Here is a 115,343-nt window from a genome sequence, read left to right on the forward strand (position 1 = left end):
CTCATTAGCCAAAACCAAGATGGCGAAGTCTGTGCTGGATGCAGGTTGGGCCATGCTGAAAACGATGCTGGATTATAAATGCGCTCACGCAGGTATTGTTTTCAAAGAAGTTGATGAGTCGTACACCACCCAAACCTGTTCGAGTTGTGGCAGTTTGCCCGATTCGAGGCCGAAAGGTATCGCAGGGCTTGGAATAAGAGAGTGGATCTGCAGTGCGTGTGGTGTCACGCACGACCGCGATGTGAATGCGGCCAGGAACATTCTTGCGGTCGGACATGGCCGTCTAGCTGTAGGAATCCCCCGCTATAATCAGCTTGCCTGATTTAGCGGAGGGAGGATGTCAAAACAAGCCAAAGACGCTGAACTCTCAGCGGGAGGCTGATAGAGTCGACCCGTAACACTTTCTTATCCGTTAAAACCAGATAAGAGAATCGATAAAAACTGTTTTTTCGAATATCAATTTCAGCCATCCTGTACTCGAACTCAGACGATGAGGTACAGGTTATGAAAACAATTCTGAAATACAAAGCCAGCCCCGATCAGTCTCAACTAACCCTGTCACTGCGTCCCGGCTTTAAGGTAGTACGCTTTGACTATGTTCTGACAGAGCAGTCTATCTATCTGTGGATTGAGCAGACATTACGTCCAGATGTATTGGAAGAAAGCGTAACCTTTAAGATCGCCCGCACAGCGGAACCTGTTGTGGATGAGATGCAATATCTGAGTACGGCCCTGGACCCTGTGGGAGGTGGTGAATGGCACCTGTATTACCAGCCAGAACCACAGCCAGACAGCCCTAAAGTTTCTCCTATTGCTGTAGCGGCTTAAATCACAAAAATATCTTCCGGCTGATGCCGGAAGATATCTCCTAACACCCTTCATCATTCGCTATCTTCTCCCTCTTTATCTGCCATTCCCGCTCTTCATCTTCCACTCTTTATCTTCTATTCTTCATCCGCCATCCCCCTGGATGACTAATAAAAGCCAACATACCAGCGTTATTTTGATCATCCTGACAATCATTGTCTCTATTGCGCTGAGTCTGCTTTGAAACTACAGCCTTGGGGCAACACTATGGTATTGTTATAACTGGTATAGATGATTGCCATAATCAATGTTCTGAGCTTTGGTATCCAGAATAATACTTTGTCCATTTAACGCCTGAATCTCACAGGATATTGCTGTGCGCCAGGGCTACCCCGGAGGAAACGGATGTTTTTTTCTCCTGTTGAGATGATTCCCCATAGCCAGCCAATCACCTTGGCGGATCATCATACAGTGCAAGAAGCCGCTCTATTGATGCACAGCCATAACCGGCATGCCATTCTGGTTACGGGGAAGCAGACTCTGTGTGTGTTGACCACCCGTAATCTGATCACTTTGCGCTTATCCCAGGTTGATTTCTCCTGTCCATTATCAGAGCTTTCCCTGCCTGCGGCTAACCGGGTTAACACTCAAAAGGCGGTGGCAGAAGCGGTTTCTTTGTTACAGAAAACCTCCGCTGAGCTGGTTTGCCTGCAGGATGAAGAGAACCAGCTTATTGGCACCACGGATTATTCTGACTTAGTCAGCTTTGTATTGAACACGCCACAGCTGGATGAACTGAGGCTGGAGCAGATCCACTCAACCAGTCACTACATAGAAATCCACCCGGAAGATAAGTTAAAAGATGCGGTCGTTAAAATGCAGGTGGCCGGGCATACTGCTTGCTTGGTAAGTGCGTCAGAGCAGCCCTCTGGCATTATTACACTGAGTGACTGTTTTGAGCCTTTTATTCTGCAGGCCTCACCAGAGGTTTGGGATCACCCTGTCAGAAGGTATATGACTGCGCCGGTTGTCAGTCTGCCATGTAGCACCAATCTTTATCAGGTGTTGAAAACACTGCAGGAGAACAAGCGTCAGAGACTCGCGATACAAGGTCCCCAGGGTAATATTGTGGGCCTGCTGCATCAAAAAGAAGTGGTCGCCCTGTTATTTGAGCACCAGCTGGAACAGCAGTATGAAAAAAGACTGGCTCAAACGGCTGAACGCCAGACCCGAGAGAATGAACAACGCTGGCGGGCTGTATTAGAAGGAACAGGACAAGGTGTCTGGGATTGGAGCGCCAAAACCAATGAGGTGTACTACTCCCCGTTGTGGAAATCGATGCTCGGCTTTGAAGAGGATGAGATCGGTAACTCACTGGAAGAGTGGAAGTCCCGCCTGCACCCGGACGATGCAGAAAAAACCTATCAGGATCTTCAACGCCATTTCAGTGGTGAAACACCGGTTTATGCCAATATTCATCGGGTACGCTGTAAAGACGGTCATTATAAGTGGATACGGGATATCGGTAAGATTTTCAGTACCGATGCACAGGGGAATCCGCTGCGGGTGATCGGCAGCCATACGGATATCACAGCGGAATACGAACAGAAGGAAACCCTGAGTCTGTTAGCAGAAAATACTCCGGGTATGATGTACCAGTATCGCCTGTATCCTGATGGGCGTGCCTGTATTACCTTCACTACTCAGGGTATAGAAGAGATCTATGGCGTAAGCGCCGACCAGGCCTGTGCTGATGCCTCTGTGATCTTCGAGCATCTGCACCCGGATGACCTGACCCAGGTGCAGCAAAGCATCCAGCAATCTGCCGAACAGCTGAGTGTCTGGGAGCAGGAATACCGCTATCTGCATCCGCAAAAAGGTGAGTGCTGGCTGGAAGGACGCGCTACACCCAGTCGCATGAGTGATGATTCCATCATTTGGAATGGCTATGTTTACGATATCAGTGAACGTAAACAGCAACAGCTTGCGCTGGAACAAGCTACCGCGGCAGCGGACGAGGCAAACCGGGCCAAATCGGACTTCCTGGCCAATATGAGCCATGAGATTCGCACCCCCATGAGCGGCATTATCGGTTTAAGTCAGATCAGTGAGAAAGAAAATGATGTTACGGTGCTCCATGAACGCCTGCAGAAAATTCACCGCTCCGGCAAGCTGCTGCTGGGTATCCTGAATGATGTGCTTGACCTGTCCAAGATCGAATCCGGCAAACTGGAGATCGATCCGCATCCGTTCTTTCTGGAAACCCTGCTGGATAATCTGAACAGTTTATTTGCTCTGCAAGCGGAGCAAAAGCAGCTGCAACTCACCTTTAACGTCGACAGCAAAGTGGCTGCCGCTTATATCGGTGATGAATTGCGTTTGCGCCAGGTATTGACCAACTTATTAGGCAATGCTCTGAAGTTTACCGAACAGGGCAGCGTCGAGCTTAGCGTACAATGCCTGCAACACAATACAGGTCAGCAACACAATACAGGTCAGCAATGTCTTCGCTTTGCTATCTCAGACACCGGGATTGGACTGAGTCAGGAACAGCAAGAGAAACTGTTTAAAGCCTTTAGTCAGGCGGAACGCTCCACCGAACGAAAACACGGTGGCTCCGGTCTGGGACTGGCCATTAGTCAACGTCTGGTTGATGCACTGCAAGGCGAGGGAATTCATGTGGTCAGTGAACCCGATAAAGGCTCCTGTTTTAGCTTTGAACTGCCACTGGAAACCTGTTCAGACCAACAGATTGCAGAATTAACGGAGGCACAACGCAGTGATAGCGCTCTGCGCGACCACCTGCGGGGAGCAGTTCTGCTGGTTGAGGATAATCCGATTAATCAGGAAGTTGCCAAAACTCAACTGGAAGAGTTGGGGTTGAGTGTGACCGTAGCGGATCATGGTCAACAGGCGCTTGATCTGATGGAGCAAAGCCCCTTTGATCTGGTGCTGATGGATATTCAGATGCCTGTTATGGACGGTTACACCGCCACTCAGGAGCTGAGAGCCCGAGGCAACGACCTTCCCATTATCGCCTTGACCGCTGCAGCTATGATCGAAGATCAGCAGCAAGCTCTGGCCGCCGGTATGAATGGTCATCTGGCGAAACCGATTGAACCGGAAGCCCTGTTCCAGACCCTGGCTCAGTGGCTGACAGCACCAGATGAAGACTCAGGGACAACAGATGTCACGAAGGCGAATACATCTGAGACAAATACATCTGAGGCCAATACAAAGGCCCCGGTTGCACCAGCAAGCAGCACACTAAAGAGTCCAACGCTAGCCAACGAAGCATCTGAGCCACCATGTATGTTTGATCCTGCCGAAGGTATTACCATGCTGGGTGGGCAAGAGCCTCTCTATCGTAAAGTACTGACTGAGTTTATCCGGCAGTTAAGTGAGGACTATGCTGACCTGCCGACACAAATCGAAGCCCTGAGTAGCGATAGCCCGCAAGAGGCCTTTGAAACTGCGCATCGTCAGACCCACAGTCTGAAAGGTGTGGCGGGTAATTTATGCCTGAAAGCCCTGACAACTCAGGCTGCGGCGCTGGACAAATCCCTTAAGCAACACCAACGGCCCGATAACCTGGTGCAGCAGGAGTTTAATTCGGTCCTGCTGCAAACCCGCCAGGAGATTGAGCGTTGGCTGGATCTCAAGGTAGATCAAGCGCCATCCAGCATCAATGTTCATGTAATGACTCCAGGTACAGGTCACTCTCAATTGATCGCCTCATTGCAACGGCTGCTGACTGATATTGAAAATAATCAGTTTATCGATGATCTGTATCTGGAAGAGCTGGGCACACAGTTGCAGCCATACTCAGAGCTCTGGCAAAGCGTGGTTGACGCGTTGGATCAGTTTGATTTTGATCAAGCCGCTCAAAATCTGTCACTGCTGCTAAAACAGCTGTTATAACCACCACTGGCGTTCTGGTGACGGGACAAGCAAACACCAAAAACGCCAAAAACGCCAACACCAGAATGATCACAACCAGGTCTTGCTAGGGATAAAACACGCATATGACCCCACAACACTTAGCCAAGCACGCCAAAAAAAAACGGTTAAAGCACCTTATGACGATATTCGGTCATCGAGCAAAACGATTGACCTGTCAAGCAAAACAGAAGGGTAAAAAAATTAAACCATTGGGCAATACGGTGCTTACCCTGCTATGCCTGAGCTTTACTACACCTCATATTGCACAAGCAGTTGAATTTGAAGAGGTATTCAATAACCAGGACGTACCTCTATTGTGGATAAACCCCAGAAATGGTCGTATTACCGAGGCTAACCAGGCTGCTGCTGATTTCTACGGCTATGATCTGGACACTCTGCAAAGCATGGGAATCCAACAGATCAATACCTTTGATGCCAAGCAAGTGAAAGAGGAGATGCAACGTGCCAGGGAAGCTGGTCGTAACTACTTTATTTTCCGCCATAAACTGGCCAACGATGAGATCCGTACCGTAGAGGTCTACTCCCACCCCTACGATAAAGGTGGGGAAAGACTACTATTGTCAATCATTCATGATATTACTCCTGGACGTAATCTGGATGAAAGTATGTGGCACTATCAGGAGCGTCTGGAAGAGCTGGTGGCGATTAAAACTAAAGAGGCTCAGGTTCAGAACAGAATGATCATCAATATGCTGGTCATCGGACTTATGCTCTCCTTTGGTGCTGCGGCTGCACTGGCTACCGTGATGCGTAAGCGTCGCAAGGCTGAACTGGAAAGTCAGCGCTTCAAGGCGATTGCCGAAAATGCGCTGTATGGCAATGCCATTTCAGATCTGGAGGGCAACGTTGTCTACGTGAACCCCTTCTTTGCAGAAGTCCACGGCTATAGCCCGGAAGAGCTGGTACAGCAAAACTTTATGCGGTTTCATAATGAAACCCAGCAGGACAGCATTATTGCGCTTTATCGCGCCGCGTTGGAAAAAGGTCATGTGTCACCGACTGAGATCTGGCACAGCCATAAGGATGGCCGGGAATTCCCAATGCTGATGAGCATCAGTGTTATGAAAGACGACAATGGAAAGCCCGCCTATTTTGCCACTGCCGCTCTGGATCTGACCAGGCAATACAACGAGCGTAAACAAACCGAGCAGGTACTGATCGAAGCGAAGCATAAGGCAGAAGCGGCCAGCCAGGCTAAATCCGACTTCCTGGCCAATATGAGCCATGAGATCCGTACACCTCTGAATGCAGTTATCGGTTTAAGCGAGTTCCAGCTCACCTCTTCGAAACTGCCTGCTGAGGTGTATGGCCACCTGCAGCAGATCCACCATTCCGGTCAGCTGCTATTGGGTATCGTCAATGACCTGCTCGATTTCTCTAAAATTGAAGCAGGTAAGATGGATGTTATCAGCGAACCCTTCAATCTGGATGATGTGATCAAACAACTGTCGACGTTATTCTCTTTAGCCAGTAGTGAAAAAGGCCTTGAGCTGATCCTGCATCTGCCCAGCTCAATGCCTCACTGGTATCAAGGAGATTTCCTGCGTTTGACTCAGGTGCTGACCAATCTGATGGCCAATGCCATTAAGTTTACCGAGCGCGGCCTGGTAGAACTGCAGATTGAAGCCAAAGAGGTGACAGAGCAATCGGCTAAGCTGCGTTTTAGCCTGAAAGATTCCGGTATCGGCATGACACCGGAACAACAGCAAAACCTGTTTAAAGCATTCACTCAGGCGGATAACTCCATTACCCGTCGTCATGGCGGTACTGGCCTGGGGCTCACTATCAGCCAGCAGTTGGTAGTGTTGATGGGTGGTGAGGGTATTCATCTGAACAGCCAACCGGGCCTGGGCAGTTGCTTTTACTTTGATCTGGAGCTACCCCGCGCAGTGCCAAAGGTGAATGAGCACCATCGTTCACCTTGTCTACAGACGCCCTGTCGCGCTCTGGTGGTGGATGATCAACCCATCGCCCGTGAAATTCTGCGTGAAATTCTGGAATCCTGGAAGTTTGAGGTTGAAGAAGCCGCTGATGGTGTTGAAGCTTTGGAGCAGGTTAAAAATGCCATCAATCAGGGGCAGTTCTACGATGTTATTCTGATGGATTGGGAGATGCCTCAGTTGGATGGCTTAAGCGCCATTCAGCTTATTCAGGCCTTTATTCGCGAGAAGGATATGGCGCATCAGTTACCAATGATGCTGATGGTATCGGCTCACGAGCGCTCGGAAATAGACCTCGATGAGATAGACGATGTGCAGTATCTGCCTAAACCGATTCACCGCTCTAATCTGTATGACGCGTTAAGCGAGTTGCATCAGAAATATGCTTCACCCAGCTCCGACGGCTCTGAACGCTTCTGCCAACAAAAGGTGCTGGTGGTCGAAGATAACCCAATCAATCAGCAGGTGGTTAAGGCTCAGCTGGAACAGATGAACCTGCAGATCTCACTGGCTGATAATGGTCGCCTGGGCGTAGAAGCCGTACAGGCAGGAGACTTTGATCTGGTTCTGATGGATATTCAGATGCCCGAGATGGATGGTTATCAGGCCACGCAGGAGATTCGCCACTTTAACCAAAACCTGCCTATTATCGCTTTGACTGCGGCGGCTCTGTTTGAAGACAGAACCAAAGCATTGGAAGCGGGTATGAATGACCATCTGGGTAAACCCTTTACCGCGAAGCAGCTGTTTGATCATCTGCGTCCGTGGCTGAAAACGGAATGCGGCCACTGGAACGCCAGTCCAATGAGGGATAAGCCGGGCTTCTCTGGCAGCAACACAGAGATATCTGCCACTCAAAAAGAGAACTCGCGCGCGTTGCTGAAAAACCAACCTCACGGTAATAGCGTACCTCGCTTGACACCAAAGCAATCAGGCGGTGCGGCTCTGGGTCAACAGGCGATGCCAGCACTGGAGAAAAAGCGTACCCTACTGATCGTGGACGATATGATCGCCAATGTGAAGGTGCTGGCTAATCTCTTGAAAGATGAGTACGTCATTCAGGTTGCCAGTAAGGGGCAAAAAGCCCTGGAAATTGCACAAAGTGATAATCCACCGGATCTGATTCTGCTGGATATTATGATGCCGGATATCGACGGCTATGAGGTGTGTCGCCAACTGAAAGAAAACCCGAAAACCAGTCGTATTCCGCTGATTTTTGTCAGCGCACTGGATGAGGTTAGCGACGAGGCCCGGGGCCTGAAACTTGGTGCGGTAGACTATATTACCAAACCCTACCACCCGGATATCGTCAAAGCCCGTGTGCGAAGCCATATGAGTCTGAAGATCAAAACAGACTTGCTGGAAGAGATGTCTCATATCGATGGCCTGACCAAGGTTGCCAACCGTCGTTACTTTGATACTGTGCTGGAGAGCGAGCTATGCGAGCTTAAAGGCAGTCAAAAGCCGCTGGGTCTGATCATGCTGGATATCGACCATTTCAAAGCATTTAACGACAATTATGGTCACGGTAAAGGGGATGAGTGCCTGGCCCGGGTTGCCAGCGTATTGAAACTACAGGTCAATCGCCCCGGGGATCTGTTTGCCCGTTATGGTGGTGAGGAGTTTATCGCCGTACTGCCGGAGACCGATGCCAGAGGTGTGCAAAAGGTGGCCGAAGAGATGCGTCAGGCGGTGGAGAAGCTACAGATCGGCCACGAATACTCTAAGGTCGCAGAGGTCGTGACTATCAGCCTGGGTTGCATCTCGCAGCCTGTTGCAGATATGTCTGTCAAAGAGCTGCTGTGCAAGGTCGATGATGCCCTCTATCAGGCTAAAGACCAGGGACGTAATCAGGTCGTCTTTCTGGGCGAATGACCATATGTGCGCCGTATGATAAACACCGCTCAAGCCTGGCTTGAGCGGTTAAGCTCATGAATTAAGCTATCCTTGCCGGTAGCGGCTATATAATCCAGAAAGGTGCGTGCGATTACCGACAAAGGTTTGGCGGATAAGTTAGCCAGATACCAGTGGGTCATAATCGGCAGTTCCTGTACATCCAACTTAGCTAACCCTGAGCTGCCACCAAAGGTCAGGGTATGTTCCGATAACACGGATACCCCAAGACCCGACATCACCGAGTGCTTAATGGCCTCATTGCTTTCAATAATCATCCGGGTATTGGGTTTAACCCCCTGCTGCTCAAAGTGCTTTTCAATAGCATGACGAGTGCCTGAGCCGCTTTCCCTCATTAAAAAAGGCTGATTTAAAAAGGTTTGTAACGGAATCTTCTTTTTACCGGCCAGGGGGTGCTCCGGCTGTACTATCGCTACCAGTGGGTTAGGGAGAAACTCATACAATTCAAGAGCCTGATCTTTAGGCGGATGGCTAAAGACATAGAAATCATCTTCACCTGAGGCCATACGGTCAATAATCTGCTGACGGTTACCCACCTTAAAATCGATATCAATATCCGGATAAAGTTTAAGAAATTCACCTAACAGATGGGGGATAAAATACTTCGCCGTGGTCACTACAGCAAGCTTCAAGGTGCCCGTCTTAAGTCCTTGTAAATCATAGAGCTTCATCTCCAGACGTTCGATTGTATCTATCGTATCCCGGGCACTTTTCACCACTTCAAGACCGGCTTCGGTAAACACCAGTTTTCGCCCTAACTGATGATAGAGCGGAGTACCGACGGCCTCGGCCAGCTTTTTTAGCTGCATGGATACCGTCGGCTGAGTGAGAAATAAACGGTTTGCGGCTTCCGTAATCGAGCCTGCACTGTGTACTGCCAGTAAGATCTCTAATTGACGAAAGGTGCCAATACGGGCATGGAGTCTGGCCATGGGATTTTTACCTGTTTTGTATTCTTTTTCTCTGGTTTCTACCTGACTTCTATCGGTCTCTATTTGACCGCTTTCTAATTTTTCTTTTCAGACTGCTCTGATTAGGCGTGTCCAAAAGTATAGATAAAAGTCTATATAAAACATAATTAATCTCGATTTCAATCTATATCACTTAATGTGGATAATCCTTCCCCAACAACGATGGTTGCAGCCTGGTATTCCGATTCATCTCTCAGCCATCAATCTTTATAACCGGTAAGCTATCTGGAGACCTATCATGGGTAATAAATCCTTGTACTTTGAACTCTTTGCCATCGCCTTTCTGTTGATAGCAGGCAGTGTGTTGTTAATGTCAGGTTTACCGGGGTGGGGCTTAATTACTATTGCCGGTATTCTGTCGGCACTGTCCTTTGGCTTAAGAAAAACCGCTGCACATACCTCAACCAATACCTCGGCAAACGAGCAGGCTGCTAGCGCTATGTCTTCCAACACCCAGGTTTCTCATTCTTTAACTTCAGAAGCGGCCTAAGGGGAGTCATACGATGCAATTAGATGTCGTTGCCGCCTTTTTTATTATGGGGGCCTGTGCACAACTGCTCAAAGCACCGATCAAGATGCCAAAAGGGCTTTACCAGAGTCTGACCTTGTTCTTGCTGATCGCTATTGGCTTAAAGGGCGGTATCGCACTGGGTCAGTATGGCAATATCGAACTGCTGTGGCAGTCACTGATGATTATCGGTTTTGGTGCTTTACTGCCCTTGTTTGCCTTCCCGGTGCTATGGAAAATCGGCGGTTTAAACCGCACTGATTCCGCTTCTATCGCGGCCCATTACGGCTCGGTCAGTATCGCTACGTTTGCTGTTGCTCTGGCAGTACTGGAAGCAAAAGAGATCAGCTATGAGCCCTACTTCCCGTTGTTTGTAGCGCTGCTGGAGATTCCAGCGATTGCTGTGGGTATCTGGCTGGCTCGAAGTAAGGGTGAAGCACTGGATGTAAAAAAGGTGTTGCACGAGATCTTTTTGAATCAGGGGGTGTTGCTACTGACCGGTGCTTTATTGGTCGGCTGGTGGGCCGGTGACCAGACCCAGAAACTGATGCCTTTCTTTGGTAATCTGTTCTACGGAGTACTGGCACTGTTCCTACTGGAGATGGGGCGCGTCGCGATGTCCCGTATCAATCTGTTGAAAGAGTACGGTTCCTTTATCGCCAGCTTTGGTGTTGTGATGCCATTGTTTGGTGCGGCAATGGGCGCACTGTTTGCGCAGCTCCTTGGCCTATCCGCAGGTGGCACCATATTGCTGGCAACACTGGGTGGTAGTGCCTCTTATATCGCTGTACCTGCAGCCATGGCTGTCGCTTTGCCAAGTGCCAATCATAGTTTATCGATCACATCATCACTCACAGTTACGTTCCCATTTAATGTTCTGGTGGGTATTCCGCTGTACAGCACCCTGATTGTTGAGCTGATGGCCTAAACCGCTTCTTATCTCTGTTTTGCTTCAGGGCTTATTGCTCTGAAGCAAAACCGTGTCAGCTCACCCCGTTTTATGACGTTGTGTATTGTTTGATAAGTTTGAGAAAAAGAGGAGTAATAAAGTGCACGGAGCTAAACCTCTTCATAAATGGCATAAAACTTCTGTGCTTCACCAATGGTTTCCCAGGTGCCCTGATAACCCGCGGGTATGACAAAAGCATCACCGGCATTGATCTCTTCAGAGACACCCTCTGCATCGGTCAGAATTGCTTTGCCCTTGATTAGGTAGCAAAACTCATCTTCGGTGTAGTTCAGCGCCCATTTACCTTCGGTGGAAGACCAGACTCCGCAGAAGAAGTTTTCTTTTTCATTGGTAAAAAGATTCTCCAACACCTCTTTGGGTGCCCCCGCCAATACACGCTCGGGGTTAATCGGTGTGGGTTCGCCTGCATCGGCTGCAGGAGTAATACGTTTCAGTTTTGTCATTGTAAACCTCCGTTCAGAAATCAAATTCCCATAGGGATGTGGTAGATAACAGAGGCAGTTTTTCAGACAGGCTGACAGGCTATTTCTGCTTAGCATTAATAATAGGGCTTAGCATTAATGATAGGGCTTAGCATTAATAATAGGGCTTAGCATTAATAATAAGGCTTCGCTACTCTAATAAAACTAAGCGTGCTCCATCGAGCTTAGCGTTATTCGAGGCGCTTAACGGTCTACTTCAGGTTGTTGTTGATGGCGTTCCAGTAAGCTGTACAACATAAACTTTAGATCTGCTAGGGTACGACGTGCCCGTTCGCCTTTTTGGTTAACCACAACCAGGAAAGTACTGTGACTGACTTCCAGGTAAACCCGCCCCAGCCGTTCCCGTTCTTTCAGGTGGCGTTTGATTCCCATACGCTTAAAGAGGCTGGCCATATGTGAGATCACCATCTCATCGTGGCGAATATCCAGCTCTTTGAGTTCAGGCACAGAAAACATTGCCTGCACTAATGTCAGTACGGCTTTTTGGCGCTTATAGACCTTAAGGTTCAGCTTCAGCATCTCATCCAGCAGGGCGTCAAGCTCCATCTCCTCAACAGGCAAGGCGGTCATTTGCCCCATCACCTGTTCCACGTCGTTCAGCCAATTTTGAGCCATGGCATACAAAATCGCATGCTTGTTGGGAAAATAGTGATACAGAGAACCGACTGAAATCCCCACTTCCTTGGCGATTAGAATGGTACTCAAATCATCTAAACCGACTTTTTCAAGCAGTTCGCCAGTCACGTCAAGAATCTCTTTGGAGCGTTTTCTTGAACGCCCCTGTACTGGCGCTGTTCTGGGGCTTAAGTCCTGCTTAGTCCGTTTTTCCAACACATCTGATGACGCGTTTTTTTTCTGCTCTTTACCCTGCATTGACGTCCAATCCGAAAGCCTGAAAAACTGCCATTATAATGTAAAAGTATTTTCAGGCTTAGAAAAAACGATCCCGCATTGAGTAATACAGCATGCCGGTAACCAGACCTGGCCAACGTAGCAGAGTACCGCCAGGGAAGGTCGGTGTGGGCATCCTGGCAAAAGTATCAAATCTCTCAGCGCTACCGCTTAGCGCCTCCGCCATCAGTTTGCCGCCGAGGGTCGCTAAAGCGACACCATGGCCAGAGTACCCCTGGGCAACAAACAGGTTGTCCTCAATGCGGTCAAAGAATGGCATACGATTCATGGTAATCGCCAGCGTACCGCCCCAGCCGTAATCAATGCGCAGGTCTTTTAGCTCTGGATAGAACTCCAGCATATACTTGCGCACAAAATTAGGAATATCTTTGGGGAAGCTGGAGGTGTAGTTTTCACCACCGCCCCATAGCAAGCGATTATCCCCTGACAGCTTGAAGTAGTTGATCACAAAGCGAGAGTCGGCTACTGCTACGTCGTCTCGGTTGATCCGGCGACACATCTCTTCACTTAAGGGTTCAGTCGCTAGGATAAAGTTATTAATGGGCATAATCTTACCCGCGACCCGGGGCTCCAGTTTCCCCAGATAACCGTTACAGGCGAGCAAGATGTATTTTGTATTAACCCGACCGCTCTCGGTAATCACATGAGCGTTTTGTCCTGTTTGATAGCTCTGAACGCGGGTGTCTTCATAAATTGCTACACCGGCCTTTTCGGCCGCAGCGGCCAGACCCAAGGCATAATTGAGAGGGTGTAAGTGTGCCCCCCGTGTCCAATATTCACCCGCAGAGTAACGATCTGTACCCAGCATGTCGGCGACCTCAGACGGTTCAACATATTGGATATCCTGATAGTCCAGTACCTTGTGTTTGTACTCAACAGATTCTTTAAACTCATCATTGTGTTTGGTTTTGGCAGCAACATGCAGTACACCCTGTTTCAAATCGCATTGGATCTGGTGTTTCGCAATCAGGTCTTTAACCAAATCAACCGACTCAAGAGACATCTGCCACAATGCATCCGCATTTTGTTTACCCACCTTACGGACCATATCGGCATGATCCATATTGTGCCCCTGGCAGACCTGACCACCGTTACGACCAGACGCTCCCCAGCCCACCTTCTCAGCTTCCAATAAGCTAACACTGTAACCTTTTTCAGCCAGATGGAGAGCTGCGGAGAGACCGGTATAGCCGGCACCGATCACACAAATATCGGTGCTGATCTCTCCCTGTAGCTCCGGGTAGTCCTGTTTTGCATTCGCGGAAGCCGCGTAATAGGACGCTTCATACCCTTTTAAACTCATTTGCCCTCCAAAAGATCCAAGGTGCTGTTCTTGTTAAAATGCTTAAAGCTTCATTTATGAGGAGAAAAGCACTCATTGATTGATGTTTAAACCGAATGATAATTCTGGTTGGTGTGCTTTTCAAGTCAGTATTTATCGTTGTTGATATAACTTTTTGTTGATTTGGTTTTTGTCATGGCATAATCTTTAAAACCGAATTATGATTCAGTTTGAAGGGTTATTGTATCCAGGTGAATCGAACCATCATTCGACTTAATGGTTCCTGGTCGAGCCGATTTCTGGAACCGCATCTAAAACCGTCTTTCCTGGTAAAAAGCCTATCAGCAGGCTAAAGCTTAAATACGTCATGCAACATCAGACGTGTGATATTGACTGAGCAACAGCTCAGCAAAGGTGAGACGAAACGCAAAAATCAAATAGGTGATTTATGGAAGCCGTGGCAAGCTTTCTCAAAGAGAACGCCATTACAGAGGTAGAGTCCACCTTAGCGGACATGACAGGTAATGCCCGAGGAAAATTCTACCCAACTAAAAAGTTTCTGGCCGAAAAAGGGGGCAAAATTCCAGAGAGCCTGTTGGTACAAACCGTCAACGGTGAGTGGGCCGATAACCACTATGACATCGTTGATCCAACAGATAAAGATATGGTGCTTGAGCCTGACCCAGAAACTCTTCGCCTAGTCCCCTGGGCTGAGGAGCCCACGGCTCTTGTGATCAATGACTGCTATACCAGTGACGGTGAGTTACATCCGTTATCCAGCCGTTCTGTATTGCGTCGTGTGCTGGAGTTATATGAGAAAGAGGGGTTAAAGCCCGTTATTGCACCAGAAGTTGAGTTCTATCTGGTCCAAAAAAATATCGACCCGGACTACGAGTTAAAACCAGCCACTGGTCGCTCTGGGCGAAGGGAAACGGCACGCCAATCTTACAGTATTGATGCTGTGAATGAGTTCAACCCGGTTATTGATACCCTCTATAGTTACTGTGATGAGCTAAAGCTGGATGTTGATACCCTGATTCATGAATCCGGTGCCGCTCAGATGGAGATTAATTTCCTGCACGGGGACGCCCTAAGCCTGGCTGATCAGGTGTTTGTGTTTAAGCGCGCACTGCGTGAAACGGCATTGAAGCACGGTATGTACGCCACCTTTATGGCAAAACCAATGCAGAATGAGCCGGGCAGTTCTATGCATATCCATCAGAGCCTGATCGATATCAATACCGGCAAAAATATCTTTGCAGGTGAGAAAGAAGGTGAGTTTACAGAGGCCTTCTACCACTATATTGGTGGCCTGCAAAAGTATACGCCCAACGCAATCTCCTTCTATGCGCCTAATGTAAACTCCTATCGCCGCTTTGCGCCTGAAATAGCAGCCCCCATTAACTTTGACTGGGGTATTGATAATCGCACAGCAGGTCTACGTGTGCCGGAAGCCCCTTTGGCAGCCACTCGTTTGGAAAACCGCTTCCCAGGTGCCGATTGCAACCCCTATCTGGCGATTGCTGCAAGCCTGGCCTGTGGTTACCTCGGTATGAAAGCCGGTATTAAACCTTCTGAGCCTTCGGCCGGTATTACCGCTGAAGAAGGTGACCCTGTTGAAGTTGCACGCTCGCTGGAAGAAGCCCTGAGGCTACTGGAAGACTGCCCAGAGCTGCAAGATATTCTGGGCAAGCGCTTTATCGAAGCTTATGTCGGAGTAAAGCGTGCCGAGTTTGAGACCTTTAATCGGGTGATCAGCTCCTGGGAACGTGAATTCCTGTTGCTGACTGTCTGATATTTTTCCACAACCCGCATCCAATGAGATTGTCGCTACCACGACCGCTTTTGTGGTAGCGATGCATTTTTATATCCGCGATAAACATAGATGAGAGACCACAACAATGAGAAAAGCTATGTCATCCCGTTTAAAAACGTTGGCAGCCGCAACGGCTTTAAGCGTCGCCTCCTGGGCACCCAGTATTTATGCACAGGAAGTACTGAACTTTTATAACTGGTCGGATTATATCGGTGAAGAAACCATCGCCCGTTTTGAGAAAGAGACGGGGATTAAGGTGAACTACGATGTTTACGACAGTAATGAAACTCTGGAAGCGAAACTGCTCGCGGGGAACTCCGGCTATGACTTAGTCGTACCCAGCTCTCATTTTATGTCATTGCAGATTAAAGCCGGTATTTTCCAGCAACTGGATAAGTCCTTACTGCCGAATATAAGCAATATGGACCCTAAACTGATGACCATGTTAGAAAGTAAAGACCCCGGTAATCAGTACGGCATTCCTTATCTTTGGGGCACAACGGGTATTGGTTATAACCCTAAGCAGGTCGCTGAAGTACTGGGCGAGGATGCACCTGTCGATAGCTGGGAGCTTATTTTTAATCCTAAATATATGGAAAAACTGGCGAAGTGCGGCGTGACCTTCCTGGATTCGCCGGATGAGATGTATCCATTTGCCCTTATGTATAACGGCGAAGATCCTAAGGCAAATAAGCGTAAATACTTCAAATCCAATAGTCCGGCAACCAAAACCTTAAAAGAGGTTCGCCCCTATGTGAAACAGTTTACCTCATCTCAATACACCAATGACCTGGCTAACGGCGATACTTGTGTTGCGGTCGGTTTTTCTGGTGATGTCTTCCAGGCTGCGGCCCGTGCAGAAGAGGCCGGTAATGGAATTGAAGTGGTTTACAGCATTCCGAAGGAAGGCAGCGAGATGTGGTTTGATATGTTGCTGATTCCAGCAGATGCCAAGAATGCCACCAATGCCCACAAACTGATCAACTTTCTAATGCGCCCCGAAATTATTGCGGAAATTACCGACTACGTTTGGTACGCCAATCCAAACCCGGCTGCGAACGCGTTGATTGACCCTGAAATTGCGAATGATCCCGCAATTTACCCAACAGCAGCGGTACGCAATAATTTATTTATCAACACGCAAGTCCCTCCTAAGGTTGCGAAAGTACGTAATCGTACCTGGACAGAGATCAAATCAGGCCGCTAAAAGCAGCAATAGCAGATGGCTTAGTCTGCTATCAATACAGACGATGCTCAGCCAGATCAACGAGGCGCTTTCAGTTTGAGGGAAGTGCCTCGTTGCGGCTCTGGCCATCATCAAAATAACCATTCAATTTTCTGAACCTATCATGAGCACACAAGAAACGATTAACTGGGCGGCGAAAGCGGTTGAGATCACTTTTCCAACCCAGGCCATTATTAATGGTAAAAGCGTAGATTCTGTTTCAGGCAAGACGGCCACGGTTTTTAATCCAGCGACAGGAAAAGCGTTAGCTCAGGTTGCTGATTGCACTCCCGATGATGCCGATATCGCTGTGGGATATGCCCGTGCAAGCTATGAGTCTGGTGTTTGGTCTCAGCAATCCCCTCAGGCGCGTAAAAAAGTCCTGTTGCGTTGGGTTGAACTGATTGAAGAGCACGCCGATGAGTTAGCTCTGTTGGAATCCCTTAATGCAGGTAAACCGATCAGCGACACCTGTAATGTGGATATTCCAGGGGCTATCACTACTCTACGCTGGACCGCTGAAGCGATTGATAAGGTTTACGATGAGATCGCACCAACTGCCCCTAATACCCTGGCGCTGATCAACCGTATGCCATTGGGTATCGTTCTGGCCATCGTGCCGTGGAACTTCCCGCTATCGACAACCGCCTGGAAGCTAGCCCCCTCTTTGGCGACTGGTAACTCCGTTATCCTGAAACCAGACCCTAAAACGCCGTTTACTGCACTGCGGATTGCTCAGTTGGCGATTGAAGCGGGTTTGCCGGACGGTGTACTCCAGGTACTACCCGGTGATGGTGCCAACCTGGGAAAACACTTGTCCCTGCACCCGGATATTGATGGCCAGACCTTTACCGGCTCTACCGCTGTGGGTAAGTTGCTCACCGAATACTCTGCCAAATCCAACCTTAAGCGCACCTTCCTGGAACTGGGCGGTAAGAGTGCCAATATTGTTTTTGCTGATGCGGATCTGGATAAAGCGGCTGAGATGGCTGCTGTAGCGGGTTTCTATAACTCCGGGCAGACCTGTACCGCAGGCACCCGCTTGCTGATTGAAGAATCCATCTACGATGAGTTCCTGGAAAAAGTGGCACACTATACCCGTCAATGGGTGCCTGCCGATCCTTTGGACCCCGGCAGTAATATGGGGCCAGTGATCGATCAACGTCAGCTGGATACTATTCAGAGCTATATCAAAATTGGCCTGGAAGAGGGAGCTAGATTGCTGTGTGGGGGTAACGTGGTGGCCTCAGAGCAGGGGGGCTTCTTCCATGAGCCGACGGTTTTCGCTGATGTAAATAACGATATGCGTATTGCCAGGGAAGAGATTTTCGGCCCTGTTGTTTCAGCCATTCCTTTTAAGGATGTGGACGATGCCATCCGTATTGCCAATGACTCCCCTTATGGCCTGGCCGGTGCCGTATGGAGTCGCAATATTAATACCGCGCACAAGGTGGCAGCGGCGGTACGTACGGGCACCATGGGTGTGAATAACTATTTTGGTGGTGATATTACGGTGCCCTTTGGCGGCTTTAAAGAGTCTGGCAATGGGCGGGATAAATCCCTGCATGCGATGCATGATTATACCGAGCTTAAAACGATCTGGATTGAGCTGGATTGAGCTGGATTGAGCTGGATTGAGCTGGATTGAGCCGGATAAAACCGTTTAAGCTGATACACTACTGCTCTAAGTCCCTACAGGGTTAAAAGGGCCAAGAGTTACCATAACAATGACATTGATACATTGAAAAACTGTGCCCTCGCGATCGGGTAAAGAAGCCCAATGACAAAGGCCAGCACATGCTATGAGCGGAGCTGGCCTTTTTGTTCTCAAAAATTGTGTACAGTTCAGGTTACTTTAGTCAAAACTAGAGCCTTGACGGATCAACTTGTCTATTACTGAACGTATTATCGTTCCCCCATCGTTCAATCACTTCTACAAAATGACTGAGGAAAAGATTGGTCTGATAGGCATCCAGTGCTCTGTGGTCGATACTTAGCGAGACATAACATTTAGGCCGTACCTCAATTACATCCTCACCATCAATCTCTTCCACCACCGCACGTTTCTCCAGCTTGCCGATACCTAAAATCGCCACTTGAGGTTGATTGATAATGATAGGTGCTGCAAACAGGCTACCGCTGACACCGTGATTCGAGATGGTAAAGGTGCCACCTTTCAGGTCGGTGGGTGTCAACTTACCCGCACGGGCCTTATCGGTTTGTTGCTGCAAGGCCGAGGCGACCTGAAACAAATTCTTTTGCTGCACCTGCCTGATCACTGGCACGACTAACCCCTCATCCCCCAAAGCGGTGCCAATACCGATATTGATATCCTCGAAAATCTCCAAAGCATCGTCATGGAAGCAGGCATTTACCTGAGGCACCTTAGTGATAGCCTTAGCTGCTGCAATCAGGAAATAAGCGGTAAAGGTCAGTTTAATCCCCGCTTCCATAAAGCCCAGCTTGCATTGGTTACGATGTTTAATCACCTGTGTCATATCCATCTCAAACACACTGGTAACATGGGGGGATATATTCAACAGGCTATCGACCATATGATGGGCAATGGCTTTACGCATAGTGCTATGAGGCACCAGTCGGCTTGCCCCTATGCTTGCAACCTTGCTCATATCGTCACCTGGCTCTATCACCTTCACCTGAGTTGGGGTACTGGCAACCGGTACTGCCACTGCGTCCAAATCATCGTTTTGATGAGCCCCGCCTTCCGCAATAAAGGCCAGCACATCATCCCGTGTCACACGACCACCACGGCCACTGCCTTCAATCAGATTGATATCCAGTTGATGCTCTTTTAATAAGCGCCTGACCGCAGGCCCTACCAAATGCCGGGCATTGCCCTGAAAATGACCTGAAGGGTGTGGGTTATGGTCTGCACCCTGGCCTGGATAAGCGACAGCCTGAGCATGCAGGCTATGGTATTCAGAGCCGGGTAAAGCACTGGCCTGCCGTGAGCTGGGCTCAACGTTTTGCACCAGCTGATGCACCTCGGCGATTCTATCTTCAGCCAGATCCATTGCGAGTGTTCCCAACACATCCCCTTCAGCAACGTCAGCTCCGGGCTGCGCCGTAATGGTTTCAACGATACCGCTTTCCTCTGCGCAGATCTCCATGGTGACCTTATCGGTCTCCAGCTCCAGCAGTGGCATCCCCTTGCTGACTTCTTCACCTTCCGAGACCAGCCAGTGCAGCACTTTCGCTGTCGTCCCCTCCAAGGTATCCACCGGGAGGGTAATATTAATTGCTTCACTCATGATTCAGCCCTCCTCTATATCTCAATCAGGTTTTGCATCGCCTGTGCGATACTCGCCTCGCTGGGCACCGCTTTTTCCATGAGATGGATATTATGAGGATTAGGTACATCCGGCATGGTCAGGCGTTGAATGGGCGCATCCAGACTAAAGAACACCTCATCGGAGAGGGTCGCTACAATCTCGGCACCAAAACCTGCGGTGCGGTTATCCTCATGTACGACCAGGCAACGCCCTGTCTTTTCTACCGAACGGCAGACCGCCTCCTTATCCCAGGGTTGCAGGGTTCTCAGGTCGATCACCTCAATATCCAGGCCCAATTGCTGCGCAGCATTGTCGCAGCGTTCCACCATAGCACCCCAGCACACCACGGTGAGTTTATGGCCTTCCCGCAGGATCTTGGCCTGACCAAAAGGAATAACATAATCATCACCGGGGTAAGGTCGTCGTGCCCAGCTGTTATCCAGTAGTGATCTATGTTCAAAGAATACCGTTGGGTTATTGTCCCTTAGGGCATAACGCAGCAGGCCCACCGCATCTTCCGCATTGGATGGCATCGCCAGCTGCCAGCCTACCTTGTGAGTCCACTCCACCTCATCACACATGGAGTGCCAGGGATCACCGCGTTTTGCAAAACCACCGGGAATACGTACCACCATAGGTGCTGCAAACTGATTGTAGGTACGCCAGCGCATAATGCCGGTATCGGTCAATTGTTCGGCGGCAGGCTCAGCGTATTTACGGAACTGGATTTCGGGTACCGGCATCAAGCCGCTCAGGGCCATACCAACTGAGCGACCGATAATGCCCTCTTCCGATAGACTGGTATCAAATACCCGATGCTCACCAAATTTCTCATACAGCCCCAAAGTAGCCCCATGAACACCGCCCTTAGGACCGACATCTTCGCCAAATACCACCACCTTGGGATTGGTTGCCAGCTCATGCTCCAGGGTTTTACGAATCGCTGTCAGCATATTCAGGCGTGAGCCTTCGGGCTTGGCTTCTGGATTGCTATCAGGGAATTTATGCCCATCGGCAGCAAGACCGCCTCTTAACTGCACATTGCCTTTTTCTGCATAGACAAAGCGGGTCAGTTGTTCCGGGTCGGGTTCCGGGCGCAACTTGGCTCGTTCAACGGCTGCTTTTATCTCCTGATAACAATCCGCCTGTAACGACTGCCACTGCTCCTCCGTTATCACTCCTGTACTGATCAGATGTGCTTTTAGTTTGGGCAACGGGTCGCGTGCTTGCTCCTCTGCAATCAACTCAGGGGGTTTATAGGTTTGAGTATCCTGGAAGGTGTGGCCGCACAGACGCGGCACTTTCAGGCGCAATAAACAGGTGCCTTGACCGGAACGTACATAGTCTACTGCTTTCTGAATCAACGCTGGGGTTTGTACCGGATCGGTGCCATCACCATCGATAATTTTCAGATGATGATAGGCCTGCAGATTCGCCACCTGATCGCCATCAGGGGTTTGTACCTCCTGAGGTACCGAGATGCCGTAACCGTTATCTTCGATATAAAATAGATGGGGCAGATCACTGGTGGTCGAGATATTCAGCGCTGCCCAGAAACCACTGGTGGACATGGAGGAATCTCCACCCATGGAGACACCAATCGCCCCCTGATAACTGGCGTCCTGCAGTTCATCTCTATGATAAACAATGGATTGTGCCCAACCCGACACGGGCGAATATTGCGAGCCGACACCGCCGCACATAGGAAATAACATCGCCCCTTCGCGTTGGGTATTGGGGTAGTTACACACCACTCCGATATCCCGGCCGTCGCTATAGCCACCGGCCTTAGCCATAGGTGAGGCTGCCACATCGTCCAGATTAATCCCCAGACTCATGACAAAGGGTCGGGAGCGGTAGTAACCTGCGGCACCATCGTGAGGATGGTTTAACAGACAGCCCAGAATAATCTGGGCAAAATCATGGCCCCGTGCTGAAAACTGATTAAATACCAGCTTAGCGGGAACCAGCTCCTGCTCTTCAATCTCATCCAACGCCCGGGACTGCAACATCAGGCGACTGACTCTGATCCAATCGATGGCTTGATTGGGCTGATCAGAGGTGGCTTGTAGCGTTTGCTTATTAGCTGCCAGATTCATAATCGTCACCACTCTTTCTAAGCTTCTTCTGATCAGTCTAGTTAATACGAGTACCTTTTTTCCTGTTGGATCGCTTCTTCGAAGATAAGATCACTTGTCTGATGTGATCTTCTACCGCCATAATCGACGTCATCCAATGTCTGCTTTCTATCGAATATGTCTCCACAATATCAAGATCATCAACCTGTTATGCGCTTTGAAGGTAGCGTGGAGCGGGTCACCTTCCATTCGCCGGAGTCTGGTTTTTTTGTTATTCGGGTAAAGGTGCCGGGCTATCAGGATCTGATCACCATGACCGGGAATACGCCTTCCATTACTGGTGGCGAATACGTAGAGGCAGAAGGGATCTGGCTGAATGATCCCAGACATGGCCTGCAGCTGAAGTGTCAAACCATTAAAACGGTGACGCCCACCTCATTAGAAGGAATGGAGAAATACCTGGGTTCCGGCATGGTAAAAGGTATCGGCCCCCACTTTGCCAAAAAGCTGGTGGATGCCTTTAAAGAATCGGTATTTGAGGTGATCGAAAGTGAGCCGGAAAAGATCTTAGCGCTGGAGGGCATCGGCAAAAAACGCCTGGATAAGATCACTTCAGCCTGGGCAGAACAAAAGATCGTGCGCGAGATTATGGTGTTTCTGCAGTCGCATGGTGTCGGTACGGCCCGGGCAGTACGTATCTATAAAACCTACGGTGATAAAGCCATTGAAATCGTCAGCCAGAACCCTTACCAGCTGGCGCTGGATATTCACGGTATCGGGTTTAAAACAGCAGATCAGATTGCACTTAATCTGGGCATCGCAGCGGATTCTTTGATTCGTGCCCGCGCCGGTGTGCGCCATGTCTTACAGGAGCTCTCTTCTCAGGGCCATTGTGCCAGACCAATCGATACCCTGATGCAGGAAGCCGAGTCTATTCTGCAGATCGACTCTTCTATTTTAAGTGAAGCTATCGGTCAGGAAGTGAACGAAGGCAATCTGATCCCTGATACCCTGCCGCTGATTCCTTCGGGAAAAGCCAACATCCACTCAGAGAATATCCAGGAGGTGGTATTTCTTGCACCGCTTTACCACGCCGAATGCGGTGCCAGTCGTCTGCTACTCACGCTACAAGCCGGATTACCACCTTGGGGGCAGATTGATTGTGCTAAGGCGTTTGCCTGGCTTGAGGGGCAATCGGATTTCCGTTTATCCGCGTCACAAAAAGAGGCGGTAACAACCGTACTCAATAACAAGGTATCCATTATCACCGGTGGTCCCGGTGTGGGTAAAACCACGACGGTCAATAGTGTACTGAAGCTGCTGCAGGCGAAAAAATGTCAGGTGCAGCTATGTGCGCCAACGGGACGCGCGGCAAAACGACTGACCGAATCCACCGGGCAACCGGCCCTGACCATTCACCGCTTGCTGGACTTTGATCCCGTCGAATACGGTTTTAAGAAAAATCAGGATAATCCATTAGACTGTGATGTTCTGGTGATCGATGAGATCTCTATGGTGGATATTGTGCTGATGAATCAGCTGCTTAAAGCGATTCCGCCCAATGGCGCGCTGATTCTGGTAGGGGATGTGGATCAGTTACCCTCTGTCGGCCCCGGCTCTGTGCTGGCCGATCTGATTGAATCCGATGTGATTGCGGTGGGAAGACTGACCGAGATCTTCCGTCAGGCTGCGACTTCAGCCATTATCACCACCGCACACCAGATCAATCGCGGTATATCACCCAAGAAAACAGCCAAAGGTAGCGATACCGATTTCTTTTTTATTCCTACGGACGGTGCGGAAATTGCCCGCACTATTTTGCTGCAGGTGGTAACACAACGATTGCCACAGAAATACGGTTATGACCCCATTCGGGATATTCAGGTATTGGCACCTATGAACCGGGGGGGACTGGGTGTGCGCAGTTTAAATATCGAACTGCAGTCGTTGATCAACAGAAACAGCATACCGCAAGTGACCCGCTTTGGCTGGACCTATGCCCCTGGGGATAAAGTGATTCAGACGGTCAATAACTACGACAAGGAGGTATTTAACGGCGATATCGGTCAGGTCCGGTCTGTCAATCTTGAAGACGCCGAACTGATGGCGGTTTTTGATGATCGTGAGGTGATCTACGGCTTTAGCGAACTGGATGAGATCAGCCTCGCTTATGCCACCTCAATCCATAAATCCCAGGGCTCGGAATACCCTTGCGTCGTGATTCCCATGGCGATGCAGCACTTTACCCTGCTGGAGAGAAATCTGCTTTATACCGCCGTCACCCGAGGTAAAAAGCATGTCATTCTGATCGGTGAAAGCAAAGCGGTAAACATGGCTTGTCGCCAGGTAAAGGCACAGAAACGTATGACCAAACTCAGCCTGCGTTTACAGATTTAGTCGACTAATTATCAAGCGAATCAATATATTAGCCAACCTGTCGAGGCATTAATCTACAGCCTTATTAGCCTGCTAATAACGACACCATCTCTGTACGATACTGCTCACTTAATTCTGACCAACTAAAACGCTGAGCATCAGGGGCTGACAACTGCCCACGATGAATCTGTTCCGCTCTCTGAATAATCATATCCACAGCTGCCTTGGCTTCTTTCTTGATATCGCTACCACAGTGGGGATACACATAATCACGTCCAAATAACTCGGGATAAACCTCCCGATCAGGCAATACCGGAATACAGCCTTTAACCACCGCCTCTAATACCGCCACCCCCTGGAATTCATGAGTCGCTGTGGATAACACCATATCTCCTGCACTTAACCAGGCCAGATATTCCTCACGGGTTTCTGCAAAACCAAACTGATCCAGGCGATGGCTGAACTCCTGCTCAATGGTATTAAACTCCTGAGGAATCTTTCGAAAACGCTCGCCCATAATCGCCATACGGTAGTTTACACCTCGGCTTTCCAGCTCACGCATAATCGCCAATAGCCGATCCGGGCCTTTATCAAACTCCCAGCGGGCAGACCAGACAATACGAATTGCGTTATCAGACTGAGCCGCAGGCTTTGACCAAGGGATATCGGCGAGTTGGCTATTCTGACTATCAGCTTGATTTTCTTCCGCGTGATACAACTGCTCCATCAGAGGCACAGGCAACACCTGAGAGCGTTGTGTAAGATGCTCAACCACACCCGGTGGCACCTGATCCGGCATCTTTTTCAGCAGTTTCGCCACACCCTGTGGAAAAGAATCCCGATTGTAGTGGCTATTAAACAGGATTCTATCCGCTGCTAACGCAGTGTAGATATTCAGAATCTTGGGCTCCAGGCTGCCGTACTCTTTGCCAGATTCAGGGTAAGCAAACTGGTTTTCATGGAAATAAACCAGCGTTGGCGTTGTCGCCAGTTTGGGGACAAAACCTCGTAGCGCAGACAGATCTGTCATAGAGGTCGCTAACACCAGATCGTAAGTCTGCTCCAGAGTCTCCCGCTCACTAAAAGCCCAACTCAGGCTATTTCCCCGTAAACGCCAGGCGAAATAACGTGGCGGTAAAGTTAATACCGTCCAATCGTAATCAGGAAGCTGAGCGACCAGGCTTTTGCGCCAATAAGCATGACTGGCCGCATCATAGGCCGATAATAGCAAGACTTTCATGGATCTCTGGTTTGAGGATCGTGGGCTTGGGGATTGTAGCTTTATCGTTGGAATACTCATGGATCAAATGCCATAACGTCGTGCAAAAAAGAGGTGTTATTATGGCTTAAGAACAAAAGACGTGCATTGGATCTCTTTTTTTGGGTGATGAGATCATCACATCGGTATCGGAAACTTCGAGATCCGTACCACAGACATTAGGCGGGTTAGGGAGCGTATTTTATCGTTGGTGAAATGGAAGCGTTTTTTCATATTAAACCACTAATATCAAAGCGTTATCGGATAGAAAATATATGTTTGATTTCTATCAAAGCAACACTGTGTAGATCAATTTGAGTTGTGGTCTTATATGAAAAAAGATAATGGTATCTAACAGAAAGGATAAGTTCTTATTGTGGTCAAACTGGTAGGCATATATCTGAAAATACTTCCGAATGACTATTTTCTGGATATTCTTTTTTAAGCCACTGCTTCATATCTAGTGTAGACATTATTCCACTCACCTTTTTCCATAAACAGCGTTTATGATTGTTGGGTTCTAGTTCTGGAATATAGCACGCCCATTGAGTATGCAGTTTGCTTGATAATTTTTTAACACATAGATCATTGGTTATGTTTATTAGCATTTATGTTTCTTGTTTATATTTTTAATTATTAGCTTTAAATGTACCCGAGGATAAAAACAGGTGTAGCTAATATGCTTGCACCTGTTCTGAAAAAAGCGCTTACAGTGGAGATATACTTTCTGCTTGCGGCCCTTTCTGACCTTGAGTAATACTAAACTCAACCTCTTGACCTTCTCTTAAGGTTTTGAAGCCATCGCCCACAATCGAGCGAAAGTGTGCAAACACATCAGGTCCGTTTTGCTGCTGAATAAAACCAAAACCTTTATCTTCGTTAAACCACTTAACAATACCAGTAACTTTAGACATATGTAACATCCTGAGATTTCAATAAATTAAATTGTAGGCTTTAAAAGCCATTGGAAGGAAATAACAAACATTATAAAATATGAAATGCAGGACGAAACTAAAGCGTCGAAAAGAAAGCATATGTTATATCGGTTGAACTTCGTAACCAAGCTAATATTACGCTGAATAATGCTATTAAGCAAGGGTTTTAATAGCATTATTCAGTTTTTAAATGATTAATGTTCAATATAAATAGGTCTGTATTGTTTCAGACTTATTATGAGTATAAAAATAGAGAGTGAGGCAAGAATATACCCGCTTCAAGCTGCGTCTAAATTAAACTCAATTTTCCTTTGATCCATGTTTACATGAGAAACTTTTACCTTAATGGTATCTCCGACAGAGTAGTCTATCTTTGAGCGCTCACCAATAAGGCTTTGTTTTTCTTCATTAAACTGATAGAAATCGTTTCGAAGCGAGCTGATATGGATCAGACCTTCAATTTTTGTATCTTCAAGCTCAACAAATAAACCAAAATGGGTTACCGTCGTGATAATGCCTGTAAATACGCAGCCGGTGCTGTCTTTCATATAATCGCATTTCAGCCATGCATCGACATCCCAACTTGCTTTGTCAGCACGCCTTGATAACTGTGAGCATTGTAACCCTAAAGCGGCTACCTTTTTCTTGTCGTAGGGATAGCTGATATCAGAGGCAAGCCTGTCAGTATGTTTCACTCTCTGGACAGGGTCGTTGCCTATACCTGTTACAGATTTAAAGACTCTGCTAATTATGCCACCACTTTCCCGCCCCCGAATAACCGATCGAATAGCTCGGTGTACCAATAAATCCGGGTAGCGCCTGATTGGTGAAGTAAAGTGAGCGTATTCTGAATAAGCCAGGCCAAAGTGACCTATATTATCCACATCGTATTCTGCCTGGCTAAGTGAGCGTAACATCATAGATCGAATAACATTGGCATCCGAGCGCTCGCTAATACTATTTAATAACTGGCCATAATGAACGGGAGTGGGTTTATCGCCTCCGAGAAGGTTAAGACCTTTATGGGAGAGAAAGCTCCTCAGGGTTTCAAGCTTTTTCTGTTGTGGGCCATTATGGTTTCGATACAATGCAGGCAGTTTGAGCTTTTTCAAAAAGCGAGCAGTAGCGACATTTGCACATAACATGCATTCTTCAATAAGTCTGTGGGCATCATTACGCTCTACAGGCAGAATCTTCTCAACCTTACGCTCTTTATTGAACTGAAACTGAACTTCCTGCGTGTCAAAATCAATTGATCCACGTGTTGCTCTGGCCTTCAATAAGCCGCCATACAGTTGATGAAGCATACTGATATGCGGTAACAGGGAGGCGTACCTATGCTGTAATTGTCGGCCCGCTTTGGTATCAGGCTTTGTCAATATGGTGTTTACCTGATCGTAAGTCAGCCTGGCATGAGAATGGATAACGGCTTCAGAAAAGCGATAGTCTGTCATTTCACCAGATGCACTGATCACCATTTCACAAGCCATTACCAAGCGGTCTGTATTTGGATTTAACGAGCATAGTCCATTGGATAGTGTTTCAGGCAGCATTGGAATGACATGACCAGGGAAATAGACAGAAGTGCCTCGCGTTTCGGCTTCAATATCCAAGGCGCTCCCAGGGCTCACATAGTGAGAGACATCTGCAATAGCGACCCACAAGCGCCAACCATCCAGATATTGCTCACAGTAAACGGCATCATCAAAATCTTTTGCATCTTCACCATCAATGGTTACAAAGGGGTAGTCTCTCAGGTCAACCCGGTGCAATTTATCAGACTCGGATACCTCTTCTCCCAGCGATTTTGCTGCATCAGCTACTTCGACAGGCCATATATAGGGGAGGTTATGCTCTCTGATGGCCAGCTCAATTTCCATTCCTGGGGCCATTTCATCGCCGAGCACTTCAGTTATATCACCAAATGCTCTGTACTGTTGGTTGGGGTAGTCCGTGATGTGAACTGATACATACTGGCCTACTTTTGCACCCATGCGTTGTTCGTTATCAATATCAATTTCGTGTGAAATGCGACTATTTGTTGGGGTAACGAAATAATGCCCCTGATCAAAATGCAGTTTCCCTGTAATCTGGGATGTATTCCGTTGGATCACTTTGACCAAGGTGGCCTTATCCCTGCCACGACGATCTGATCCTGAGATGCGAACCTGAACATGGTCGCCATCAAAAAGCTGCAGCATATCACGATGACTCAGGAGCAAGTCTTTACCGCCTTCATCCCGTGCCAAAAAACCAAAGCCATCACGATGACCAATAACCCGGCCAGAAATCAAGCATTCTGAGTTTAATGGGCTATAACCATTGCGACGATCAAAGATAATTTGTCCATCACGTTCCATTGCACGTAAGCGACGTCGTAGGGCTTCTCGCTCTTCATCACAAGACAAATGCATTCTTAAGGCCAGCTGCTTTTGGCTGAGAGCTTTACCGTGTTTTTTGAGCAGGTTAATGATGTGATCCCGGTTTGGGATAGGGTGGTTATACTTTTGGAAGTCAGAGGTATTAATTGCAGGCTTTAAAGCTGATATCATTAATTATATTTCTCAATAACAGCCAAAAATCTTACGCTCTTTGAGCATATGTATAATATAAATTAATATTATAGTTGTAAGGTATGATGACTGATGTCACTCGCTAGAGAGTGATCTGTTGTAAATTTAGTAAGGCGGTGTTTTGACGGTTTGGAAGCATCTGTTGGTATTGGCAGAATTATTTTTAGATAGATGCTTACATCCCCAGATGCAAATAATTGCACCTGGGTGGCAATCTAATGACTTAGACTACTACAATATTCTCTGCCTGAGGGCCTTTCTGGCCTTGAGTTACGGTGAACTCAACAAACTGACCTTCAATCAGCGTTTTAAATCCAGAGCTTACAATCGCACTGAAGTGGGCAAAAACATCTGGGCCTGAGCTTTGCTCAATAAAACCAAAGCCTTTTGACTCATTAAACCATTTTACGGTGCCGGTAACTGTATTAGACATATGATAATATCCTGTAGACCAAATATAGGTGTGCCTTCATGAGGCATGAACAGCGGAAAAAACTGACTAAAATTTAGAAACTACAGGACGAGGAACTATGTATAGAAGCAACGAAATGGAGGATGTAAAAATAAGACTTTCTTTTAAGCTTTATCCACTCTATATCTGCCAAAACGTAAAGTCAATGTAAAAATAATTATTTTTATTGAGGCAGCCTCATGATACTTGATATCGATGGCTTGCTGTGAATTTGTAGTTCTGTGGAGTAAGAAGCTGATTAAATTAAGTTTTTGAGTATTCAGGAGTAATGTGAAGCACACTTAGGGCAGGGCAGGGCAGGGCAGGGCAGGGCAGGGCAGGGCAGGGCAGGGCAGGCTTTTCTGCTTAGTGTGAACTTAATCATAGACTAAGGGTGATAGGACATGATTTAAAAATCAATCATCTTCAATGGTCATGGATATGGAAGATACTGGTACTACTACTGCTGTTTTGGTTTGTGGTGTAGAGCATTGGTGATTGTTGGATGACCAGATGGCTAAAATCCGTGTAAAAATGAGAGCGGTAGATAATTCTGCTCTGTTTGCATTGATGCCATTTTCAGATCACTTTTAGTTTTAATCTTTTTAGCAGCTTCGTAAACAAAAGCTTTAAGCTGTTTCTTATCCATATTGTCAATCCGTAGCCATTAGAAACCAAGGATGAGGGGTTGCACAGTGTTATCCATCTGCTTATTGTCCACATCCGTTGAAGCACGTTAAAAATATGCCTTCTCTGGCTATTATCTCTGTGAACAGCACCTCTCAAGAGCAAATTCATTATTTTATTTTGATACGTTGTAATATATAATTTCACGCATTTTTTCATACCTTTAAGGAATTGACTGATGCTGAAAACCTTGTCAGCACTTGGCGTAGCCAGTTTAATGCTGCTCTCAGCCCCTAGTATTGCAGAACCGACCCGAGCAAATACCCTGGCGGTAAAAGGGCAGTTTGAGTTCTCAAGTTTAGACCCCACTCGTAAGGGTTATGTTTACCAACGTATGCAAGTGTTAGAGACGCTGGTCAACGTTGATCATCAGGGCAACCTTATTCCAGGTTTGGCTCGTGACTGGCAGGTTGATGCTTCAGGTAAAGTTTGGATATTCACCCTGCAATCCGGCGTACGTTTTCATGATGGTAGCGAACTGGATGCCGAGGCTGTGGCAAGCAGCCTGAATATTGCTTACAAAAAACCGAGCCTGATGCAGGGTGCGCCCATTACGACCATTGAGGCATTAGATAAACAGCGCATTAAAGTCAGCCTATCAAAACCTTACAGCCCTCTACCGGCTATTCTTGCTAATTACTCAACCGCTATTCTGGCACCCAGTGCGTTTGATGCAGAAGATAAGGTGGTTGCGGTGATTGGTTCTGGTCCCTTCTCTGCTTATGAAGTGTCTATTCCCCATAAACTGGTGGTTAAGAAGTTTGATCAGTACTGGGGACAAAAAGCTTCTATTGAATATGCAAGCTATTTAGCTGGCCACCGCGTGGAAAGCCGAGTCTTACAAGCCCGCAGTGGTGAAGGTCATATCGTATTAGGCATTGATGCTGCTGCGGTACCTGGGCTAAAGCGCATCCCTCATCTTGATATTGTACGCAGCGATCTGCCACGTTCTATGGCAGTCAAAATGAACCTGGCACACCCTCTATTGGCTGATCAAAAGAGTCGTGAAGCGATGAGCCTGGCTATTGATCGTAAAGGCATCGCCACGGCTATTTTACGCAGTAAAGAAGCGGCATCAGCTCAGCTGTTACCGTCTTACATGGCGGATTGGTACGTTAATAACGCTTCCGCTGAGCGTAATGTTGAGCAAGCCTCTGCTTTATTAAAAGCGCAGGGCTGGCAAAAAAATGATGAGGGCTGGTTAGTCAAAGGAGACAAAGCGTTTGAATTGTCCCTGATCACTTACTCCGACCGTCCTGAACTGGTGAAGGTAGCGACTGCCCTGCAGGATCAGTGGAAGCGTGTGGGCATCAAACTGAATGTTAATATCACTAACTTTACCGAGATTCCATCGGGTCATCAGGATGGCTCACTGGAGTTAGCATTGATAGCCCGTAACTACGGCACTATTGCAGATCCTCTGGGTATACTGATCAAGGACTTTGGTAATGCCAAAGGGGGGGATTGGGGCAGTATGAACTGGTCTAACCCTCAGATTCAGACCACGCTGAACCAGCTGGTACAAGAAAATGATCCAGAGAAATACCATCAGCAGGCACAACAAGTGGCAGAGGCGATCTATAAAGATAAGCCGCTGTTACCCATCGCTTACTATGTGCAGCACACCGCTGTGAACAAAAAGGTGAAAGGTTTCCGCTTTGACCCTTACGAACGTAGTTTGTACCTGAACGAGCTGACCTGGAATAAATAATGCGTGCACTGCTACTAAAACGGGGACTGCAATTGATTGCAGTCGCCTGGGGTGTGGGTACCCTAACCTTTTTGCTAATGCGCGCGCTTCCCGGCGATATGGCCTACCGTATTGCTGCGGGACGCTATGGTATGGATGCCACAGACACCACCTCAGCAGATATTGTTCGGGCTGAGCTGGGTCTGGACCAATCGGCTATCGCAGCCTATGGGCAGTGGTTTATCGATCTGCTGAGTTTAAATCTTGGACGCTCCCTCGTTAGTGGCTCTCTGGTGATCGATGAGCTTTGGCATATGTTGGGGCACTCCGTCAGTTTAGCCATAGCAGGTAGCATCTTATCCCTGTTTATCGCTGTGCCTATCGGTTTAGCCAGTGCCTGGAAAGGGGGCTGGCTTGATCGTTTGGTGTTATCCGTTTCAACAGCGATGCGAGCGCTGCCTGTATTTGTGATCGGTTTGTTGATGATCATCCTATTTGCCCTTGAATGGCAGCTGCTGCCAGTGGCTGGATACGACACGGCTTTTCACCTGATTCTCCCTGCTTTGACGTTAGGCTTAAGTATGGCTGCGGTATCAGCACGAGTTGTTCATGTGGAAGCCAAACGTGTTTTTGGCAGTACCTTTTATGAGTTTGCCCGCACCAAGGGCTTAACCCATGTACAAGCCTTCCGCCGACACGGAGTGCGTAATATTGCCGTTCCGGTTGTGGCCTTTTTTGGTATTCAACTGATCACCATGATCGAAGGGGTGGTGATGATTGAATCCTTGTTTTCCTGGCCGGGCATCGGTCACGGTCTGGTTCATGCGATCTTCTCTCGGGATATACCTGTGATTCAGGGCGCAGCCTTGATGATGGGGATACTGTTTGTGGTGATGAATACCTTGGTGGATATCGCCTGTTACTACCTTGATCCCCGTGGAGGTCAGTTGCAATGAACCGATTAAAACTCAGCCTGTCCCAAAAGATAGGCTTTAGCCTATTACTGGTTTTGGTGCTCTATTCTGCTGGAGCTACCTTCTTACAAGCAGGGGATAGTGCGAGTCAGAACCTGAGTCATATCCTCTCTGCGCCAGATGGTCAGTTCTGGTTAGGTACGGATCATTATGGTCGTAATATGTGGCTGCGTTTGGCAGAAGCCCTGCAGCTATCTCTGATGATGGCGGTGCTTTGTGTGTTAACCGCGTCTATAACTGGCGTGACTCTGGGGGTGCTGGCAGCCACTCGTGGTCACACTCTGGATCGACTATTGGATTTTGTGGTCACCCTTATTCTAGCTTTACCAGGGCTTGTGTTAGTGCTGATCTTTGCAGCAATTGCGCCAGGGTCTTTTCTGGTGCTCTATATCGCCATCGCACTGATTCAATGGATTGAATACTTCCGGGTGACTCGGGCTATTGTGCAACGTTTAGCGGTGTCTCCAGCGGTACAATCCTCAAAACTGATGGGGTTTGATAACTGGTATCTGTTTAAACGCCATTACTGGCCGGTGATTGCCCCTCAACTGTTCCCGTTAGCTGCATTTGGCGCGGCCAATGCGGTATTGATGATGGCCTCTCTAGGGTTTGTATCTGTGGGTATTCAACCACCTACTGCTGAATTAGGTCAGATGATTGTTGAGCTGTTCCCCTATTACAGCGAAGCACCTTGGTTATTAGCCCAGCCACTTATCGTATTAGCAATGTTTGTTTTAGCGTGTCACCTCTGTGGTAAAGGAGCAGAGCAATGAATCTGATCACTACCCATGAGCTAGCGGTATATGCCGGTGAAACACAGCTGCTGCAGCCGATGAGCCTGACGCTATCAGCAGGTGAACGCTTAACAATTTTAGGTCAAACCGGCTCAGGTAAGAGCTTATTAGCGCAGGCTATTATGGGCAATCTACCTTCAAGCCTACGTTGTACCGGTCAGGTGGAGCTGTTTGGCGAGACCGTTGAGGAACGCTTTCGACCTGCATTATGGGGTAATAAGTTAAGTTTGTTACCTCAGGAACCTTGGAACGCTCTATCACCTCTGATGAAAGTCGGAAACCAGTTGGTAGAAACCTACCGTTGGGTTGCGGGGCAAAAGAAAGCACAGGCTCAAGCCAATGCTGAACAGGTGCTAACGGATTATGGGCTAGCGAGCAGTGATCATAAACGTGTCGATGAACTCTCCGGTGGTATGGCGCAGCGTGTAGCTATCGCTTGTGCTATGGCAGGTGGTGCCCCTGTTTTACTGGCGGATGAACCGACCAAGGGTCTGGATGTTTCTCGCCGTGATCAGGTGGTACAGCTATTGCTCAAACAATCCGACCAAGGCGCGCTGGTCACCATCACCCATGATGTAGCGGTAGCCCGTCAGATTGGTGGTCGAGTAATGGTGATGAAGCAGGGAGTGCTAGTGGAAGATGGGCAGGCCGAAGAGGTTCTTAATACGCCACAACACCCCTATACCCAATCCCTTATTGAAGCTGATCCGGTACGTTGGCCTAAAGGATCAGAGACTCACTTTGCTGAACAGGGAGATGCTCTGATCCAGGTGAATCAACTGGCGATTGGACGGGGCAATACCATTCTAGTCTCTGACCTTAATTTCACTGTTCATACCGGTGAAGTGATCGGTGTTGTCGGTGATAGCGGCTGCGGAAAAAGTACTCTTGGGGATACGTTACTGAACCTTACGCCTGCTATGGCGGGTAGGGTTGAGCGTTTCTCCAGTGCAGATCAATACCGTTGGCAGAAGCTTTATCAAGACCCTACGGCTGCGGTGAGTCATGCGGTATCTCTACGTACCCTGTTAATGGATATGGTCTCATTACATAAGGTGGATACTGATCGTATTGAGCCCTTAATGGCACGTTTAGGGCTGGATGACGACCTCTTAAACCGAACGGCTAGTCAAATCTCGGGAGGCGAGCTACAGCGCTTCTGTATGTTAAGAGTACTGTTACTGGATCCGGTGTTTCTTTTTGCAGATGAACCCACCTCTCGCTTGGATCCCATTACGACACGGGAAGTCAGTCAGCTATTAGTGGATGCGGCAAAGGAACAAGGGTGTGCTGTGATGCTGGTCAGCCATGATCCAGCTTTGATTGAAAAACGTTGTGATCGAGTAATTCAGCTAACAACGTGATCCCCCTTATTCCCCTGGCATTCCCAGAGGATTCCCAGAGGATTCCCTGGGAATGTCAGGGGAGTAGGGTTTCATCGTCATGAAGTATATTGTCATTGATCTCAAGGTTTCTGGCCGCTTCAGCCGTTTTATAGTCCTGTTCAAGGCCCCGTGAAATGGCAGCCAGTTTAAATTATTTGGTGTAGTTTTTTCGGGTCATTATTTTCTCTCCAGTTCATGGAATTATCTTTAACTGAACTGGTTGTATCCATTAGACCACCTCAAATGTGCTGGCTTTTGTTAGGAATATGATGGTAACAGTGGCCGGACTCGAACCGGCACGCCCGCAAAGGCAACGGATTTTGAACTCTTAGAAGGATGGTTGTTATCGTTGGTAACTCTTTGAATATGCTGGTATTGCTGCTGTTTCTGTATTGGTTTGTATTGTATAGCTTTGGTTGATTATAGGATCGTCAAATGACTAAAAATTGCATAAAATATTCCGGTACAGCTTTATTATATGATTATGCTGGTACAGAGAGCTGCTCCTCTGTGTTGAGGGTAATGATAAATTTCACACCTTGTTGCAGAGTGCTATGACACTCAATCTCTCCTCTGAGGCGTTGGGTCACCAGATTATACGTAATGGACATCCCCAGGCCCGGTCCCCCCTGTATTCCGCGTCGGGTGGTGAAGAAAGGGTCAAAGACATGCTTGACCTGATCCTCATCCATGCCTTTCCCCCTATCTTGATAACACAGATAGATTTTTTGCTGTCCACTGGTGACGCTTATCTCAATATTGCCACGTTCTGTAGTGTCATAACCATGACTTACAGTATTGGACAGTAAGCTCTTCAGTACCTGAGAGAGAGCGTTGGTATCAATATTTATCATTAAGGACTGAGGACAGTTCAGCTGTACATTCATGTACTCAAGCATATCGCTTACATTATCTAGCTGTATTTCTATAAATTGTTTGATATCGATAGACTCTCGGGACTCACTCCACTGACTAACAGCCAGTTTTTTAAAGAGCCGGACTTGTTGATCTGCAGTACGAAGGCTATTCAATACAAGGCTAATGGCCTCATTGGAGTGAAGGAAAAAATCCTCCAGTGCTGAATGGGTTAATGCTTTTTCTTTAAGCTTTACCTGCATATCTTCGAGCTGCTCTTGAATAAATGAGGTACTGGTTACGCAGATTCCCAGCGGGGTATTTAGCTCGTGGGCGACGCCGGAAACTAGTCCACCAAGCGCGGCCATTTTCTCACTTTCCACTAAACGTTCATGGGCAGTTTCCAGTGCAATAAGAGATTCTTTAAGCTCCTTAGTACGTTCCGCAACACGATCTTCGAGCAAGGCATGGGCCTGGTTTAATTCCTCTAGCTTTTGCTGTAATAGCTGGTTGGTATCAGCAAGTTGCTGGGTTCTTTCCTGTACTTGAGCTTCCAGTTGAGAGTTAAGTTCATGCACACGGGCTTCTGCATCACGTCTACTGATAACCTCTCTCTCAAGGGCTAAGTTTTTTTCAGCAAGCAGAGCAGGGGAGGGTAATGCAACTAGCTTGGGGATTAATGGCCAAAGCCAGATAGCGGCCACAATAGAAGTGACTGCAGTGATAACCATAATAACCGTTTCAATACCGTAGTCTGGAAACCAGTGTGTCCAGATGCCCATCAGGTGTGAACTACCGCAGGCGATAAAAATCAGCGATCCATAGAGTACAAAAAAAGGACGATAAGGTATGTCTTGTCTTAAACTTAAAAATCTGACCACTCCTGCTGCTGTGGCAAAGTAAGCAATAGCAGTAAGAAGGCCGGCAGTGGCTCGTGTATAGAGGATATCAGCTTGCCAAAGTATACACATACCGTGGGGCATAAACCCCTGTGTATCAAAGAAGCTCTGGACAATGTCCATAGGGATTCTCCTGCAAGTGCCGGGCTAAGGCTGGTTCAGTATTTTATCGGGGTATAAGCACTCCAACAAAAGTTTCTCTTGAACAAAATGCTGAAGAAATAAGCATTTTGTTCAAGAATGGCGGAAATACTTTTGTTTAAGTGGACATCACTGTAGCTGGAATTTCTGCAGTAACTCTTCCATCTCCTTCGCAAGCTGCTCTAGCTCACTGGCTTGTTGGGCTGCATTGGCGGATTCATCAAGAAAGACCTCTGAAACAAAGCGGATCTTTTCGGTATTACTGCTGATATCGTCTGTTGTGATAGACTGTTGCTCTGCTGCGGTAGCGATCTGTTCTGACATCGCATTAATCTGTTTAATAGCGCTGGCAATTTCATCGAAATTGTTCCGTGTAGCTAAGGCGTCATCAACACTCGCTTCGACCAAGCTGTGGCAGCCCTGCATGGTTTCAACTGCGGTGGTGAGGGTCGATTTAAAGCTGCTGATCATGGCGGATATCTCTTCCGTAGAAGCATGGGTACGTTGTGACAACATGCGGACTTCATCGGCCACAACTGCAAAACCTCGTCCCTGCTCTCCTGCCCTTGCGGCTTCAATGGCGGCGTTTAATGCCAGTAGGTTGGTTTGTTCTGAAATTCCCCGGATTGTGGCAACAATAGAGCTCATGCCTTCACTGCCTTTTTCTAACTCAGAGATAATTTCAGAGGTTTTATTCACCCGATCTGCTAACTCGGAAATGGAATGCTGAAAATTATCCGCAATAGTTTGTCCGTGGCCGATAGTCGTGACAGTATTGCGTGATGCCTCTGCGGTTTGCTCAACATTTTCTGCGATCTCTTTGGTAGTGCCTGCCATCTCTGTTACCGCACTAGCTACAATAGATATCTCATCCTGCTGTTCTTTTGCCTGGTTTTGCCGATCCAATGCCGCTTTTGAACCCTTATTGGAGCTGGAGGCTATGGTTTGGGTTACACTTTTCATGGTATTCAGTGTCTTGTGCATACGCTCAAGGAAACTATTGATATTCATAGTGAGGCTGGAAGAGGCATCCTGGCTGATACGAGCGGTCATATCGCCATCAGCAGCCTGATTAATCGCACCGATAACCGATCTGGACTCTAAGAAGCGTTTATTACCTTCATAAATATAATAAGTCGCTACGACTAGGGCCATGACTGCGATCACCAGGTGGTAGGCCAGAGGAGCTAGTAATCCCCATTCCGTACCCTGTCCCCAGGAGAAGATAATCAGAGGATCACCAAAGGCAGATACGCCGGCATACTGGCAGTAGGTTAAACCAAAGTGATGGATCACTGTTAACACCGTCAAGACTAACAGTGGAGTGATATCCTTATAGCGGATCATGATTGTAATGTTCAGAAAGAAAATAAAATGCCCTTCACCCAGGCCATTGGCTTGCTGAACAGATATAGCCAGTAGAGCGGTGAGTGCTGTTGGCATAATCACCCTGCATAACAGTGTGCCTGCAAACAGCTTGTAGGCCAGAAGACTGACACCGCCAATCAGCAAGCCGCCGATAATACCTAGAGTAAAGTAGCCGTTATGCCAGGATGTCACAAAAGCCACTACTATGCAGAATGCTAGGATAGTAAAGAGAAGAATTTGATCCGCTTTTTTAAAATCTTCACCTAATGCTTCCTGTACATAAGGGGCTAGTGAGCGACCGTAAGGCATGAATAATGTGTTGATCATGTTGTCATCCCGCTAATTTAAAAAAGATATAAGTTTTTTGTTATTAAAGGCTTGGGCGTTATAAGCCGAAGTGATCTTCCAACCTTCATTCCGTTGTAGAAAAAACACTTTCCCGCTGTGGATAATCTGACTACCTTGTTGCTGAAAGTTGAGCCCAAACAGATCTTTTAGGGTTGTTAGCTCTTGAGGGGAGGGAAAGTAACCAGTAAAGCGATGATCGAAACCAGAGACATACTGAGTGACTTGCTCGGTACTGCTCAGTTGGTCAATATCAATAAAAACCACATGGGGCCACTGCTCTGGATAAGCTTTGTTATTCAGTACCTCTCTGAGCACAGTGAGCTGGGTCGAGCAAACGGTGCTGCAACCACTAAAGCCAAATAATACAATAGCCTGATTACTGCCCTTATCCGGTAGAAAGTTTGTTGCAACAGCCCGTTCAGAGAGCAGGGGAAGAAAGGGGATGCTAAAAATGATTGCGATAAGCACAAGCCATAGCAAAAGGCCTACAAAGAGTTTACCTAAACGCTTTTGGGGCAAATCAAGGGTATCAACAGGTTTAATAGGCATAGGAGCCCCTATTTGATATTGATCTGATTTTTATACACACTACCACAAACATGCTTCGATATTCTTTCGTCTGTGACTGGAAAATGATGCGTTTTGTGATAGAAACGATTTGGTGTGAGCTTGGATTAGATGTCTTTTAAAGTTATGTTCTTTTATCAAAAATAATACACTAAGTAGCGTAAGTAAACCGTCTACTTTGAGTGTAGTGCCATCAGAAATATTTTCCTATGTCCATTTCTGGCTCAATGATAGGTAAGCACTTATCCAAAGTTAATTCGATATTTCTCTCCGTAGTCGGTTAGGGTGTCATTCGCTGACAGGCAGAGGTCTTGAAAGCTTCAGTAAAATGATGATTGGGTTGGGACGATGCGGTGGGTTAAAGCTTATTCAGGATCTCTCTGGCCCGGTCGTGATGGTGGGATTCGATATAGGCTTTAATCGTGCCTAAGGCCGCCAGTAGCACGGCAACATCATCGCCATAACCGACACCGGGGATAACATCAGGCACCGCATCAGCAGGGTTAATCAGATAAATCAGAGCAGTGACAATCGCCGCTTTAACCCACTTGGGTGTATCCTCATCTTCAAAGACGGCATAGAGTAGTGCGGCTTTCTCAGTGACGGTTTTCATACCGGGGATTGAACGCAGTTTGCTCATCAGGCCGCCAACGGTTAATCAGTCGCATGGCATTTTCTCCAGACGTAAAAAAGCCCGATTACCGCTAAAGCAATCGGGCTGGTTCATACAAAAACGATAAAGGGGTTAGTCAGAAAACAGCTTGGATACCTGTTCACTGGTTTGTTGTAAGGACTTCGGTGTGAGTTTGGCGTAGCGCTCGGAACTTTGAATAGATTGGTGTGCGAGTTGGGCTTTAACGGCACTTAATGGCAATCCGGCAGAGACCATATTGCTGGCAGTGGTATGCCGGAGTGTGTGCAGGCAGATATTCTCTAGGTCAGTAATGCCTGCCGCTAACAGGATCTGATTAAAGCCGGTGCGGAAATTGGATAGTGGTTTACCCGCTAACGGGCCCGGAAACAGATAAGGATTACCGGGTTTAGCCGGAACCGAATCCAGCACCTCCAGTATCTTATCGGTCAGATAAACTAACCTGCCTTGTTTATGTTTAGTCTGACTGGCGGGGATGGCATTTTATAGCCGAAGGTGGAACGCCTTTTATCCTGATAAAAGCGCGTCGCATTCGTTCTATATCAGTAAAACCACATTGGCGTGCAATAACCTGTATTGAGCCATTGCCACTTTCTAATGCAGCACTAGCGGCCTCAACTCTTAGCCGCTCAACAGCCCGTGCTGGAGTTGTACCAACCTCCGAAGCAAAGCACCGAGCGAAATGCCTTGAGCTCATGCACATTTGATCTGCCAGATCACTCACCGAGAGCGGTTTGCCCAGATTATTGCGAATATAATCGAGCAGGTTGGCGAAACGGCCATCCTTCATGCCCATTTCGATTAATTCTGAATACTGGGACTGACCGCCAGGGCGACGGTAATACACCACTAATTGATGGGCAACGTGACGAGCTATCGGTTCACCAAGATCATCGGCTATGAGGGCTAATGAAAGGTCGATCCCTGCGCTTATTCCAGCGGATGTCCATAGGTTACCATCATTAATATAGATACGATCTTCATCAAGGAGTACATCGGGAAAGCGTTGCTTGAAATCAGCGCTAAGCTGCCAGTGCGTAGTTGCCTTTTTTCCATTGAGCAATCCGGCACAGGCGAGTAGATAAGCCCCTGAGCATACGCTCCCAATACGCTTCGCTTTCTGCGATAGATCACCGATAAAAGCAAGCATCTCTGCAGAAGTTGAAGCTTCATTGACCCCAGGGCCGCCAACAGCAAGAAAAGTGTCCGCATTGAACACTTGGGCAAATGGCGTGGTGGATAGTGTAGTACTGGCAGAGCTTTTCACCATACCGCCCTTAGGGCTGGCTAAAATCAGCTCATACGTTCCTGGTTTCATCCGATTAGCCATCTCGAAAGCTGCAATCGGACCTGCTGCATCCAGCAATTGAAAACCAGGGTATACGATAAAAACCAACTTGTGAGTCATGGCAGAAAACGAGGTGATTATGTCCTTACTAAATTAGCCAAATAACGCACAATGTCAATGGCAACAATACACATAGGACAAGGAAAAATCATGTTACAGTCCACATCACAGTCTGCAGCAATACCCTCTACTAATCAGCAACTTCCGGTAGGTTTGAGTGGAGAGATTATTTCTCGCTCTCAAATTGGGCAAGAGTTTGTCTGGCCTAAGAACGACCCTCGCTCGCAGTGGCAAGCGCAGCGCACCTACGAAGCCAGTGATGATTCCCGGATTCGGCATCTCAGCGTTTCCCCTCACTTTGATATGGCTATGCTTTTGGAGAATCCTCTCTCCCATGATTTACCTGTTGATGAGTACCAATGGTGGTATATCTGTATGGGTTACAAACTCAACTCCCGTCTCCTTCCGTATCATGGCATTGCGGTACTGATGCAGGATGACAAAGATGGAACTGAACGAATGGTAATTCGTCACGAAATATCCGTGATTGGTAACCAATCTTTCACTCGAGTCGTCAATGAGAAGGGACTGACACAATTCTACGAACCTTCGAAGCTTTGAAAATGAACCGCAATATTTTTTTGTTGACGCTCTCCCAGGCGGCGATGATGACCACGATTAGTTTCGTGCTCTCATCGTCAGCCTTGGTCGCAACCCAACTCTCGTCGCCTGATTTAGCTACCGTACCGCTTGCTGTCCAATACCTGGGTACCATGGTGATGTTGTATCCCATGGCCAAACTTATGGAGCGCTTTGGGCGTAGCGTTATTTTTTGTAGTGGTGCTTTACTTGGGGCGGTAGGTCTGGCTGGTGCTGCCTTCGGCGTTTGGATAGGCAGCTTTGCTTTGTTCTCGGTAGCCGGATTTTTAATTGGTGCCTTCGGTGCAGTTGGGCAATATTATCGATTTGCAGCAGCCGATGTCGCACCTGTGGAAAGAAAAAGCCAAGCCATCTCCTGGACATTAGCTGGTGGACTCCTCGCGGCTGTAGCTGGACCTATGCTTGCTCAGTGGACAAAGGATACCCTTGCACCTGCTTTTTTTGCCAGCTTCCTTGTATTAATAGGCGTAGCTTTGTTGAGTGCTCTGCTGGCTCTAGGTCTTCGTTTACCACCAATGATAAGAGCAGACAAACAAACACAGAGATCATGGTCCGTGATGGCTCGTAATCCCGTGCTGGTCATGGCTATTTTAAGCGGTGTCGTTGGCTATGCCGCGATGAATCTTTTGATGACAGCTACGCCTCTTGCCATGATGTGTTCGGGGCTGGGCTTCGCCCAAACTGCTTTGGTTATTCAATGGCATGTACTTGCCATGTTTGCTCCTTCATTTTTCACAGGAACACTGATTCAGAGAATCGGTATCATACCGGTCATGCTACTGGGGTGCCTGTTAAACCTCGGGAGTATTGCTGTCAGTCAGATAGGGACGGAGCTGGCTCACTTTGAGGCTGGACTGATTTTGCTGGGAATTGGCTGGAATTTTCTCTACGTCGGTGCTACCTCTCTGTTAACCGAAAGCTGTCGAAAGGAGGAGGCCGCTCGCGTTCAGGGTTTGAACGATACGCTGGTTTTCCTGGGTGTTACTACTGCAACCTTATTCTCAGGTGTGATGGTCAATTCTCTAGGTTGGCAAACAGTTAACTTATATGTGGCTTTTCCTATTCTTATTGTCATGGTCGGACTCGTTCGGTTAATGAATTGGCCTCATCTATCAAGGTTGCATAAGGAATGATTTATGGATATCGACAAATGGCCTACTGGAGACTTCACGGAGCATTTCTTGTCTCTTAATGAAGAGGAGGAAGGCAACATGTTAAGCCGCTCAGTAAAAGCTCTGATTTTTGATCTGGATGGTACGCTGGTAGATACTCTTGGAGGGATAGCGAACGCAATCAACTGCGCACTGGTGGCCAATGGCCAAGAACCTCTGACCATTTCAGAAATCACTGATCGGGTAGGTGAAGGCGGTACGGCCTTGGTAGAATATGCATTGGAGAAAAACGGGCAGGAGGTCAACCCGGAATGTGTCTCCAAATTGCAGGCAAGTTATTTTCAGGCTTATCTTTCTGCACCTATATATGAGACGAAAGTTTTTCCGGGTGTGATTACGATGCTGGAAAGTGCTCAGGCCCAAAACTTAGACCTTGCTATTTGTACAAACAAGGCAGAAGTTCTGGTCAAGGCTGTCCTGGAAGGCTTAGATCTGACTCGATATTTTCGTTTTTTAGTCTGCGGTGACTCATTACCCTACCGCAAGCCTCATCCAGGGCCGATTAAGTGGATAGTGAATCAAATAGGGGAGGCACCTGAGGCCTGTCTCATGATTGGAGATACAGAAAACGATGTTTGTGCTGCCCGAAACTCTGGTGTACGGTCTGTTTTTGTGGACTTCGGTTACAGCAAGCTAGAGTCTCTGAGTAGTCAGCCTGACTGGGTTCTGTCTCATTTTGATCAACTGGCCCCTTTGTTGTGCCATTTGGGGCGTCGGATTTCTATAAGGGATAACTCTCAGAAACCGCATTCTATTATTTAGAACGGCGGTATCAGCTCTACATGGTAATACTCAGAAGCAGATGATAGTCAGTGGCTTCAGGCCAACGGTTAATCAGTCGCATGGCATTTTCTCCAGACGTAAAAAAGCCCGATTACCGCAAAGGCAATCGGGCTGGTTCATACAAAAACGATAAAGGGGTTAGTCAGAAAACAGTTTGGATACCTGTTCACTGGTCTGTTGTCAGGACTTTGGTTTACCGGGTTTACCGGGTTTACCGGGTTTACCGGGTTTACCGGGAACGGAATCCAGTACCTCCAGCATTTTATCAGTCAGATAAACCAGCCAGCCCTGCTTATTTTTAGTCTGGCTGGCGGGGATAGTGAGTACCCGGTTCTTACGATCAAAATACTCATAGGTGGCTAACCTCAGCTCGGATAATCGACAGCCGGTTAATAGCAGCATAGCCACCAGACCACCTATCGAACGGTTCTTAAACTGACGGGCAGACTCCAGTAGTCGCTTAGACTCATCCAGATCCAGAAAGCGGGTACGGATATTATTCTCTTGGAGCAATGGGATCTTAGCCGCCTGATTGGTATCCACTAATCCTAATCTAACGGCATGAGCACCTAAGGTCTTTAACAGGGCCAATGCCCGGTTACAGGTAGCTGGTGATAGTGGTTTTATGCCCTTACCACCCTGAGACAGCTTTAACTGCAGCTGTTGCACCTGAGCCACCGTGATATCGGTTAATCGCTGTTGGCCTAAGGTCGGTTCAATAAGGGTACGGAAACGCTGGCTATCCTGTTTCCAGGTGCGATTACGGGTTTGGATCAGTGGTAGATGGGTATCCCAGAAGAACTCACTCAGTGACGGTTGTGACTTGATCTCTTCACGGGCTTCTAACGGGTCGATGCCTTCTGCGATTTGCGCCAGATGCTTACGGGCTACTTTACGGGCAGTGGATACATCAATATCAGGGAAGCGACCTAAGGCGATGCTACGGCGTTTACCTGAGCTATTACGGTATCTGAGTAACCAGCGTTTATTACCGGATTTGCCGACCAGGCACTTCAGGCCCATCACATCGGTATCGGAGACCTCAAGATCAGTACCACGGGCATCAGGCGGGTTAGGGGGCAGGGAACGGATTTTATCATTGGTGAAACGGAAGCGTTTTTCCATATTACTCCTCCAATATCAAAGTGTTATCGGAGAGGTAATATATGTTTGAATTTATCGGGATTACGTACTGAAACAAAAAATAATTAACCATGCGATGATGGTTTTTTATTTAATTATAATCACTCAGCATTCAGTAAGAGACTGTGTTTTTCGCATGAAAAATGGGTTGAGCATAGAGCCTGTAATAGATGTCGGCGGCCTTTTTATATTTATGATTATTTTTAAATTTATATTCAGTACAGTAGATGTCTTTATGTTGGTTTTTATATTGATCATAAGCTGAATTTTCTATATTGACCTGAGTCTTTGTTGATGTACTTTGGCCCGGTTTGTTCAATATATTGAATAAACACATTAATCGATTGATTCTTAATAAAAACTGCATAAAAAGGATGTTTTATGCTCAAGATATTATCTTCTGCCACGCTATTGCTGGCATCATTTACAACCCATGCCGATATTAAAGATGCGCCTCTTGATTTCACTCAACCACCGTCTATTTATAATGCGGACTACGTCGATATTGTTGGGGAAGAAACAAGAGAACATGAAGACTTAAAGCGAGAGTATTCTCTGGCTATTGAGCCAAAATATAAGTCAAAACGTAATAGAATGGCCTCTCAGCCTCAAGTGCTATCGAAAACAGCAAGTCAGGTAGCAACGGAAACAGGCTGTCCTAATTTAGCGATTGGTGGCGGTACGCTCGTTGCTTTTAATACGGAAGGATCGTCTTATTGTGTCAGTACTGTCGTAGATGCCGAGACAAAAATTGAAGGATTAATGCTGAATATACCTTCAACGGCTAACTATGATCTTTTCTTCTTTAAATATGAAGATGACGGGCAGTTTACGCTTATTGATTCGTCCGTTAGTCCAAGCTCAACGAGTGAACAGACTGTTGCTAAAGCTGAAGCAGGTGCTTATGTGCTATTTGCTCAAGCGACTCAGGGTTCTTCTGGTGATCCCGTCACTTTAGGCTGGCTCGGTTATAATAACTTTGACCAGTATGAAGCCAATGATAAATTCGGCCAGAGCACCAGCCTTCAAACTAATGCGGTGATTCAGGGTAATCTGGATAATGCTAATGATCTGGACTTTTTCTCTTACACTGTAGGGCCAGATCAAAGCCTTTTAAGTCTTCGTTTTAGTGCGAGTGAACAGTTTTCATTTGAAATCTGGAGTGGTGCTGCCTGGGTTCAGTTAGTGAAGAACCAGTTAAATACCTACAATGTTACTCCTGGCTCCACAATTAACCTCCTGGTTCGGTCTGCAGCAGGTAATCCACCTCCGATTTCTGCCCAGTATTCTTTGGTGGCTCATGCTCCCGGTTCGGCTGAGAGTGTTGATGGCTTTAAAGTTTGGAACAATGAAAACTTGACTAAATTACTAATCTTGGAAGATGTTCCACCACAAACGGCATCCGTTGAAGCACATAATCTTATTAGCTTTTCTGGAGGTGTTAAGGATAGTAATAATCAGCCTGTTCCATTATCTAATGTAATTGTTGATCTTTATAGTTTCAATATTGACTCAGGAAGCTATGAGTTTTTTGATAACGGAGTCATAGCCGTTGATGATAATGGGCACTTTAATAGCTCTATAAAAGTAAAGGATTGTGTTAATGAGTATGTTCCAGTAAGGAATGTTCATAATAGGGTTCATAGCGGCACACCAACAAATCCATCAGAGTGGTGGGATATTTTTTATAATGCGGGACATTATAGTGTTTATTTAGCTAATGAGAATGGAGAGAGAAGTGATACACCAGTTAAGCAAGGTTCCTTCTACCATATTTGTAAAGAAGAATTGGTGAAAATGTGCTATTACGAAAAAAATTATCAAACTGGTGGACAAAAGTGGACATGTCTTAACTAATATTTAGGCACTCTCTAAGTGCTGTTAAAAAAAACAGCACTTAGATTTTATAGTCAAGCTTTTGTGTTGATAAATGAGTTTTTTTCAGTGCTTGATTCTAAATCTCCGTGCCCCATAATAAACATAAATAGTTCAATATCAGAACTTTCCATACTTAATCTATCAGTAATTGTCTTATATGCTTCATTTGTAGGTTTCATATTAAATCCTTCTGATATGCTGCCCTCTCGAACATTGCTATGCTTATGTTTACCTTCAAAGTATTGGTTATAACTATCAATAAATCCTTTTAGGCTAAAATGACCTTCTTCAATTACCTTATCGTTTATTTCTTTGCTTATGTTATCCAGATTAGATATTTCTGATGTGTGGTATTTTGATGATTCTCCTACAGTATTTATTGCTTTAGTTAAATCAGATAAAACAGAGGTTAAGGTTTCTACCAGTTCTTCCTCTTCAAAAAAGACGGCTTCAATGTCATCCAGTTTCTCTTGTGAAATTGGATTCCCATTGCTGTCTTTAATACCTGATAGATGGAGTTCACCTTCTTTTAGAGTGACATCCATATCCTCAAAGTCCAAGTTTTTATGTTGTACAGCTTGTTGTTCCTTAAACTTCTCAAAACCTTGGTAGCCTACTATAAAATCCTCCTTTGCAGAAAAAGCAGGCTTACTTATATCTCTACTCCATTGCGCAACAGCAAGAGCAGAGTTTTTTGTATCTTCCTCAAAAATTTTACTATATTTTTCTTGGTCAATAGGCTTTAGTTTACTACCCTCTCCAAATAAAGATGTATATGAAATTCTATTGTTATCTGAGGCAGTAGTACTGCCTTTATATAAGATTGATAAATAACCGTTGTTAATATTCATGTTTTTAATCCATAAAAATTAATAAATTCAACATTGTTGACTGTATTTTTATCCTTTGCTTATAGGTAATTATACTCACTCTTTAATGGGGCTGGATTAGGTTGTATTTATAGAATAGTTATATTTCTATGCGATCATTCTGGGGCTCACCTAAGCATTGAGATCGATAATTGAATAGATATTTGATGGATCAGAGGGTCTTTCATGAGCGAACTTAAGTGTAGCAAAAAGCTCTAGACCATTCTTTTCAAGTCGTTCTGAAAATGTTGGGTATTTTTCAGTTGTTGGTATCATTTTTTCGATACCTGTTGATATATCTCTTTCTCTAACATTCGTATTTTTATAAGCTTTCTCGAAAGATTGATTATATTCCTGAACTAAATCATTCAGGCTAAACCGGCCGTCCTTTACGATACCTTCGCGGCTAAACTCAAGGTCATAATCTCTGAAAAATTCTGATGTGGAGTGTGCAATGGATTCTGTTAGCTCCGATAGGCCAAGTGTTAGCGATTCAACAAGCTCTTCTTCTTTAAAAAACTCGTCTTCAATTGATGCGAGTTGCTTATCTGATATAGGTTGACCATTCACATCGAGTGCACTGAGCTTGAGTTGACCATCCACCAAGGCAACATCCAGGCTATCTATATCTATATTGGGATGCTCTATGGCTTGCTTTTCTTTGAAGCTTTCAAAGCCTTGAAACCCTGCTAATAAATGATCTTCTGCAGATCGAGCTAGCTTAAATACATTTTGAAAATTATCGCTCCAGATTTTGTTAGCCTCAGCGAGACGCTGATCTTGCATTTCTTGATACGCTTTACCCCCCTCAATAGCTTCTTTCAGGTTTATGCCCTCATCGGCAGGAGGCGTGTATTCCAACCTGTTCTTAGTCGTTGCTGAAGCACTGCCAGCAGTGAGGGTTGAAAGAAAAGAAGATGTATTACGAATATCCATATATTTTCTCCATAAGATGGCTTTAATCTATAGTTATATCGGCTAAAATTTGAATAGCATTAATAGACAATATCGTATTTTATTCGGTTTTATTTGTGGTGCAGGATTTAAAATTAATCGCGGCGTTCTATTTTATAGGTAATAATTTAATTGAAGGCAAGGTGTTGTTTTATATGCGAAATTATTTGTCGCGAAGTGGTATGTGTTGTTTTTAAAAGTTATATTAAATGTTTTTGTATATGCAAGTAACGCCGGGAGTATGGTGTTGATTTTATATGTGATAGTTCATTATCAAGTGCAGTGTTGAGGTTGTCCGTGCTGAATAGATAAGACATTTTTAGTCGGCTATTTGCTTTTTTAAAAGAATAGACCGGAGACGACCCGGAAAACCGGAATTTCCGGGTCAACGACAATGCTCAAGCGATAAACCCCGTTCTGGCAAGTCTTGGTCATTGGTACCGGAGTTGTGGAAATCAATGCACACAAATTCCGCACACAATAGACAGGGTATGGACCGGAGAGAAAAGGCAGGAATTAATTTCTTGTCGCTAAAAACGACAAAAGCCAGCACTCTTGTTAAGAATATGCTGGCTTTTGTTCGGAATATGATGGTACCAGTGGCCGGACTCGAACCGGCACGCCCGCAAAGGCAACGGATTTTGAATCCTTGGAAGCGTGGAAGCTATTGTTGGTAACTCTTTGAATATACTGGTATTACTGCTGTTTTGGCTTTAGTTTGTGTTGTAGAGTCTTGGTGACTGTTGGATAGTCTGATGGTTAAAACCCGTACTACGAATAGGCTGAGATGTTGTCAGCTTACAGGAAGCCTGCCTGAAGGATTGCACCGTCACCAGTAGTCCGATTAAAGTATGCGTAACATAGCCGTCACGCCTATCGAAGAAGCGCAACCTTGGCGGTTTTTCTTTTGCAAATAGCAGCAGAAGTTATTGTGATCCTGCTCTCTTAGCGTTATGATTCGATTACTACTTACCCATCCCCACGCTGGCATTGCGACCACTGGTGATGGGCGAAATTGCCGACCTTCGGGTCGGTTTTTTCATTTATGGACCTAGTAGAATGAAGTGCATATCGTGAGAACGCGAATCTATATTGATGGTTACAATTTCTACTACGGCTGCTTGAAGAACACCGCTTACAAATGGTTAGATCTGGTTTCTCTCTTTGAAGATCATCTTATTCCCAGATCGGCCATTAGCTCATCAACTCTCCATCCTGAAGCGGGAATCAAATTCTATACCGCTGAAATTAGTTCAAAAGCTGCAGAAGATCCAAGCTCTGTTAATGATCAACGAAGTTATCATGCGGCCCTTACCAGTCACAGCCAAGGAGCGGTAAAAATTGTTAAGGGCAGTTATGCCATTGATAAGGTCGATAGCAGGAAGGTTGAGTACACCGAAACTCAGGAAGAAAAGGAGCCGAAGGATTGCTCCAAGGTAAAAGTATGGAAGCTGGAGGAAAAACAAAGTGATGTAAATATCGCTTTGGATGCTATTTTCGACGCCTTTTGTGATCACTCATTAGAGCATATCGTTTTTGTCACCAATGATACGGATATTGCCCCTGCTTTGGTTAAAATTCGCGAGCTGAACACGTTAGCCATTAGACCCCAAATCAAGATAGGTTTGGTTATTCCGTCAAAAGAAAGGTATGGCCCACGCAGGGCTAATAAATCACTTTCTCAGCTTGCCGATTGGACTATACAATTTATTAGTGATGATGAGCTGAAGTCTGCTCAAATGCCTTGCAGGGTTACTGGCGGCAAGAAATCTGCTTTTCGACCTATTTCATGGTTTCAGCACCATCAAGAAGTGGCTGAGATTATGGAAATCTTGTGTGCGAAAGAGGCTTGTGGTTCTTTGCCTAAGGCCTGGAGATGGCTTTCGGAAGAGAAACCTATTGTCGATGGGCTTCCAGAACTTGAATCAGATCCGTCAACGATGCTCCACTCGATTGAAGGTCTTCAGGCTGTACGTGTTCATGCTGAAGCTTATGCTCGTTATATGAAGGAAAAGCACGGTTGATAGGTGTCTATTCCGATTTAGTCGTTCTCTGATAAAAATAACCACGCCAGCTTCGTCGGATCTTAAATCCGTTCTGTCGGTAGTTGGCATAATCTGCCCCCTAACCATCAGACCAACATAACCGTAGCCATTTTTACCAAAAAAAAGCAGGACACGGAGCAGCCCTCAACTGCTCCTGTCCATCCCCGGACTTTTTCCGGTCACTGTTCCAGAGTGGTGTCCACCTTGTAGACGTTCATCTGGTAATAAGCGATAAAGTTAGTCTCGAACAACTGATACAGCTCTACTGCATCCGCTAATGGGCTATCCGGCATGAACCGGGTCATACAAACGCCCAGCCCAAAATCAAAGTCCATGTCCTTCGCCAGTTCGGTATCCCAGCCACTGCCGACATACGAGAAGTCGGTGATGTAGTTCAGATGCCATTGACCCTGTAGATAAGTCAGTCGGATCTCTACGGTATGATAGCCACCGAATTCCGCTGAGTAGTCAGGATCACGGAAGTTAAGGGTGATGGCATCCAGTCCGGCAGCATCATCGGCATTTGATAGTGCTTCGGTGATGTGTTGTTGCAGTATTACCACCAATGCCTGATTAACAGGCACAGGGAGGCCATCGGTCATAATGTTTACCGTCATAATAAAACTCCAGGTTAAGTGGTGTGTGCTGCGGTGTGAGTAGAAGAAAGGTATGAAGCGTAGGTTGATGGGGTCTAAGGCTTAGTTGGCGTATTAGCTAAGTGCTAATAAGGTCTTAGCCTGCTCGTCAAAGTTGTCCACAAGACGATGCAGGAAAATGCCTTCTGGCGATGGCTCAATAAGAGCAACACCTTTTGACCGCAGGATACCGGCCATAAAGCTGGTGTTATTGCTACTCTTACCGACGATCACTGCCTTGAGGATAGTACTACTGAAGTGGTTGCCCTTATGGTTCTCCAGTAGATCAATAATATCTGTCAGCGCTACCCACTCACGGCTGTGCAGACCGCCACCCTCATTGCTATCAATGCGGACGTAGAGTTGGTCATCATCATCCTTACGGGCAATCTGATAGAAGATTAACCCCGTTGCTTTAGGGCTGATCTTTTCGGCTTCACCTTTTTCTACAAGGATGGTGTAACCGGCATCGGGATCAGGCTTAGGTTCAGTAGCTGTTTCAGTTGTAGCATCATCGGTTGATGTATTTGCTGGAGATTCGGCATTAGCTTCTTCCGCTAATGCCTGTTCCAGTGTCACTTCCTCAGAGATCTCTGCCTTATCGTTATTGGTTTTCTGAGCGTTTTGGGCGGTGGTATTACGTTTCTGTGCCATTTCGGTCACTCCTTAAAGGGATCTATAAAACAAAAGTAAAATGATGATGGGGTTGGGACGATGTGGTGGGTTAAAGCTTATTCAGAATCTCTTTAGCCCGGTCGTGATGATGGGATTCGATATAGGCTTTAATCGTGCCTAAGGCTGCCAGTAATACGGCAACGTCATCGCCATAACCCGCACCGGGGATAAAATCAGGCACCGCATCAGCAGGATTAATCAGGTAGACCAGAGCGGCGACAATAGCGGCTTTAACCCACTTGTGCGTATCTTCATCTTCAAAAACGGCGTAGAGCAGTGCCGCTTTCTCCGTGACGGTTTTCATACCGGGGATTGAGCGTAGTTTGCTTACCAGACCGCCAAAGGTTAAATCAGGCATGGCTTAGCTCCTTAATCAGTGGGCTATTACGGTGAATTAATAGGTAGATACCACCACCGGCATCATTGGTAATACTCAAAATCAGCTGATAGTCATTGGCTAAAGCGTCATCAGTTTCCGGGTACTGCAGGGCGAAGCGGATTTGCTCGACTAAGCGATCACTGAAGGCTTCCAGCACTTCGGTAGTGTCATCAGGATCAATCACAATCAGTGCCGTACCCAGTTGCCGCCATAAGGCCTTAGCCTCGTTCTCGGTATCAAAGGGTTCGGTGATCAGATTCATCATCTCCTGCACCGTATTCTTCGGCAGTTCAAAATCAGTGGCCTCGGGCCAACGGTTGATTAGTCGCATAGCATTTTCTCCAGACGTAAAAAAGCCCGATTACCATCAAGGCAATCGGGCTGGTTCATACAAAAGCGATAACAGGGTTAGTCAGAAAACAGTTTGGATACCTGTTCACTGGTTTGTTGTAAGGACTTTGGGGTGAGTTTGGCGTAGCGCTCGGAACTCTGAATAGACTGGTGAGCGAGTTGGGCTTTAACGGCACTTAATGGCAATCCGGCAGACACCATATTACTGGCGGTGGTATGCCTGAGTGTGTGCAGACAGATATTTTCCAGATCAGTAATGCCAGCGGCTAACAGGATCTGATTAAAGCCGGTGCGGAAGTTAGATAATGGCTTACCCACTAACCGGCCTGGAAACAGATAAGGATTACCGGGTTTAGCCGGAACGGAATCCAGTACCTCCAGCATCTTATCAGTCAGATAAACCAGTCTGCCCTGCTTATTTTTAGTCTGACTGGCCGGGATAGTGAGTACCCGGTTCTTACGGTCAAAATACTCATAGGTGGCTAACCTCAGCTCGGATAAGCGACAGCCGGTTAATAGCAACATAGCCACCAGACCACCTATCGAACGGTTCTTAAACTGACTGGCAGACTCCAGTAGTCGCTTAGACTCATCCAGATCCAGAAAACGGGTACGGATATTGTTCTCCTGCAGTAGAGGGATCTTAGCGGCCTGATTGGTATCCACTAATCCCAACCTAACCGCATGAGCACCTAAGGTCTTTAATAAAGCCAATGCCCGGTTGCAGGTAGCTGGTGACAGCGGTTTTCTGCCTTTACCACCCTGAGACAGCTTTAACTGCAACTGTTGCACCTGAGCCACTGTGATATCGGTTAATCGCTGTTGGCCTAAGGTGGGTTCAATCAGGGTGCGGAAACGCTGACTATCCTGTTTCCAGGTGCGATTGCGGGTTTGGATCAGTGGCAGGTGTGTATCCCAGAAGAACTCACTCAGCGTAGGTTGTGATTTGATCTCTTCACGGGCTTCTAACGGGTCAATACCTTCGGCAATCTGCGCCAGATGTTTGCGAGCTACTTTACGGGCAGTCGATACATCAATATCAGGAAAGCGGCCTAAGGCAATGCTACGGCGTTTACCTGAGCTGTTGCGGTATCTGAGCAACCAGCGTTTATTGCCAGATTTACCGACCAGACACTTCAGGCCCATCACATCAGTGTCGGAAACTTCTAGATCAGTACCACGGGCATCAGGTGGGTTAGGGGGCTGGGAGCGGATTTTATCATTGGTGAAACGGAAGCGTTTTTCCATATTACTCCTCCAATATCAAGGTGTTATCGGAGAAGTAATATATGTTTAAATCTGATTCAATTACGGCCTGCTTTTCCTCCGAAAAAAATATGTCGGGGTTGCTTCCCCCGCAGGCTGCTAAATAGCCTGCAAAGGTATTAGCTATAGGTTAAATCAAATAGTTAGCTGCTTATTAGAAGACAACAGCTCCATAAATGTATCAGTATCACGGATTTTAATCTTCTTACCCGCTCCCATAAAATCGGCTAGATTAGTGGAAAGTTCATGCACTGGTTTATTGGCATCAATCGCATCCGATAATTGCTTATGCATAGTATCGAATGCTAGTCGTTGCTGAATGAAAGTTTGTGTTGCATTACGATCAAAAACATCAACATTCTGTTTGATCTGTTGCACGCGATACTCAAATACCTCTTTCACCCGCTGACTGCGGCGGTCTGCTTTAGTGTTAAAAAGGTCTGCTTTATCAACAGCCCAAATCAGAACACATGACACAACGCTACCCAAAATAACTTCTGCTAACTCTTCAAACGGCCCTAAGGGGAGCTGTAAAAGATACGATGTCAAAAAAGGTGTAACAATAGAGATAAACACTTTTACCAAGGCATCTCCTTTCTGTGCTGGTGTCATTTCATTACTGGGCTTTTTAAGAATTTTAAAGGCTTGAATAATGGCATGCATGCCATCTGCAACCAGGTTCATAAACTTCTTCAGCAGACCAGTAAAAAATAGAGGAAGAGACTTAAAGAACTCTTTGACCAGAGTCTGAATAATATTGTCAGCTATTTCTTTTATAGCAGGCCAGATACGTTGCTTAAGATAGCGGGTCATGCGGCGAATCCGGGCCTTCAGGGCAGCCATTAGAGATCGTTCGCCAACACCACTTTTAAAGCCGTTAAGGATCATATCCTTGATTTCATAAATGGCAATTTTGATAAATTCTGCTACGCCCATACGGATCGCTTCTTTCGCACTAAGCGTTTTCAACTGACCACCAATGTTTTTTGCTGCACGACCTGCTGTTTTCCAATGGTTGTCCCGCGCTAGCTGGCGAATGTGGGCTTCAATATCATCCTTAGCTTTTGCTTCCCTCGCCTCAAAACGATCCATCGCTTCATCACTGGTATCCACTAAACTTTGCTCATTAGAGCCAAGCTTTTCACCCCGCTGCTGCTTTTCAATAGCGGTTTGTCGCATTTTACGTACAGTGGCGATATCATGTTCGCTTTTGGCATTGTTTAAGCCTTGAGTAATGAGCGCGATATTCTGCTCATGATCACCCGCTGCCTTAACCATATCTTTATCTACAAAGATATTTTTTCCAAACTCAACATGCAGGGCTTTCAGAGCTACTACATGATCGGCTTCAACTTTCTGTTTATGGCCCGCTCCACGACCCATAGCATCGACTCTTTTTTGGTGGTAAGCGCGCTTACCTTCAATCTCACTGTTGACATAAACTCGATCTCCATCGCCAAACACCTTATCACGGGCCTGCTTAGTTGCTGATTTTTTACCCGAATGTTCGTATTCCTTACGTTTAAACTTACCGGGCATCTCACTCATACGGTTTTCCGTACGGTAATCATTAGATCTATCTGCTAATGCTGCTTCGACGTTCTGCTCTGTTTCATATTTATCATAGGAAAAGTCGTTAATCGCTTCCCAGATAACAGCGCCAGAAAGGAAGTCATTTACTGCGGTACCGCCAGTACCTTTTTCAAAAGAAACAGATTTTTTGCCTTTTTTATCCTGCAAAATACTCACTCGGGATAAACCGGAATCGACCATACTGATAACCAACGGTTTCAGTAGGGTTTCAACAGTAGAGCCACCTCCCTCAAACTCCTCATAAATCTCATCAATAACCTTGATTGAGCTTTGTTGATTATGAAGCTCTATGCTTTGCAGGGTGTGTACCATATCCAATGGAGACGCATTATTCAGCTGTTGCTGGACATCAGCATCTGCAAGAGATTTGATCTGATACTTCTTATCCATAAGTCTCTTCCTTATGCCGCCATACCGAACTGCTGAGGATTCGCTTTTGCCAGTTCGGTCAGATCCATATCTTTCTTATCAAGCTCCAGCTCTGGTCGACTTTCTGTCGGCATAGACAGATACTGACGGGAAGCCATCTCTTTTAACAGAATGGTCATGTTATATAGCGCCATAAAGTCTTCCAGCTGACGGGTGGGTAAGGTACGGAAGTCCACCTTGCCTACAAACTGACCAGAAAAGGCAATGTGAGACACTTGCTGAGCAGCAATACCATGAGACAGTCGCTTAACTGTTTTTCCGTAGAGTTCAATAATAGAGCGATAGTAATGAGCAATCTCTTTAAGAGCCGTTAATGTGTGCTTCAGCTTGACCTGAGTTGCATCCATCTTGGCATATTCTTCTTTCAGGCGCTGTTCTTCATCTTCCGCTCGCTTTAACGATTCCTTAGCGGCCTTACGTGTTGAGATGCCGAATGTCAGCACTCCTACCACTTTTTGTTTGGTCGATAGGTCATCAAAGTCGATGGTCAGGATATCTTGCTTTGACCGAACAGCCTCTGGTGTGTGGATCATCTTTTCAGGAATCGCCACAGCATCAAGTATCGGTTTACCTCTGATTGAAACGTTGTGCAGCCGGTTAGCCACGTTAAGGAATTCAGGGAAGGCCCCAGAAAAAGTTTGCATTTTAAGCTCATTAATGACCTGAACTTGTTTAGCGATTTCAGAGGTTTTAAACTCAACAAACTCACTGTAAGCCTTGTTGCGTTTTTTAAACTCACGCTCCAGCTCAGCAAACTTTTCCTTTGCCTGTTCCGCTTTTTTTTTGCCTGTTATCGTTCCACAGACACTTTTAACGCCTTTTTTAAAACTACTCCACAGACCCATTTTCAATCAGCTCCATTCCACGATTGGCAACATCATTCATATCTTGAACCCACTGCTTCATATCAGTGATACGTTCTTCATTGACTTCTAACTTTTCCGCTGTTCGCAGCAGTAACTTATTCTCATCTGCATGTATTTCTTCATCGGCCAGAGCCAGAGCCGTCAGCTCGATCATAGTGGCGTTCTTTGCTTGTTGATCCAGCTTGGCTAACTCATTCAGGATCTGCTCAACAGGTATTCCTTTCGGCTGATAGTCTGGCATTTCACACTCGTATCGGAAGGCCTCCAGAATTGCTTCTTCCTCCATCCCGACCTCTCCATCGGCATGCATCATATGGTTCGCCAGTTCGAGAAAATACTCTCTGGCCGATTCAGAAATCAGTGCTAAATACATACCGTTGCTCCTTAAGGTAACTCTTCAAATTTTTCGACTTCGCCAAAGCTGTTATAGCTATAAACAGATTTATCCTGTCCCTTCTGATCAAACTCGGTACTCGCAATCATTTTGCCCATCTCATCAAAGAGCACTTCATATTGAAGCTTATCATTCAAATACGATCGTGCTTTACGGCAAACACCCTCGTTATATTCAAAGACGGTTTCCAGGCCGCTAACCTTATCGGTTACCTTCTGAATCTTACCGTTATACAACACGGTTAGAGCCTCATCTGTGTCCAAAACGACCTCGCCGACTGCAGATGATTCATCAAATTCATCAGGAGACAAATGCTCATCAGAAGATAAGCTCTCTTTGGGAGGCAAGTCCTCTTCGGGAAATAGGTGTTCTTTTAGTAAAGGGGGCTGAACAACGTTTACAGAGGTTGAAAGATGATCCGCTGACGCTGATGGCAATTCGAGTTGCTGTGTCAGTAAATTTGCAAGACCACGGATTTCATCAAGAATTTCTATTGTCGGCTGATGAGTATCCGTACCTGCCTGTAATGTTTCTGCGATGTCCCTGGAAGTCTCTCGCTGATTCTCCGTTATAGCCTCGGTACTCTGATCCAGCTGTTGGATTAACTCTGCTGCAATTTGCTGCTGGGCCTCAGCTATGGCACTGCTCTCTGTCTGCAACTGGGTTTCCACTGCACGGGCTGCCTGCTGTACGGCTTGCTGAATTTTTTGCAGACCATCCAATATAGTTGATCTGTTATCGCTGAGATGGGCCTGAGTTTTTTCTGAAGATTTTATGATAGCGTCAAACTGCTCTGCGCTTTCAACAGATTGCTGTATCAGAGTAGTCTCTATCTGCTGTAGAGACTGGGCAGAAGCCAAGGTAAACTCTTGCTGCTCAGCCTGAAGAACCGCTTCAGTATGACTGATAGCATCCTTCAGCGTAGTATTCATTTGCTTAAGATCGGATATTGTTGCGTCTCGGTTTTCTGTAAGGCTTTGAGTTATCTGGTCTGAAGTATTACTCAGGGCTTCAAGGTATCGCTCTTCTGTATCACCGAAAAGCCCCTGAACAGTAGAACCCAGAGTTTGCAGGTCTGTCTGGGTCGTATTCATTTCATTCTTAACAAGCCCATGAATATCATCATACGCCTCTATAATCGCTGCAATACTCTGTTCAGAGGCCGCAGAAGTATGCTTTTCCAGATCCGAGCTTAATTGTTTAAGGCCCACACTGATCAATTGATTGTCAGCTGACAGCTTTTCTTCTGCTGCACGAATTGCTTTCTCGGTATTTGTCCCAACACTTTGAGTAGCCTTCAGAAGAGCTGCCTCGGTATGACAGATCGTATCCTTAAGCGTAACCTCCATTTGCTGAAGATCGGATATTGTTGCATCTCTGTTATCTGCAAGGCCTTTTGTTATGTGACCGGAAGCTTTATTCAGGGCTTCAAGGTATCGCCCTTCTGTGTCACCTAAAAGGCCCTCAACAGTTGAACTCAGAGCTTGCAGGTTTACACGGGTCGTATTCATTTCGCTTTCAACAAGCCCATGAATACCATCATACGCATCTGTAATTGCAGCAATATTCCGTTCAGAAGCCGCAGAGGTATGCTGTTCCAGATCCGCACTCAACTGTCGAAGGCTTGTACTGACCGATTGATTGTCGGCTGAAAGCTTTTCTTCTGCTGTACGAACTGTTTTCTTGGTATTTGTCTCAGCACTTCGAGTAGCTTCCTGAAGAACTCCTTCGGTATGACTGATTGCTCCCTGCAGTGTCGTTTCCATTTTCTGAAGATTGGACATTGTTGTGTCCCTGCTATCTTCAAAGCGTTGTGTTATCTGACTGGAAGCATTACTCAGAGCTTCAAGGTATCTCTCTTCTGTATCACCGAAAAGGCCTTCAACATTAGAACCCAGAGCTTGCAGGTCTGCATGGGTCGTATTTATTCCGCTCTTAACAAGTCCATGAAGGCCATCATATGCATCGGTAACCGCTGCAATATTCCGTTCAGAGGCCGCAGAGGTATGCTGTTCCAGATCCGAACTCAGCTGTTGGAGGGTTGCACTGATCAATTGATTGTCTACTATCAGTTTTTCTTTTGCTTCATGGATTGTTTCCCCGGTATTTTGAGCTGCTTTCTGAATACCAGAGATGACAGTGCAAGTGTCTTCATGCAACTGGCTTAAAACTTTTTCTAAGACCTCTTGCAGGAGCTCGCGATCTGCCTGATCACTCTCGCACTGATGCTGAATCAGTTCATATTTTATGTCATTGTTCTGTCCAATAACGGACTCAAACTGACTGGCCGATGACTTTTCCAGCTGCTGTAAAGTGGTTATTAGAGCCTGATGACGCTCTATGGCATTAGCATCAGCGGCATTATTATGTTCATTCTGAGAAGAGCTTATATCACTTAGCAGAGTCCTGACATTGTCAGCTGATTCATAAATGCAGCGTACAGTCTTTTCTGAAATATGTTGTAGGTTTTGATGCAGGTCATTGGTATTTTCCAGTTGTTTACCCAAGAGATGTCTCAGTTGAGTTTCTTGGTCACGGGCAATTTCGGAATCATGCTTTATCTGTTTATGTAATGGCTCTATCTGCTGTATTAGTTGCTGCTTTACAGTCTCCTGCAAGGCAGAAACACGCTGAACATAGTGAGTAATATGGGTGGTAAATTCATCGCTTAGCGCTTTATAGTGCTGGCTTTGATGTTGCGTTAGGGCTGACTGCACTGATGTTAGCTGCTCAACCTGATTCTGTAGCATTTCGCAATAATGATTGTACTGAGCATGGGAAGTATTGTTCAGATCTGTGGACTGATTTGTCATCAGATCACGAGTTTGGTTGGACTCTTGATTGATGACCTGCAAAAGCGACTGGCCTGTTTTAGTAACAATGCCACCTAGATAACGCAGCTCCTGCATCTGTTTATGTTGTTGCTTTTTCAGTGCTTCTACATCTTGTTGAGTGCTTACTTCAACCTCATACAGAGTGTGTAGCTGCTGTGTCTGTTCACTCAGTTCTGCAGTCATACTTTCCAGCTGGCTGAACAATCTCTGTTCAGTCGCTGCAATAGCTTCAGAGCCAGAGTGATGAATCTGCTGAATTTTCACATCCAGAGCAGAGACTCCATCTTCCAATGACGATATAAACGATTTTTGCAAATCATTCACAGTACGTTGGGCGATTGCATCACTTTTCTCAATACGGTCTGATAGCAGACTGAAATTCTTGTTATGAAACTGAGCAAACTTTTCAACCAGTTCTCGTACCGACTGGAGGTTATGCTTCAATGCATTGTGCTGACTGTTTAACGAGTCCTGTAGCTCTGAAATACGGGCATCGTTAACCGCCTCATATTGCGCACTTTTGTTCCGGCTTATGATTAACAACATTGTTATCACGCTACCAAAAAACACCAGTATCACGCCTACATAGCTATTTAACAGAGCCATCTATTTTTCCTTTTCCAAAAGACTCAGAATCTTCTCATTCTGCTGCCTCAGCAGCTCTACTTCCCGCATCAGTTCGTTATTGTTATCACTGACCATCTCATCAACAAAGATCGCATTCGCCAATGACAAAGCGATAAATCCCCCTAGAACCAATACCAAAATCACATAGCCGTTCACTGCATAGAAAAGCCATGGTAAGTTGGATTCTGCTGCTTTTTCTGGAATAGCTCCCCAGTTTTCAATCGTAAAAATACCAAAAACGGTATTCAAGGATGTGATCGGAGATCCGAAGTATTCTGGTAGATAAGGTGAGAATAAGGAGTAGCCAGTGATGGCAAAAACTACCATCATGATAAACATAAAGAGAAGAACGGCCCGAGCTGCATTCAAAGCTCGGCCAAGCCCTCGTATAATTTGATTAGCATTTGGGACTAGCCGAAAAGCTCGTAGCATGCTGATCAGGCGAAGAGCTCGCAGATAAGTCATACTATCAACGATAAATGCAGGGGCAACAAGCAATACAACGCTCAACCCAAGAACGGTAAAATCAAACCGATTCGCATTGTTTCTAAAGTATTCCTTTAGTCCAGAGCTTCTAGCTTTAGCAATAAACTCAAAAAAGAAATAACTAACCACACACCACTCGATTAACAAATTGGTTGAATTATTCCAGTCGTGGCTAAAAAATGAGATCAGTACAGATAACAGGATGACAATGCCCGTTATGCGATCATTAGAGAAAATTCGCAGAAAAAACTGATCACCCAGCTTCTGATAATTCTGCGATTGGTATTCCTTTTTAGTCAATTTTGTATCCATATCTGGATAATGCATCTCTTTGATATGCTATTTGGCGGCGTTAAGTCATTATAAAACAGCACGTTAGCTAATAAGGTATATATATAAAACTAGTAATAACCCTAGGTTTTACATTTCTTAACAAACACCAGAGTATTCAGATAGATATTGATTGATCTCTGTCAATAATTTCTGCTGCAAACTTGCTGGCGAAATGACACTAATATTGGGTAGCCAGTACCGGATCAGAGGTAAAATCTGATTTGGATGGCTCATTTGACAGGATATGATTAACTCGCCATTGGCCAGGTTCCTGACAATATCTTGCTTTGGAAAAAGCTTTCGCCGTTCAAAGTAATAGGCTACTTCGGCCTTCACCTTCAGTATGACTTCCTGCTTGTCTTCACTGAACCAAATGCTGTCTTCCTGCTCAATCCGTTCGATGACTTCCTCATCGGGAGAGAAGTGCTGGTCTGTCAGTAGGGGAGACATACTGATTTTGCTGATATTAAATGCTTTCAGTATGTTGTCATCAACGCCAGCCAGATACCAGATACCCCGGTAGTTGATTAATTTATAAGGTTCAACATGACGGGTTTTGTCTTTGTAAACAATGCGACAAACCTGTCTGTTTTCAATCGCTTTTTCCAGCACTTTAAAAGACGATAGCTTCGCAGGGTTATGATTTTCATAGTCCAGGCCTTTGACCAGATAGCTATCCTGAGTCATGGTATGGAGTACAGCCTCTAGGAAGCGAGGCCCAAAGTGGGGAAACATTCCATCAATGCCTGCCAGTGAGGCAAATTTTTCCAGATCAGCTTTGGATAAACGGCTTTGATATTCAGGAGCCAGCTCATAATTGCCGTTATCGTTTCTCTGAATAATGCTACTTAGTCGGTTGATATCCCGATAAAATGTCCGGCTGGTCACTCCAAACCGCTCCATTGCTTCTTCCCGATTGATCGGTTTATTCTGGAAGGCCATCATCAGCATTTGTGCTAATCGCTCTGAAACTTTGTCTCGGGTTGCTTCACTTACTGTTGTCATGGGAGATTCCTTGTCCTTGTTTAAGCTGTAATTAAGATACCATTAATTCGTCTTTAGCCTCGCTTGAAGCTTCAGCAGTGCGACGGGATCTCTTTTGACGTAATTTGCTATACAGCTCTTCAATAGCATGTTGCTCATCCCTGGCTGGGATCTCTGTGACTGGGTTGTAGCCTTTCATATTCAGCTCTTCGACGTATTGTCGATTGGCATTCAGTCCGGCATAGATAATCTGAATGATCGGAACGATACCCGTCCAGCTCAGCAGGATGAAACAGGCAGCATGAATCCATGCCATCTTGCTCATTCCCTTTGAACCAAACCAGCCATATGGGCAGAGCAGAGCTGTCCAGCTGAATCCCTTTTTTACTGCTAAAAAATGCCCTGTGTCCTGATGCTTCAGAATGGTGTAGTAATCCATAAATCAACCTTTGAATCCTGAGTGTTAATGCTACTGGGTACAGGTTACATCGCAGGACTGACAGGTTGTGTCAGTGACAGAATATTTTTTAAAAGATATGGTTAATATAATGGGAACCAATTTCTGAGAATGGCTTACTTGCTGTTTTTAAAGAGAATATTGACTTGTATGGTGGTGTTATGAGTAATAAACAGTCTCTGACATTTTTTCTGGCTGATAACGAAAACGTCCATATCCGTGCTCAGGATATTGAGGAGCTGGCTTCGGACCCTGAGTTTCACTTCCGGGTGTTTATTGGTGCTACTCAGAATAAATTAGAGACTGATCTGGTCATGGCTGTACAGTCTCTGGGGGAGAGGGGACAGTTTATCCACATGCGAGAGACGGGTAAAAATGCGCTGGATTTTTTTCTTGTATATACAGTAGGTCAGCTGAGTGTCCGTTATCCAGGAGCCTCCTTCTGTATCCTGTCGTCAGACAGAGACTACGACCCTCTTATTCGTCACCTGAGAGCCGAAGGGATACTGATTAAGCGACAATCTATCAGAAAAGAGCACTCAGGCAATCAGCCTTCATCGCTGATGCCAGGTATTACGGATATGTTACGCAAAGCATCTTCAGCGCGACCCAAATCAGTAACAGCATTGTGTAACTGGCTGCGTGCAAAAATGCCAGACTATTCAGATCAGGAGCTGCACTCTGCCATACGCTCTATGGAGCAGAGTAATGTTATTACGATCTCAGAGAATAAGGTGAAGTACCGAATATAGTCTACAGGCAAGGTTGAGTAGGGAATATTGGTTGCTGAGTGTTGTTCTTAGGAATTGATAAAGTGTTTTTAAGACTTTTCTTTTGATTTTTTTACTTATTAATCAGTTGAGTAGCTCCTTTTGATACATGATGTAACAAAAAATATTTTTTAATCCGTCGTTTTAGCCCTTCTAAAAGGTTCATCGCTTCAGGCTAAAAAGGAGCTGTATGTGGATAAGAATTATCTTGAGAGGGCTGCTCGTGAGATTGATAGAGCCGGTGCAATATTGATTGCTGCGGGTGCTGGCATGGGCGTTGATTCAGGTTTGCCTGATTTCAGAGGAGATAAGGGGTTCTGGAAAGCTTACCCCCAGCTGAAGGATGAGGGGGTATCTTTTATGGATCTGGCAAATCCTGAGTGGTTTCTCTCTGATCCTGAAAGAGCGTGGGGCTTCTATGGGCATCGCTTTATGCTGTATCAGTCAGCAAAGCCGCATGAAGGTTTTCAGATTCTTCAGAAATGGGGAAGTCGTAAGCTGGTAAAGCCTTTTGTTTTTACATCAAATGTTGATGGGCATTTCCAAAAAGCAGGCTTTGATCCTGGCTCAGTCTATGAGTGTCATGGCTCTATCAACTACCTGCAGTGTGCCAATAATTGTAGTAGAGCAATTTGGTCATTTCCAAAATTGACGTTTGAAATAGGAGCAGATCTCAGGGCTAAAGGTAAGCTGCCTACATGCCCTAAATGTGGTTTCGTAGCACGTCCAAACATATTGATGTTTGGTGATTGGAGTTGGAATAAGGTTAGGTCTGATCAGCAAGAAATAGCGTTCAGAGCATGGAAGAGACAAGCAATGAATCACCGCCTTGTCGCCATTGAGATAGGTGCGGGCAAAAATATCCCTACAGTACGCATGTCGGCTGAATCTATGAACTGCACACTTATACGCATAAACTTACGTGATGCCGATAAGGGGAGAAGGGTTATACCTATATCAGGTAAAGCATTAGATGTTCTGGAACGACTTGAACAGCTATTTATTTGAATATTATAAGGAGTTTTAATATGGCTGGTGAATATGAGAAGGCGATAAGTATTAAGGATGCAGTTGATGCGATTAATCATAAAGACTTCCTTCTCCCTGCAATTCAAAGAAAATTTGTTTGGAGTAGTCATCAAATATGTGTGTTATTCGACTCTATTATGAGAGGTTATCCCATTAATAGCTTTATGATGTGGGAGGTTAATGATGAAAAACTTAAGAATGACTACAGGTTTTATGAGTTTTTAACTTTCTATTGTCAGAGGTTTCATGAAGAAAACCCTATTGTAAAGACTAATGCTAGTTTTAAAAATTTTAAGGCTATTATTGATGGTCAGCAGCGACTCACATCTCTTTATATTGGTTTGTGTGGTTCTTATGCATACAAACAACCTAGAAAGCACTGGCCATCTACTAAGGATGATAAAATCCTACCCCCAAGGAAGCTATATTTAGATTTAAAGCAGCCAATAGACTCTGAAAGTGATGAGTCTTTAATGCGATATAATTTTAAATTTCTGACTGACTCCCAGTACAAAAAAAATACAGAATCTGAGGATGGCAAGTATCACTGGTTTTGTTTACATGACATACTTTCATTTCCTCAGTATGGTAGTAGTGATGATGTGTTGTTGGATATAGTTTTACCATACTTGGATAAAGCTAATTTATCAGGCAATGCTTTTGCCAGGAAAACTCTTCTCAAGTTATATGATGTTGTAAGGTCCCAGCGGTTGATCCATTACTTTAATGAGACCAGCCAAGAAATTGACCATGTTCTGGACGTTTTTATCAGAACGAATAGTGGCGGAACAAAGCTGGATTTCTCTGACCTTTTAATGTCAATAGCAATTGCACATTGGGATGGAGGCTTTAGGAAAGAGCTAGATGATTTAACAAGAAATATTTATCAAAGCGCCGAAATGGGCTTTTATATGGACAGGGACTGGATACTTAAAACCTGTTTAGTACTTACTGAATCAGATGTCCGGTTTAAAGTGCAAAACTTTCATTCAGGTCAGGTTGAAATAATTCAGTCAGAGTGGGGGGGAATAAAAGAATGTATTAAGCAAGCCCTCTTGCTTATCAGGAGGTTTGGTATTAACCCCCAGTCACTAACATCAAAAAATGCTGTTATCCCTATATGCTACTATCTGTATAAAAAGAATGTTGGCAATGAAAGGTTGTACAAGGTAATTAATAGCCTGAACAAGCATTCAGAGGAAAGAATATGCATTAGCAAATGGTTTTATATGGTTCTTCTTAAAGGTGTTTTTGGGGGGCAAGCTGACAGCACTATAAAGAAAATGAGGGATGTGATAAATCAGAATATTGAGTCTGAGTTTTTCCCTATAGAACAGGTAGTTGAAAAATTTAAAGGGACTAACAAGGATCTCCGGTTTGATGAGGATTATCTTGATAGTTTATTGGATATTCAGCATGGAGAGGGGCGGTGTAGAGCATTATTACACCTCTTATTTCCTGAGATGAATCCAACGGAAGTATTTCATATTGATCACTTACATCCGAGAAGCTGGTTTGAGCCTAGAAAATTGAAGCAATATCCATTTTTAGCGGATGATTCAGATAAGCAGGCCTTCTATCAAAATTCACATCATTGGAACAGTATTGCAAATTTGCATTTACTCAATGACTCACAGAATATTAGTAAAAGTGACAGACCCTTAGAAGAATGGTTGTCCCGTGACGATGTCTATTTAGGCAAAGATAACCTACTTATTCGTGATATTAGCTTATCTTTTGAAGACTTCCCTGAGTTCTATAAGAAGCGTAGGGATGCACTGAGACTGAGACTGAGACAAAGGGTTTTCATGACAAGCCCGATCCCAGTTGAACCTTCAGCAGATGACTCGGATGATGAGGTTGTCGAGCTTGAAGGGTAAACGGGTAACTGTCATTGAAATATTGATGCCTTAGTCGATTTTAGGTGCAAGGGATTACCTTGATTAAGTCTTTCTGTCAGTTGCCAGAAAAGTAGTAAGCGACCCGGAGACGACCCGGAAAACCGGAGTTTCCGGGTCAACGGCAATACTCAAGCGATAAACCTCGTTCTGGCAAGTCTTGGTCATTGGTACCGGAGTTGTGGAAATCAATGCGCGTAAATTCCGCACACAATGGACAGGGTATGGACCGGGGAGAAAAGGCAGGAATTAATTTCTTGTCGCTAAAAACGACAAAAGCCAGCACTCTTGTTAAGAACGTGCTGGCTTTTGTTCGGAATATGATGGTACCAGTGGCCGGACTCGAACCGGCACGCCCGCAAAGGCAACGGATTTTGAATCCGTCATGTCTACCAATTTCATCACACTGGCACTGCTTTTGACTGACTGTCATTTAAGCGTGGGTGCATTATAAAAGAATATCCTGTGTCGTCAATGACTTCCTGAGGTTTTAATCAATAAATGGAAGAAAATTTTCACGAAACAAGCCCTATGCTCTGGTTGGCGTTGACTGGATGTGTATTTAACTCGGCTCCGGTGTTTGAGTCTTGAAAGCTATTTTCTCTGGCGCTGACCTGGTGGCATATGGTCGGGTATTTTCTAAAGTGCTCTATGGTTGCTTTTAAATTCGTCATGATCTGTCGTTTTAAACGGGTGTAATGTCGAAAAGACACTCCATTTCTGCTTTGCAAAAAAGCGACCTTTTCTTATGCTTAGATGATAGGTGTGTGTCGCTTACTAAAAAGGCTGTTAGTGATGTGGTGTCTGTTATGAGTACTAAAATGTCGTCTTTAACATGGGGTGTTGCTGCGGCGCTGATCTCTACAGGTGCTCTGGCTCAACCGGTCACCTTTCTGATGCAGGACTCTCAGCCCAAGTACTTTCTTGATAATGCTGAGCAGAAAGGTTTGTGTGGAGATATCTATCACGCGCTACAGGTTAAATTAAAGGAGCGCCAAGTCGAGAGTGAGATACAGCAGCACTACTTGCCTATTAAGCGGATTCTGGCGACGGTTGAGCAAGACGCGGGGCATGTGTTTTGTGGTTCGGGTCGAAATGAGGCACGGGAGAAGCGCTTTACCTTTGCTCAGGTGCCGGTGTATCACGTCAGTAATGTGCTCGCGGCCCATGTTTCAGATAAGTTCGAGCCGCAATCATTCAATGATGTGATTAAAAATGGTAATCCCGTCGGAGCGCTATTTGGCACATCATCGGCCCGGTATCTGAAGCAACAGTTGCCTGGCTTGGTGAATGATAGTTTTAAGGATCTGAATACGCCGTTAAAGCTGATCGCAACACCACCTTACCGTCTACGCTATTTCTATTATCATGATCTGGGATTGAATTATCTGGTTAAGACGATGGATCTGCCCTTAAAGGTTATTTCGACAAAGTTCCGTACGGTGCCGCAATGGCTGATTTACAGTAATCACACGGATAAAGCGACGGCCGAGGCGATTGAGCTCTCTTTACGGGATATGGAGCAGTCCGGTGAGTTAGCCCGCATTGTGAGCCAGTATATTTACTGATTGAGTGATGGGTCGGTCTTGGGTTATAGGGTTATAGTCGCTGTCTGTCGTTAAATTACCATCAAACTTTCAAAAAACTGTTACCTGTTTGTCAGCAAAAAAGCCTTTATTTGAGTACTGGCTCTAGACTTCTCTGGGTCAGGTTTAAGTGCGAATTCCCTCTTTCTACTCATTTAAAGGGTGCCAACATGCCTTTCAAGCTGAATAAGCTGCTGCTGCCAATGATGGTGGCAGGTGTTCTTGCCGGTTGTAACGGTTCAAATGATGACAATGATACGGATAGCAGTGTATCCGGTGAGCCTTTGTCATTAACCCTGCTGCATATGAATGACCATCACTCACACCTGTCTGCGGATAGTTTTGACTTTGATGTTTCCGGGTTGAATCTGAGTGCTGCGGATGAGTCTGGCAATGGCATCGCTGAAGTAGGCGTCAACTATGGTGGTTTCCCTATGCTGGTCAGCCTGTTTAATGAGCTGGCACTGTCTGAAAGCAATGTTTTGAAACTGCATGCCGGTGATGCGGTAACAGGAACTTTGTACTACACCCTATTTGAGGGGCAGGCAGATGCCAGCATGATGAATCAGGTCTGTTTTGATGCTTTTGCTCTGGGTAATCACGAGTTTGATGGTGGTGACTCCGGGCTGGCTAAGTTTCTTGATTTCCTGAATGCGGGGAACTGCGCTACACCAACTCTGGCGGCGAATGTGGTTCCTGCACAGACATCTGCAATTAAGAGTGGTTATATCCAGCCTTATGTGGTGAAAGAGGTGGACGGGCAGAAAGTGGGGCTGATCGGTTTGGATATCGCTCAGAAGACCAAGGAGTCTTCCCGACCTGATGCGGGTACGACCTTTCTGGATGAAGCGACGACGGCTCAGCAGTATATTGATGAGTTAAGAGAACAGGGTGTGAATAAGATCATACTGTTGACTCATCTGCAGTATGAAAAAGATCGGGAGTTGGCCCGGAGCCTGAGTGGTGTGGATGTGATTGTGGGTGGCGATTCCCATACACTGCTGGGGGATGACAGTTTTACGCAGTTGGGTTTTAACACCGGGGGCGATTATCCAACGGTGGAGACCAACCTGGAGGGTGATACGGTTTGTGTCGTACAGGCGTGGGAATATGCTCATATGCTGGGCAAGCTGTCGGTCAATTTTGATGCTGAGGGTAAGGTGTCGTCCTGTACCGGCCACCCTGTGATGCCGATTGAAGCGTCTTACCGTTACGAGTTTGCAGACGGTGACAACAGAGCTCTGAATGCCGCCGATGCGGCGTTGGTGTCTCAGGCTCTGACAACACACGACGAGCTGAAGGTGGTTACGCCGGATGCCAGTACAGAGCAGTTACTGGCAACGTTTGATAGTGAGCTGGAGGTATTAAAGCAGGCGGTGATCGGTTCTGTGAATGACAATCTCTGTTTAGAGCGCTGGCCGGGTCAGGGCCGTTCAACCCTCTGTGATGCATCCGCGACTTATGAGCGCGGCAGTGATATTTCCAATATCGTTGCCAAGGCCTTTATGGCCGTGACGCCAACGGCGGATATCGCGATTCAGAATGCCGGTGGTGTGCGTGTGGATGTGGCAGCGGGTGATTACACTATCGCGGACGCTTATACGCTGCTGCCATTTTCCAATACGCTGGTGACTCTGGATATGACAGGGGAGCAGGTTGTACAGGTTTTGGAAGATGCTCTGTCTAATACGTTGGATAACGCGGGTTCTTCCGGGTCTTATCCTTATGCCTCCGGCCTGAGATACCATGTGGATGCCTCCCAGGCTTATGGCAGTCGTATCTCGAATGTGGAGGTTAATCCCCGTGTTGCGGGCACTTGGCAGGCGCTGGATCTGAGTGCGACCTATACGGTAGTGACCAATGATTTTATTGCATCGGGTCAGGATGGTTATGATACCTTTGGTGTCGTGTATAACCAGGGGGATTTTGTTGATACCTACACCGAATATGCCCAAGGTTTGATCGATTATATGAAGCAGGTCACCGAAAACAGCCTGACATTGGGCAAGTTGCCAGGCGATGAGTACAGTACTCAGCAGTATATTGGTCGTGACGGCTGTAACCACAGTTTGCAGACCGATTGCAGCGGATACTGAGCGGGTTCAATGCGGAAAGCGAATTTCTGTGTAGAAACGGATAGCATTGCAAAAAGCGGGCACCTGTATTCAGGTGCCCGTTGTGAGTGACTATTGCCGATTTGGACTGTCCTGATGGGTATCGGTTGAAATCTCGACAGGGAAACAGAGCTTAAATTGAGTGCCTTGTCCTGGCTGGCTGGTGCACTGGATGCTGCCACCTAAAATCTCGGTCGCTAGATTGTAGGTAATATGCAATCCCAGTCCCATACCACCACTGCCTCGGCGGGTGGTGTAGAAGGGTTCAAAAATTCTCTCCACCAGTTCAGGGGCAATACCTTTACCGTTATCCTCAAACAGCAAGGTAAATTGATGGCCGTTCAGCTGGGTGCTGATGCTGATCTGTCGTGTTTTAGCTGAATCTGCGGATATAGACTCTGTTTCCGCTATCGCCGCAGGCGCTGATGAGGAAAAAGCATGGTCCAGCGCATTGGTAATCAGGTTGGTGACAATCTGATCAATGGCCGACTCGTAGGTGATGCAGTGTACGTCATCACTCAGCTTCAGTTGAAGTTGGACATGAGCCTCAGACAGTTTTGGGGTCAGCATCGCCGTGCTGTTTTCGATGCAGCGGTTGATCTGGCAGTGCTGCTTTTTCATACTGCCCTGATTAACGGCCACTTCCTTAAAGTTACTGACCAGCTTGCCAACACGCTGCAGATTACGAATGGTCAGGTTGCTGCTGTCCTCTATCATGCTGAGAAACTTGTCCAGGTTACTGCGGGATAAGGTTTCGTTTGCCAGCAAGTTTTTCAGCTCTTTGACCTCTTCGGTCACTAATGAGGTGGCTGTAATACCGATGCCGACAGGGGTGTTGATCTCGTGGGCAACCCCGGCGACTAACGCGCCCAGAGCCGCCATCTTTTTTGATTCTACCAGCTGATCCTGGGTGCTCTTCAGCTCGCTCAGGGAATGATCCAGCTCCAGATTGGTTTCGGCCAGTTTGATATTGGTATGAGCCAGTTGATCCAGTGCCTGTTGCAGCTCCTGAGTGCGTTGACGCACCTTTTCTTCCAGTGCGATGGTGGTCTGGAACAGAGAGAAATCGCTGCTGTCGGTGTTGGAACCGTGCTCGGCCCGGTCCATCAAGACCTGAATGATTTTTTTCAGGCGGGTGATCTCTTGCTCCGGGGATTCTGAGTAATCCAACTCACTCATGGTGACCTCCTGTCTGAATCGCTCTGTTCAGCCTGTTCGAAAGAAGCATTGGGCGTCTGGTTCTGTTCCTGGCTCTGGTTTTGGCTCTGGTTTTGGCTTTGACAGAATAAGCCCGGTTGCTGCGGTGTCTGGGGGTGGCCGAAGGCGATGCCGGTACAGGTCTGATTAACGTGCAAACCATTGATCTGCTCACCATAGGTACTAAAACCGATGCAATGGTGGGCACTGAGCAGTTCAGAGGCCTGTTGCAGCAACTGTTTCTCCTGTAGCTCAACCCGGCGCAGGATGCAGTCAAACAGAATCATGCCTTGAATGGGCATCTCCTGTTGCACTTCATTCAAAGTCTGTTCCAGGCTTTGCACCAGATTAATGCTGTAGCCTATACGGATCACAATTCCAATATCAATGGCGCAATAAAAGGTCAGGCTGTTGTCCGGGTTGACCCGTTGAATTGAGCGGACATATTCGGCGTCGCCCATAACCACTACAGCTGGGTGGGCGGCGAGGGTTTCTATGGTGATTTGGTCGCAGTCAGTAATCCCGAGCTGACGGGCGTATTCCAGTGCGGCTGGGCGACCATTAATTTCGGTAATGGTACGTTGTTCCGGGATCGCTTCCGTCACAACCAGGCGTTTATCGGACGCGCGTATGTTTTGCGATTTCACAATCTGGAACGGCAGTGAGGTTGTGATCAAAACCAATATGGCGCTGTTGTCGTAGATCTGGCCCTGATACAAAACAAAAGCGCTCGTATAGTGCAGATCATCCCCGGCGGAGCCTCCGATCAGTGGAATGTTACTGATGGTGCTGGCCATCATTCTCACTAAGGGTTCTTCAACGCCACTCATGCCATCCACCAGCAGTAAGCCAAAGGTGTGTTTATCATCATAGAGACGATAACGGCGATGATGCTGACTGTGCAGTTTAACCGTCTGGTCACCCCATTGTTTCAGGGCGATCTCTTTGAGGTTGCTATAGCGGGTACAGCTGACCTGGAAATATTCAGCTGACAGTGAGATTGCGCTGATGCTGTGTTGTTGATAACCGGAACAACCAATTTCTCCGGCCGTTGTACAGCCAATGACCGGAATATCGGGAAAATGCTGTTGCAGATGAACGGTTAAATGATCCGGATGCTCCGCTATTTGCTTATCTGAGAGATAGTGCATTGAGAAGAAGAGGATAACCAGCGCCGTATTATCCTGTATCAGCTGGTTACTCAGGTCCTCAATAGCGGCATTCAGGTCGTTTAATGACGAGGAGCCGGTTTTAATTCCCAGTGTCATCCGTGGTCTCCGTCTGTAGGTGTGTCATGGCTAATGTGTGAGCATAGCGTATTGCTTTTGCATGACTAAATAGGCAAGAGGTATTGCTCTGAGTAAGACATTAGCAGGGATTATGGCTTTTAGCTCTACTGCACTGCGGCAGATTTGATAGCAGTAAGAGTCATACCGCCTTGATATGAATCGGGTTTCTACGCTTTTAATTTTGCATTGCACCAAAGTTACGCATGAATCACTCGCTTTTATTTTTTCACAAGCTATCATCTGTGCCCCGTTACAAGAGTATTAAATACTTCGTTAGACGCTGATTTATTACTCCTCCTATATTCCACTCCCCATAAGGAATGTCTGAGCATGGATCGTTCTCAATCTGAATATTTGAACGCCGTTCACTCTGCGACTCAAACTCAGCCTGCGGATCTATCTGCACATCTGTCTATCTACCAGGATACAGAAAAATCTGCCGTTATGAAGAGGTCTCGTTTCTCCTGCCTGACCCTGAATCAGCTGATCCTGTTGTTGGCTTTTGCTGCGGCCAGTTTAACCCTGTTGAATAGCTTTTATGCCAGCTATCAGGTACAGAAACAGCAGCTTATTCAGCACTCACTGGATAGCAACTACGCTTATGCGACCAAGCTGGCTTCTACCACCAATGGTTTTCTGGGTTCGGCTCAGCAGCAGTTGGCTTATGCGGCTGCTGAGATACAGCATAGGGTGGCCGATACCGGCTATCTGCTTCAGCAGGCAGATCGACTACGCTTGCAAACAGACAGTTTTAATTCGGTGGTGGTGGCTGATGCGCAGGGCATTGTATTGGCGACATCGCCTAATACTTTGGAGATTATGGGAGATCAACTGACTTCAGAAGGGGCGATTGAGGCGCTGAACAGACGGGAGCCTGTGATCAGCAAACCTTATATCTCGGCCACCAATCGTTTGTTGGTTTTTATTTCACATCCTCTGTTTGATCGACAGGGGCGTTACTTGGGTTATATCGGTGGTTCCTTGTACCTGAAAGAGCGCAGCATTTTGAATGAATTGTTGGGTACTCACTACTATAAAGATGGTTCCTATCTGTATGTGGTGGATCAGAACAAGCGTATTATCTATCACCCGGATATTGCCCGTGTTGGCGATATAGTTGAGGGTAATCAAGTGATCGAACGGGTTCTGGCCGGTAATGAGGGGGCACTGAAGGTTGTTAATAGTCAGCAGATTGAGATGCTGGCTGGTTTTTCCCCTATCAGGATCGCTCAGTGGGGCGTGGTTGCTCAGCGTCCTGTTGAGGCCACATTGGCCTCATTAAACGGTTTGATGGCGGAAGTGTTTTATCGCTCTTTGCCGATGGCGCTGCTCACTTTCTTTGGTATCTGGTTTTTATCCCGTTTAATTGCCCGGCCACTGAAGCAGCTGGCCGATACGGCTCGCACTCTGGATCACCCGGAAACGCCAGCCAACCTGGCTGGTATTCGCTCCTGGTATTTTGAAAGCAGTGAACTCAAGCAGGCGATGAGAAAAGGTGTCGCTCTGCTGCAGCAACAGATAGGTCAGCTAAAACATGCAGCCTCTACCGATCCTTTAACCGGGGTGTTTAATCGCAGAAGCCTTGACCTGTACCTGGATCATTTTGAACAACAGCACAGGATGTTCACTGTGTTGGCGCTGGATATCGATCATTTTAAGCAGGTTAACGATACCTATGGTCATAGTGTGGGGGATAAGGCGTTGGTGGCGCTGAGCCGTAAGTTGTCTGAAACTTCCAGAGAGCAGGATGTCGTGGCTCGTACCGGCGGGGAGGAGTTCGTGCTGGTTTTACCGGATACCTCACAAGAGCAAGGGTATGAGATCGCTGAGCGGTTAAGGCTGCGTATCGCAGAGATGGCTGTGGAGTCAGTGGGTTCAATACAGGTCTCGATAGGCATCGCCAGCTACTCAGATCACTCCCATACAACTAAGCAGGTGTTGAAACAGGCGGATCAGGCGCTCTATCAGGCGAAGCGCCAGGGCCGTAACCGTTGTGAAATCTATCAGACAGAGGTTTGCGATCTGGCTGTCTGATTCAGTGTGATGCGCTCCGGGGCGTATCGCAGAGTTATAGCACAGCAATAGCCTGGGGAAAGAGGCTATTGCTACATAATGACTTCCCCCGTGCTTTGGGCTAAGATGACGCCCCTTTCCTTTCTGCAGATAATCTCGTTAATCCTGATGCTACGTACCGATTTTTCTTTTGACTTGCCCGATGAGCTGATTGCTCGTTACCCCACGGCGGAGCGTACCGCCAGCCGTCTGTTATGCCTGAATGGTGCGGAAGGTACCATCCAGCATAATGGGTTCATCGATATTCTGAATCTGGTTCAGCCCGGGGATCTGATGGTGTTTAACGACACCCGTGTGATTCCGGCCCGTCTGTTTGGTCAGAAAGAAACCGGCGGTAAGATCGAGATTCTGCTGGAGCGTCTGCAGGATAACAATACGGCGCTGGCTCATATCCGTTCCAGCCGTTCCCCTAAGCCGGGTGCCAAACTGCTGCTGCAGGATGGTACAGCGGTTGAGGTACTGGGGCGTCAGGAATCGCTGTTCGAGCTTCAGTTTCCGCTGGATATGAACCTTTTGGATCTGCTGGACAAGATCGGTCATATGCCACTGCCGCCTTATATTGAGCGCGAAGATGAGCTGAGTGACCGTGAGCGCTACCAGACGGTCTATAGCAAAAATGCCGGTGCCGTAGCTGCGCCAACAGCTGGTCTGCATTTTGATGAGCCGCTGCTGCAGGCATTAAAAGATAAGGGCGTGGAAACCGCTTTTGTTACGCTGCATGTCGGTGCGGGCACCTTCCAGCCGGTCAAAGCGGATAATATCTTTGAGCATCATATGCACTCGGAATATATCCAGGTCAGTGATGAGGTGTGTCAGCAGGTCAAAGCAGCCAAGACTCGTGGTAATCGTGTCATTGCCGTGGGTACGACCAGTGTGCGCTGTTTGGAAACCGCATCGGCTTCTGGTGAAATTGAGCCGATGGCCACTGATACCAATATCTTTATCTACCCGGGCTACCGCTTTAATGTGGTGGATGCCCTGGTGACTAATTTCCACCTGCCAGAGTCCACATTGATGATGCTGGTCAGTGCGCTGGGTGGTTATCGTAATATCATGCAGGCCTATCGCGAAGCGGTGCAGGAAAAGTACCGTTTCTTTAGTTATGGTGATGCCATGTTTATTACTCAGAATCCTGAGCCGGATCTTCCGCCTAGTGCTGAGTAAGATTTGATCTATTCGAAGCGGCTTTAGGCGAGGTGACATAGCCTGAAGCGATGGCTTCGAAACAATGCTAAAAAAATACTTCATGTTGTATTGGTTCTACAGGGCATGCCTCTGAGCCATTAAAAACCGGATTAAATTATGTCTCGTGAATGTTTTATGAACTTTGAGCTGAAAACCACCGATGGCAAAGCCCGTCGTGGTCAGCTGAATTTCCCACGCGGTAGCGTACAAACGCCTGCTTTTATGCCTGTGGGTACCTATGGCACCGTGAAAGGCATGCTGCCTCGTGATATCGAAGAGATCGGTGCGGAAATTATTCTGGGTAATACCTTCCACCTGATGTTGCGTCCGGGTACCGAAGTGGTTAAAGCTCATGGCGACCTGCATGACTTTGTGCAGTGGAAAGGGCCTATCCTGACTGATTCCGGCGGTTTCCAGGTCTTCAGCCTGGGTGCGATGCGCAAGATTACCGAAAAAGGTGTGGAATTCCGTTCACCCGTTAACGGAGAAAAAGTCTTTATCGATCCCGAGCGCTCCATGCAGGTTCAGCGTGATCTGGGTTCCGATGTGGTCATGATCTTTGATGAGTGTACGCCATACCCGGCGACGCATCAGGAAGCAAAAGACTCTATGGAGATGTCCCTGCGTTGGGCTAAGCGCTCCAAGGGTGCTCACGGTGATAACCCGTCGGCCCTGTTCGGTATCATCCAGGGCGGTATGTACAAAGATCTGCGCGAGGTCTCTCTTGAAGGTCTGACCAATATCGGTTTTGACGGTTATGCCATTGGTGGTCTGTCTGTAGGCGAGCCTAAAGACGAGATGATCAAGGTACTGGACTATCTGCCAGCCATGATGCCAACGGATCGTCCCCGTTACCTGATGGGGGTCGGCAAGCCGGAAGACCTGGTGGAAGGTGTGCGTCGTGGTGTCGATATGTTCGACTGTGTGATGCCGACCCGTAACGCTCGTAACGGTCACCTGTTTACGGCAGATGGCGTCATCAAGATCCGTAATGCCAAGCATCGTCACGATACCGGGCCTTTGGAAGAAGGCTGTGATTGTTACACCTGTCAGAACTTTAGTCGCGGCTATCTGCACCATCTGGATAAGTGTAAAGAGATGCTGGGGGCTCAGCTGAACACCATTCATAACCTGCGTTATTATCAGCGTCTGATGGCGAGTTTGCGTGATGCTATTGAACAGGGTAAATTGGATGACTTTGTCAGCGACTTCTATGCGCGTCGTGATATGGAAGTGCCTGAATTAGCTGAGTAATTTTTTACTGTGCTGTAGCTGACCGCTGCAGTACAGAGGGCAGGTTCTATTCACTTTTTAGCGGTATGCCAGGGGCGGTTTTATTAGCATGCCAAGAGTGGTTTCAGTGGTTTGGCTAAAGCGTTTGGCTGATGCGGGGCGATTGGATACGTGTCTGTGCAGGAACTTGTCGATTGAATACAGGTCTTTCTTCCCTGGTGGTTGATTTTTTATAAAGCAGCCCCATTAGGATAGTCAGATCCGGATTCGGTCAAAAAAAGATTTAGAAAAATAACTTCATTATTTTGTAGAGGACTCTTCAATGAGCTTTTTTATCTCTCCAGCATTCGCTGAAGGTGCCGCAGCGGCGGGTGATCCTGGTGCAATGAGCCAGATTTTCCTGTTGGTTGGTTTTGTTGTGATCTTTTATTTCATGCTGTGGCGTCCACAAAGCAAGCGTGCGAAAGAGCATCGTGAGCTGGTGGCGGGTGTGAGCAAGGGTGATGAAATCGTAATTGGTGGCGGCCTGGTCGGTCGTATCACTAAAGTCGGTGAAGAGTTCCTGGTGATGGAAATCGCTGAAGGTACCGAAGTGAGTGTACAGAAAAATGCGGTAGTTGCCGTGCTGCCTAAAGGCACGATTAAGGCCATTTAAGAGCCCTCTCTATCGACATCCCAGACTGCCGGCATTTGCCGGCAGTTCGATTTTTACGCGGATGTTTTTAAGGAATCTAACAGCTCATGATCAATAAATATCCCCTCTGGAAATATCTGCTGATTTTCGTGGTTGTGGCGATGGGTGTAGTTTACGCCCTGCCAAACCTGTATCCAGATGACCCAGCTGTGCAGTTAACCAGCCAGCGCGGCTCGATTCAGGTGACTGACAACGAGCTGAATAAGGTCACTAAGGCGCTGGATAGTGCCGGTATTGGCTACTTTGGCCAGACGATTGAAAACAATAACGGTCTGATTCGTTTCAACAGCGATGACGATCAGTTAAAAGCAAAAACCATTATTCAGCAGGCTTTGGGTGAAAACTACGTTGTAGCCCTGAACCTGGCTCCTACCACCCCAGAGTGGTTAACGAATATCGGTGCTGGCCCAATGAAGTTGGGTCTTGACCTGCGTGGCGGTGTGCACTTCCTGATGGAAGTGGATATGAAGGAAGCCATCGCTCAGCGTAACGAAGTTTATGTCAGCGAAATTAAGACGCTGCTGCGTACCGAGCGTCTGCGTTATCGTCGTATCACCCGTGATGAGGGTGTGATCAGCATTCGTTTTAAAGATGAAGAGCTGAGGGAAAAAGCTAAGTTCCTGCTGCGTAATGAATTTTCTGACTTTACTCAGAGCGAGCGTGAAGACGGTGACAGCTTCTATCTGGAGCTGCAGCTGTCGGAAGTGGCTGTACGTAATATCGAAGACTATGCGGTAAAACAAAACCTGACTACCCTGCGTAATCGTGTGAATGAACTGGGTGTTTCTGAGCCGATCGTTCAGCGTCAGGGGCGTAACCGTATCGTAATCGAGCTGCCGGGTGTGCAGGATACTGCTGCGGCTAAGCGTATTTTAGGTGCTACGGCTAACCTGGAATTCCGTCTGGAAGCCCGTTCCGATAGCAGCAGCCTGGATACCGAAGAGTTTGCCTTCCGTGATAATCCAAACCGTGAAGCGACGCTGGAACGGGATATTATTATCACAGGTAACAGCGTCTCCAATGCGCAATCTGCCTTTGATGAAAACGGTGTGCCTCAGGTAAATATCGATCTGGATAGCCAGGGCGGTAAGCTGATGAACCGTGCCACCCGTAACAATATCCGTCGTCGCATGGCGGTGGTGTTTGTTGAGCACAAGGTGAAAACCCGTATCGTAGAAGAAGCGGGCGAGAAGATTGAGCAGCGTCTGCCATACGTTGAGAAGCATATTATCTCCCTGGCGACCATTCAGAGCGCCCTGGGTAACAGCTTCCGTATCACAGGTCTGGATGCACCGGGTGAAGCTTCTGAGCTGGCGCTGTTACTGCGTGCCGGTTCTCTGGCTGCGCCAATCTACTTTGTTGAAGAGCGCACCATTGGCCCTAGCCTGGGTAAAGAAAATATCGAGCTGGGCGTCACCTCGGTACAGATCGGTATGGCACTGGTCGTAATCTTTATGCTGGCCTTCTATAAAGGCTTTGGTGTAATTGCGAACCTTGCGCTGACTGCGAACCTGGTATTGCTGGCAGCCTTGATGTCCATGATGTCGGCGACACTGACGTTGCCGGGTATTGCCGGTATTGTTTTGACGCTGGGTATGGCGGTGGATGCTAATGTGCTTATCTTCTCCCGGATAAAAGAAGAGCTTAATAATGGTATGTCGCCGCAGATGGCGATTCACTCGGGTTTTGAACGAGCCTTTGTGACCATTTTTGATGCTAACCTGACGACTTTACTGGTCGCCGTGATTCTATTTGCGGTGGGTACTGGTCCGGTGAAAGGTTTTGCGGTGACACTGTCGCTGGGTATCCTAACTTCCATGTTCACCGCGATCATGGTAACCCGAGCCTTGGTGAATGTGACTCATGGTGGCCGTCAGCTGAAGAAGCTGTCGATCTGATCGGATTGAAACACCGTTCCGGGGCTGAATTCAGTCCCGGACATAACGGAAGATAATATTATGTCTCGTATCAATCGTTCCATCGATTTTATGGCCAAGCGCAAAATCGCTGGAATTTTCTCTATTATCCTGCTGGTGATCTCTATTGGTTCGCTGGCGGTCAATCAGTTGAAACTTGGGCTGGACTTTACCGGTGGTACCCTGGTTGAGGTGGTGTTTGAACAGGCTCCTGAGCTGGAGGCGCTGAGAACCCAGTTGGAAGATGCTGGGTTTGAAGATGTGACAGTGCAGAACTTTGGCTCTGACCGTGATGTGCTGGTGCGGCTGGCTCAGGGGTTTTCTCCGACAGTGGGTAACGAGGTGTTGGCGGCAATTAAGCAGAACGACACCTATTCCGTTGAGCTAAAGCGTGCTGAGTTTGTGGGTGCGCAAGTGGGTGAAGAACTGCGTGATCAAGGTGGCATGGGCATGCTGTTAGCCCTGGCCCTGGTGATGGTTTACGTCGCGCTACGCTTCCAGTTTAAGTTCTCCGTTGCAGCAGTTGCGGCACTGGCGCACGATGTGATTATCATGCTGGGGCTGTTCTCCATCCTGCAGTTGGACTTTGATCTGACGGTGCTGGCCGCAGTACTGGCAGTGATTGGTTACTCGCTGAACGATACCATCGTAGTGGCGGATCGTATTCGTGAGAACTTCCGTCGTCTGCGGACCGGAGATTCTGTTGAGATTATCAATGTTTCCCTGAACCAGACGCTGGGGCGTACCTTGATTACCTCTTTGACAACAATCCTGGTTCTGCTCGCACTTTTCTTCTTTGGTGGTGAGCTGATTCATAACTTTGCCGTTGCTCTGCTGGTGGGTGTGTTGGTAGGTACCTACTCCTCCATCTATGTGGCAGCCAATATCCTGTTAGTGATGGGTATCGATCGTGAAGATCTGATGCAGCCAGAGAAAGAAGGTGAGGTGCTGGACGATCGTCCATAAGTGCTTTCTGCTATCGCTAGATAAATAAAAGAGGTTGGCTTGAAAGAGTCGGCCTTTTTTAATGCCTGCGATTTGTCAGGTTTGTCAGGTCTCTGGAGCTAGGTGATTGGATAAAGACAGTGATTGACTCGAACCCCGTCCAGCCTCTAGCCTCAGGCATCCAGCCTTTTCTTTAGGCAATAAAAAACGCCCCAGCCGGTGAGTTGGCTGGGGCGTCGGCTTTCGTAGAGAAAGAAAGCTAAATGGGTTAAATCACATCCGTAAGTGTTGTTTTAATACTTACAGGTGGATTTTGACAAGCTGTAGGATTACCTTGTACATCTTAGGGTTTGCCAGCAGCAGGTTGCCATCCTGAGGCAGATTTGGGTTGCCATCAATAGAGCCTATCAGTGAGCCGCTCTCTTTTGCGAACAGAGCTGCAATCTTCATCTCTGTCTCGTCTGCGCCGAATACAACGCTGGCATCAGTGAAGCCTGCGACTGTGTTTAACAGATCCAACAGAGTACAGCCTGATGCGTGCATGCTTTCAGCAACCTGGCCAATTTGTTGGGTCAGTGCCATATAAATTGGGAAGTTACGGGCACGGTTTTCAATAGCTGGCAGTGACAAAGAGTATTTTCCTGCATCCAGCGAGCGCTGCCCACTGGCGCGCAGGCGGCGACCGTTGAGCTGAGCACCACGGCCGCGGGAAGCATAAAATTCGTCGCCCGTGATAGGATTCACGACAACAGTATGCTCCAGTTTGCCTTTAATTTCGATGCTGATAGAAACCGCATTCATGGGAAGAGAGCGGCTTAGATTGTTCCATCCATGGGCAGGATGCACGATCCAGACAATGTCTTTTCCTTCACCTTCACCGGTGATAGGGCGTTCAAAGTGGCCTTTAAAGCTATGCTCTGGATGAGCGCGATTTAACTGCTTGATAATAAAACTTTCTACAGAACGAGCTGTATCTTCCAGCAGTTGCTCAACCTTGTTATCTTCACGGGCGTGGTCTAAACGCTCGTTGATACGCTGAAAATTTTGCATAGCACTACGCGCAGTGCGCAGCGCCAATTGAACCATTGGATGCATGCGAATACCGTTAGATGAAACATTGTTAAAGAACGAGGGCGGCAGATAATAACAGAATATTTTTTGAAATCGAGTCTTTTATGGATAAGTTTTTGTAAATTTTAGCGCCGATTTTTTTGTTACCATGGTCATTGGGTTTCATAGTTAGGCAGGTATTTTTTTACAGCCTTGATATCCTTTTGTTTTTCCTTTTTTTAGTCGTTTAGGCTATCAAGGGATCTCTGTTTTGCGACTTTTTTTGTCGTTCTTGTTGCCATCGTGGTTAATACCCGCTCACACTCACCATTTAATAGGAGGCTCTGTTAAACCCTGTTTGTCATCTCTGACTCAGATATAGCTGGGATGTCCAGTGTCTGCGTCTTTTCAGATGTCCATAGCGACTAAGATGTAAGTGTCTACTGAATTAAATGCGCTCATAGGGTTTAACTGTGATGATATGCTGGACCAGATTCGAATCGTATTAGTAAATACCACCCATCCAGGTAATATTGGTGGGGCGGCCCGTGCCATGAAAAATATGGGGCTGTCGGATCTGGTTTTGGTAGAGCCCAAGCGCTTTCCTGATCCAGAGGCCAATGCCCGCAGTTCCCGTGCTGATGACATTCTGGAGCAGGCGCAGGTAGTTGCTACACTGGAGGAAGCGATTGCGGATTGTCAGCTGGTCATAGGCACCAGTGCCCGTCAGCGTCATCTGTCCTGGCCTTTGATCTCACCGCGTCAGATGTCGGCGCGGATTCAACAGGATTTACGGCAACAGCCTGATCTGAAGGTCGCTTTGGTATTTGGTCGTGAAGATCGTGGGCTCACTAATGAAGAGCTGGCCCTGTGCCACTACCATGTTCATATCCCGACCGAAGAGAGTTTTAGCTCTCTGAATGTTGCGGCCGCCGTTCAGGTGTTGGCTTATGAAGTTCGTGTTGCCTGGTTGGACAGTCAATCTGTTGCAGAGCCAGACTGGCAGCAGGAGTGGGATACTGAGTGGGCAGATGGCCAGAATGTAGAGCGTTTCTATCAACATCTGGAACAGACGTTGATCGATATCGACTTTTATAAACCTGAGCAGTCTCAACAGTTGATGCTAAAACTGCGGCGTTTATATCAGCGCGCCCGTTTGGATAAGGTAGAGCTGAATATCCTGCGCGGCATTCTGACGGCGGTACAGAAATCTGTACAAGATCCCGTTCAAAATTCAACTTTGGACTCAGCTGTGGTTTCGGATGCGGCTGCGGATAAAAAGGAATCCTAAGCTCAACGAGTCTGGTTGTTGGGTCGATAGGGTTGTCGTTCCGGGATAGGTGGTTGTTTGTCGACTGTTTATCCATTAAGCGCAAAAATTAAAATGCAAGTAAGCACTTATTTCGTTGCGAAGTTCGATTCTTACTTATCTGATGAATTAGTTTTTATTGCTATACTTGACCAAAATGCTTGGTGTTTGCATAATGCCATGTAAGTTAAGCCATTATTACAAGCAATAGAATTATACTGGGGATATCACCATGAGGCTGACAACCAAGGGTCGTTATGCAGTGACCGCAATGCTGGATCTGGCCTTGCACGCTACCGAGGGGCCGGTGAGCCTGGCGGATATTTCTAAGCGGCAAGAGATTTCTTTGTCCTATCTGGAGCAGCTGTTTGCCAAACTGCGTCGTAATGAGTTAGTTAGCAGTGTGCGTGGCCCGGGTGGTGGTTATCAGCTGAGCCGCGACAGTCATGATATTTTTGTGGCTCAGGTAATTGATGCGGTCAATGAATCAGTTGACGCGACCCGTTGTAGTGGCTTGGGCGACTGTAAAGATGGTAAAGAGTGCCTGACCCATCATCTCTGGTGTCAGCTGAGTGACAAGATTCATGATTTTCTTAGTGGTATCAGTTTAGGTGAGTTGGTGCTGCAACATGAGCAGGCTGCTCGTGAGGCTTGTGGCTTGAATAAGGACTCGAGGGATAAAATTCAAGTTGCGCTGATGTAAGCTTTTTTGAGCGTGCCGTGTATTTAAAGCCAGGCCAGCCCTGGCTTTATTGTCTATTAAGTACGTAATTGTCTATTAAGCACGTAATAACCTTGCTTTAGTTATTGATTGGGCGCTCAGTGGCACTGGTTTTAGTCGGTAGATTCGGTATGCTTCACCTCATTTTTCTTATATAGCGCTTTGTCTCTAGGTCCTTGTTGATAACTTGGTTTTTCGGATTGTTCAAGTCGGTCGGATTGATTGAGTAGAGGGATGCAGATTGGAGCGAGCGGGTCCTGACGGTATCAGGATGATTGAATTTTTGCTGTATTGAATTTGGTGAAATAGCCCTATGCAAACGGTTTATCTCGATTACGCAGCAACCACCCCTGTTGATCCGGCGGTTGCTAAAAAGATGATGGAGTACCTGACTCCGGACGGTTGTTTTGCTAATCCGGCATCCCGCGCCCATATGCTGGGCTGGTTTGCGGAGCAGGCGGTGGAGAATGGTCGTCTGCAGATTGCTAAGGTATTGAACTGTGACGCCCGTGAACTCGTGTGGACCTCAGGCGCAACGGAGTCAAATAACCTGGCACTGAAAGGCGTAGCGGAAACCCGCCGCAGTCGTGGTAATCATATTATTACCTCAGCGGTTGAACATAAGGCTGTGCTGGATACCTGTGGTTGGTTAGAGCGGCAGGGCTTTGAGGTGACCTATCTGCAGCCGAATGCGCAAGGTGTGATTGAGCCGGAGCAGGTGGCAGAGGCGATTACCGAGCAAACTATTCTGGCGTCTTTTATGTTCGTTAATAACGAACTGGGCAGCATCAATAATATTGCTGCTATTGGCGAGCTGCTGCGTAGTAAAGATATCGTTTTTCATGTGGATGCGGCTCAGGCTGGCGGCAAGCTGACGATTGATCTAAAAACACTGCCAGTGGATCTGATGTCGTTCAGTGGCCATAAGATCTATGGGCCTAAAGGCATTGGTGTGCTGTATGTGCGTCGTGATCCTGATCTGAAGGTAGCAGCCCAGATACATGGTGGTGGTCATGAGCGGGGTATGCGTTCCGGTACTCTGCCGACGCATCAGATTGTGGGTATGGCAGAAGCCTTTGTATTGGCTGATGAGCGTCGTGAGCAGGATTTGGAGCATTTGCAGGCGCTGAGAACGCAACTTTGGCAGGGTATTTCTGTCTTAGGTGATATCAGCGTTAATGGTGATTTCGAGTCGGGTTTTCCTGGAATTATTAACGTCTGTTTTGGTGGTATCGGTGGCCAGGGCGAGTCCCTGCTGATGGCCATTAAAGAGGTGGCGGTATCCACGGGTTCAGCCTGTAACTCAGCCAATGTGGACCCCTCTTATGTATTAAGTGGTATCGGTTTAAACAGGGAGCAAGCATTAAGCTCTCTGCGTATGAGTATGGGGCGTTTTACTACCACAGAAGAGATTGAACAGGCAGTGAACACCATTGTCACTGCAGTGACTGCACTGCGTAGCTGAGTTATTTTTGATCATTAGCTGGCGGTGTGTATTAACGATTAAGTTGATTTCGAGTGCTTCGTTGCTTGGAGCGAGAGATTTAAGGAGTCTGCTATGGCAGTAACAATTACAGAACCCGCTGCGGCTCATATTCAAAAGTGTCTGCAGGAACGGGGCAGTGGCGAAGGTTTACGGGTGAAGGTCAAGCCGAGTGGTTGTTCAGGTTACTCTTACGTGCTGGATTTTGCTGATGAGATTGCCAGTGGTGATCACGTCTTTCAGCAGCACGATGTTAAGGTCATTATCGATCCTGAAGCCCTGGATATTCTGGACGGCAGCGAAGTGGACTTTGTCACTCAGGGTCTGAACAGCTTTTTCCGTTTTAATAACCCGAATGTGAAAGACGAGTGTGGTTGCGGTGAGAGCTTTAACGTCTAGACCCGTCTTGTGCAAAGGGTTGCCTGTGCTGGTGACTAAACGCTTCTTCTCAAGCCTTTCCCGGTTGAGTTTGGCGTAAAAAAGGCAGTCATGAGCCAGGTTTGTACATAGGCGTGCTTTTTTAGCGTTTTTTTTACACTCTGACGGGCACTATCCATACCAATTTGCTATTAATCTGCGTATACTGCGCGGGTTTTTACTTTTATCTTTTTAATTCACTGATTTTAGACGCTGGAGATGTTTCCAATGGCTGTAGAACGCACTCTTTCCATCATTAAGCCTGATGCTGTTGCTAAAAAATGTTGTTGGTCAGATCATTGCTCGTTTCGAGAATGCTGGTCTGCAAGTTGTTGCTGCTAAGATGGTTCACCTGTCTCAAGAGCAGGCTGAAGGTTTCTATGCTGAGCACAAAGAGCGTCCTTTCTTTGGTGATCTGGTGGCTTTCATGACTTCTGGCCCAGTTGTTGTTCAGGTTCTGGAAGGTGAAAACGCAATCACTCAAAACCGTGATCTGATGGGTGCAACTAACCCGCAAGAAGCTGCTGAAGGCACTATCCGTCGTGACTTCGCTGAGTCTATTGATGCGAATGCGGTACACGGTTCTGATTCTCCTGCTTCTGCAGAGCGCGAAGTGGCTTACTTCTTCAACGCTGAAGAGATCTGCCCACGCGGCTAATATCTGATTTGTCCCTGATGCCTTCCCGGCAGTTTTGAACGCTTTTTGCGTTTGATTCAGGGACTTATCCGCTGGTTTTATACCAGAACACTGGCAGCCACTTTATTGTGGCTGCTTGTGGTTCCGGCAAATGCCTTTCCTGCAATTTTTTCAGGTTGCCACTTTTTAACCTTCAGCTTGTCTTTTAATGACTCAGCCCCTTCATAATATGGGCCTTTCACGAGCTTAAAACACAACCTGGGCACCGGTGAGAACTATGAGCACTCAGACTAAAACCAATTTACTCGGTTTAACCAAATCGCAGATGGAAGCGTTTTTTGATTCCATTGGTGAGAAGCGTTTTCGCGCGACTCAGCTGATGAAGTGGATTCATCATTATGGCGTGGATGACTTCGATGAAATGTCTAACCTGAGTAAGGTATTGCGTGCCAAGCTGAAAGAGATTGCAGAGGTTCGTGGCCCGGAAGTGGTCTATAAGGACTTTTCTGAAGATGGCACTCGTAAATGGGTGTTGAAGGTAGAGGGTGGCAGTTGTATCGAAACCGTTTTGATTCCGATGGATGATAAGCGTCGTACACTGTGTGTGTCTTCACAGGTGGGTTGTTCACTGGATTGTAGCTTCTGCTCCACCGGTAAACAGGGGTTCCAGCGTAACCTGACTCCGGCTGAGATTATTGGCCAGGTATGGGTGGCGCAGCGTTCCTATGGTCCGCGTACTGACTCTGCCAATCGCCCCGTGACCAACGTGGTGATGATGGGTATGGGTGAGCCGCTGATGAACTTCGAGCCGGTGATGGACTCCATGGAACTGATGTTGGACGACTGGGGTTATGGTCTGTCCAAGCGCCGTGTCACCCTGAGTACCTCCGGTGTAGTTCCGGCCATTGAGAAGATGATCGGCCGTACCGATGTGGCATTGGCAATCTCACTGCACGCGCCCAACGATGAGCTGCGCAATGAGCTTGTGCCTATCAATCGTAAGTACCCGATTAAGCAGCTGTTGGACGTCTGCAACCGTTATTTGGATACACTGGGTGACAACCGTTCTATTACCATTGAGTACACCTTGATTGCAGGGATTAACGATCAGCCGGAGCATGTGCGTCAGTTAATCAAGCTGTTACGGGGCTTTGACTGTAAAATTAACCTGATTCCATTTAATCCTTTCCCAAATAATGACTATCGCCGACCGAGTCGTAACGCTATCATGCGCTTCCAGAATGCGTTAATTGATGCCAATTATGTGGTGACGGTGCGCAGCACTCGTGGTGACGATATTGATGCGGCGTGTGGCCAGTTAGTTGGACAGGTGATGGATAAAACCCGTCGTAGCGCCAAGTATGCTGACCAGGGCGAGATGGGGAATGCTCAGATTATTGATGCGGTGCAGATTCACGATACGCCGAACAGCGGGTCTACTCCAGCCTAGTCGTTTTGCATACGGTGTCATATACGGACTGAAGCCCTGTGTCATTTGAGTGCCAGGGCGATATCATTTGGTAAGCTCAGCGTTCAGGAAACTTTTATTAACGCTTTGGGTCTACTGGATGCAAGAGAAAACGGATATTTCGACTTGGTATAAACGTTTAGTATAAACGTCTGGAGCGTAAGCAAAATGAGGCAGGGGTTTAAAGTCGTAGGCGTTGCATCAATTTTGCTGATTGCTGCCTGTGTGGCTCAGCCAGAAGCACCTGTCCGTAGTCAAGCTGACATCCAGAGTAGTGTTACCGCTTATACCGAGCTCGGTTTTGCTTATCTTGAACAGCAAAACCTGGAGCGAGCTAAACGGGCGTTTATCAAGGCTCTCGCGTTGGATGGCCGGGCTCCTGATTCGTTACACGGTATGGCTTTGGTCTATCAATCCGAGGGTGAAACAGCCTTGGCTGAAGACAACTTCCGCCAAGCATTATCTGGTGATAAGCCATTTTCGGTCGCTCGCAACAATTTTGCAGCTTTTTTATACGCAAACGGACGTTATGATGAGGCCTGTCAACAGTTAAAGATAACTATATCTGATACCTTATACTTCAACCGTCAGTTAGCGTTTGAAAATCTGGGCTTGTGTGAACGACAGCGTGCCCAATGGCAGGAGTCAGAACAGGCGTTTCGCCGGGCTCTGGATCTTAATGAGCATTCAGCGCGGGCGTTATTGGAGATGGCTGAGGTAAAAGAGATACAAAACAAGCCATTAGAGGCTTGGGTTTACCTGCAGAAACATTTCAAAGTTGCCAAAACGACTGAACGGAGTTTAATGTTAGGCATTAACTTAGCCGAGATTCTGGGCAAACAGGCAGAGTTTAAGCGTCTGTCTGCTGAGCTGGCCCGGTTGAAACAATAAAAGAATAAATCTCAAGGATTTTTCCGATCATGACCGAGACAATAAGCCAACAGGATGAACTGCAGCAAGATACCCCAACCCAGATGATGCCAGGGGATTTGCTGAAGGAAGGGCGTGAACGAAAAAGCATGTCGACAGATGAAGTGGCTAAGCAATTAAATTTGAAGCACAATTTTGTCGTCCAGATTGAAGCCAACGATTTTGCTCAACTGCCTGGTGCCACTTTTATCCGTGGCTATCTGAGAGCTTATTCCAAGTTGGTCGGTATTGATGCAGAGCCTGTGGTTGAAGCGTATAACAAGATCTGTACTGAAGAAAAAAAACCGGAAAGTCGCTATAAGCCTGTTGAAACCATCAAACCTCAGCGTAGCTTCTCTGACCCACTGATTAAATACACCACTCTCATTGTGATTGCGGCTATTGTTGGCTTATCTATTCTGTGGTGGCAGAGTCGTAATGGTATTGACCCGATTAATGTGTCATTAAGTGATACTGTCACCGTAGAAACATCCGAGGGAGAAACGGTTATCTCCCAAATGGATCTAGCTGGTGCAGATGATTCTGTTGTAGACGAAATTGTTGTGGAAGAGAGCACCGACTCAGAAGCTGAAGGTAGTACGGTTACAGATGGAAGCGGCGAAGATGATACGTCTATTACAGATGAAGACGGTGCAGAAAGTGATGCTGCAGTTGAAGCCTCTGATGATACTGTGGAAGTAGTTTCAGAAAGCGGTGGTAATACCTCTGACGAAGCGAATACTACTCCTGAAACAAATACCACCCCTGAAACAAATACCGCCCTGGAAACCAATACTGCTACAGCCAATGCTGAAGAAGATACTGAGCAATTGAATGCTGCCGAGGCCACAAATCCTGCTCCAGTCTTGGATCCTGTGCCGGCTGGCTTAGTGCGCTATGTGATTAACTACTCGGCTGAGTGTTGGGTTGAGATCAGTGACGCCCGTGGTATTCGTGTAGTGAACAATTTGAAAAAACCGGGTGAGCAATCTGTTGTCACAGGTCTGCCGCCATTTAAAGTTATGATCGGTAATGCCACTGGGGCAGAGGTTATTTATCTGGGAGAAGTGGTTGATCTGAAGCCTCATACTAACCGCAATAACATTGCCCGTATGTCACTGGGTAAAGCAGAAGATGTTGATAACCAGTAAGCCTCAGGCTTGACTGGTTAACCACGAGATTAAGTAATAACGCTGAGAGACAGTTCTGTGCACTTCGAATCTCCAATTAAACGTCGTAAATCCCGCCAGATTATGGTGGGAGACGTACCCGTAGGTGGTGATGCACCTATTTCTGTGCAAAGTATGACCAATACTAACACCTGTGATGTGGATGCCACGGTTGCTCAGATACGAGCTATTCAGGATGCTGGTGCGGATATTGTTCGGGTTTCTGTGCCTTCCATGGATGCTGCAGAAGCTTTTGGTAAAATCCGTCAGCAAGTGAATATTCCTCTTGTTGCAGATATTCACTTCGATTACCGCATTGCGCTACGAGTGGCAGAGCTGGGTGTAGATTGTCTACGTATTAACCCTGGCAATATTGGCAGTGACGACAGGGTACGCAGTGTGGTTGATGCTGCCCGGGATAAGAATATTCCGATTCGTATTGGTGTTAACGCGGGCTCTCTGGAGAAGGAACTGCAGAAAAAATACGGTGAGCCAACGCCGGATGCCCTGGTGGAATCGGCCATGCGCCATATCGATATTCTGGATCGCTTGAACTTTCAGGAGTTTAAGTTAAGCCTGAAAGCTTCAGATGTCTTTATGACTGTTGCTGCATATCGTAAAATTGCCGACCAGATTGAGCAGCCCCTGCATTTAGGTATTACCGAAGCCGGAGGTTTACGTTCCGGTACGGTGAAATCTTCCGTTGGTTTGGGCATGCTGCTGATGGATGGTATCGGCGATACCATTCGTGTTTCTTTGGCGGCCGATCCGGTTGAAGAGATTAAAGTGGGCTTTGATATACTGAAAAGCCTGAAGCTACGCAGTAACGGTATCAACTTTATCGCCTGTCCAAGCTGCTCACGCCAGAACTTTGATGTGATTGGCGTGATGAATGAGCTGGAGCAACGGCTGGAAGATGTACGTACACCACTGGATGTGGCTGTCATTGGCTGTGTCGTCAATGGTCCGGGTGAAGCCAAAGAGGTGTCTCTGGGGCTGACCGGTGGCTCACCTAATCTGGTATATATCGATGGTACACCGGCCCAGAAATTGGGTAATGAAAATCTGGCAGCGGAATTGGAAACTCTGATTCGCGAGCAGGCCAGAAAGAAAGAAGCAGCAGATGAGCAGCTCATCGTAAAAAGTGTTTAAACACTTTTTCATCTAGTTAAGTAAACGAGCAGTGTACACACTGCTCGTTTTTTATCGGCTTATTTTATTGCCTGGGTTTCCAGTGAAATTGAGCTGTCATCAACAAGACAGTCGTGATAAATAAGCGATTTAAAGTACAGATAAAACATAAGATTACGGGAAGACGATTTTGGCTAAGAAAATCCAGGCCATTCGCGGCATGAACGATATCCTGCCGGAACAAAGCGCCACCTGGCAGTATCTGGAAGGTACAGTGGCAAACCTGCTAAAGCGTTACTGCTATCAGGAGATTCGTACACCGATTGTTGAGCAGACCGCTCTGTTTAAACGTTCTATCGGTGAAGTGACCGATATCGTAGAAAAAGAGATGTACACCTTTGAGGACCGTAATGGTGACAGCCTGACCCTGCGTCCTGAAGGTACCGCCAGCTGTGTGCGTGCCTGTGAAGAACATGGCTTGCTGTACAATCAGATTCAGCGTCTGTGGTACTTCGGTCCTATGTTCCGCCATGAGCGTCCTCAGAAAGGTCGTTATCGTCAGTTTCACCAGATTGGTGTGGAAACTTTCGGTATGACAGGCCCGGATGTAGATGCTGAGCTGATTATGCTGAGCGCCCGTCTGTGGAAAGAGCTGGGTATCTATGATGCAGTGACACTGGAGCTGAACTCTCTGGGTTCTTCCGAAGCCCGTGCAGAGTATAAAGAAGCTTTGGTGGCTTTCCTGTCTGAGCGTAAGGATCAGCTGGATGAGGATAGCCAACGCCGCCTGGATACCAACCCGATGCGTATCCTGGACAGTAAGGATCCTGATACTCAGGCACTTTTAGATGGTGCTCCGGTATTTGATGACTACATCGATCAGGAGTCCAAAGATCACTTCGAGCAACTGTGTGCCATGTTGGATGCCGCCGGTATCGACTACACGCTGAATCCTCGTCTGGTACGCGGCCTGGATTATTACTGCAAAACCGTATTTGAATGGACCACCACGGAACTGGGTGCTCAGGGCACTGTCTGTGCAGGTGGCCGTTATGATGGCCTGGTGGAGCAGCTGGGTGGTCGTGCGACTCCGGCAGTGGGTTTCGCCATGGGTATCGAGCGTCTGATTCTGATGCTGGAAACTCTGAATGTGATTCCTGAGTCTGTGACGAATCAACCGCAGATCTTTATTGCTGCTGTAGGTGAAGGCATGGCTCAACATGGTTTGCTGCTGGGTGAGCTACTGCGTGAGCAGACTCAGTTCCGTACCCAGATGCACTGTGGTGGTGGCAGCTTTAAGAATCAGATCAAAAAAGCCGATAAGTCCGGTGCCTCTGTAGCGCTGATTATTGGTGAGACAGAAGCGGCCAATAATGAAGTGGCAGTGAAGTTCATGCGTGAAAATCGGGAGCAGGTCACTGTTGCTCAGGCTGACCTGGTGGCATTTTTGCAGCAAAACCTGAGCGCTTAAAACTGCCCTAAAGGGTAAAGTACAGGGCATCATAGAGGATGTCAGTGGTGATGTCTGACAGGGAGTCCGGCATATCCGTTAACAGACAGGAGAAAATTCTGTGTCCGAGTTACGAACAGATGAAGAACAGGTTGAGCTGCTGAAAAAGTGGTGGGCCGAGAATGGTAAAGGGCTGGTAGCTGCGGTGGTATTGGCTATTGCCGCTGTGGGTGGCTGGAATTGGTGGCAGTCTCAGGAGCAGGCAAAAGGTGAGGCAGCCTCTGTGCTTTATCAACAGCTGGTTGATCTGATCAATCAGCCGCAGCTGAGCGATGAACAGAGTGCAACTGCTCAGCATCTGGCAGGTCAACTGCAGTCTGATTTCCCTGAAACCCTGTATGCGAATTATGGCGCTCTATTTGAGGCTAAGCTACAGATGAACGCCGGTGAGTTGGACCGTGCTCTAAGCACTTTAAAAGCGGTGCAAACGGCGGCTGTTAATGAGTCTGTATCTGAAGTGGCTGCTCTGCGCCAGGCCCAGATCCTGTGGCAGCAAGGTAATACTCAGCAGGCGCTGGATCTGGCAAACACGATTAAAGCTAAGGTCTATGGTGGCGATCTGGAAGAGCTGAAAGGTGATCTTTTGGTTGAGCTGGACAAAAAACAGCAAGCGAAAGACGCTTATTTAAAAGCTAAAGCGATCTTTGCTACTGCTGGTGTGAGTCGACCTGCGCTGGACATGAAAATCGCTGATCTGGGTGGAGCATAAGCATGAAGCCCTGGTTCGGCCTGTTGTGTGCGATGACTCTGGTAGGTTGTGGTGGTTTGCCAGAGCCTAAATATCCACCTAAACCGCTGCAGAAAATTGAGCAGCAGGTTGAGCTGGATATCAGGTGGGAAGATTATTCTGGTAAGGGAGCAGGGGAGTTAGGTTATCAGCAGGTCCCTGTGATTGCAGATGGCAATCTTTACGGGATCGATCGTGAAGGTAACCTGAGTGCCTGGCAGAAAGAAAGCGGTGAGGTACTATGGGAGGCAGAGCTTGAGGAAAATATCAGCTCTGGTCTGGCTTTCCATGATAATCAGCTGTTTGTCGGTACCCAGAATGGTGAGCTGGTTTCCCTGTCCGCTCAGGGTGGAGAGCGTCTGTGGCGTACCCGCTTGAGTACCCAGGTACTGTCTATACCTCAGGTGAACGATCAGTTTAAACAGTTGATCGTACAAACTGCGGATGGCCGCATCTATGCATTAGATTTGGCTACGGGGCGGGTAAAATGGAGCTTCAGCAGTCCTGAGCCACTGCTAACGCTGCATGGTACTTCGACTCCTCGTGTGATTCCCGGTGTAACCTTTGCGGGTTTTGCCAATGGTCGTTTGGTGGCATTGGATAATCGTAATGGTCAGATGCTGTGGGATACCCGTGTAGCTGTCTCTTCCGGCCGAACCGATATTGAGCGTTTGGTGGATATTGATGCTCAGCCGTTTATCAGCTCCCTGGGTCTGCTGGTGAGTACCAGTTATCAGGGACGAGTGATGGCAATGGATCCCCGCAGTGGTCGTGCCTTATGGGAACGCAAGGATTCCAGCTTTTATCCGGTAGTGGAAGCAAAAGATAAACTGCTCTACGTTGATGAAGGAAGCCGTGTGATAGCGGTGGATCATCGCTCAGGCAGCGTACTGTGGAACCAGGACGCTTTGGAAGGTCGACGCCTGACCGCACCTGTGGTCTGGTTAGGCATGATTGCAGTTGCGGATTATGAAGGCTATGTGCACCTGATCTCCGCTGACGACGGCCAGATTATAGGTCGTATTCAGGTGGATACTACAGGTGTTGAGCAACAGCTGCTGGTTTCTGCTGGCACCTTGTATGTGACAGCTGTCAGCGGCCGTATTGCAGCCATTCAGCAAGAGATGGAATAGCAGCTTTCCAATGTCGTGTGCCATTAAACAGTAGCGCCATAAAATCGCTATCAAATCATAAGATAGTCGCGATCTTGATAGTGGCTCGATGCCTGTGAATATATTGAGATGCCCTGGGTCTTTGGCCCGGGGCATCAACGGTTTAAACGTGCTCAGGATAACTGTATTCAGAGCACCTTATTATTTGAAGATATCTTAAATGAACCCAGTGATTGCACTTGTTGGTCGCCCTAATGTGGGTAAATCAACGCTGTTTAACCGTCTGACCCGTAGCCGGGATGCTCTGGTAGCTGATTTTGCCGGACTGACCCGGGATCGTAAGTACGGTGAAGGTAAAGTAGGTGGTAAGCCTTATATCGTGATTGATACCGGGGGTATCAGTGGTGATGAAGAAGGCATCGACTTTGCAATGGCAGAGCAGTCACTGCTGGCCATTGATGAAGCGGATATCGTGCTGTTTATGGTAGACGGCAAAGCCGGTCTGACGGCTGCCGATGAAATGATCGCTCAGCACCTGCGTGAGCAGGGCAAAGAAGCCTGGTTGATCGTAAATAAAACCGATGGTCGTGACCCTGATGTAGCCATGGCAGAGTTTTATGCGCTGGGCATGGTGAATGAACCGATTGCTATCGCAGCAGCTCATGGCCGTAATGTCACCGTGATGATTCAGCACGTGCTTGAGCCTTATCCTGAACTGGACGAAGATGCTGAAGCCGAACATGAGCAGCTCAAGAATAAAGGCATTCGCATTGGTGTGATTGGTCGTCCTAATGTAGGCAAGTCGACATTGGTCAACCGTATTCTGGGCGAAGACCGGGTCGTGGTTTACGATGAGCCGGGGACCACCCGTGATGCGATCTCTATTCCATTCGAGCGCGATGATCAGGAATACACCCTGATTGATACTGCAGGTATCCGTCGACGTAAAAATGTTACCGAGATCGCTGAAAAGTTCTCGATCATCAAGACTCTTGAAGCGGTACGTGAGTGTAACGTCGCCGTGATGGTAATCGATGCCCGTACCGGTATTGTAGAGCAAGACCTGCACCTGCTGGACTTTGTGCTGCAAAGTGGTCGTGCACTAGTGATCGCGGTGAACAAATGGGATGGTCTTGATGGTGATGTAAAAGATAAGATCAAAGAAGATGTGGATCGTCGTCTTGGGTTTGTTGATTACGCTGATGTGCACTTTATCTCAGCGTTGCATGGTACTGGTGTAGGCCATATCTATAAGTCCATTAATAAGGCTTATGACTCGGCAATGAGTCACTGGCAGACTAATCGTCTGACCACCATTCTGGAAGACGCGGTACGTGAGCATCAGCCACCTATCGTACGTGGTCGTCGTATCAAACTGAGGTATGCCCACCAGGGCGGTAAGAACCCACCGATTATTGTGGTACATGGTAATCAGACAGATGCATTACCAGAGAGCTATAAGCGTTATCTGACTAACACTTTCCGTAAGGTGTTGAAAGTAAAAGGCACGCCGATTCGCTTTGAATTCCGCTCTGGTAATAATCCGTTTGATCAGACGGATAAAGACGATCGTCAGAAGGCAAAACAGCGTCAGTTGGAGATGACTAAAGAAGCGCGGACTGATCGTAAAAAGCGCCGTAAGTAAGGTTTCTTGTAGTCCCCCCTACATTGATCCTACTATCAATGTAGGGGCAGGAATTCTTAGCAATCGAAATCCGCTTTCAGAGAAACAGGAAAGAGACCTGCTCACATGATTCAAAAAGAAATACAATAATAATTATGATGTTGTTTCTTTAATTATCATGTCTGAATTTCGTTGCTCTTTTTCACGTTGCTCGATCAGGTACCAGATTAATAGCAGCTCTCTATTAGTATTTTTTCTATAGAAATATATTTTCTCGTATCAGGGTTTTGTTGAGCCTTAAATATTACATATATTGAGTCTGCTGAAAATAACAGGTCTCGTTCTGCGTCCGATAATATATCATCAAGACAAATGGTGCTGAGTAAACCTGATGGATTATTATGGCTTTTGGGTTGTGCCCCATATGGAGCAAAAGGAGCGATATAGAAAGAATAAGGTGGAAACTCCAGGTGAATATCATAGATACACGGTGATAGGCTAGAAAATATACCTGATATGGTTAAGGATAGCTCTTTAGATAATTGGCTATCTGATTTTTTTATGGTTTTTATTTTATAAAGTGGTAGGGTATGTTTTTTATTATTTAGTAACAAATCCTTAGAGCTATCTGAAATAAATACTTGTTTGGTTTTCATATGGCTTGCAATCTCTGGCTTACATATAGTACAAGGTATGCTGTAGAAAATAGATAGCACAGTATAGTCAAGTAGTTTGTTTTTCTAGGTAGTTGAGCGCGCTCATAGATTAAGACTAATGTAATAATTGCCATTTGCCAGATACTATGTGAAGTTGTCAGCATAGCTAGCATAATATGAGCACAGGATCGAAAACAGTTACTTCCTTCTTGTAATCCTATTTTAAAAGTATCTAGATCTGCTTTCCAGCCATTGATTCTGGGGGTTCGAGCACTTCCGCAAGCAAATACCGCATTCTTGCGATAGCTCGTCTGGTTGATGATTCCTACGATCAAAAAAGCAAAGCTTGCTAGAACTGATTTATTTATATTGGTATCAATACTCAGTAGCTTGGTTATTAGGCTGATGCCCTCAACTGTTAGGAGGAGAGAAGCCCATATAAAGGAGTAACCTATTACACATAATAGGAGAGCTCTGTTTTGTCTGTATTGTGGGGTAACGCTGTGAATGAAACGAGCTGTCTTGCTTAGCATTGGCAGCATCATTGCGCAGACCATCAGCATCCAGCTGGTTAAACTGGTAATCAATGTTGGTGAGCTGTGGTGAGTATGGTGTTGAGCATGACTGCTATTGCTTAATAATGTTGCTTCGATAGCGTAGTAAGCCCAGGCTAGAAGTGCGATAGCAATGAGTGGCCAGTGTGGATATCTGGTATTGAAATCACTCGTTTTTTTTATGATATTTGTCAGCATAATCAAGTCATCGTATCAAAATACTTTTAATCTCTGCGTGGATATTTCCGGGCCATAGGGCCCGAAAATACTGAAACACTAGCTGTCGATTAGTTTTCTGACTCACTATAGATACTTATCCGACCTACTTGCAGACGAGCATTGCCAAGTGCGCGCTGTGGTTCTAGTTCAACGGTCAGTTGTTCCTCATCCCAATCTACAGCTTGACGTAGGGTATGGACAATCTCGGTCGCATCTACCGTTGCGTTTAGGCCGTTGCCGTTGTTGCGAGCATCTGCCCTGGAAGCATTTGATAGACCAAACAAGCCGATACTGCTGACATAATGACGTTCAGTGCGACCTTTTAGTTTGATAAAGACATCGACAGGAGCAATCACTCCTTCGCCGACAATATTATCCAGTTGGATAAATGTCTGTTTAGCTTCGGAATTTTGTAGACTCTTATTCGACGCTGCTAATGATTTAATACGGGCACGTCTTTGTGGTTTCGGCACAAACTCAAGCTCGGTATTAACAGCGTTAGAGCTAAGCTGGGTTGGACTTATAGAGGCTGCTAAGATATCTAATAATGCGTCAGGCTTTTCTTGCGTTGCGGAATCTACTTCGATATTGTCCGGGTAATTAGCACTATATGTATAGCCTAGGTCTGCTAGGTTTTCGACGCTCTTGACTGCCACTTTCACAACATCACTTTGAGCATTGTGGAAAGCAAAGGTGAAGTCTCTCCATTTCTTATTGCCCGGGTTTTCCCTTCCTTCACCCTGGTTCAGCCAGGATTGCCATAGCCGGTCGATATTAGCATGGTGTAGCCAGAAAATAGGATCCAATGCCGCTGTATTTGGGTCGCCCATAACCTCGCCAACATCCACGTGTACAACATTATGCGGTAACTGTTCAAGTTGCCCGGTACTACTGCCATTGTGTGAGAAGCCGGTAACACCGCCACCAAAGCTGGCGCGAGCAACTTCGGTTGTAAATGCTTGGCGTTGCATTGCCTGTGAACAGCTGACATTGCGTTTTTGTATCTCATAGTGCGCACGCTCTTTGATCCAGAGGCCAGGGTATTCCTGATTTGGGCCATCTTCGGAACCAAAAGCTTCAGGGATTCTTCGGGCTTCAACCTGTTCTCGTTCTGATAGAGCGGGATTATAAGCGTTACAGTAGTTCCAGTAAGGCAGAGTCCAATCTGCTGGTCCCCCAAGCTCTTGGACGGTTTTTGCCACAATCTCTTCAAAGAACATGAGATACATTCTGTGCCATGGTAGAAAGTACCAAGTGCCATGCTGACACTGTTGCCAGAATTCACTGTCTACTAGGCTTTGTGGTGGTGGAAAGCCTGTAGCCTGAGACCATACTTCGCGTTCTGAAAAGTCTGGCAAAGCTTCGACACCATATCCATGAACGGCTCCCTGGTACCACCAGCTGGTAGGATCAGTGATATCACGCTTTTTCATTTCTATTACGGCGCGTGAATACCATAGTAAAGTATCATCGTTTAAATCGTTAATATTCTGTCTGATCCGCATGCCTTGTTTCCTCTGTTAGTGGAATGCGTAATCGATACTATTGTTGGTATATAGTGTTTGCTATTACATTGTATTACAGCGAGTTGAAGAGTTTGCTTGTTGTAATAGTGAAGAGTGTGGTATGTCTTTGTTTTTGTTGATAGGCTATTTTTCTTGTGACGTAAGTTGTCTCTTGGTGGAGTTGTTTGCCGAGAATGCGCGATAAAGATATTACAAAAGATCTTCCTTTTAGTTGATGCTATTTTGTACTGAAAACTGGGGGTGTTAATAAAAAAACACCCCGAATTACCTCTCGGGGTGTTTTTGCTATATCTTGTCTAATGCCTTTCGCGATAAGTTTTGATATATGGAGCTCGTAGGTCGGATAAGCGAAGCGCCATCCGACATCTATCTCAATTGTCGGAAGGCGCCTTGCGGCTTTTCCGACCTACAATATTTATCGGGATTGGTATAAGATATTACTGAATATAGTGGATTATGAAGGTTAAAACTCTCCCTAAAGGAAAGAGTGGGAGTGTATAAAACTATTCAATAATACTCACCGTTAGGGTCAACCAGAGTAATCAGGGTTTTATCCATATGGTCTTCTACTATCTGGAAAAAATCAGAGAATGTTTGCAGGGCATCATTGGGGTTGATTGGTTTGTTATATAGCACGTCGGTTTCGATGGCCTGTTTGTTACGCTTAGTGGTATAGCTCATCAAACGACTTTCCAGCTTGGTGCCTTTGACTGTGCGCATCAGATTGACTAACAGATCCCGTGAGGCCGCATGCATCAGCATCTGCATACTGCGCTGATCCATATAGGTCAGTACTTTTAGCAGGTTGCGATACAGGGGAATAAAATTAGGCTCGCCCTGAGACAATGGAGGGTTTAAACCTAGCTGCTCATCCAGTTTTGATAACAGCCTGACCCCATCCACCAGATCCATGGTCATGGAGAAAAACTCTTTTTCCATCAAGAAGGTGTGTTCGCCCAGTTTTCTTACATCAAAGCTCATATAGACTCCTGTGCGTTACACCAGAATAGGCCCGGAAGGCGGCGGTGTATTGTCGTTGCCACTTTTTTTGTTCTTCAGGCTTTTAATCACCTCAATAGCGAGCTGACATGTTTTACGGGCATCCGTTGCCTGCATCGTTTTCGGCTTGGCTGATTTGAGCTTCTGCTGTAATGGCGGTGGAATTACCCGATTAAACTTGTCCAACAAGCTGGCGATAGAAAACTCTTCCATAATAAACCACAGTTTAGCCAGCTCTCTGGGAGGTAAAGACTTAAAGATGGCCAGCAGTACTTTTTCCGGGTAGGTATCCAGCTTTTGCAATACCTGACGTATAACCTTGGCTTCACCTGAGCGAGTCAGGTTGGGTGCTATTTCTTCAGAGGGTCGAGAGGATGACATCTTAGGGGGGCGAATTTCACCCTCATCACTCAGGCGTTCAATGGTGCGTTTAAGAGCGCCAATTCTTAGGTTTACCTCCCAAAGTGGTTGTAGTGGCAGGCGCTCACCCTCTGCAATCAGGCGGTCAATTTCCTTGCGTCCCAATGCGCCTTCCAGTTTTTTGAGCAGGGTCGTCAGGGGTTTCTGCTGGCACACCCGGTAAAGAAGGGTAAAGTCAAACTCCCGCATCAGTAGCGCCAGTTCGTTATCAGCAAACTTCTCCAAATATTCTAATGTAGGCAGCAGCTGTTTAAACTCTTCGCGGGCCTCATCCCAGGTTGAGACAGGGTGGCGGGAAAACGACTCCAGATTTTTAGCCAGAGCGTTACGCATCTCCTGGCAATCGGATTCTGTCAGCAGCAGTTTGGTCTGATCCAACTTGATTTCAAGTCGTTGACCTCTGACCGGTTTAACCTTGATCTGCATGTGGTCCATTCCTGAAAGCAGTATGTGTCATATTTTTTTCTGTTAGCGCCATTATAGACCGCATAGGCTTTTGATTTCACCGCAAAAGCGTGCTTGTTTCGTTACGAAAGGCAATTAAGCACTGTCAGAGCCGTGCTGGATTCGGTAGAATTGCGCTCTTATATTTTCTCTCTGATCTTTTCTTTATCAAATTGCGAGTTTCGCAGGTATGTTTGAAATAAACCCGATTGTAACCCTGATTAAGGATATGTCTGAGCGGACCGATATCCTTAGGGGGTATCTTTGACTACGCTGAGAAAAAAGACCGTCTTGAAGAAGTAAACCGTGAGCTGGAACAGCCCGAGATCTGGAATGAACCGGATCGTGCCCAGGCATTGGGTAAAGAGCGTTCTTCTTTAGAATTGGTAGTACAAACTATCGATAATATGGAAAGCGGCTTGGCGGATGCTCAGGATCTGTTGGATCTGGCTGTCGAAGAAGAAGATGAAGGCACCATCACCGAGGTAGAAGAGGAGCTGGCCAATCTGCAGCAGCAGCTGGAGAAGCTGGAGTTCCGTCGTATGTTTTCCGGTGAGATGGACCCAAGTAATGCCTTCCTGGATATCCAGGCGGGCTCCGGTGGTACCGAGGCTCAGGACTGGGCCAATATGATGCTGCGTATGTACCTGCGCTGGGGCGATGCCCATGGCTTTAAAACCGAATTGGTTGAAGCGACTGCAGGTGATGTGGCCGGTATCAAAGGCGCGACGATTCGCTTTGAAGGTGAATATGCCTATGGCTGGCTAAGAACTGAAACCGGTGTTCACCGTCTGGTACGCAAATCACCGTTTGATTCCGGTGGTCGCCGCCATACCTCATTTGCTTCTGTGTTTGTATCACCGGAAGTGGATGATAGCTTTGAGATTGAGATCAACCCGGCGGATCTGAGAACGGATACTTACCGTTCCTCTGGTGCCGGTGGTCAGCACGTAAACACCACGGATTCTGCGGTACGTATTACCCACGAACCAACCGGTGTCGTGGCATCCTGTCAGACAGAGCGCTCTCAGCACGCTAACCGCGATCGCGCGATGAAGCAGCTGAAAGCAAAACTGTATGAGCTGGAGATGCAGAAGCGTAATGCGGAGAAGCAGGCGCTGGAAGATACAAAATCCGATATCGGTTGGGGCAGTCAGATTCGCTCCTACGTACTGGATGATTCCCGTATCAAAGATCTGCGTACTGGTGTAGAAAACCGCAATACCCAGGCGGTTCTGGATGGTGATCTGGATCGCTTTATTGAGGCCAGCCTGAAACAGGGGCTGTAATCCTCAATACTCGCCTCTGAGCTACCGTGCTTGATAGAAGCCTATGGCGGTTCAGTGACGAGAGCAGAGGGATGAATCAGATCGTGTACTGTCATCGCTCTGCCGTGTTTTCTGTATAACCTGTACAGTGTTTAAGACGTGCAGGTTTCATATTGAATTAGTTGGAAATGGTTGAATAACGAATGGCTACTGAACAGCAGCAAGATACTTCAGTTGATGTAGCAGCCGCGGCTGCCGAAGAGAACAAACTGATCGCAGAGCGTCGTGCCAAACTGGCCGCTCGTCGCGAGCAGGGCGTTGCGTTCCCAAATACTTTCCGTCGTGATGCGCTGGCCTCTGAGCTGCAGGCTGAACTGGGCGATAAGGATAAGGAAGAACTGGAGCAGCTGGATCGTAAAGCGTCGGTTGCCGGTCGTATCATGCGTATGCGTGGTCCATTTATCGTTATTCAGGACATGAGCAGCCAGATCCAGCTGTATGTGGATAAAAAAGCGCTGCCGGAAGAAGTGCGTGCGGATATCAAGAGCTGGGATTTTGGTGATATCGTCGGTGCCAGCGGTCCGGTACACAAATCCGGTAAGGGTGACCTGTACATCTATATCGAACAGTGTGAGCTGCTGACTAAAGCGCTGCGTCCACTGCCGGATAAGTTCCACGGTCTGAGTGATCAGGAGATGCGTTACCGTCAGCGTTACGTTGATCTGATCATGAATGAAGAGTCGCGTAATACCTTTAAGGTGCGTTCTCAAGTGGTGAGCGGTATCCGTAACTACCTGAGTGAGCGTGGTTATATCGAAGCTGAAACGCCGATGCTGCAGGTGATTCCCGGCGGTGCAAGTGCACGTCCATTTATCACGCACCATAATGCGCTGGACCGTGATATGTACCTGCGTATTGCACCAGAACTGTACCTGAAACGTCTGGTGGTGGGTGGTTTCGAGAAAGTATTTGAGATCAACCGTAACTTCCGTAACGAAGGTCTGTCCACCCGTCACAACCCTGAGTTCACCATGCTGGAGTTCTACCAGGCGTATGCGGACTATAAGGACCTGATGGATCTGACCGAAGATATGCTGCGCACCGTGACTCAGAATGTGCTGGGTACCAATGTTGTGGAATATCAGGGCGACACCTATGACTTTGGTCAGCCGTTTATCCGTATGACACTGGTGGACTCTATCCTGAAATACGGTGAAGGTATTGAGCTGTCTGACGTGGATACGCTGGAAGCAGCCACGGCCACCGCCGAGAAACTGGGCATCAAGGTGAAAGCGATCTGGGGGCTGGGCAAGATCCAAACCGAGATCTTTGAAGAGGTGGCTGAGCATCGCCTGATGCAGCCGACCTTTATTACTGAATACCCGGCTGAAGTATCACCGCTGGCCCGTCGTAACGATGACAACCCATTTGTCACCGATCGTTTTGAGTTCTTTGTCGGTGGCCGTGAGATCGCAAATGGCTTCTCGGAGCTGAACGATGCGGAAGATCAGGCCGAGCGTTTTGAGCAGCAAGTGGCTGAGAAAGACGCCGGTGATGATGAAGCCATGTACTACGATCAGGATTATATCCGTGCATTGGAATACGGCTTGCCACCGACCGCCGGTGAAGGTATCGGTATTGACCGTCTGGTGATGCTGTTTACCAATGCCCCTTCTATTCGCGATGTGCTGTTGTTCCCGCACATGCGTCCTGAAGGCGAAAGCAAATAAGCGGTTAGCCTGACGTTTAAACCCCGGATCTCCTTGATTTCCGGGGTTTTATTTATCATGCTAAGCAAAATTGCGATTCTGTAAGGATCGCTTGAGATAGTTGTAGTTCATAATGAACTTGTTGGAGAAGCACCATGAAGATGCTGAATCGTTCTGCCATCACTGTAAAGCTGAGTCAGGATTTTGTTGATTGGATCAATAACCTGGATGACGACAGTGAAACCCTGACATTGCAGGATGTTAACGAAGAAGCAACCGTGTACCTGATCCCGGAGATCGAGGATGAGGAGCAACTGAATGATATGGTGCAGGAGTTCTATCTGAATATTTTGGAAAATGAGCTGAAATCCTGGGAAGAGGATGAAAGCCAGTGGCCGGCAGAGCTGAGCATAGAGCTGTTTGAACGCTTCCTGACCATTGACCCTGCGGTGATGGTGTTTGATCTGGACTTCAGTAATCGTTTGCAGGCAGCCAGTGTCGACGACCTGGAAGATCAGGCGTAACGCCCCTCTTTTCAGCATTGTCTACCTGGTGCTTAGGATAGGTGCCAGGTGGGCCTGTGTTTAGAGCCTGATTTTCCTCCTGAATATACGGCTATCAACTGTTTTATCGATACGTTTTAATCTCCCCCTTATCTATCTCCCTATAAGGAGCCTTCAGTATGTCTAATGGAATTCTGCTGGGGGTTGTTCTCCCTGTAGCACTGTTTGTTATTATGCTGGGAATGGGCATGACCCTGACCCTGGCAGACTTTTCCCGAGTATTTCGTTTACCCAAAGCGGTGCTGACCGGTTTAAGTGGTCAAATGCTTTTCGTGCCTGTATTGGCCTTTGTGGTCGTCTCTCTGTTTGCATTACCGCCAGAGCTGGCGGTGGGGTTGATGGTGCTTTCCTTTGCTCCGGGTGGAGCAACATCTAACATGATGACCTTTCTCAGTCGTGGCGATGTGGCACTATCGATTACTCTAACAGCCTTTGCCAGCCTATTGACCCCTTTTACCATGCCTTTGCTGACTCAGTTAGCGCTGGAGCATTGGATGGGGCAGTCTCAGGCGATTGAGCTACCCGTTGTCCAGACGATGATGAAGTTGGTGGTGATTACCATTGTACCCGTATCATTGGGCATGTGGTTGCATAAGGCAAAACCTCAACTCTCGTCACGTTTAGCTCGGATCGTTAAGCCGTTATCTATCGGTTTTTTGCTGTTTGTGATTACGGGTATTGCCATTAAGCATTGGCAACAGATGCCCGAGTTTCTGGTTCAGGTGGGACCGGCGGCGATCTGTCTGAACGTTTTAGCGCTGGCTTGCGGTTATTTTTATGCCCGCCTGCTGGGTTTAAGTGTCGCGCAGCAGATTACGGCGGGCATTGAGGTGGGTGTACAGAACGGTGGCACCGCCTTATTGGTGACAGGTACGATTCTGGGCAATAGTCTGATGTCGGTTCCTCCGGTGATTTATGGCATCCTGATGTTAGGCCCCAGCTTGTTGTTTGGCCTCTGGTGGGGTAAGCACCTGCATCGTTCTGAAACCCAACAGACGAGCTTTCAGGTGTCATAAGTAGGCTGTTTGGTCCGTCAGAGGTAAAGCCCATGAATGATTTTGTGAAAGCATCCGCCTTGGGGTGTCTGGTCGGATTGGCGGGTGTTGACCCCTCAGAGAATGACGCGGCCCGACGTTGGGGGCGACGTTTGGAATGGCCGATGCTATTTCTGGCCCTGTGGATGTTGATCAGTTGGTATCCCAGTTTTACCGGAGCCATGAATCAGGATTGGCACCATATCACGGATATACTGGTGTGGTTGTTTTTTGTACTGGAAACGCTCTTGCTCGCCTCTCTGGTGGATGATACCCGACGTTATTTGCGTCAGAACTGGATGAACCTGCTGATCATTGTACTGGGGTTGCCTGTGCTGTGGGGGGAGCTCGCTTTTACCGGTATATTGCGCATGTTGCGTGTGGTGCTACTGTTGGGCTTACTGGCTCCTCTGGGCAAAACCGTCCGCGCTATTCTGATCCGTAACCACCTGGGTACAACACTGTTAATCAGTGCTTTGTTCATTGGTTTGTCGGGGGCTTTTATCTCAGCTATTGACCCTGCTATTGAAACTCCCTGGGATGGTATCTGGTGGGCTCTCGTGACTATAACGACGGTCGGATATGGCGATCTTGTTCCGGTGACGCCGGCAGGTAAGATCTTTGCAGGGATATTGATTCTGGTCGGTATTGGTTTGTTCTCTCTGTTAACCGCCAGCTTCTCCGTTTTCTTTTTGGAGCGGGAAGAGGAGGAAGTGATTGATAAAGAGTCTGAACTGCTGGAGCGTATGGATCATCTGGAACGCAAGATGTCGCGGCTTGAAAACAATGTGGCACGTTTGCTGGATTACCAGCAACAGCTGTTGAAACAACAGATGCAAGATAAGCGGGAATAAGAGCTTACATCTGTTGCTCGAAGTCTGTGATGACAGGGGGACAAAGGCTGTAAAGTATACAGCCTTATACAAAGAGGTCTGCTTAATAATCGTCTAAGTCGAAGTTGTCGTAATCGTCATACAAGGCACGTTGCAAACGACGTTGCTCTAAGCGATCTTCGATCAAACGACGCTTGTCCATCGCCTTACCTTTTTTGACCTCTTTTTCTTCTTCTTCCGCTGAAAAATTATCCTGACCATCATCAAGAAGGTCGTCATCAGAATCAAAGGATACGCTCTCACGGCCCATTGATAAATCTCTCCAGAAAAAAGTTGATAAGTAGCGAAACAAAAACGCCCTTAATGAGATATGCCATGTTCTCAGGATTTCAGCCAAGAGAAATTTGGCTGAGTTTTGTTTCGCGATGTACTCGTCTGCTTATATAGATCTATTTTTTTCTCCGGTAAAGAAAAAAATGACATTAGCATTAAATTTTTTTTCTGTTACAGATTTATTTACATTTATTTATTAAGGGGTTACAGATATCAGAGATATTTTTCTTCCGTTAAGACGCTCATTGAGGTAGTTACTCAACAATAAAGGCATTTTCAATGTCTTGAATTTCATAGCCCTGTGGCACTTTGAAAGCATCGGGTGATAACTGGAGTTGCTTTACCTCGATCAGATGGTACTCATCTTTTACTGATGCAGGCAGGTGACGTTCAATGGATACCGGCAGTTGTTGTTCACTGTTCATAATAAACAGCAGTTCTGTGGCATCGCCGGGGTTAAGCTGTTGGTGCACACTATTGGAAAAGTGATGGAAGGATTTCAGGGTTGCCATTTCAGCAGCAGAGATCTTAGCTTGTTTGGCATCAATGGCACACAAGGTGGCGTGGATATCATTTTTAACCAATGCTTGGATCAATTGGCATTGATAGCCATTAATCGTCTGAGTTTTATCCATTGGTATATAACGCACAAGCTGTTTTGATGGTGCCAGAGCGAGCTCTTTCAGCTGCTGCAGAATTTCAGCCATTTGGCTTTTTTCTTCCGGAGACGCCGTTTTCATACCGGCTTTCAGCTCAGCGATAATGGCCTGGCGTGTTACTTCAATTTGCTCTGACAGGCTTTCCAGACTTTCTTTATCCAGATAGGTGTAGCTACGGCGATCGCTATCTACCAATGTCATACGTTGGCGTTTAACGTCATACAGCATGAAAAAGTCAGGCGTCATAGGGTTTTCAAAACGGATATAGTTTTGATTTACCAAGACAGTGCTTTTATGTTCAGGTGTAGCGACAGATTGATAGGTTAAACTGATATCACTCAATGCTGTAGCTGGTAGCGTACTGAGCACGCAGGAAAACAGGGCAGTAAAAAGAGTACGAATTTTCATAAATCGATGCAGAAATATCTTCAAATAGATCGTAAATTTGTCCCTATGTTACTGCAAATGATATTTGCACATAAGAGGATCAGTGCAATTACCCTAGTTTTCAGGCATTAGGGCAGACAAGAACACAGACAACAGGAGTTTTCCGTGCAGATCAGTGATACCCATTCTATTGGTTTATTAGCTATAGCGCTCTCTCTGGGACTTCTTATCGGTGTGGAGCGAGGTTGGAAATATCGTGACCTGAAAGAAGGTTCCCGTATTGCTGGCTTGCGTACCTACGGATTGATTGCGCTATTGGGCGCTGTTTCAGCGATGCTGGCACAAAGTTTAGGCGGCTATCTGCTTGGTGTTTTCTTTGTGGCTCTGGCCATTGCTTTAACCGCGTCTTATGTGGTGAATCGCAATAGGAAAAACGTCTCTCTCACTTCACTGATTTCAGCGTTATTGGCCTTCTGTTACGGCGCTATGGTTATGGTTGGTTTTGCAGTAGAAGCCTCGGCTATGGCGGTTGTGACAACCTTGTTGTTGAGTTTAAAAGGAGAGCTACACCGCTGGTTGTGGTTACTGGAGAAAAAAGAGCTCTGGGCGGCGCTTGAACTGCTGATTATCTCTGTGGTTGTCCTGCCAATATTACCGGATGTAAATATGGGCCCCTGGCAGGCTCTGAACCCTTATGAGATCTGGTGGATGGTGGTCCTGATCTCCAGTATCTCTTTTGTTGGTTATTTTGCCATGAAAATTGCGGGTGCTAAAAAAGGCATCATGCTGACGGCTTTTTTTGCTGGTTTTGTCTCATCCACAGCGCTGACTCTGCAGTTTTCCCGTATGGCAAAGCAAGCGCCGCAGGCCTCTCCTTTGTTAGCGGCTGGGGTGTTATTTGCCTGTGGCACTATGTATCCCAGGGTGCTATTGGTTGCCAGTGTAATTAACCCTGAGCTCTTGCCTTTACTGGCCCCTTCGGCTTTGCTAATGGCCGTGGTCGTTTATCTGCCCGCACTCTGGTTCTGGTATCAGGGCTATCACAGTGTGCCTGAGGATATGAAGCATCCATCTTCTCCTCTCTCGCTATTATCAGCCTTAGCCTTTGGTGTCTTGTTAGCCGCAATCCTACTGTTAAGCAGCGCCTTACAGGCGACGTTGGGAGAGACTGGGATTCTATTACTGGCTGCTGCCTCCGGCATCGCAGATGTAGATCCCATTAATCTGTCTCTTTCTGGTATGAGTCGTGAGGGCTTGGCGAAAGAAACGGCGGTTTTAGGCATAGTCATTGCCGCAACCGTTAATACTCTGCTAAAAGCCGGCATGTCAGGGACCCTGGGCGGGCGTAATCTGGTTTTTAAGACTAGTGTGCCTTTGATATTGGCCGGTGTTCTTGGGGTGGTGGTGGCTTTTTTGCTGCCAGGCTAGCGATGACCCGGTTTGCGATGAGATGTATGAATCTGACTGGCTGTTTGGGATAAGTGGTTTGATCAAAAACTATTATAGATCTAATTCGCTTAGGTTATTTGTGACCCTGTAGTAGCTTCTTTATAATGCCCGACTAACCCTAGGCGCTTAAACAATGCTATCTCCATACAAAATACCGATCTATTTAGCCGTTGGCCAAATAATATCGAGCAGCTTGTTTAGGTGTGTATAAGATAATTACAGGTAAGCATGGCATTACCTGTCAGCTGGCTGGACTCCGGTATGAACCCAGATTTGAACCGTTTACAACCTTATCCTTTTGAAAAACTGACTGCGCTAAAAGCTCAGGTCACAGCGCCTGAAGATTTACAGCACATCCCGCTGTCTATCGGTGAACCACGCCACCCTGCGCCTCAGTTTGTTCTGGACTGTCTGACCAGCAATATTCATCGCATCAGCAATTACCCGACGACCCAGGGGCTGCCTGAGCTGCGTGAAGCGATTGCTAACTGGTGTCAGCGTCGCTTTAAACTGAATGAAAATACTCTGACTGCTGCCGATCATGTCTTGCCGGTGAACGGCACCCGTGAAGCCATCTTTGCTTTTACTCAAGCGCTGATCGAACGTAAACCCGGTGCATTGATCGCATCACCCAACCCGTTTTATCAGATCTACGAAGGTGCGGCTTATCTGGCCGGTGCCGAGCCGTACTTTATGCCGTGTCGTGCAGAAAATGGCTTTATTCCGGATTTTGATGCAGTGCCTGAAGACGTTTGGCATAACACGCAGCTGCTGTTTCTGTGTAGTCCTGGCAACCCAACCGGCGCTGTGATCGGTATGGATGTACTTAAAAAACTGATTGCGCTATCTGATCAGTATGATTTTGTTATTGCCTCTGATGAGTGTTACTCAGAGATCTATTTTGATGAGCAGAACCCACCGGCAGGCCTGTTACAAGCCTGTGCGGAACTGGGCCGAGATGACTACAAAAACTGTGTTGTCTTCCACAGCCTGTCCAAGCGCTCCAACCTGCCGGGCCTGCGCTCTGGCTTTATTGCTGGTGAAGCGGAACTGATGCAGAAGTTCCTGCTGTACCGTACCTATCACGGCTGCTCTATGCCGGTTCAGCACCAACTGGCCAGCATTGAAGCCTGGAATGATGAAGAACACACTATTGCCAATCGTGTGGTTTACGCCGAGAAGTTTGCCCGTGTAGGTGAGATACTGTCACCGGTATTGAACTTCCAACAGCCGGAAGCCAGCTTCTATCTATGGCCGGAAACACCGATTCAGGAAGAAGCCTTTGCTCAGCAGCTGTTTGCTCAGCAAAATGTTACTGTGCTGCCGGGTAGCTATCTATCGCGTACTATCGATGGCGAAAACCCAGGCCGCAACCGTGTGCGTATGGCACTGGTGGCAACTCTGGATGAGTGTGTTGAAGCGGCGCAGCGTATCCGTACTTTTGTTGAATCGCTGTAAATTCAGATTCAACAAGCACTCTTTTTATTCAGCGGTGAGGGATAGAGCCGTTACCGCTGATTTGATTGTTAATCAGGCTCCATGAGCCCGAACAGAGCAGGTAGTTATGGCCCTTACCCTCTACGGCATTCCAAACTGCGATACGGTGAAAAAAGCCAAAAAGTGGCTTGAAGCCCATCAGCAGGATTATCAGTTCCACGATTTCCGCAAAGACGGCTTAACTGAGCAGCAGGTGACGACCTGGTGTGAAGCCTTGGGTTGGGAAAATGTACTGAACAAGCGCAGTACCAGCTGGCGCAACCTGACCGACGAACAAAAAGCAGATCTGGATCAGGCTAAAGCGGTAGCCCTGATGACAGAACTGCCAACCTTGGTACGTCGCCCAGTCTTAGACCGTGACAATACATTTAAAGCAGGCTTTAAAGACGCCGACTACCAGGCATTTTTTGCCGAATAATTTCACTACTTAACCTTTAATCATGGCAGCTGTGCTGTCTCTATCTCATTGGGAGCGATTATGACTGCACCACCCTTTTTCAGCTTTGGCTTTGGCGTAGGTACTCAAAACAGCAAAGGCGAGTGGCTGGAAGTGTTTTATCCTCAGCCGCTGCTGGCCCCTGCGGTTAGCCTGGTAGACACTGTTGCACAGGTTCTGGACTATCAGGGCGGCAACCAGGTTGTGGCTTTTGGTACTGATAAAGTTGAAGCTCTGGTTAATGCGCTGAAAGAAGCCGGTGAGGTGGCTCAATCTGAGCTGGTTGCCAGCTTTGCTGATAGCAAGCGTCCTCTGGTAGCGACTTTCATCGAAGAAGATACCGATCCTAAAGAGGTTGCTGAGGTTTATCTGAAGCTGCACCTGCTGTCTCACCGTCTGGTTAAGCCACACGGTGCTAACCTGAACGGCATGTTTGGCGCTCTGCCTAACGTCGCCTGGACCAACCAGGGTGCGATCGACCTGGAAGAACTGCCACAGCGTCAGCTACAGGCGCGCCTGAACGGTGAAGCCCTGTCCGTAGATTGTGTTGACAAGTTCCCTAAAATGGTGGATTACGTGGTGCCTGCGGGTACACGTATCGCTGATACCGCTCGTGTTCGTCTGGGTGCTTACCTGGGGGCAGGTACTACTATCATGCACGAAGGTTTTGTTAACTTTAATGCCGGAACCGAAGGTCCTGGCATGATCGAAGGTCGCATCTCTGCCGGTGTATTTGTAGGCAAGGGCAGTGACCTGGGTGGCGGTTGCTCCACTATGGGCACCCTGTCTGGCGGCGGCAACATCATTATCTCTGTGGGTGATGAGTGTCTGATCGGTGCGAACGCCGGTATTGGCATCCCTCTGGGTGACCGTTGCATCGTTGAAGCGGGTCTGTACATCACTGCAGGTTCTAAAGTGAACGTACTGGATGACAACCGTGAACTGGTTGAAGTGGCGCGTGCCCGTGATCTGGCCGGTAAAGATGATCTGCTGTTCCGTCGCAACTCTCAGAACGGTGCGATTGAGTGCCTGACGAACAAATCTGCGATTGAGCTGAACGAAGCACTACACGCTAATAACTAAGCGTTTAGGTAAATATCCAGAATAGAGTCGCAAAACAACGGTCTGGATTATTGCTTCGATAAAAACCGCTGGAGCTGACCTCTGGCGGTTTTTTTATTGGCCTATCCGTTAATATCATCAAACCACTCGCAGCTGTCACTCAATTGTCATAAACAGGCCTTAGCTTGAACGCCACTTCACATCATCTGGCGTATTTGGGCAAGGGAGCTGACATGTCGATCAGGTACCGCTTTATTCTGTTAATCTTGGGTAGTGTCGCAGGATTTTTTTCCATTTTGGTATTAGTTAACCACAGCCTGAATCAGCTGGAAAACCTTAAACGTATCGATAGCCAGCTTGCCAACAGCCATATCCGCTTGCTGGAAATGGCACACGCGGAACAGGAGTTCTCACTCAACAACCAGGCTCGGGCCGCTGATCAGTTCCACGCTCTGGCCGGTCAACTGCAACAAACACTACAACAGCTTGAGCCCGCCTTTATCGAGCAACAACTACCTATACAGGCGCTGCAAAACGCCAAACAAGACGCCCTAAGCTATCAAACTGCATTCCAGCAGCTGGAGCAAAAAAAGAATGCATTGGGGCTGACACCGATAACCGGGATATATGGCCAGTTGAGAGAAGCTGTACATCAAGCGGAAGAGGTGATTAACGCCAGCCATCAGGTTGCTCTGAATGCTGCCATGTTAATGCTGAGACGCCACGAGAAAGACTTTATGTTGCGCCATCAGCTCAAGTATCTGGATAAATTTGAACGGGCTGTGGATAGCTTTGACCAACAACTGCAACAAAGTGATCTCTCTACTCCAGTCAAACAACAGATTGCCCAGCATATGCAGGGTTATGAACAAACATTCCGTCGCTTTGTGGATCTCTCCAAACAAGTTGGGCTGGCACCGGATAAAGGTGCATTGGGTCAGCTAAGGAAGCAAGGGCAACAACTGACACTTCAACTGGAAGAGATCCACCAGCAAACGGCTCAGCAGGTTCAGGACCTTATTGCAGAGAAGCGCCTGACGACCCTGGTGTTAACACTCTTATTGTGCGTTCTCCTCTGTATCAGCAGCGTCTGGTTGGCTTATCGGGTCGTCAGTCGTATTAATCTGCTCCTGATGCATATGACAGAAATTGCGGATGGCGATGGTGATCTGTCCGCACGCCTGATCAGCAATAGCCCAGATGAATTGGGAGAACTGGCCCGGGCCTTTAATCGCTTTATCGAGAAAATCCGAAACAGCATAAAACATGCTGCAAACACCGCACAAAGTCTGCAAGTCAGTGCTGGTGATCTGAAAACCACGGCTAATGAAACTTTAGAGGCTTGTTATTTGCAGGATCAGCGCCTGAGCGAACTCAAACAAGCCTTGAGCGATACTTCCAGTCACTCACAAACGGTAAAAACTAAAGTGGATAGCGCCCGCGAGATGACGGAGCAGGTGAATGCTCAATCGGAGGAGATCGCTTACCTGGCGCGCCAGAACCAAGCAGCCAGTAAACAACTGATCAACGATGTCGAAACGGCTGTACAGGAGATTGAACAGCTGGAGCAAGACAGCGAAAATATCAGTGAGGTGATGACCAGTATCGCTGAGATTGCTGCGCAAACTAATCTACTGGCGCTTAACGCCGCAATTGAAGCCGCCCGAGCAGGTGAACAGGGGCGGGGCTTTGCTGTTGTGGCCGATGAAGTACGTAGCCTATCGCTGAAAACTCAGTCGTCCGCAGAGCAGATTCATCAACAGATTGATCAGCTGCAACATAAGATCCAACAGGCGACTCAGGTGATCCGCAATACCCAGACCCGTACCTCAGAGCGGTTGCAACAGAGCGCCCGTATTAACGAAGTCTTTGCCAGCATTGAACAACAGATCAACGCCCTGAATCAGCAGAATAAGGATATTTTTCAGATCAGCCAGCAGCAAAGCAACAGGATGGAGTACGCTGAACAGCAGCTGCAACAAGCCCAATTTGCGATGGAAGCGAATCTTAACGCAGCCAGCAATAACCGCCAGATCAGCGATACGTTGGCGGAGCTGTCCGGTCATTTACAACAAGAGATGAGTACCTTTTCTTACCGTTAATCAAGGGATGGGTGTAACGGTTTAACATGAAGAGTATCTTATCGCTTAAGTTTAGATATCTTATGCGGCTGTGCTACGCTTACAGGATAAAAGCCTTGGTATCGGAGAAAGGGCTTTTTCAACTAAGAATTAGCTCTGCATAGCCACTCTGTCTATGCAATAACTCTGTCTATACAATAAAGGGAGAATAGACATTCTTTTTCGATACCCGCATGTTATACCTATGGTTAGCTGAATGGTGCTATGGACGGAATCTTAAGGCTGTAAGAATCCCCTCATCATAACTTGACTAAGGTGTGATAAGTCACATGTACCCCCGTATAATTTGCACTTTTTTAATGGTTCTGACCTATACCTGTGTAGTTTCAGCTCAAGCTGAACAGATTCCTTTGTATGCCTTTGATATTCCCGGTATACATGAAAGGAGCCATTCTGGGGCTTATGATCGTGTGGTTAAAAAGATCAACTCAACAACAGCACGGTTAGAATTAACGGTACTGCCAGCGCAAAGGGCGATACATCGTTTTCTCCACTGCGAGAGATGTTGCCTGAGCCCCGTGAATGGCAATAGCGAGTTTTATTCATTCTCAGAACAATCTGACTTAAATTTAGTCAACTTACCCGCCATCAATATGGCGATGCCCTATGTGTTTACGGACTACAACACGCCACCGGTTTTAACTCTTTCCTCATTAGCAGAGAAAAGTGTCGCCTTGCGCAGA

General features: G+C 47.0%; 95 protein-coding genes, 2 tRNA genes and 1 pseudogene (1 of these 98 running past the window's edge). 54 read left to right on the top strand and 44 right to left on the bottom strand.

The window, feature by feature from the left end; all coding sequences use genetic code 11:
- From H579_RS23720 to H579_RS27505, 4 genes are all read left to right on the top strand, one after another.
- Positions 1 to 322 (top strand): RNA-guided endonuclease InsQ/TnpB family protein (locus tag H579_RS23720; RefSeq protein WP_036564981.1); only part of this gene is annotated, 322 nt, incomplete at its 5' end.
- A gap of 182 nt (positions 323 to 504) precedes the next feature.
- Positions 505 to 828 carry a DUF7352 domain-containing protein gene (locus H579_RS0100790; RefSeq protein ID WP_028299075.1) on the top strand — a complete coding sequence of 108 codons (324 nt, stop codon included), beginning with the start codon at positions 505 to 507 and terminating at the stop codon, positions 826 to 828.
- A 384-nt stretch (positions 829 to 1,212) separates the two neighbouring features.
- Positions 1,213 to 4,728 carry a PAS domain-containing protein gene (locus H579_RS0100795; protein ID WP_028299076.1) on the top strand — a complete coding sequence of 1,172 codons (3,516 nt, stop codon included), beginning with the start codon at positions 1,213 to 1,215 and terminating at the stop codon, positions 4,726 to 4,728.
- A 188-nt stretch (positions 4,729 to 4,916) separates the two neighbouring features.
- A complete protein-coding gene (locus tag H579_RS27505) occupies positions 4,917 to 8,585 on the top strand; it encodes a response regulator (protein ID WP_051227188.1) in 3,669 nt (1,222 codons plus the stop codon).
- A gap of 29 nt (positions 8,586 to 8,614) precedes the next feature.
- On the opposite strand, the gene H579_RS0100805 is transcribed toward H579_RS27505, so the two are convergent.
- Complete coding sequence (locus H579_RS0100805) at positions 8,615 to 9,556, bottom strand: LysR family transcriptional regulator (RefSeq protein ID WP_028299077.1); 942 nt, start codon at positions 9,554 to 9,556, stop codon at positions 8,615 to 8,617.
- A 277-nt stretch (positions 9,557 to 9,833) separates the two neighbouring features.
- Between H579_RS0100805 and H579_RS0100810 the strand changes: the two genes are divergently transcribed.
- Positions 9,834 to 10,085: a hypothetical protein gene (locus tag H579_RS0100810; protein ID WP_028299078.1), complete on the top strand. Its 252-nt coding sequence runs from the start codon at positions 9,834 to 9,836 to the stop codon at positions 10,083 to 10,085.
- A 13-nt stretch (positions 10,086 to 10,098) separates the two neighbouring features.
- The gene (locus tag H579_RS0100815) at positions 10,099 to 11,031 is read left to right on the top strand and encodes a sodium-dependent bicarbonate transport family permease (RefSeq protein ID WP_028299079.1); all 933 of its coding nucleotides are present in this window, start codon (positions 10,099 to 10,101) and stop codon (positions 11,029 to 11,031) included.
- A 131-nt stretch (positions 11,032 to 11,162) separates the two neighbouring features.
- On the opposite strand, the gene H579_RS0100820 is transcribed toward H579_RS0100815, so the two are convergent.
- The 3 genes from H579_RS0100820 to H579_RS0100830 all read right to left on the bottom strand — a co-directional run bounded on the left by H579_RS0100820 (position 11,163) and on the right by H579_RS0100830 (position 13,770).
- Positions 11,163 to 11,516, bottom strand: a complete 354-nt coding sequence (locus H579_RS0100820; protein WP_036564983.1) for a cupin domain-containing protein — start codon at positions 11,514 to 11,516, stop codon at positions 11,163 to 11,165.
- A gap of 222 nt (positions 11,517 to 11,738) precedes the next feature.
- Entirely contained in the window at positions 11,739 to 12,428 is a 690-nt protein-coding gene (locus tag H579_RS0100825; RefSeq protein WP_051227189.1) for a TetR/AcrR family transcriptional regulator, read from the bottom strand.
- A gap of 58 nt (positions 12,429 to 12,486) precedes the next feature.
- Positions 12,487 to 13,770 carry an NAD(P)/FAD-dependent oxidoreductase gene (locus H579_RS0100830; RefSeq protein ID WP_028299082.1) on the bottom strand — a complete coding sequence of 428 codons (1,284 nt, stop codon included), beginning with the start codon at positions 13,768 to 13,770 and terminating at the stop codon, positions 12,487 to 12,489.
- A gap of 427 nt (positions 13,771 to 14,197) precedes the next feature.
- On the opposite strand from H579_RS0100830, the gene H579_RS0100835 reads away from it, so the two are divergent.
- From H579_RS0100835 to H579_RS0100850, 3 genes are all read left to right on the top strand, one after another.
- Positions 14,198 to 15,544: a glutamine synthetase family protein gene (locus H579_RS0100835; RefSeq protein ID WP_028299083.1), complete on the top strand. Its 1,347-nt coding sequence runs from the start codon at positions 14,198 to 14,200 to the stop codon at positions 15,542 to 15,544.
- A 118-nt stretch (positions 15,545 to 15,662) separates the two neighbouring features.
- Positions 15,663 to 16,772, top strand: a complete 1,110-nt coding sequence (locus H579_RS0100840; protein WP_036564985.1) for a polyamine ABC transporter substrate-binding protein — start codon at positions 15,663 to 15,665, stop codon at positions 16,770 to 16,772.
- Between the two features lie 142 nt (positions 16,773 to 16,914).
- The gene (locus H579_RS0100850; protein WP_028299085.1) at positions 16,915 to 18,408 is read left to right on the top strand and encodes an aldehyde dehydrogenase; all 1,494 of its coding nucleotides are present in this window, start codon (positions 16,915 to 16,917) and stop codon (positions 18,406 to 18,408) included.
- 247 nt (positions 18,409 to 18,655) lie between these two features.
- Here the strand turns inward: H579_RS0100850 and H579_RS23730 are convergent, their stop codons facing one another.
- Both H579_RS23730 and H579_RS0100860 read right to left on the bottom strand, forming a co-directional pair.
- On the bottom strand, positions 18,656 to 20,062 hold the full coding sequence (locus H579_RS23730; RefSeq protein WP_051227190.1) for a dihydrolipoamide acetyltransferase family protein: 1,407 nt from the start codon (positions 20,060 to 20,062) through the stop codon (positions 18,656 to 18,658).
- A gap of 14 nt (positions 20,063 to 20,076) precedes the next feature.
- Positions 20,077 to 22,182, bottom strand: coding sequence for an alpha-ketoacid dehydrogenase subunit alpha/beta (locus H579_RS0100860; RefSeq protein WP_028299086.1), 2,106 nt, complete (start codon positions 22,180 to 22,182; stop codon positions 20,077 to 20,079).
- 156 nt (positions 22,183 to 22,338) lie between these two features.
- On the opposite strand from H579_RS0100860, the gene recD2 reads away from it, so the two are divergent.
- Complete coding sequence (gene recD2 / locus H579_RS0100865) at positions 22,339 to 24,558, top strand: SF1B family DNA helicase RecD2 (RefSeq protein WP_028299087.1); 2,220 nt, start codon at positions 22,339 to 22,341, stop codon at positions 24,556 to 24,558.
- 64 nt (positions 24,559 to 24,622) lie between these two features.
- Here the strand turns inward: recD2 and H579_RS0100870 are convergent, their stop codons facing one another.
- The 5 genes from H579_RS0100870 to H579_RS29805 form a co-directional block, all read right to left on the bottom strand.
- On the bottom strand, positions 24,623 to 25,777 hold the full coding sequence (locus H579_RS0100870; RefSeq protein WP_028299088.1) for a tRNA-queuosine alpha-mannosyltransferase domain-containing protein: 1,155 nt from the start codon (positions 25,775 to 25,777) through the stop codon (positions 24,623 to 24,625).
- A gap of 725 nt (positions 25,778 to 26,502) precedes the next feature.
- The gene (locus tag H579_RS0100875; protein ID WP_028299089.1) at positions 26,503 to 26,709 is read right to left on the bottom strand and encodes a cold-shock protein; all 207 of its coding nucleotides are present in this window, start codon (positions 26,707 to 26,709) and stop codon (positions 26,503 to 26,505) included.
- A 299-nt stretch (positions 26,710 to 27,008) separates the two neighbouring features.
- On the bottom strand, positions 27,009 to 29,282 hold the full coding sequence (gene rnr, locus H579_RS0100880; RefSeq protein WP_028299090.1) for a ribonuclease R: 2,274 nt from the start codon (positions 29,280 to 29,282) through the stop codon (positions 27,009 to 27,011).
- A gap of 244 nt (positions 29,283 to 29,526) precedes the next feature.
- Positions 29,527 to 29,736: a cold-shock protein gene (locus tag H579_RS0100885; RefSeq protein ID WP_028299091.1), complete on the bottom strand. Its 210-nt coding sequence runs from the start codon at positions 29,734 to 29,736 to the stop codon at positions 29,527 to 29,529.
- 535 nt (positions 29,737 to 30,271) lie between these two features.
- The gene (locus tag H579_RS29805) at positions 30,272 to 30,403 is read right to left on the bottom strand and encodes a hypothetical protein (protein ID WP_281166988.1); all 132 of its coding nucleotides are present in this window, start codon (positions 30,401 to 30,403) and stop codon (positions 30,272 to 30,274) included.
- Between the two features lie 216 nt (positions 30,404 to 30,619).
- On the opposite strand from H579_RS29805, the gene H579_RS0100895 reads away from it, so the two are divergent.
- The 4 genes from H579_RS0100895 to H579_RS0100910 are packed head-to-tail and all read left to right on the top strand — an operon-like array spanning position 30,620 to position 35,263.
- Complete coding sequence (locus tag H579_RS0100895) at positions 30,620 to 32,152, top strand: ABC transporter substrate-binding protein (RefSeq protein ID WP_051227191.1); 1,533 nt, start codon at positions 30,620 to 30,622, stop codon at positions 32,150 to 32,152.
- The gene (locus tag H579_RS0100900) at positions 32,152 to 33,087 is read left to right on the top strand and encodes an ABC transporter permease (protein WP_028299093.1); all 936 of its coding nucleotides are present in this window, start codon (positions 32,152 to 32,154) and stop codon (positions 33,085 to 33,087) included. Before H579_RS0100895 ends, H579_RS0100900 begins: the two co-directional genes overlap by 1 nt.
- Entirely contained in the window at positions 33,084 to 33,878 is a 795-nt protein-coding gene (locus tag H579_RS0100905; protein ID WP_028299094.1) for an ABC transporter permease, read from the top strand. The genes H579_RS0100900 and H579_RS0100905 overlap by 4 nt, the downstream gene beginning before the upstream one ends.
- Positions 33,875 to 35,263, top strand: a complete 1,389-nt coding sequence (locus H579_RS0100910) for an ABC transporter ATP-binding protein (RefSeq protein ID WP_028299095.1) — start codon at positions 33,875 to 33,877, stop codon at positions 35,261 to 35,263. The genes H579_RS0100905 and H579_RS0100910 overlap by 4 nt, the downstream gene beginning before the upstream one ends.
- A gap of 503 nt (positions 35,264 to 35,766) precedes the next feature.
- Here H579_RS0100910 and H579_RS0100920 read toward each other — a convergent pair.
- From H579_RS0100920 to H579_RS0100945, 6 genes are all read right to left on the bottom strand, one after another.
- Entirely contained in the window at positions 35,767 to 37,161 is a 1,395-nt protein-coding gene (locus H579_RS0100920) for a sensor histidine kinase (RefSeq protein ID WP_028299096.1), read from the bottom strand.
- Positions 37,162 to 37,308: 147 nt separating this feature from the next.
- Positions 37,309 to 38,874 carry a methyl-accepting chemotaxis protein gene (locus H579_RS0100925; RefSeq protein WP_028299097.1) on the bottom strand — a complete coding sequence of 522 codons (1,566 nt, stop codon included), beginning with the start codon at positions 38,872 to 38,874 and terminating at the stop codon, positions 37,309 to 37,311.
- A 12-nt stretch (positions 38,875 to 38,886) separates the two neighbouring features.
- Positions 38,887 to 39,444, bottom strand: a complete 558-nt coding sequence (locus H579_RS0100930; protein WP_051227192.1) for an SCO family protein — start codon at positions 39,442 to 39,444, stop codon at positions 38,887 to 38,889.
- 376 nt (positions 39,445 to 39,820) lie between these two features.
- Positions 39,821 to 40,102: a YkvA family protein gene (locus H579_RS23735; RefSeq protein WP_036564987.1), complete on the bottom strand. Its 282-nt coding sequence runs from the start codon at positions 40,100 to 40,102 to the stop codon at positions 39,821 to 39,823.
- A gap of 105 nt (positions 40,103 to 40,207) precedes the next feature.
- Positions 40,208 to 40,525: a tyrosine-type recombinase/integrase gene (locus tag H579_RS23740; RefSeq protein ID WP_051227193.1), complete on the bottom strand. Its 318-nt coding sequence runs from the start codon at positions 40,523 to 40,525 to the stop codon at positions 40,208 to 40,210.
- 46 nt (positions 40,526 to 40,571) lie between these two features.
- Entirely contained in the window at positions 40,572 to 41,522 is a 951-nt protein-coding gene (locus tag H579_RS0100945) for a GlxA family transcriptional regulator (RefSeq protein WP_028299099.1), read from the bottom strand.
- A 90-nt stretch (positions 41,523 to 41,612) separates the two neighbouring features.
- On the opposite strand from H579_RS0100945, the gene H579_RS23745 reads away from it, so the two are divergent.
- From H579_RS23745 to H579_RS23750, 3 genes are read left to right on the top strand one after another with little or no spacing between them, the layout of a single operon-like run.
- Complete coding sequence (locus H579_RS23745; protein ID WP_036564990.1) at positions 41,613 to 42,083, top strand: hypothetical protein; 471 nt, start codon at positions 41,613 to 41,615, stop codon at positions 42,081 to 42,083.
- 2 nt (positions 42,084 to 42,085) lie between these two features.
- The gene (locus tag H579_RS0100955) at positions 42,086 to 43,255 is read left to right on the top strand and encodes an MFS transporter (protein WP_028299100.1); all 1,170 of its coding nucleotides are present in this window, start codon (positions 42,086 to 42,088) and stop codon (positions 43,253 to 43,255) included.
- 3 nt (positions 43,256 to 43,258) lie between these two features.
- The gene (locus H579_RS23750; protein ID WP_051227194.1) at positions 43,259 to 44,056 is read left to right on the top strand and encodes an HAD-IA family hydrolase; all 798 of its coding nucleotides are present in this window, start codon (positions 43,259 to 43,261) and stop codon (positions 44,054 to 44,056) included.
- Positions 44,057 to 44,257: 201 nt separating this feature from the next.
- Here the strand turns inward: H579_RS23750 and H579_RS23755 are convergent, their stop codons facing one another.
- A complete protein-coding gene (locus H579_RS23755; RefSeq protein WP_036565029.1) occupies positions 44,258 to 45,202 on the bottom strand; it encodes a tyrosine-type recombinase/integrase in 945 nt (314 codons plus the stop codon).
- 399 nt (positions 45,203 to 45,601) lie between these two features.
- Between H579_RS23755 and H579_RS0100975 the strand changes: the two genes are divergently transcribed.
- Entirely contained in the window at positions 45,602 to 47,077 is a 1,476-nt protein-coding gene (locus tag H579_RS0100975) for a hypothetical protein (RefSeq protein ID WP_028299102.1), read from the top strand.
- 53 nt (positions 47,078 to 47,130) lie between these two features.
- Here H579_RS0100975 and H579_RS0100980 read toward each other — a convergent pair whose 3' ends face one another.
- The 3 genes from H579_RS0100980 to H579_RS29030 all read right to left on the bottom strand — a co-directional run bounded on the left by H579_RS0100980 (position 47,131) and on the right by H579_RS29030 (position 49,616).
- Positions 47,131 to 47,949 (bottom strand): hypothetical protein, encoded by an 819-nt coding sequence (locus tag H579_RS0100980; RefSeq protein ID WP_028299103.1) that lies wholly within the window; start codon positions 47,947 to 47,949, stop codon positions 47,131 to 47,133.
- A gap of 150 nt (positions 47,950 to 48,099) precedes the next feature.
- Positions 48,100 to 48,903 carry a hypothetical protein gene (locus H579_RS0100985; protein ID WP_028299104.1) on the bottom strand — a complete coding sequence of 268 codons (804 nt, stop codon included), beginning with the start codon at positions 48,901 to 48,903 and terminating at the stop codon, positions 48,100 to 48,102.
- A gap of 609 nt (positions 48,904 to 49,512) precedes the next feature.
- Positions 49,513 to 49,616: transfer RNA gene (locus H579_RS29030), tRNA-OTHER, on the bottom strand.
- Between the two features lie 378 nt (positions 49,617 to 49,994).
- Here H579_RS29030 and H579_RS0100990 point away from each other — a divergent pair.
- On the top strand, positions 49,995 to 50,945 hold the full coding sequence (locus tag H579_RS0100990) for an NYN domain-containing protein (protein ID WP_028299105.1): 951 nt from the start codon (positions 49,995 to 49,997) through the stop codon (positions 50,943 to 50,945).
- A 200-nt stretch (positions 50,946 to 51,145) separates the two neighbouring features.
- On the opposite strand, the gene H579_RS0100995 is transcribed toward H579_RS0100990, so the two are convergent.
- From H579_RS0100995 to H579_RS0101050, 12 genes are all read right to left on the bottom strand, one after another.
- Complete coding sequence (locus H579_RS0100995) at positions 51,146 to 51,583, bottom strand: DUF2787 family protein (protein WP_028299106.1); 438 nt, start codon at positions 51,581 to 51,583, stop codon at positions 51,146 to 51,148.
- A 93-nt stretch (positions 51,584 to 51,676) separates the two neighbouring features.
- Complete coding sequence (locus H579_RS23760; RefSeq protein ID WP_051227195.1) at positions 51,677 to 52,255, bottom strand: hypothetical protein; 579 nt, start codon at positions 52,253 to 52,255, stop codon at positions 51,677 to 51,679.
- Between the two features lie 70 nt (positions 52,256 to 52,325).
- Positions 52,326 to 52,634, bottom strand: a complete 309-nt coding sequence (locus tag H579_RS23765; RefSeq protein WP_036564995.1) for a YkvA family protein — start codon at positions 52,632 to 52,634, stop codon at positions 52,326 to 52,328.
- Positions 52,627 to 52,986, bottom strand: coding sequence for a hypothetical protein (locus H579_RS0101010; protein WP_028299107.1), 360 nt, complete (start codon positions 52,984 to 52,986; stop codon positions 52,627 to 52,629). The genes H579_RS23765 and H579_RS0101010 overlap by 8 nt, the downstream gene beginning before the upstream one ends.
- A 77-nt stretch (positions 52,987 to 53,063) precedes the next feature.
- Complete coding sequence (locus tag H579_RS0101015; protein ID WP_028299108.1) at positions 53,064 to 54,254, bottom strand: tyrosine-type recombinase/integrase; 1,191 nt, start codon at positions 54,252 to 54,254, stop codon at positions 53,064 to 53,066.
- Between the two features lie 153 nt (positions 54,255 to 54,407).
- Positions 54,408 to 56,177, bottom strand: coding sequence for a hypothetical protein (locus H579_RS0101020; protein ID WP_157834530.1), 1,770 nt, complete (start codon positions 56,175 to 56,177; stop codon positions 54,408 to 54,410).
- A gap of 89 nt (positions 56,178 to 56,266) precedes the next feature.
- Positions 56,267 to 57,139, bottom strand: a complete 873-nt coding sequence (locus tag H579_RS0101025; protein ID WP_028299110.1) for a hypothetical protein — start codon at positions 57,137 to 57,139, stop codon at positions 56,267 to 56,269.
- Positions 57,123 to 57,533 carry a TerB family tellurite resistance protein gene (locus H579_RS0101030; protein WP_028299111.1) on the bottom strand — a complete coding sequence of 137 codons (411 nt, stop codon included), beginning with the start codon at positions 57,531 to 57,533 and terminating at the stop codon, positions 57,123 to 57,125. Before H579_RS0101030 ends, H579_RS0101025 begins: the two co-directional genes overlap by 17 nt.
- Before the next feature lie 11 nt (positions 57,534 to 57,544).
- Entirely contained in the window at positions 57,545 to 60,994 is a 3,450-nt protein-coding gene (locus tag H579_RS0101035) for a hypothetical protein (RefSeq protein WP_028299112.1), read from the bottom strand.
- The gene (locus H579_RS0101040) at positions 60,995 to 61,801 is read right to left on the bottom strand and encodes an ion transporter (RefSeq protein WP_169449683.1); all 807 of its coding nucleotides are present in this window, start codon (positions 61,799 to 61,801) and stop codon (positions 60,995 to 60,997) included.
- A 129-nt stretch (positions 61,802 to 61,930) separates the two neighbouring features.
- A complete protein-coding gene (locus tag H579_RS0101045) occupies positions 61,931 to 62,839 on the bottom strand; it encodes a helix-turn-helix transcriptional regulator (protein ID WP_028299114.1) in 909 nt (302 codons plus the stop codon).
- 31 nt (positions 62,840 to 62,870) lie between these two features.
- Entirely contained in the window at positions 62,871 to 63,257 is a 387-nt protein-coding gene (locus H579_RS0101050; protein ID WP_028299115.1) for a hypothetical protein, read from the bottom strand.
- A gap of 179 nt (positions 63,258 to 63,436) precedes the next feature.
- Here H579_RS0101050 and H579_RS27510 point away from each other — a divergent pair, with 179 nt between their 5' ends.
- The 3 genes from H579_RS27510 (at position 63,437) to H579_RS0101065 (ending at position 66,954) form a co-directional block, all read left to right on the top strand.
- Positions 63,437 to 64,027, top strand: a complete 591-nt coding sequence (locus H579_RS27510; RefSeq protein WP_051227197.1) for a PIN domain-containing protein — start codon at positions 63,437 to 63,439, stop codon at positions 64,025 to 64,027.
- Between the two features lie 210 nt (positions 64,028 to 64,237).
- A complete protein-coding gene (locus H579_RS0101060; RefSeq protein ID WP_028299116.1) occupies positions 64,238 to 65,053 on the top strand; it encodes an SIR2 family NAD-dependent protein deacylase in 816 nt (271 codons plus the stop codon).
- 20 nt (positions 65,054 to 65,073) lie between these two features.
- On the top strand, positions 65,074 to 66,954 hold the full coding sequence (locus tag H579_RS0101065) for a DUF262 domain-containing protein (protein ID WP_028299117.1): 1,881 nt from the start codon (positions 65,074 to 65,076) through the stop codon (positions 66,952 to 66,954).
- 342 nt (positions 66,955 to 67,296) lie between these two features.
- Here H579_RS0101065 and H579_RS0101070 read toward each other — a convergent pair.
- A tRNA-Leu gene (locus H579_RS0101070) sits at positions 67,297 to 67,383 on the bottom strand.
- Positions 67,384 to 67,793: 410 nt separating this feature from the next.
- Here H579_RS0101070 and H579_RS0101075 point away from each other — a divergent pair.
- Together H579_RS0101075 and nadN are read left to right on the top strand one after the other, a co-directional pair.
- Positions 67,794 to 68,540, top strand: a complete 747-nt coding sequence (locus H579_RS0101075; protein ID WP_028299118.1) for a substrate-binding periplasmic protein — start codon at positions 67,794 to 67,796, stop codon at positions 68,538 to 68,540.
- Positions 68,541 to 68,728: 188 nt separating this feature from the next.
- A complete protein-coding gene (nadN, locus tag H579_RS0101080; protein WP_028299119.1) occupies positions 68,729 to 70,654 on the top strand; it encodes an NAD nucleotidase in 1,926 nt (641 codons plus the stop codon).
- A gap of 90 nt (positions 70,655 to 70,744) precedes the next feature.
- On the opposite strand, the gene H579_RS0101085 is transcribed toward nadN, so the two are convergent.
- Entirely contained in the window at positions 70,745 to 71,851 is a 1,107-nt protein-coding gene (locus H579_RS0101085) for a sensor histidine kinase (protein ID WP_028299120.1), read from the bottom strand.
- On the bottom strand, positions 71,848 to 73,137 hold the full coding sequence (locus H579_RS23775) for an FIST N-terminal domain-containing protein (protein ID WP_051227198.1): 1,290 nt from the start codon (positions 73,135 to 73,137) through the stop codon (positions 71,848 to 71,850). The genes H579_RS0101085 and H579_RS23775 overlap by 4 nt, the downstream gene beginning before the upstream one ends.
- A gap of 351 nt (positions 73,138 to 73,488) precedes the next feature.
- On the opposite strand from H579_RS23775, the gene H579_RS0101095 reads away from it, so the two are divergent.
- From H579_RS0101095 to secF, 6 genes are all read left to right on the top strand, one after another.
- The gene (locus H579_RS0101095) at positions 73,489 to 75,192 is read left to right on the top strand and encodes a sensor domain-containing diguanylate cyclase (RefSeq protein WP_245583191.1); all 1,704 of its coding nucleotides are present in this window, start codon (positions 73,489 to 73,491) and stop codon (positions 75,190 to 75,192) included.
- A gap of 147 nt (positions 75,193 to 75,339) precedes the next feature.
- The gene (queA, locus tag H579_RS0101100) at positions 75,340 to 76,395 is read left to right on the top strand and encodes a tRNA preQ1(34) S-adenosylmethionine ribosyltransferase-isomerase QueA (RefSeq protein WP_028299122.1); all 1,056 of its coding nucleotides are present in this window, start codon (positions 75,340 to 75,342) and stop codon (positions 76,393 to 76,395) included.
- Between the two features lie 156 nt (positions 76,396 to 76,551).
- A complete protein-coding gene (gene tgt, locus H579_RS0101105; protein ID WP_425411330.1) occupies positions 76,552 to 77,670 on the top strand; it encodes a tRNA guanosine(34) transglycosylase Tgt in 1,119 nt (372 codons plus the stop codon).
- A gap of 301 nt (positions 77,671 to 77,971) precedes the next feature.
- Positions 77,972 to 78,304 (top strand): preprotein translocase subunit YajC, encoded by a 333-nt coding sequence (yajC, locus tag H579_RS0101110; protein ID WP_028299124.1) that lies wholly within the window; start codon positions 77,972 to 77,974, stop codon positions 78,302 to 78,304.
- A gap of 86 nt (positions 78,305 to 78,390) precedes the next feature.
- Positions 78,391 to 80,241: a protein translocase subunit SecD gene (secD, locus tag H579_RS0101115; protein ID WP_028299125.1), complete on the top strand. Its 1,851-nt coding sequence runs from the start codon at positions 78,391 to 78,393 to the stop codon at positions 80,239 to 80,241.
- Positions 80,242 to 80,301: 60 nt separating this feature from the next.
- Positions 80,302 to 81,225 carry a protein translocase subunit SecF gene (gene secF, locus H579_RS0101120; RefSeq protein ID WP_028299126.1) on the top strand — a complete coding sequence of 308 codons (924 nt, stop codon included), beginning with the start codon at positions 80,302 to 80,304 and terminating at the stop codon, positions 81,223 to 81,225.
- Positions 81,226 to 81,504: 279 nt separating this feature from the next.
- Here secF and H579_RS0101125 read toward each other — a convergent pair whose 3' ends face one another.
- Positions 81,505 to 82,299, bottom strand: a complete 795-nt coding sequence (locus H579_RS0101125; protein WP_028299127.1) for an inositol monophosphatase family protein — start codon at positions 82,297 to 82,299, stop codon at positions 81,505 to 81,507.
- A gap of 436 nt (positions 82,300 to 82,735) precedes the next feature.
- Between H579_RS0101125 and trmJ the strand changes: the two genes are divergently transcribed.
- The 13 genes and pseudogenes from trmJ to der all read left to right on the top strand — a co-directional run bounded on the left by trmJ (position 82,736) and on the right by der (position 96,492).
- Positions 82,736 to 83,545, top strand: coding sequence for a tRNA (cytosine(32)/uridine(32)-2'-O)-methyltransferase TrmJ (gene trmJ / locus H579_RS23780; protein WP_051227199.1), 810 nt, complete (start codon positions 82,736 to 82,738; stop codon positions 83,543 to 83,545).
- Between the two features lie 250 nt (positions 83,546 to 83,795).
- On the top strand, positions 83,796 to 84,266 hold the full coding sequence (iscR, locus tag H579_RS23785) for a Fe-S cluster assembly transcriptional regulator IscR (RefSeq protein WP_036564997.1): 471 nt from the start codon (positions 83,796 to 83,798) through the stop codon (positions 84,264 to 84,266).
- A 331-nt stretch (positions 84,267 to 84,597) separates the two neighbouring features.
- Positions 84,598 to 85,749: an aminotransferase class V-fold PLP-dependent enzyme gene (locus H579_RS0101145; RefSeq protein WP_028299128.1), complete on the top strand. Its 1,152-nt coding sequence runs from the start codon at positions 84,598 to 84,600 to the stop codon at positions 85,747 to 85,749.
- Positions 85,750 to 85,842: 93 nt separating this feature from the next.
- Entirely contained in the window at positions 85,843 to 86,166 is a 324-nt protein-coding gene (locus H579_RS0101150; RefSeq protein WP_028299129.1) for a HesB/IscA family protein, read from the top strand.
- A gap of 246 nt (positions 86,167 to 86,412) precedes the next feature.
- Positions 86,413 to 86,842, top strand: a pseudogene (gene ndk, locus H579_RS23790) (nucleoside-diphosphate kinase).
- A 256-nt stretch (positions 86,843 to 87,098) separates the two neighbouring features.
- A complete protein-coding gene (gene rlmN, locus H579_RS23795) occupies positions 87,099 to 88,271 on the top strand; it encodes a dual-specificity RNA methyltransferase RlmN (protein WP_051227200.1) in 1,173 nt (390 codons plus the stop codon).
- A 186-nt stretch (positions 88,272 to 88,457) separates the two neighbouring features.
- On the top strand, positions 88,458 to 89,180 hold the full coding sequence (gene pilW / locus H579_RS0101170) for a type IV pilus biogenesis/stability protein PilW (protein WP_028299130.1): 723 nt from the start codon (positions 88,458 to 88,460) through the stop codon (positions 89,178 to 89,180).
- 29 nt (positions 89,181 to 89,209) lie between these two features.
- The gene (locus H579_RS0101175; protein WP_028299131.1) at positions 89,210 to 90,349 is read left to right on the top strand and encodes a RodZ domain-containing protein; all 1,140 of its coding nucleotides are present in this window, start codon (positions 89,210 to 89,212) and stop codon (positions 90,347 to 90,349) included.
- A 57-nt stretch (positions 90,350 to 90,406) separates the two neighbouring features.
- The gene (ispG, locus tag H579_RS0101180; RefSeq protein WP_028299132.1) at positions 90,407 to 91,519 is read left to right on the top strand and encodes a flavodoxin-dependent (E)-4-hydroxy-3-methylbut-2-enyl-diphosphate synthase; all 1,113 of its coding nucleotides are present in this window, start codon (positions 90,407 to 90,409) and stop codon (positions 91,517 to 91,519) included.
- 169 nt (positions 91,520 to 91,688) lie between these two features.
- Positions 91,689 to 92,969 (top strand): histidine--tRNA ligase, encoded by a 1,281-nt coding sequence (gene hisS, locus H579_RS0101185; protein ID WP_028299133.1) that lies wholly within the window; start codon positions 91,689 to 91,691, stop codon positions 92,967 to 92,969.
- 100 nt (positions 92,970 to 93,069) lie between these two features.
- A complete protein-coding gene (locus H579_RS0101190) occupies positions 93,070 to 93,717 on the top strand; it encodes a YfgM family protein (protein WP_028299134.1) in 648 nt (215 codons plus the stop codon).
- 2 nt (positions 93,718 to 93,719) lie between these two features.
- Positions 93,720 to 94,868 (top strand): outer membrane protein assembly factor BamB, encoded by a 1,149-nt coding sequence (gene bamB / locus H579_RS0101195; RefSeq protein WP_036564999.1) that lies wholly within the window; start codon positions 93,720 to 93,722, stop codon positions 94,866 to 94,868.
- A 199-nt stretch (positions 94,869 to 95,067) separates the two neighbouring features.
- Positions 95,068 to 96,492 carry a ribosome biogenesis GTPase Der gene (gene der, locus H579_RS0101200; RefSeq protein WP_028299136.1) on the top strand — a complete coding sequence of 475 codons (1,425 nt, stop codon included), beginning with the start codon at positions 95,068 to 95,070 and terminating at the stop codon, positions 96,490 to 96,492.
- 206 nt (positions 96,493 to 96,698) lie between these two features.
- Here the strand turns inward: der and H579_RS0101205 are convergent, their stop codons facing one another.
- From H579_RS0101205 to H579_RS0101225, 5 genes are all read right to left on the bottom strand, one after another.
- The gene (locus H579_RS0101205) at positions 96,699 to 97,127 is read right to left on the bottom strand and encodes a hypothetical protein (RefSeq protein WP_028299137.1); all 429 of its coding nucleotides are present in this window, start codon (positions 97,125 to 97,127) and stop codon (positions 96,699 to 96,701) included.
- Entirely contained in the window at positions 97,124 to 97,879 is a 756-nt protein-coding gene (locus H579_RS0101210) for a copper chaperone (RefSeq protein WP_084623774.1), read from the bottom strand. Before H579_RS0101210 ends, H579_RS0101205 begins: the two co-directional genes overlap by 4 nt.
- Before the next feature lie 89 nt (positions 97,880 to 97,968).
- Positions 97,969 to 99,405 carry a tyrosinase family protein gene (locus tag H579_RS0101215; RefSeq protein ID WP_028299139.1) on the bottom strand — a complete coding sequence of 479 codons (1,437 nt, stop codon included), beginning with the start codon at positions 99,403 to 99,405 and terminating at the stop codon, positions 97,969 to 97,971.
- A 528-nt stretch (positions 99,406 to 99,933) separates the two neighbouring features.
- Positions 99,934 to 100,407, bottom strand: coding sequence for a FliG C-terminal domain-containing protein (locus tag H579_RS0101220; RefSeq protein WP_028299140.1), 474 nt, complete (start codon positions 100,405 to 100,407; stop codon positions 99,934 to 99,936).
- Between the two features lie 15 nt (positions 100,408 to 100,422).
- Positions 100,423 to 101,271 (bottom strand): hypothetical protein, encoded by an 849-nt coding sequence (locus H579_RS0101225; RefSeq protein WP_028299141.1) that lies wholly within the window; start codon positions 101,269 to 101,271, stop codon positions 100,423 to 100,425.
- Positions 101,272 to 101,479: 208 nt separating this feature from the next.
- Between H579_RS0101225 and prfB the strand changes: the two genes are divergently transcribed.
- The 5 genes from prfB to H579_RS23800 all read left to right on the top strand — a co-directional run bounded on the left by prfB (position 101,480) and on the right by H579_RS23800 (position 106,717).
- Positions 101,480 to 102,578, top strand: a protein-coding gene (gene prfB / locus H579_RS0101230) for a peptide chain release factor 2 (RefSeq protein ID WP_169449684.1) whose coding sequence is annotated in 2 segments (ribosomal slippage) — positions 101,480 to 101,554 and positions 101,556 to 102,578 — 1,098 coding nt in all. Because the reading frame shifts where the segments join, the coding sequence is not laid out codon by codon here.
- A 182-nt stretch (positions 102,579 to 102,760) separates the two neighbouring features.
- Positions 102,761 to 104,287, top strand: coding sequence for a lysine--tRNA ligase (lysS, locus tag H579_RS0101235; RefSeq protein ID WP_028299143.1), 1,527 nt, complete (start codon positions 102,761 to 102,763; stop codon positions 104,285 to 104,287).
- 134 nt (positions 104,288 to 104,421) lie between these two features.
- Entirely contained in the window at positions 104,422 to 104,790 is a 369-nt protein-coding gene (locus tag H579_RS0101240) for a hypothetical protein (protein ID WP_028299144.1), read from the top strand.
- A gap of 158 nt (positions 104,791 to 104,948) precedes the next feature.
- Complete coding sequence (locus H579_RS0101245) at positions 104,949 to 105,845, top strand: bile acid:sodium symporter family protein (RefSeq protein WP_028299145.1); 897 nt, start codon at positions 104,949 to 104,951, stop codon at positions 105,843 to 105,845.
- A 32-nt stretch (positions 105,846 to 105,877) separates the two neighbouring features.
- Positions 105,878 to 106,717, top strand: coding sequence for a potassium channel family protein (locus H579_RS23800; protein ID WP_051227202.1), 840 nt, complete (start codon positions 105,878 to 105,880; stop codon positions 106,715 to 106,717).
- A gap of 82 nt (positions 106,718 to 106,799) precedes the next feature.
- Here the strand turns inward: H579_RS23800 and H579_RS0101255 are convergent, their stop codons facing one another.
- Entirely contained in the window at positions 106,800 to 107,006 is a 207-nt protein-coding gene (locus tag H579_RS0101255; RefSeq protein ID WP_028299146.1) for a PA3496 family putative envelope integrity protein, read from the bottom strand.
- A gap of 277 nt (positions 107,007 to 107,283) precedes the next feature.
- The gene (locus tag H579_RS0101260) at positions 107,284 to 108,096 is read right to left on the bottom strand and encodes a hypothetical protein (protein WP_028299147.1); all 813 of its coding nucleotides are present in this window, start codon (positions 108,094 to 108,096) and stop codon (positions 107,284 to 107,286) included.
- A gap of 144 nt (positions 108,097 to 108,240) precedes the next feature.
- Here H579_RS0101260 and H579_RS0101265 point away from each other — a divergent pair, with 144 nt between their 5' ends.
- From H579_RS0101265 to H579_RS0101290, 6 genes are all read left to right on the top strand, one after another.
- Positions 108,241 to 109,503, top strand: a complete 1,263-nt coding sequence (locus H579_RS0101265; protein WP_036565003.1) for an MgtC/SapB family protein — start codon at positions 108,241 to 108,243, stop codon at positions 109,501 to 109,503.
- A 282-nt stretch (positions 109,504 to 109,785) separates the two neighbouring features.
- The gene (gene dapC, locus H579_RS0101270; protein WP_028299149.1) at positions 109,786 to 110,982 is read left to right on the top strand and encodes a succinyldiaminopimelate transaminase; all 1,197 of its coding nucleotides are present in this window, start codon (positions 109,786 to 109,788) and stop codon (positions 110,980 to 110,982) included.
- A 106-nt stretch (positions 110,983 to 111,088) separates the two neighbouring features.
- Positions 111,089 to 111,439 (top strand): ArsC family reductase, encoded by a 351-nt coding sequence (locus tag H579_RS0101275; RefSeq protein WP_028299150.1) that lies wholly within the window; start codon positions 111,089 to 111,091, stop codon positions 111,437 to 111,439.
- Positions 111,440 to 111,499: 60 nt separating this feature from the next.
- Complete coding sequence (gene dapD / locus H579_RS0101280) at positions 111,500 to 112,540, top strand: 2,3,4,5-tetrahydropyridine-2,6-dicarboxylate N-succinyltransferase (protein WP_028299151.1); 1,041 nt, start codon at positions 111,500 to 111,502, stop codon at positions 112,538 to 112,540.
- A gap of 212 nt (positions 112,541 to 112,752) precedes the next feature.
- The gene (locus H579_RS0101285) at positions 112,753 to 114,621 is read left to right on the top strand and encodes a methyl-accepting chemotaxis protein (RefSeq protein ID WP_028299152.1); all 1,869 of its coding nucleotides are present in this window, start codon (positions 112,753 to 112,755) and stop codon (positions 114,619 to 114,621) included.
- Between the two features lie 308 nt (positions 114,622 to 114,929).
- A protein-coding gene (locus H579_RS0101290) for a type 2 periplasmic-binding domain-containing protein (RefSeq protein WP_028299153.1) crosses the window boundary here: on the top strand, positions 114,930 to 115,343 show its 5' portion. Its footprint extends 369 nt past the window's final position; 414 of the gene's 783 nt are visible here — the first part of the coding sequence; its start codon is at positions 114,930 to 114,932; its stop codon lies off the right edge, out of view.

Origin of the sequence: Oceanospirillum beijerinckii DSM 7166 (genome assembly GCF_000422425.1) — a bacterium.
GTDB classification, from domain to species: domain Bacteria; phylum Pseudomonadota; class Gammaproteobacteria; order Pseudomonadales; family Halomonadaceae; genus Oceanospirillum; species Oceanospirillum beijerinckii.

Excerpts from the sequence above, each read along its gene's own strand:
- trmJ (WP_051227199.1), top strand. The coding sequence starts at position 82,736 with ATGCTGGACCAGATTCGAATCGTATTAGTAAATACCACCCATCCAGGT.
- H579_RS0101225 (WP_028299141.1), bottom strand. The coding sequence starts at position 101,271 with ATGCAGATCAAGGTTAAACCGGTCAGAGGTCAACGACTTGAAATCAAG.
- der (WP_028299136.1), top strand. The coding sequence starts at position 95,068 with ATGAACCCAGTGATTGCACTTGTTGGTCGCCCTAATGTGGGTAAATCA.
- pilW (WP_028299130.1), top strand. The coding sequence starts at position 88,458 with ATGAGGCAGGGGTTTAAAGTCGTAGGCGTTGCATCAATTTTGCTGATT.
- H579_RS23800 (WP_051227202.1), top strand. The coding sequence starts at position 105,878 with ATGAATGATTTTGTGAAAGCATCCGCCTTGGGGTGTCTGGTCGGATTG.
- H579_RS0101085 (WP_028299120.1), bottom strand. The coding sequence starts at position 71,851 with ATGAGTGAGTTGGATTACTCAGAATCCCCGGAGCAAGAGATCACCCGC.
- H579_RS0101255 (WP_028299146.1), bottom strand. The coding sequence starts at position 107,006 with ATGGGCCGTGAGAGCGTATCCTTTGATTCTGATGACGACCTTCTTGAT.
- H579_RS0100835 (WP_028299083.1), top strand. The coding sequence starts at position 14,198 with ATGGAAGCCGTGGCAAGCTTTCTCAAAGAGAACGCCATTACAGAGGTA.
- recD2 (WP_028299087.1), top strand. The coding sequence starts at position 22,339 with ATGTCTCCACAATATCAAGATCATCAACCTGTTATGCGCTTTGAAGGT.
- H579_RS0100900 (WP_028299093.1), top strand. The coding sequence starts at position 32,152 with ATGCGTGCACTGCTACTAAAACGGGGACTGCAATTGATTGCAGTCGCC.
- H579_RS0100925 (WP_028299097.1), bottom strand. The coding sequence starts at position 38,874 with ATGATCAACACATTATTCATGCCTTACGGTCGCTCACTAGCCCCTTAT.
- H579_RS0100975 (WP_028299102.1), top strand. The coding sequence starts at position 45,602 with ATGCTCAAGATATTATCTTCTGCCACGCTATTGCTGGCATCATTTACA.
- H579_RS29805 (WP_281166988.1), bottom strand. The coding sequence starts at position 30,403 with ATGGATAAGAAACAGCTTAAAGCTTTTGTTTACGAAGCTGCTAAAAAG.
- H579_RS23730 (WP_051227190.1), bottom strand. The coding sequence starts at position 20,062 with ATGAGTGAAGCAATTAATATTACCCTCCCGGTGGATACCTTGGAGGGG.
- H579_RS0100870 (WP_028299088.1), bottom strand. The coding sequence starts at position 25,777 with ATGAAAGTCTTGCTATTATCGGCCTATGATGCGGCCAGTCATGCTTAT.
- yajC (WP_028299124.1), top strand. The coding sequence starts at position 77,972 with ATGAGCTTTTTTATCTCTCCAGCATTCGCTGAAGGTGCCGCAGCGGCG.
- H579_RS0100920 (WP_028299096.1), bottom strand. The coding sequence starts at position 37,161 with ATGGACATTGTCCAGAGCTTCTTTGATACACAGGGGTTTATGCCCCAC.
- H579_RS23775 (WP_051227198.1), bottom strand. The coding sequence starts at position 73,137 with ATGACACTGGGAATTAAAACCGGCTCCTCGTCATTAAACGACCTGAAT.
- H579_RS0100850 (WP_028299085.1), top strand. The coding sequence starts at position 16,915 with ATGAGCACACAAGAAACGATTAACTGGGCGGCGAAAGCGGTTGAGATC.
- H579_RS0100955 (WP_028299100.1), top strand. The coding sequence starts at position 42,086 with ATGAACCGCAATATTTTTTTGTTGACGCTCTCCCAGGCGGCGATGATG.
- H579_RS0101240 (WP_028299144.1), top strand. The coding sequence starts at position 104,422 with ATGAAGATGCTGAATCGTTCTGCCATCACTGTAAAGCTGAGTCAGGAT.
- H579_RS0101030 (WP_028299111.1), bottom strand. The coding sequence starts at position 57,533 with ATGTATTTAGCACTGATTTCTGAATCGGCCAGAGAGTATTTTCTCGAA.
- H579_RS0100945 (WP_028299099.1), bottom strand. The coding sequence starts at position 41,522 with ATGACTCACAAGTTGGTTTTTATCGTATACCCTGGTTTTCAATTGCTG.
- H579_RS0100805 (WP_028299077.1), bottom strand. The coding sequence starts at position 9,556 with ATGGCCAGACTCCATGCCCGTATTGGCACCTTTCGTCAATTAGAGATC.
- H579_RS27510 (WP_051227197.1), top strand. The coding sequence starts at position 63,437 with ATGAGTAATAAACAGTCTCTGACATTTTTTCTGGCTGATAACGAAAAC.
- H579_RS0100830 (WP_028299082.1), bottom strand. The coding sequence starts at position 13,770 with ATGAGTTTAAAAGGGTATGAAGCGTCCTATTACGCGGCTTCCGCGAAT.
- dapD (WP_028299151.1), top strand. The coding sequence starts at position 111,500 with ATGACTGCACCACCCTTTTTCAGCTTTGGCTTTGGCGTAGGTACTCAA.
- H579_RS0100985 (WP_028299104.1), bottom strand. The coding sequence starts at position 48,903 with ATGGATATTCGTAATACATCTTCTTTTCTTTCAACCCTCACTGCTGGC.
- H579_RS0100910 (WP_028299095.1), top strand. The coding sequence starts at position 33,875 with ATGAATCTGATCACTACCCATGAGCTAGCGGTATATGCCGGTGAAACA.
- tgt (WP_425411330.1), top strand. The coding sequence starts at position 76,552 with ATGAACTTTGAGCTGAAAACCACCGATGGCAAAGCCCGTCGTGGTCAG.
- H579_RS0101205 (WP_028299137.1), bottom strand. The coding sequence starts at position 97,127 with ATGAAAACCAAACAAGTATTTATTTCAGATAGCTCTAAGGATTTGTTA.
- secD (WP_028299125.1), top strand. The coding sequence starts at position 78,391 with ATGATCAATAAATATCCCCTCTGGAAATATCTGCTGATTTTCGTGGTT.
- H579_RS0101275 (WP_028299150.1), top strand. The coding sequence starts at position 111,089 with ATGGCCCTTACCCTCTACGGCATTCCAAACTGCGATACGGTGAAAAAA.
- H579_RS0101065 (WP_028299117.1), top strand. The coding sequence starts at position 65,074 with ATGGCTGGTGAATATGAGAAGGCGATAAGTATTAAGGATGCAGTTGAT.
- nadN (WP_028299119.1), top strand. The coding sequence starts at position 68,729 with ATGCCTTTCAAGCTGAATAAGCTGCTGCTGCCAATGATGGTGGCAGGT.
- H579_RS0100810 (WP_028299078.1), top strand. The coding sequence starts at position 9,834 with ATGGGTAATAAATCCTTGTACTTTGAACTCTTTGCCATCGCCTTTCTG.
- H579_RS0100820 (WP_036564983.1), bottom strand. The coding sequence starts at position 11,516 with ATGACAAAACTGAAACGTATTACTCCTGCAGCCGATGCAGGCGAACCC.
- H579_RS0100840 (WP_036564985.1), top strand. The coding sequence starts at position 15,663 with ATGTCATCCCGTTTAAAAACGTTGGCAGCCGCAACGGCTTTAAGCGTC.
- H579_RS0100825 (WP_051227189.1), bottom strand. The coding sequence starts at position 12,428 with ATGCAGGGTAAAGAGCAGAAAAAAAACGCGTCATCAGATGTGTTGGAA.
- H579_RS0101150 (WP_028299129.1), top strand. The coding sequence starts at position 85,843 with ATGGCAGTAACAATTACAGAACCCGCTGCGGCTCATATTCAAAAGTGT.
- H579_RS0101035 (WP_028299112.1), bottom strand. The coding sequence starts at position 60,994 with ATGGCTCTGTTAAATAGCTATGTAGGCGTGATACTGGTGTTTTTTGGT.
- H579_RS0101125 (WP_028299127.1), bottom strand. The coding sequence starts at position 82,299 with ATGCATCCAATGGTTCAATTGGCGCTGCGCACTGCGCGTAGTGCTATG.
- H579_RS0100815 (WP_028299079.1), top strand. The coding sequence starts at position 10,099 with ATGCAATTAGATGTCGTTGCCGCCTTTTTTATTATGGGGGCCTGTGCA.
- bamB (WP_036564999.1), top strand. The coding sequence starts at position 93,720 with ATGAAGCCCTGGTTCGGCCTGTTGTGTGCGATGACTCTGGTAGGTTGT.
- H579_RS0101245 (WP_028299145.1), top strand. The coding sequence starts at position 104,949 with ATGTCTAATGGAATTCTGCTGGGGGTTGTTCTCCCTGTAGCACTGTTT.
- H579_RS0101215 (WP_028299139.1), bottom strand. The coding sequence starts at position 99,405 with ATGCGGATCAGACAGAATATTAACGATTTAAACGATGATACTTTACTA.
- H579_RS0101010 (WP_028299107.1), bottom strand. The coding sequence starts at position 52,986 with ATGCGACTAATCAACCGTTGGCCCGAGGCCACTGATTTTGAACTGCCG.
- H579_RS0101210 (WP_084623774.1), bottom strand. The coding sequence starts at position 97,879 with ATGCTGACAAATATCATAAAAAAAACGAGTGATTTCAATACCAGATAT.
- rnr (WP_028299090.1), bottom strand. The coding sequence starts at position 29,282 with ATGATATCAGCTTTAAAGCCTGCAATTAATACCTCTGACTTCCAAAAG.
- H579_RS0101285 (WP_028299152.1), top strand. The coding sequence starts at position 112,753 with ATGTCGATCAGGTACCGCTTTATTCTGTTAATCTTGGGTAGTGTCGCA.
- H579_RS0100905 (WP_028299094.1), top strand. The coding sequence starts at position 33,084 with ATGAACCGATTAAAACTCAGCCTGTCCCAAAAGATAGGCTTTAGCCTA.
- queA (WP_028299122.1), top strand. The coding sequence starts at position 75,340 with ATGCTACGTACCGATTTTTCTTTTGACTTGCCCGATGAGCTGATTGCT.
- H579_RS0100980 (WP_028299103.1), bottom strand. The coding sequence starts at position 47,949 with ATGAATATTAACAACGGTTATTTATCAATCTTATATAAAGGCAGTACT.
- iscR (WP_036564997.1), top strand. The coding sequence starts at position 83,796 with ATGAGGCTGACAACCAAGGGTCGTTATGCAGTGACCGCAATGCTGGAT.
- H579_RS0101050 (WP_028299115.1), bottom strand. The coding sequence starts at position 63,257 with ATGGATTACTACACCATTCTGAAGCATCAGGACACAGGGCATTTTTTA.
- H579_RS0100860 (WP_028299086.1), bottom strand. The coding sequence starts at position 22,182 with ATGAATCTGGCAGCTAATAAGCAAACGCTACAAGCCACCTCTGATCAG.
- H579_RS0100930 (WP_051227192.1), bottom strand. The coding sequence starts at position 39,444 with ATGCCTATTAAACCTGTTGATACCCTTGATTTGCCCCAAAAGCGTTTA.
- rlmN (WP_051227200.1), top strand. The coding sequence starts at position 87,099 with ATGAGCACTCAGACTAAAACCAATTTACTCGGTTTAACCAAATCGCAG.
- dapC (WP_028299149.1), top strand. The coding sequence starts at position 109,786 with ATGAACCCAGATTTGAACCGTTTACAACCTTATCCTTTTGAAAAACTG.
- H579_RS0101175 (WP_028299131.1), top strand. The coding sequence starts at position 89,210 with ATGACCGAGACAATAAGCCAACAGGATGAACTGCAGCAAGATACCCCA.
- H579_RS23750 (WP_051227194.1), top strand. The coding sequence starts at position 43,259 with ATGGATATCGACAAATGGCCTACTGGAGACTTCACGGAGCATTTCTTG.
- H579_RS0100885 (WP_028299091.1), bottom strand. The coding sequence starts at position 29,736 with ATGTCTAATACAGTTACCGGCACCGTAAAATGGTTTAATGAGTCAAAA.
- secF (WP_028299126.1), top strand. The coding sequence starts at position 80,302 with ATGTCTCGTATCAATCGTTCCATCGATTTTATGGCCAAGCGCAAAATC.
- H579_RS0100995 (WP_028299106.1), bottom strand. The coding sequence starts at position 51,583 with ATGACGGTAAACATTATGACCGATGGCCTCCCTGTGCCTGTTAATCAG.
- H579_RS23765 (WP_036564995.1), bottom strand. The coding sequence starts at position 52,634 with ATGCCTGATTTAACCTTTGGCGGTCTGGTAAGCAAACTACGCTCAATC.
- H579_RS23760 (WP_051227195.1), bottom strand. The coding sequence starts at position 52,255 with ATGGCACAGAAACGTAATACCACCGCCCAAAACGCTCAGAAAACCAAT.
- H579_RS23735 (WP_036564987.1), bottom strand. The coding sequence starts at position 40,102 with ATGAGCAAACTGCGTTCAATCCCCGGTATGAAAACCGTCACTGAGAAA.
- H579_RS0100795 (WP_028299076.1), top strand. The coding sequence starts at position 1,213 with ATGTTTTTTTCTCCTGTTGAGATGATTCCCCATAGCCAGCCAATCACC.
- H579_RS0101015 (WP_028299108.1), bottom strand. The coding sequence starts at position 54,254 with ATGGAAAAACGCTTCCGTTTCACCAATGATAAAATCCGCTCCCAGCCC.
- H579_RS0101020 (WP_157834530.1), bottom strand. The coding sequence starts at position 56,177 with ATGGTACACACCCTGCAAAGCATAGAGCTTCATAATCAACAAAGCTCA.
- lysS (WP_028299143.1), top strand. The coding sequence starts at position 102,761 with ATGGCTACTGAACAGCAGCAAGATACTTCAGTTGATGTAGCAGCCGCG.
- H579_RS0101075 (WP_028299118.1), top strand. The coding sequence starts at position 67,794 with ATGTCGTCTTTAACATGGGGTGTTGCTGCGGCGCTGATCTCTACAGGT.
- H579_RS0101260 (WP_028299147.1), bottom strand. The coding sequence starts at position 108,096 with ATGAAAATTCGTACTCTTTTTACTGCCCTGTTTTCCTGCGTGCTCAGT.
- H579_RS0100895 (WP_051227191.1), top strand. The coding sequence starts at position 30,620 with ATGCTGAAAACCTTGTCAGCACTTGGCGTAGCCAGTTTAATGCTGCTC.
- H579_RS0101220 (WP_028299140.1), bottom strand. The coding sequence starts at position 100,407 with ATGAGCTTTGATGTAAGAAAACTGGGCGAACACACCTTCTTGATGGAA.
- H579_RS23755 (WP_036565029.1), bottom strand. The coding sequence starts at position 45,202 with ATGGAAAAACGCTTCCGTTTCACCAATGATAAAATCCGTTCCCTGCCC.
- H579_RS0100790 (WP_028299075.1), top strand. The coding sequence starts at position 505 with ATGAAAACAATTCTGAAATACAAAGCCAGCCCCGATCAGTCTCAACTA.
- H579_RS0101095 (WP_245583191.1), top strand. The coding sequence starts at position 73,489 with ATGGATCGTTCTCAATCTGAATATTTGAACGCCGTTCACTCTGCGACT.
- H579_RS0101145 (WP_028299128.1), top strand. The coding sequence starts at position 84,598 with ATGCAAACGGTTTATCTCGATTACGCAGCAACCACCCCTGTTGATCCG.
- H579_RS23745 (WP_036564990.1), top strand. The coding sequence starts at position 41,613 with ATGTTACAGTCCACATCACAGTCTGCAGCAATACCCTCTACTAATCAG.
- H579_RS0101025 (WP_028299110.1), bottom strand. The coding sequence starts at position 57,139 with ATGGGTCTGTGGAGTAGTTTTAAAAAAGGCGTTAAAAGTGTCTGTGGA.
- H579_RS0100875 (WP_028299089.1), bottom strand. The coding sequence starts at position 26,709 with ATGTCTAAAGTTACTGGTATTGTTAAGTGGTTTAACGAAGATAAAGGT.
- H579_RS0101045 (WP_028299114.1), bottom strand. The coding sequence starts at position 62,839 with ATGACAACAGTAAGTGAAGCAACCCGAGACAAAGTTTCAGAGCGATTA.